Genomic DNA, 114,530 nt, shown 5'->3' on the forward strand with positions numbered 1-114,530 from the left:
GCCCACGCCGCCAGTCCGGCCAGCAATAAAAATAACAACAGCGTCGATACGCAGCAGCGAGCGATCGTGCAAGATGGCTGGAAACGCTCGGCGCCGGCAAATGGCGCGCATTGAGCAGGATTCCATATCATATTGAACGTCTGTTGGTCATCAGATTCCATGCGGGAGACAGACCATGCTGAAAACGACCCTGGCGGCCCTCGCGGGCGCGTTTGCCCTGTTTTTTTCCACCTTCGCCGCCAGCGCTACGGCAGACGCAGAAGCACACTATAAGATCGTGACGGGCCCGGAGCGAGGCACGTACATTCAGATCGGCCAGGACTTGTCAAAATGGGTCGCGCAACCCGCCGGCATCGACCTCGCCGTGATTCCCTCGAAAGGGTCGGCGGAAAACGTGCAGCGCATGCGGTTCGAACCGGGCGTAAAGCTCGCGCTCGTCCAATCGGACGTCTATCAGGCCTATGTCGATATGGCCAAATCGGGCAACGAAGAGGCCGGCACGACGATTCGCCCGTTGCGGCTCATCATGCCCCTCTACGACGAGGAAATTTATTTCGTTGTTAGAAACGACTCGCCGATGAAGACGATCAACGAAATCAAGGACAAGGTGATCAGCGTGGGCCTGATCGGCAGCGGAACCGCACAATCCGCAACGACACTGTACCGCCTCATGTTCGGCCAGCAGATTCCCGCGCAAAACGCACAGAATCTGAGCAACGAAGATGCCCTGGCCGCGCTGATCGTAAAGAAGATCGACGTTGCGATTGTCGTCGCGGGGCAACCCGCGAAGCTCTTCACCGATATGAACCCCGACTTGCTTCAGCAAATCCGCTTCCTGCGCGTCGACCCGAATGCCCCAGAAACGGCCCGTGCGAAGCAAACCTATTTTCCCGCGACCATTCATGCATCGAGCTACCCGAACTGGCTGAAAGAAGATGTACCGACATGGACGGTCAAGGCCTTTCTCGTGACGTATGACTACAATCTGCGCGATACGGTTGGCAACCTGAAACGATTTGCCGATTCGCTCTGCGAGAACTTCGGCAATCTGCAGAGCCAGGGCCACCCGAAATGGAAGCAGGTGAAGCTCGAACTGCCGGGCCTTGGCAAAGGGTGGCAATACTATCCGCCTGTCGAGCGGCGCCTGAAAGCGTGTATCGCGCATCGCGCCACGACGCAGGCCGCGATGCCGCCAGGCCCCACCGCCCAGCAGAAAATCACCGGTCGGCCGTGCTCGGACCAGGAGCGCCTGCTCCTGCTTTGTGGCAAATAATCGCCATTTGGCCGTTTGAATTCAATCGTCTTGAACTCATGAATCATCACCCGGCCTGCTTTATTGCGGTCTATGTCTGTGCCGAGTCCGGCATCGGCCAGCTCTGCACCATCACCTTGTGCGGATTCACAAGCGTGATCCCGGCGGCCCGCAATTGCTTGAGGATGGCGAAGAGAAGATCGCTCTTGGTCTTGGCGGCGATGCGCGGGCTGCCGACATAACCCGTCACGCTGAGCGTGATGCCCTGGGGCGTGAGCTGGCTGAACAGGACCGATGGCGCGGGCTCGGTCAGCACATCGGGATGCTCGAGATAGACCTCGAGCAACAGGTCGCGCACCTGCTCCGGGTCGGTATCCAGCGGGAACGTCAAGACCAGCGTGGCGACGCCCTGGGTGCTGTCGCCCATGGTGACGTTGCGCACGTTCTGCGAAATCAGCTGCGAGTTGGGCACGATCATCGTCGAGCGGTCGAGCAGCTGGATTTCGGTCGCGCGCACGTTGATGCGGCGAATGTCGCCTTCCATGTCCGCGATGCTGATCCGGTCGCCCACCTTCACGGGCCGCTCGGTCAGCAGGATCAGGCCCGAGACGAAATTCTTCACTATCTCCTGCAGGCCGAAGCCGATACCGACCGAGAGCGCGCTCACGATCCACGCGAGGCTGTCCCAGCGCACGCCGAGCAGCGAGAACGTCATCAGCACCAGCAGCACATAGCCCACGTTCGTGAACAGCGTGATGAGCGACATGCGCATGCCGGGGTCCATGCCCAGCGCCGGCATGAATTCCTGGTCGAGCCAGCGGCGCACCGAGCGCAGCAGGTAAAAGCCGACCGCGAACCCGATCACGGCGTTCACGATATGCGCGGGCATGATATCGAGGCTCTTCAGCCGCTGCCCGCCAATGATGCCGATGAGGCTGTTGAGGAGATCTGCCGGCGTGGTGCCGAAGCCGCCCGTCAACAGCGCCACCACCGCGAGCAGCATCAGGACGCTCGTGCCGGCGCCCGAGAGCACGGCTTGCACCTGTTCGAGATGCTTGTCCTCGAGCCCGAGCAGATTCTTCAGTTGCTTGCCCGACGAGAAATTCGCGCTGAAGAGACTCGCGCAGATATCGCGGTTCAACTGCGTGAGCACGTAGATGCTGCACAGCACGATCTCGAACCATACGAGTTCGTAGGTAATGAAGCGCGCAACCGTGATGTAGCCGATCACCAGCGCGATCAGCGACGCAATGATCGCCAGCGCGGTGCCCGCGTGAATCAACCCCGCCACCGTCGAGTGCGATTCGGGCGCCTCGCCGGCCGCGGCCATCGCGGCGCGCACGCGGTTCGCACGCAGCAGCGCCGCGCCAATGGTCAGCACCGTGACGAGCGAAACGAGGCCGCGGCCGAGCAGCGTGACCGAAAGGCTCGTGTCGACGATGCGGTTGATCGCCTCCACCGCACCGGCGACGAACAGCAGCATCGCGAGCGTGCCCGGAAACGGCCGCAGCGCACGCGCCACCGGATCGGCCAGCGCAGGCAGCCGCCACGACGGATGATTGGTGCACAACAGCGCGCGTCCTAGCCCCGAGATCAGCGCGCAAGTTAGCGTGAGCTTCGTGAATTCGCCCCACAGGTCGCTCAGCGCGGGGGTGAGATCGACGCGGCGCGCGAGCGCCAGATAGAGGACCTGCAGCGCAATGGACGTTGCCAGCAGCGTGGAAATGGCCATCGACAGTGCAAGCGCGCTGCGGCGCAGACGCGTCGGCGGCAAGCGGTGCAGACAGAACCATGCGAGCGCGCGCTGCACGAGCTTGCGCCCGCCGAGCCAGATCACGAGCGCGGCCATCAACAGCAGCGAAGTCAGGAAGCGCTGGCCCGGCTCCCAGACCGAGCGCAACATCTCGCGCACCTGGGCGTCGAACGCGTCGAGACGCTGCCCGTCCTCGGGCGGCTGATGCAGGAGCGGCACCCAGAATTGCGCACTGAAAATGCCGCCCGAGCGCAGCGCGAGCTGGTTTTTCAGCAAGCCCCGGTGCAGCTTCGCGAACTGCGCGGACAGAATGTCGAGATTGCTTTTCTGGTCGTCGGCCAGCTTCAGCACGGCGTCGATCTGATCCTTGCGCGCGTTCAGGCTGGCGCGCTGGCGGGCCACCGCCTGGGTGCCGGGCGGCTCGCCGGGAGCAGGCGCCGGCCCTAGCACATCGAGTTGAGCCTGCACCTGGGCGCGCAGCGGCACGATCTGGCTGCGTAATTTGTCGACGTCGGTACTCAGTTGCTGGGTCGCGTCAGAAAGCGCATCGAGATCCTTGCTGCCGGTCGCGGTCGAGGTCTGTTGCTTGATGCTGTCCTGCTTGGCCTGCATCTGCTTGAGCAGCGCTTGCGCATCGGTCAGCGAAATGGAGGGCGGCGTCGCGTCCACGCCGCTTGCGGTCGCGGCGGTTGCGATCGTGACAGCCGGAAACGCCAGCGCGGGCGCAACCAGGGCAAGCGACAAAAGCGGGGACAAAAGCGCGATCAGCGCAATTCGTGCAATTTGGCGCGCGAAAGCGGAAAGTCGGTGCAATGCCATGGGGGCTTTCAAATATTACAGGTAGTTCGCGTAGGGAATTATGCCTTGAGTGCCGTAAGCGCTACCGATTCGTGAACCGCCCCTAAATCGCGGAATCTCCATCGGACCATTTGCCCCTGCGCAAGTGCCAGGAACATATCGATCGATCCACCGATCGACTGCGTATTATGACGACGCATCACGCACTACCCGCGCCGCGCCTCCAACCATGGATCACCTGCTTTCGAACTACGAACGAGAACTCGGATTGCTGCGCCGGTCCATGGCGATTTTCGCGGCGCGCCACCCCGCCATGGCCGCGCGCCTCGGCATCGTCGGCGACCACTCCGAGGACATGCATATCGAGCGTCTCCTGCAGTCGTTCGCGCTGCTGGCCGCGAACCTCGTCAACCGGCTCGACGACCCTTATCTGGAGTTTACGGACGCGCTGCTCGGCATGGTGTATCCCCAGTACCTGCGGCCGCTTCCCGCATGCGCGATTATCCGGTTCGACGTCGCGGACATGTCCGACAAGACCAGCAAGCCCGCCACCATTCCACGCGGCACCGAAATCAGCAGCAAGACAACGGGCTATCGCTTCCGGACCGTCCACGACGTGACGCTTTCGCCCGTGCGTATATCGAATGCACGTTACACGCCAACTACGAGCGCTATTCCGTCCGGCGTCGTGCTGCCCGCCGGCACGACCGGGATACTCTCCATCACCTTCGCGGTGATTCGCCCGGATTTTCGCATCGAGGACATCGCGGGTCCGTTGCGCATCTATGTTGGTGGTCAGAGTGAAATCGTCAGCATGACGATGGATACCATGATGCTGAATACAGCGGGATCCTTCGTTGAAAATGCCACGGGTCGCTGGACGCAATTGAATGCATCGCCGTTCGCAGCAGTTGGCTACGACGACACGGAAAGGCTGATCGACGAAGACGCATCTCAACCCGCCTTGCGTCTGCTGACCGAATACTTTGCGTTTCCGAAAAAATTCGATTTCGTCGACCTCGATTTCAAGGCGCTCACGCGCGCCGCAGGCTCCGGTCAGCATCTGACGCTGCACCTCGCCATTCGTCGCGTTCATCCGGATTCGTGGCCAGCGCAACGACTGAAACACTTGTCCGCAGAAAATATCCAGCTCTTTTGCACCCCTGTCGTCAATCTGTTCCGGCTTACCTCGCTGCAGCTCAAGCGCGATCCGGTCACGGGCGCATATCCAGTCAACATGCCGAAAACGGTTGTAGCGGGCAGCGAAATCTGGTCGGTCAATGCTGTCCACGCGACAACGGGAAGGGCCAGAAAAATGGCCATCCACCCATTCACTTCGCTCATGCACGGCAGCGCCGAAACGCTCACGGGCCCTTACTGGATTCTTATGCAGGCCGAGAAGAACGCCGGCTCCGGGAAGACCGAAACTGCGATTGGCCTGGTCGGGCTCGACGGACAACGCCTGAAAGAGCCGGAATTTGAACAGATCACGGCCACCATCACCTGCTCGAATGGCAATCATCCACGTACGATGCGCCTGGATGCAGATGGCGACGATCTCGCGAGCGAACAGGGCGTCGTAACGCCGATCGCGATGCTGGGCGCCCCCACGGAACTCAAGCGCCCGCTGCGTGACGGGGCGCAGCCATGGCAGCTCGTCGCGCAACTGGCGCCCCACTCGTTCGAGTTGACCCGAGCGGGACTAGGGGAATTGAAGCGAGTGTTTCGTCAGTTCACGGCCCACTCGCCGACGCTCGCGCGCCTGATCGACGGGCTAGTGGACCTTCGCCACCGTTCGAGGATGATGTGGTCGGAGAAACCGATGCCGGGTCTTGTACGCGGCCTGGAAGTCACGCTCGTGGTCGACGAAGCGGTATTTCTGGCTGCGAGCCTCAGCGCGTTTATCGGCGTGATGGAGCGTTTGTTCGCGCAGCATGTGACTGTGGTCAGTTTCGTGCAACTGGTCGTGCTTTCCGCGAATACGGGGGTGGAAATTCAGCGGTGTGTACCGAGGCCCGGTACGGCGCCGCTTGTTTGAAGGGGTGTTTTTCAGGCTACTGTACAGCCGGCGTTGGCGCTAGCTGTGACGTGATTCGCTTCGCACGGGCACTGGACCAGATCGCCATCCAGCACGCACGCCCGGCCGTTGTCTTGCATGTCGGTGCCCGTGGCGCGGATTGGATGCTCGCCCGGGCAATTGCCGCACGTCGCCATTTCCTGATCCAGCGCGATGCGTCTGTTGCCGTCGTACAAGCTGGAGGTTGTTGCGATGACGTGGCCGCCGGTGGTGGTGGGGTCGCCGTTGCAGATCAGGGATTTGGTCATGGGAGATTTCGTGGGTGGATGATTCCGCCGTTTGAACGGCGATTCAGGGTCGATATCGGAAATGTTAGTAGCGGAAATACAGGACGCCGAGCGCACCCGGATCTCCGGGTTTCTTTCCCTTCTTCGTAATTGCGGGAAGATCGATGTTCTTTGCATCTTGCCACCCAAACCCCTCAAATATTCCTTCTGCGAGGCGAACGAATCCCATCATTTTTCGTGAGACACGATAGGTAATAAAAGCGTAGACCGCGGCTGCCCCCAAAGTTCCCATCGCACAGCCTATAAATAAAACGTCTAATGGTGCACCGCCTTTAAAAATCGCGAAAGCAGCGATAATTGCATAGAGAATAAGCATCATCGATGCAAAAAATATCCCCCCCACTTGAACGATGCTCGATAGTGAGCAAAGCGACCCCGACTACAGTGTGGGTGGAGCGCTACAATTTTGTCGGAAATTCGTCGAATTCCGAACGCCTGCCAAGTATCGCCCCAACGCTCGGCAACGACCTCTACCTCATCACCTTCCGCAAACACCGACCACCAGACCCACGCCTTGATTGGCTTGCCATCAAGTTCGAACTCGAGTAAGTCGGCTTCTTCGGTGGTGTCCATCGCCATGCCGCTCAGCCCAACGGCGATACCGCCAAGCCCGGCCAAGCTTGCCGCGACGGCGGTCGCTCCCATCTTGGCTCGATCAGCATCTCCGAAAAAGAAATCCTGACTGCAACGTGTCTTGCGCAGATTGTGGATGCGTCCGCGAAGCAATTGTCTGTGCGAAGAACCGGTACTCATCAGCGCAGATTCAGTAGCGGAAATACAGCACGCCCAGCGCACCCGGATCTCCGGGTTTCTTTCCCTTCTTCGTAATCGCGGGAAGATCAATACTCCTAGGATTCTTCCAGCCAAATCCCTCAAAGATTCCCTCGGCCAAACGAACGAAGCCCATCATTTTTTTCGATACGCGGTAGGTAATAAACGCATAAATTACCGCCGATCCCAAAGTTCCCAGCGCACAGGTTATAAGAATATTTTCAATTGGCACACCGCCTTTGAAGATCGCAAAGCAAGTCATTATAAAATAAATCACAAGCATCGCTGCAGCAAAGGCCATGCCTCCCCACTTGAATGATGTCCGATAGTGAGCAAAGCGCCCCCGGCTACAGTGGGGGTGGAGCGCCACAATCTTGTCCGAAATTCGTCGAATGCCGAACGCCTGCCATGTATCACCCCAGCGCTCCACAACAACCTCTACCTCATCGCCCTCCGCAAACACCGACCACCATACCCACGCTTTGACTGGCTTGCCATCAAGTTCGAACTCAAGTAAATCGGCTTCTTCAGTGGTGTCCATAGTCACACCGCTCAGACCAACGGCAATACCGCCCAGTCCAGCCAAGCTTGCCGCAATGGCAGTAGCCCCTATCGCAGCACGATCCAAGTCATTGAAAAAGAAGTCCTGGCTACAACGCGTCTTGCGCAGATTGTGGATGCGCCCGCGAAGCAGAACCGTGGAAGGCGCCTGTCTATTAATCGTCATCGTTACGAACCCTCACTCGCCTTCAGGCCGACAGCAGAAAGAGCTTTTTCAAATTCTTCATGCTGTTTATCCGCCGCCCATTGTGGACTCTCGGGATGTTTGCCAAACGTACACTTCTCAAACCATGTCTGCAGTTCATTATCGGAAAAATATGCGATCAAAAGCTGCAATACAACGAGCGCCACAGCAACCTCCCAACCAGCGAGGAACAGAACCACCCGCCCAATTAGCAACAGGGCGGCACGTTCGCCAACAACTACCCCAGCCTCTTCAGCAGCTGTTCCAACTGCAGCTCTCCCTATAGCGTTCGCCGCTCGCTGTCGCGCAATCCATCCCCCTGCGTCATTAGTTGCCAACGCGGTGGATCTAGCAGCTGCGCCTGCAATACCAGCTCCGATTTTTCCGATAAACACAACACTACGCGCTCCTGCAATTCTAGCTACCAACGGAGCAGATGAGGTCAGAGCCGTAAGGAAATTTGCCATAGTTGCGCCAAATCCAAGCGCAGCCTTAATAAAATATGCAAACGCAACGGAATATTGGCCCTTTCCACCACTTTCAAATGCCTTTCCGGTATCCACCACCGTTCCAATCATCGCCGAAGCACCACCAAAATACCCCGTAATCGCCTTCAAGTTAGTCAGCGTGCGCCCGGCATCCTTCCCAAGCCCCGCCATCAATTTGCTCGACGCCTGCAAACACGCCGACATCGACGAGAATCCGCCCGCCACCAGCATCGCGTAATCCTCGCCCTTCTTGTTTGCTTTCGCGAGATTGCAACCGAAGCTCAACAGTTCGATCACCGCAAGCGTTCCGCCTATCCTTACCCCGAGGTTGATCGCCTTGCCCTCCTCGGTAAGCTTGACCGCCGCCCATTTCGCACGATAAAGCTGGCCACCTTCGTCCTCTGCAAGCGACTGCACCGTTCTCACGAAAGCGTCCTTCGCCGCAATGCCCTGGCTTCTGAGTGCCCGGTATCCCTGATCAAGCTTCAAACGCAATGCGGGCTCGACTTTAAACCCTTGTTTGACGAGGTCGATCGTATCCTGCTTGCTGACACCCACACGCATCATGAGTGCGCCACGGATCATGAACGTGCCCGCGCAATCTCCTAAAACGCCCAACCCCGTCCATTTGAAAAGCGCGTTGCCCACCGTGATGATGAGGCCGTCACCGTGGATATTCTTCAAATACTTCTCCGAGACGGAAACAGGGTTTTCATGTTCGTGGACTTCGCTCATCTTTTCCCGGAACTCAACGAACGTTTTCAGATTCTCCAGTACCTTGCTGATCTTCTCGATGACCTCGCCGGTCGCATCCGGCTTCGTGGTCTTGTTTGCAATAGCCTGCGCCAGAAGCGCCTTGATCTCCGCTTTCGGATGCTTCTGGTTATAGGCAAAGGCGCGCCAGACGAGACTGGCGGGCTGCGTCGGGTCCATGTTATTCACCAGGTCGTAGACAATGGCCTCGCCATGCTCCTCCGAAGGCAAGCCACTGATTGCCTGAATGATGACCTTTTCAAATTCGCGACCATCGCCAGCGTTTTCTTCGTGATAGTCGTGCAGCGCGGCGATAAACGTAGGCGCCTTCAGCCACGCCTCCACATCGGGGGCGCGTTTGGCCTGAATCGCGGTGACCGCATCCTGCACCGACTTGAACCAGGGCCGAAAATCCCTGAGCTTTTTCAGCGCCAGCTTGTCCTCGTATTTCGGCCACTCGGCATCGCCAATTTTCCTGGCTTCCTCGGGGCTGATCACGCCGGCATCCTGTATCCGCTTCGCCGAAGCCGCCTCCTGCTGCGGGGTCAGCATAGGGAAGCTCGGGATGCCATCCATCGCCCCCGGGTTGTTTATCATATTTTCCCAGCCGGCTTGCATGCCGGAGCGCAAGCGGCTCTTGAACGCCACCGCCCCATTGCGCACAGCGGCTTCGGCCGCATCGATCGACTGCATTGCATCGATCTGCACGGCCCGCTCATTGACATACAAGGCCAGCATGCTGCCGGCGTCGTTGCGGAAGTCGTTGAGTTCGTGAACGTTGCCTACGCCGTCCCACAAGGCCAGCATCATCGGCGGATGATGCTGATCTTTTCCAGTCGAGCCGATCTGGTTCATCAGCTTGACCAGCGACTCGCTCGATGAAAGCGGCGAAGCCTGGCGGATGTGCAGCGGGTAACGCGTCGATTCGCGCGCCATCAGCGCTGGTTTGTACGCGCCGCTTTTATCCGTCAACGGCTCGTCTTTCGGCACGAGCAGCTTGGGATCGAGACCCGGCATATATTCGATGACGCTGTCGATACTCTGCTGAGTCGCAACCGTGGCGTGCTTTTGCGGATCCGTGGGATCCTTGAGCCACTTGGACGGCTCGATCCACTGCATACGTTTCTTGAGCAGCGCCTGGTCCGACTCGTACTGCTTGAAGGTGTCTTCGATCCACGCATGCTCGGAGAATGCAATGTAGACGCGATCGGTGCATTTCTCTGGACACTCGATCGCAATGACATCCATTGGCACAGCAATCGCGCATTGAGCACATGCAGGATGCGTGGTGGGTGTCGCGGGCAAGGGACGCGACTGTTTCCACAGACGTCCGTCCTCAGTCACCTTGTACACCTCCCAACGACCGGGACCTCTCGCACTTGCGACATAGTAGAGATAAAGCCAACCGTCCCGAAGCGTGCGCAACCCATATCGGTGCGTAGTCAACGGGACATCCGTGACACCCGCGCCCGTAATTCCCTCGGGCAGTTTTGCGGGAACGGTATGTGGCAGGACGGTGTAGCGAACAGGCAAGATCGCCAAGCCGGTCTTCTTGCAGTTCACGCAATCTTGTTGGGTCATAGCCATTTCTATTCTTCGCACTGTGCACTGTGTATAGGTCACAAACCAGATTCACCCGATCCGCGACGAGGCTTTCATCGTGTCGTACCACGCGCCGCGTCGAATTTCCTCGATTGCATCGGGCTGAAGCGCATCGATGGCCGCCGTGTAGTAATCGCCTGGCTGCATCTGCTGCAACGCATCCGCAACCCTGGAATGCCGATCGAACTGCGGATGCCACTCGAGCGCATGCCCGATGAACGCAAGCTGATCCTCACGGTCATGCAAGCCGTGCTGCTGCGCGCGCGCCGCAGCAGCAACTGCCGCGTCGACTTCCGCCGGCTCAGGCTGACGGCCGTTCGCCAGCGCGTGCAGCGCGAGCGCCCGGTTGATCAGGCCATGCCGATGAACGTCCGGCCATTGCACCCTTTGAATTGAAAGACTCCGCCTCGATTGCCCCATGCCGCTATAGGCATGCGGCTTCGCGCAGGCATCGAGTGCATGCCAGACCTTGACCGGCCCCAGCAGGGCTTGCTGCTGAGATTCGGTCAGAATCGGCCAGATCAGGCTGAGCGCACGCGCGTCGTAGAAGCGCAGTGCACAAGCGCGTCCTTGCTCGTCGTACTGCAGCGCCTGGCCGGACCAATGTGCCGCCACTTCGTCGAGCGTGGCCTCGCTTGCCAACCACCCGCCAATGCACTGCCCCTGGCCCTGGGCCATCGATGCGGGGCGCCGGTCTTCAAAGGCGAGCCGCACGCTCGCATCGAGAAGCGCCCTTCCTTCGCGCGTATCGAGGTCCATTTCGACCAGATATGGCCGATGGGCTTCCGGAAACGCCTCGTGGTCGATCTGCACGAACGTCCGCGGCAATTCCGCCATGGCATCGGCTCCGTCCATTTCGGCGAAATCGCGCTGGCTCGGGTCCACGGCCAGAATGCAGCGCATCGCGGGATGCTTGCTGAAATACGCGCGTAGCATGTCGACCGTCCTCTCGATTGCCGCCGCCTCCCGAGCTTGCGGCGACTCGATCGCGCCTTCCTGCGCTCCTGCGCCGTGAATGCCTGTCTGTTCCATCGTCCTTACTCCAACACGACACTCGAAGCACTATCGGCGGCAGCGGAGGCCGTCTTCCATGTGCAGCCGTTCGGCACGCTCTGAAGCGACGCCGGCAACCTCATCGCCGATGCCTCCAGCTTGCTCCACGACGCGCCCTTCTCCAGGATCTGTCCACTCGTCCCGTTCTCGATCGAGTCAGCCGTGATCTTGATGTAAGAGCCTCCCGCGCCAATCCAGATTTCCTTTTCCGCCGAGATCACGACCCTGCCATCCGTGCTCGTGATCGTTATATCGTTGAGCGCCCCAAGTTTCATCTCATCGCTTTTCGCCTGAATCTCGACCTTCCCTTTCGCCGCAAAAAGCTTGATCCCCGCGTTTTGCGCGAACAGGCTGATCTTTTCCATCACACTGGCGATCAGCGACTTGCCGGCGGCCACATGCGTGCTCTTGCCGCTGACGATGTTGACGTGCTGGTTCGCCGTGACCTGCGCCGATTCCTGTGTCGAAAGGCCCACGCCCGCGGGGCTCGCCATCAGCATGATCGGCGTCGAGAAACCGTTGGCGTTGCCCATGCCGCCACCGCCCGTATTGCCGCCACTGCCTGAGCTGCTGCCACTCACGCTGTACTGCGTGGCGTCGGTGAATTTTTTCAGCGCGTCCTGTCCGTCCTGCAGACTCTCGGCCTGGTTCGACGCGCTCGCATGCGACGCCAGTTCCACCACGCTTTCGGCGCTTGCCAACTGCTCGCTCGCAGCCGCCACGTTCATCGGCTGTGCGACGGTCGCTGGGTGAGTCGACACGTACAGGCCCTGGCCGGCACGGACGGCGCCGTACCCTTCCGACTTGAGGTCGAAGCCGCTGCCGAGAAAAACGCCACGCGTGTTGCCGGTGTGCTGGATCAGGTAACCCAGATGCAGGTGCGACTGGTAGCTGCTCGAATAAAGTTGGACACGGTTCTGCTGTGTCGAGTCGTCCATGACGAGCTGGTTGTAGCCCGTGCCGCCGTACTCGCGCGAGCGGTAACCGGACAGCAGGCCGTTCGAATGCCACACGGGTTGCGTCGCGCCGCCGTAGAGTCTGGCGATGATGACAGGCCTGTCACAATCCCCCTCCATGAAACCGACCAGAACCTCATCGCCCTTTCTCAGCGGCTGCACGCCGCCGCGGTTGGCTCCCGCATCCGGGAATGTCGTGCGCACCCAGCACGACGCGCGTTCGTCCTGGCCGTTGCGCCGGTTCCACGGGAACCAGACCTTCGCGCGGTTCAGCTCGTCGGTATAGACTTCCGCGCCGCCCGGTACGGAAACGATGCCGTTTTGCAACTGCATCACCGGCTTGTTGTGCTCGAACGGGCTGCGGAACGGCACGTTGCGCGGCAGCGCCTCGACCGTCACCTGAAAGAGGCCTTCGCTGCCGTCGGCATGGTGCACCGTCGCGCCGCTCCTTGCGTCCGCAATTTCCCGCGCCAATCCGTCCGGGAAATCCGCCACGCCGTCCAGACCCGGCAAATTGTTGCGGATGAGCCAGTCGACCCCCAGCAGCACGAATTCGCGGTCCGCCTTGCTGCCCTTGTCGTGCACCGGATGCCCCCGCAGTTCGAAGCGCCGCCCCGGCATCGCGCAGCGCAATGCGCCCGAGCCGTGAAAGCGCTTCATCCGCGACATGCGTTCTTCCAGCCTGATCAACGCGCGGCGGTCGCCCTGCTCCTGGTTCGACCACATGTACGCACCCGGATAATCGTAGATCTCGCCATCGGTCGGCAGCTCGCTTCCGCTCTCTGTGGTGACGCCCTGAACCTGCCTTGGCAGATCGGGCCGCTTGTAGTCGAACGAACGCGACGTCAACTGTGCGCTCTCGATCTGCCGCTGTTCCTGCCACTGCGTGAAGCCGTCCAGTTCGTCGCCAATGCCCATGCGGCCGAACTGCACCACGGCTTGCCTGAGCTCAGGGAGAAAATACGAATCGTCCGTGACGACCATCGTGTGCGAGCGCCCGTCATCGGCGTGTTCGAAGTACGGAAATATTCCGACTTCTTCCATGCTGCGGTAGACGAAATTCAGGTCGAATTCCCACTGCACGCGGTTCGAATACGAAGGGAGCGGCTTATACAGGTCGAAGCGGAATGCGCCGTGCGCCTGCGGGTGCTCGTTATAGACATCCGTGAGAATCTGCTCGCCGCTCTGCTCCTGCCAGTCGCGCATGTCGCGGCGCAGGCGCAGAAAGTACAACCACGACGAGAAGCGGAGCTGGTAAAAAGTGAGCGGCCCGTCCGCCCCCAGCCGGCTGAAGCGGTGAACGTAGCCATGGATCGGCATATACGATCCGTCCATCTGCTGGATCCGCAACGTGATGGGTTTTCCGATCAGCGCATTCAGATCGATCTGGTCGCCGCGCGACGATACCGCATCGATCACATATTCATAATCGCGGCCCAATCTGGCCGTGCCTTTCACGTGAAGCGGCAATAGCCAGTTTGTGCCGAGCGGAGAATCGAGCTTGATCAGGCGGTTATATTGCGAATCGCGCTGGCTGAGCGCGTTATATAGCGTGGTGTATTCCATGCCGCTTTCCCTTGATTGGCATCCGTCATAGTTTCTGCCAGCCGGCGATTATAAATGCCCAATTGGTCAACAAGCGCGATGAATACAAGGATTTTTGGTTTTTTGACAAAATGGCAGGCATTTTTACCGATAATCGAGAAAATCAGTGTTCTTTAGAGAAAATAATCCCGCATCCAGAATATGCCAGGTGCATTGATTTTATTTGCCGTCGGCCTATCATAATCTGATCCATCCAACGCAAGGGAGCGCGCTGCATGAACCGTTTCCTGATTGTCGTCGGCATCGCCTGCATCCTCGCCGGCATGGGGTGGCGCTGGCTCGTGCGCATCCCGTTCGGCCGGCTGCCGGGCGACATTCATATCGTTACGGACGGCCTCGACTTCTATTTCCCAATCGTGACCGGCATTCTCGTGTCGGCCGTGGTGTCCTTGCTGCTATGGCTGTTGAAGCATTGAGCGCGCGGGCTGCTTCGCGCCCCCTATACTCCCCGGCAGTATTGACCTATACTCGCTACCAGTATCACCATTCCGGTAACGCCATGCCCCATTCCCCTGAAGAAAAGAAACGCGTCCTCACGCGCGTGCGCAAAGTGCGCGGGCAGCTGGACGCGCTGGAACGCGCGCTGGAGGAAGGCGCCGATTGCGCTCCCGTGCTGCAGCAACTCGCGGCCATTCGCGGCGCAATCAATGGGGTCATGGCCGGCGTGCTCGAAAGCCATCTGCGCGAAGAGTTCACGCAACTGACTGGAACCACGGAGTCTGCGTCCGGTTCGATCGACGATGTCGTGAGCCTCGTCCGAACCTATTTGCGCTAGGACACCCCCAGCGTTCGACCACCATTCTTAAGGATTCCCATGAAATCACGTGCTGCAGTCGCATTCGAGGCGGGCAAGCCGCTCCAGATCGTCGAGATCGATGTCGAACCGCCCCGCAAGGGCGAAGTGCTGGTGAAGATCACGCACACGGGCGTCTGCCACACCGACGCCTTCACGCTTTCGGGCGACGATCCGGAAGGCCTCTTCCCCGCCGTGCTGGGCCACGAAGGCGCCGGCATCGTCGTGGAAGTGGGCGAAGGCGTGACCAGCGTGAAACCCGGCGACCATGTGATTCCGCTCTACACTGCCGAATGCGGCGAGTGCCTGTTCTGCAAGAGCGGCAAGACCAACTTGTGCGTTGCGGTGCGCGCGACCCAGGGCAAGGGGGTGATGCCGGACGGCACCACCCGCTTCAGCTATAACGGCCAGCCCATCTATCACTACATGGGCTGCTCCACGTTCAGCGAATACACCGTGGTGGCCGAGGTGTCGCTCGCGAAGATCGACCCGCAAGCCAATCCGGAGCAGGTCTGCCTGCTGGGCTGCGGCGTGACCACGGGCCTTGGCGCGGTGAAGAACACGGCCAAGGTGCAGGAAGGCGATACGGTTGCGGTGTTCGGCCTGGGCGGCATCGGCCTCGCCGTGATCCAGGGCGCGAAGATTGCCAAGGCGGGCCGCATCATCGCCATCGACACCAACCCCGGCAAGTTCGATCTGGCGCGCGCCTTCGGGGCCACCGACTGCGTCAACCCCAAGGACCACGAAAAACCCATCCAGCAGGTGATCGTCGAGATGACGGGCTGGGGTGTGGACCACAGCTTCGAATGCATCGGCAACGTCAACGTGATGCGCGCGGCGCTCGAATGCGCGCACCGCGGCTGGGGCCAGTCGGTCGTGATCGGCGTGGCTGGCGCGGGCCAGGAAATCTCCACCCGCCCGTTCCAGCTGGTGACGGGCCGCCGCTGGCTGGGCACGGCCTTCGGCGGCGTGAAGGGCCGCTCGGAACTGCCGGGCATGGTGCAGGACGCCATGGAAGGCAAGATCCAGCTCGCGCCGTTCGTCACGCACACGATGCCGCTCACGGGCATCAACGAGGCCTTCGATCTGATGCACGAAGGCAAGTCGATCCGCTCCGTGGTTCACTACTAAGACAAGCAATCGTTGCGGCGCGCAGGGCAATCCGCTGCCCTCGCGCGCCGTGGCGTGCCCTTGACCTTACGCCGAGACGCCCGCGCCATCTACGTACCCATGCTCGGAGCGCGCCCAGGCAATGAGCGCGCCCACGCCGAGCACGGCGAGGCAGACGATGGGCACGATCATCGGGCCGAACGCGGTGCCGGTGGCCTTGCCCGCGAATGGCATCAGGTTCTGGCCGAAGAAGCCGCCGAGATTGCCGATCGAGTTGATGGCCGCGACACTGGCTGCCGCCCGCGCGCCGGTGAAGTAGCGCGGCGGCATCGACCAGAAGCACGGGTACAGCAGCGGAATGCACGCGCCGCCGAACACGAGCGCGATAAAGCGCAGCGGCGTCGAAGGCAGCAAGAGACTCAGCAGGAAGCCCAGCGCGCCCAGTGCGGCGACGATCGCGATGGCGCGCAGGATGCTTTTCGCGCGGCGCAGTTTCCCCGGCAAATACAGCAGCAGCAACACCGAGATCGCCCACGGCAGCATGCTCAGCAGGCCGTTCGTGCTGCTCGACACGCCGAACGATTTCACGAGCGTCGGCAGCCAGTAGGTCACGCCGTAAAGCGACGTCGACATCATCATGTAGGTCGCGGCAAACAGCATCACGCGCGGGTCGAGCAGCGCCTTCCAAGGATGCGCATGCTCGGCGTGCTCGGGCTTCTCGCGTTCGTGTGCGCACGCAACAATCTCCTTCTCGTGCGCGCTCAGGAAGCCCGCCTCGCGATACGAAGCCGGCAGCAGCCTGAACACCATGACGCCCACCAGCACGGCCGGCAGGCCCGTGGCGATGAACACCCATTGCCAGCCCTCGAGGCCCCACACGCCGCTCAGGCTCAGCAGCCAGCCGCCGACGAGCGAGCCCAGCATGTTGGCGAGCGCGCTGCCGAGCGTGAACACGCCGAGCACGCGGGCGCGGTAGCTTTGCGGAAACCACAGCGTGAGGTAATAGATCACGCCCGGATAAAAGCCGGCCTCCGCAATGCCGAGCGCGAGGCGCAAGCCGCAGAACACCTGCATGGAGGTCGTGAAGCCCATCAGCACGGTAATGGCGCCCCACGTGACCATGATGCGCGCGAGCCACACGCGCGCGCCGAAGCGGTGCAGCGCGAGCGTGCTGGGCACTTCGAACAGCAAATAGCCGATGAAGAACAGCGACGACGCAAGACCGAATGCCGTCTCCGTCATATGCAGGCTGTGCACCATCTGCAGCTTGGCGAAGCCGACATTTTGCCGGTCGATGAACGAGATCAGAAACATCACGACGAGGATCGGCATCAGGCGACGCGCGATCTTCGACATGACCAGCCGCTCTTCGGCGGGCTGTTGTTCGAGGGATGAGGCTGGGTTCACTGCGGACTCCTTGTGGTTTTATTCGGGCTGATACTCGCCCAGCGCGGGGGCGAACATCTCGTTCCAGGTGCGCGGCCTGGACTTGATCGTACCGACCATGTACAGAAAGTCGACGTACTCCATCAGTTGCTCCGGCCACACCAAAAAGCGCGTCTCGGGCGCGGCGAGCATCTGCATCACGCCGTCGTGCGACACATCGAGCCCCGAAGCGGCAACATAGATGGCCGCCGCCGCTTGCCGGTCCTGCGCGATCAGCCGGTTCGCCTCGTCGAGCGCGCCGAGGAACGCCCGCACGAGTGCGGGCTCGGTATCGACGAGACGCTTGGGCGCGTACACGACATCGAGCGTCAGCGACCCCAGCACGTCGATCGAATTGACCACGCGATGGATGCCGGCATGCTTCAGTTCGAGCGCGGAAAACGGCGGCGACGCGAAATGCGCGGTGATGCCGCTTTCATGCCGGACCAGCGCTTGCACTGCCTGCGGATGCGGCAGGCTCACCGTGATCGAATCGAGCTGCGCGAAATGCTTCGGCCCGAGCAGCTTGCTCGCCACCATCTGCAACACCACGGCCGAGAGCGAGGTACGAATGCCCGGCACCGCGATGCGGTCGGCGCTCGTGAAATCGCCGAGCGTGGCGATGCGCGGCTGGTTCGTGTTCAGCGAAAGCGACGTGGTGGACAAGCCGCTCACGCCAATCACCTCGACATTCGGAATGCCCCGCGCCCGCGCCCACAACTCGATGAAACCGGGCGCGCCCACGGCCGCGAAATCGAGCGTGCCGCCCATCATGGCGTCGTCCACCGAATTGCCGCCGTCGAGCAGCGTCCATTGCACGCTCACCGCGCCCAGGCCCTGGCGCACCGCATGCCGCTCGAACAAGCGGCGCTTCTCCATCACCAGTAGCGGCAGATACAGCAAGCCGTAGCCCTTCGAAATGCGCACCGTGCGCGGGCTCGACAGCACCAGCGCGGGCGCGAGCGCCGCGCTCAGGCCCGCGGCCACGAACGCGCGCCGCCGCAATGCCGGCTTGCTGTCTCCACTCGTTCTGGTAATCATGGTGCGAGATTACCGGGCGAGTCTGAGAAAATGCTGACACCGCCCCTCCGGGAAAACCCGCAAACTCAACCATGACTCACACCGCAGGAACGGCATCATGCGCATTCTGGTCGTAGAGGACGACGCCCAAATCGGCGCGGCGATGCGCAGCCGGCTGACGAAGCTCGGACACGCCGTGGATCTCGAAGCCGATGGCGCCATGGCAAACAGCCTGCTCGGCGTCGAGCGTTTCGATCTGGTCGTGCTAGACGTCATGCTGCCTTCGATGGACGGCTTCGCGATCTTGCGCAATCTGCGCGCGGCAGGCTCCGCCACGCCGGTGCTGCTCGTGACCGCGCGCTCCGCGATCGACGACCGCGTGAGCGGCCTCGGCCTGGGCGCCGACGACTACCTCGTCAAGCCGTTCGACTATCGCGAGCTGGAAGCGCGCGTGCAGGCGCTCCTGCGCCGCAATAGCGGCCACGCGAACGACCTCGTCAAGGTGGGCGGGCTCGCGATCGATCGCAGCAGCCGGCTCGCGGAACTCGACGGCAAGCCGCTAGCACTCTCGCGCCAGGAGTTCGCGCTGCTCGAAATTCTCGCGAGCCGCCCGCAGCGCATCTACTCGAAGGAAGAATTGCTGAACCAGTTGTTCAGCTTCGGCCACGAACCCAGCGCCAACGCCGTCGAGCAATATGTCACGCGCGTGCGCAAGAAGCTGCAAGGCAGCACGGTGGAAATCCGCACCGCGCGCGGCATGGGATATCAAATTGCTGCGCTTTGACTGGTTCCGCAAAACGCTGCTCGGGCGCACGCTGCTCTTCATCGCGCTCGTGGTGGCCTCCGGCGCGCTCGCACTCGCCGTCATCGCGCGCTACTACGCGGGCGTCGCCGCCGAGCGCGCCTACGACCAGTTGCTGGCCGGCGCGGCCATTCAGGTCGCCGAAAATCTTTACGTGCAGGGCGGCGTGCTCGCCCTCAATCCGCCCGTGGCGGCGCTGTCCTCGCTCTCGCGCTACGACCTCGTCTATTACAAGGTGGTCGATTCGCGCGGCGTCGTGGTGGCGGGCTATGGCGACCTTCCCGGTGCGGCCGGCAAGGCAGCCGGACGGCAAGGCACCGAGTTCGCGAACGGCGCTTACCAGAACCAGCGCATCCGCACAGCCACCATCGCCCGCTACATGCCGGAGGAACGCACGCCCGGCTGGGCCGTCGTGACCGTTGCGCAAACAACCAATGCGCGCCAGCAACTGACGAACGACATGAGCTTCAAGGTCTGGACGCTCATTCTGATGATGAGCGTGCTCGCCATCGGCGCCAGCGGGCTGGCAATCCGGCGCGGCCTGCGGCCGCTCGCGCGCATCGAGACCATCATCGCCGCGCGCGACCCCGCCGACCTGCGGCCCGTGGAGCACGACACGCCCAGCGAAATCAACGCGATCATCGGGGCCATCAACGGGCTGATTGGCCGCCTGGCCGAACGCATGACGGCCATGCAGCGCTTCATTGCCGATGCCGCGCATCAGATGCGCACGCCCATCGCGCGGCTCGATGCGCAAATCGAACTGCTCAGCGGCGAGACCGATCCCGCCCGCTATGCGCAGGGACTCGACGCCTTGCGCACGACCTGCTCCGATGTTGGCCGGCTCACGGGGCAACTGCTCAATCACGCGATGGTGATTCACCGCACCGAGGCGGTGCCGCTGCAACCCGTGGACCTGGTTGCGCTCGCGCGCGAGGCGATCGGGCGCACCATCCCGCTCGCAGGCGAACGCGACGTGCAGGTGGCATTCGAAAGCGATGCGCCGGGCGCGATGATTGCCGGCGACCCGATCAGCCTTCAGGAAGCGCTTTCGAACGTGCTGCACAACGCATTGCTGCACGGCGACGCCGATGAGATCGTCGTGCGCGTGGCCACTGCCGACGACGCGCTAACGTTGACAGTGACCGATAACGGGCGCGGCATCCCGCGTGAGCATTGGGACGCCGCGCTCAGACCGTTCGAGCGCTTCGAGGCCGATGGCGCGCCGCGACGCAGCGGCTCCGGGCTCGGGCTCGCGATTGTTGCCGAAGTCATGAAGGCGCATCACGGGCGTGTGGGTTTTGCGTTTCCGGCGAGCGGGGGATTTGCTGTCGTATTAATGTTTCCTGTCGCCCCCGCTCTCGCTCATGCCGCGCGTGGCGACGCTGCAGGCGGCGAGCCTTCGTGAAAGAGCTGACTGATCTGTGCGCGCAGTTCCGGCGAATCGGCGTGATGGTGCACGCTTACCGCGTGCTGCACGGCGGCCTCCAGAAGTTCCGAGTCCGAATCCGCCGAGATCGCAACCGTGCAGTTCATCTCGCTGGGGAACTCCCTGCAATCAATGTACTTTCGAGTCATGGCGAGACTCCTCGTTGTGAGGTTAGCAGCGCAATACGACGTACGCATTCGCGAGCAGTCCGCGAATGCGTAAAAATTATAGAATCCGCTTAATGCGTTTGCTAAACTATTAAAATAAAGCGGCGCATAACAATAATCTGATTTAACTTTGCGAATTAAGTACGCAAATTAAACGAGAAAGATATTATTTATCGAGCTTGATCATTCAGGTTAGCTAATTTAGCTTCGAGCCGCGCCGGCTACCGGGGTACGAGCCGTTTCGCGAAGCGCTCGTCGGCTGGGGCTCCACGTCCCGGCCAGCCACGCTGCGCCCGCAGCCATTCCGAAAGCCCGTCTTTCACGCTTTCCCGACCGATTGCACGCATTGAACCGCGCGTGCGAAATCCGCCTTGATTCGACACATTGAATCGGTCGCCAGAAATTCAGCCAGTCCGTGCTAACGCGCGATATGCGAATCGCGCGCGTATCCCAACCCGATGTCAACGTACGAGGAGCCGTCATGTCGACCTATGTGGTTCTTGCGCAGTTCACCGACCAGGGCATTCGCACCGTCCGCAACAGCGCGCAGCGCGCCGGCCAGGCCGCGGAAATGGCCAAAACCTTCGGCTGCGAAATGAAGGAAATTTATTGGACACTGGGGAAATACGACATCGTCACGATCGTCGAAGCGCCGGATGAACAAAGCTTCATGGCGTTCGGCCTGGCGCTCGGCTCGCTCGGCAATATCCGCACGCAAACGCTGCGCGCGATGAGCAAGGACGAGTTCGGCGCCGTGCTTGGCAAGCTGCCTTGAGGCGGGCGCTGAACGAGGGGCGCGGGTGCCTACCTGATCCGAACGACGCAACCGCGCTCGATCATCAACCAGTCGCCCCCGTGCGAACCGGTAATGTACTCACCGCCTTGGCAAATTCGGGCGAGTAGTTCATCACCGCGAGTTCGATCGGAAAATGCCTGACGCCCAAATCGAAGGTATTGATGATGTTTTGCTGCTTAAGGAGGATGCCCTTGATCACGGCGTCCAACGCGCCGGTGTCGCCCCTCGAGTTGATGGTTGTTGAGCTTGCATCTCTGAGGCCCACGGACGTTTTTACAGGATCCGCAGTGTCTTCATTCCCCGTCAAACTCGACATCCGATTTTTCCTAAATTAGTTATCGACCCTTTCAAAAGGATCGGTCATCTTCGTATCCAGCAATAACCGCCCATAGCGGCGAAAGTCTGGACATTGGCTCATCTGGCGGCCCCCTTCCCCAGAAAACCACCTACTCTTAAATATCGGGCCATTTCCATTTGCCCGTCCGGACGTTCCGATGCGCGCTCATCGCCCCACCCGGGCGGCGGAGCACGACGCGCCTCCGCCCCATCGTCGCCCGCCGCGCCACCCTCTGCGGGCGCGGCTCGCGCGCGCCGCGCTTTTTGCGGCGCTGCTGGTGGTTTGCGCGGCGGTGGCGGCGCTCGAGTCAGTCAGCGCCATGGCTCTGGCTCAGCGCGCCCCAGCGGATGCACAGCGCGCGGTCGTCGTGATGACCGTCAACGGCGCCATCGGCCCCGCCAGCGCCGATTTCATCGTCCGCACGCTCGAGCATGCGGCGCAGCAACACGCGCAGCTCGCGATTCTCCAACTCGACACGCCAGGCGGCCTCGACACCTCGATGCGCCAGATCATCAAGGCGATCCTCGGCTCGCCCGTGCCGGTGGCCGCGTTCGTGGCGCCCGGCGGCGCGCGCGCCGCGAGCGCGGGAACCTATATCGTCTACGCGAGCCATGTCGCGGCCATGGCGCCCGGCACCAACCTGGGCGCGGCCTCGCCAGTGCAGTTGGGGATCGGCGGCGGCATTGGCGGCGCGCCAGGAGCGGCCTCCGGCGGGCAAACCAACGGCAAGGCCAACGACAAAACCAGCAACGAAGCCACCGACACCGCCTCCACCGAAGCCCGCAAGGTCATGCACGATGCCGCCGCCTACATTCGCGGCCTCGCGCAACTGCGCGGGCGCAACGCCGTGTGGGCGGAGCGCGCGGTGCGCGAGGCGGTGAGCCTGTCCGCCAGCGAGGCGCTCGACCAGCACGTGATCGACCTGATCGCGCAGGACCCCGCCGATCTCGCACGCGAGCTCGACGGCCGCACCATCGCCACGGCGGCCGGCACGGTGCGCATCGACACCGCGCACGCGCCGCTCGTGTACGTCGTGCCCGACTGGCGCAATCACTTCCTCTCCATCGTGGCCGATCCGAACGTCGCGTTGATCCTGCTGACGATCGGCATCTACGGTCTCTTCTTCGAGTTCGCAAATCCGGGCTTCGTGCTGCCCGGCGTAGCCGGCGGAATTTGCCTGCTGGTCGGCCTGTTCGCGATGCAGCTTCTGCCCATCAACTACGCGGGGCTCGGTCTCGTGATGCTGGGGCTCGCGTGCCTGATTGCCGAGGCGTTCCTGCCCACGTTCGGCGTGCTCGGCTTCGGCGGCATCGTCGCATTCGCCGTGGGCGCGCTCATGCTGATCAACACCGACGTGCCAGGCTACGGTATTCCGCTGCCGCTGATCGCGGGCCTTGCGCTCGGCGGCGCGGCGTTTGTCGCGGCGGTCTCCAGCGTGGCGCTGCGCGCGCGGCGCCGCCCGGTGGTGAGCGGCGCGGAAGCGATGGTCGGCAGCATCGGCGAAATCATCGACGATGGCCTGACGCCCGATCACGCGGCGGCCTCGGGCTGGGCGCGCGTGCATGGCGAACGCTGGCGCGTGACTTGCGAGGTGCCGCTCGCCACGGGCAGCCAGGTGCGCGTAACGGGTCGCCACGGCCTGCTGTTGAGCGTCGCGCCGCTGCATGAAGCGCCGCTGCGCGAAGCACATCACGGAGGACATTCATGATCGGCTACACCTTCGGCTTCACGAGTCTCCTGGTCGTGCTGGCCATCATGCTCGCCGTTTCGGCCATTCGCATTTTCCGGGAGTACGAGCGCGGCGTGGTGTTCATGCTCGGCCGCTTCTGGAAGGTCAAGGGGCCGGGGCTCGTGCTCATCATTCCCGTCGTGCAGCAGGTCGTGCGCATCGATTTACGCACCGTCGTGTTCGACGTGCCCGCCCAGGACGTGATCACGCGCGACAACGTCTCGGTGAAAGTCAACGCCGTGGTCTACTTTCGCGTGGTCGATCCGGAAAAGGCCGTGATTCAGGTCGCGCGCTTTTTCGAGGCCACCAGCCAGCTCGCGCAAACCACGCTGCGTGCGGTGCTGGGCAAGCACGAACTCGACGCGTTGCTCGCGGAGCGCGAGCAATTGAACGCCGATATCCAGAAGACGCTCGATGCGCAAACCGACGCGTGGGGCATCAAGGTCTCCACTGTCGAGATCAAGCACGTGGACCTCAACGAGACGATGATCCGCGCCATCGCGCGCCAGGCCGAGGCAGAGCGCGAACGGCGCGCGAAAGTGATTCACGCGGAAGGCGAGCTGCAAGCTTCCGAAAAATTGCTGCAAGCCGCGCAGCGGCTCGCGCAGCAGCCGCAGGCCATGCAATTGCGCTATTTGCAGACGCTCACCACTATCGCCGCCGACAAGAACTCGACCATCGTGTTTCCGTTGCCGATCGATTTACTGAGCTCGCTGCTGGAGCGCTTTAACTCGCCGCGCGGGAATTGAAAAGGGTTGGCGTTGTCGTTGCGATTGGCGAGTGCGAAACGGCGGCTGGCCATTGCCGCCGTTTCGGCCATTCGTGAATTCACGCGGACAACACATCGCGCCGCACAACAACCCATCGTTGCGATCCCCTCGCGCCTGCGATCCTGGCTGAGGGCCATGACCACGCGCGGCTTCGGCGTGAAGGAAGCCGAGCAGGTGGGCAACCTGATTGGCGACGTGCTGGACAACCCGGAAGACGCCGCAACCATCGAACGCGTGAAGGCGCAGGTGGCCGAGCTGACGAAGCGCTTCCCCGTCCATGGCTGATTCGCCCCGCCGTGCGGCGGCCCGCCCGGACGCCGATTTGCACTAATACTTCCCGCGCGGGTATGAGACCAAAGTCCAATACCCGCTGACTCCTGCCTCGCGTACGCTTGGACCGGCACTGCCCGCAGACCGGCGGCGGCGCTCCCCGCGCCGCGCAAGCTTATGTCAGGGAGACCGAGGCATGAGAACCCAGCAACACGGATTTTCGCGGCGAGTCCGCATCGGCGTGGCCTGCGCACTGCTATTCGGGCTCGCCGGGACGAACGCACTGGCCCGCCAGCACTTCAGCACGCCGGATGCGGCGATGACGGCCTTCGGCGAGGCCGTGCTGAACAACGACGAGCCGGCAATGCAAAAGATGCTGGGCGCACATTTCCGCGACATCGTCCCACCGGTCGGCGACGCCGTCCGGGAGCAGTTCATCAAGGCATGGGGCGTCGCTCACGCCATCCAGCAAGCGGACGGCCGGGCGTTCATCGCGGTCGGCAACGATGGCTGGACCTTGCCCGTCCCCATCGTCAAGTCGGCCGGCGGCTGGCAGTTCGATACCGTCGCAGGCGCGCGAGCAATGCGCCTGCGACGCATCGGACGAAACGAGCTTGCCGCGATCCAGGTCCTGCAGGCAATCCACGACGCCGAGGACGAATACGCCGAGACCACCCACGACGACGGAACCATGATGGTCTACGCGAGCAAGCTGTCGAGCTCCCCCGGCAAACACGACGGCCTTTACTGGCCGACTGGCCCGGGAGAATCTCCGAGCCCGCTTGGGCCGGCGTTCGAAGGCGCCGGCGCGCAAAACGGGGGCAAGGACGGCTATTACGGCTATCACTACAAGATTCTCACCTCGCAGGGGCCCGACGCCCAGGGCGGCGCGGCCAATTATGTTCTCGACGGCAAGCTGTTTGCCGGCTTTGCGGTCATGGCATGGCCGGCGCGCTACGGCGATACCGGGGTGATGAGTTTCATCGCGAACTATACGGGCCAGGTCTATCAGCGCGACCTCGGGCCGAATACCGCCGCGCAGGCAGCGGCCGCGCAATCCTTTGACCCCGGCCACGGCTGGAGGAAGGTGTCGCCATGACGCGCCGGACCTATGCCGTTTCGTGTTGCGCCCTGCTTGCGCTCGCCGGATGCCAGACCGCTGCCCCGCCGCCAGCGGCCGGCCCGGCCGCCGTGACGCCAGCCGCCGCGCCACCCGGCGCGAATGGTGCAACTGGCGTGAATGGCGCGCCAGCCCGGAACGAACCCGCGCCGTACCGGAGCGAGGAAATCGAAGCGATGGTCGCGCCGATCGCGCTTTATCCGGACGAACTTCTGTCCCAGGTGCTGATGGCGTCGACCTATCCGATGGAGGTCGTGGTTGCCGCGCGCTGGGTCAAAGCGCATCCGGATCTCAAGGGTGAGGCCGCCATCAAGGCGGTGCAGGGCGAGACCTGGGACGTCAGTGTGAAATCGCTGGTCGCGTTCCCGCAGATCCTCGAGCCGATGAACGACAAGCTCGACTGGACCCAGAAGCTCGGCGACGCCTTTCTGGCCCAGCCGAAAGACGTGCTCGACGCCGTGCAGCGGCTACGTGCGCGCGCGAAGCAATCCGGACACCTCGAGTCGAATGCGCAGCAGACCGTGACCGTGGAGGCCCCGGCCGGCGGGGAATCGATCGTGCGCATCGAGCCCGCGGATCCGGCCGTGATCTATGTGCCGGTCTACGATCCCGCCGTCGTCTACGCCGGGTGGGCCTACCCCGCCTTTCCGTACTACTACTGGCCGCCCTATCCCGCGTACTATCCCGGCGCCGCCTTCGGCTTCGGCGTCGGCCTGATCGCGGCAGCGGCGATTTTCGGCAACTGCGACTGGAATGGCGGCAATGTGTATGTCGATCATCGCAAAGCCACCAACATTGACCGCAATTTCGAACGCGGCAAAACCGATGGCAGCGGACGCTGGCAGCACGACGCGAAACACCGCCAGGGCGTAGCGTATCGCGACAATGCCACGCGCGAAAAATACGGCCGCGGCGGCGCCGGCGCGGACGGACGCGACGCCTTTCGGGGCCGGGACGCGGCCGCTGGACGCGACAGCGGATTCCAGGGTTTGAGCGGCGGCGGCAATGCCGTGCGGCAGGACGTCAATCGCGCCAACACGAGCCTGCAAAAAGGCGGTGCTTCGCGCAGCGGCGGATGGGGCGCACGAGGCTTAAGCGGCGGCGGCCGAGGCGGCGGCCGCCGCCGCTAAGCGCGATCTTCAACCGCGCTTCGCCGCGGCGGGTCGGCGCGGCCCGCTGCTGGCTGACCCGCGGATGAGGCCACTTGAGCCGTCATCCACGCCTCGCGAGCGCGTTGGACGACTGCCATGATCCGCCTGCGCGGCGACTGAATTCATGCCCCTCTCCGTTCAAAGCGCCAGCGAATTCTCTTTGCTGCGAAAGATGAGCGGCCGCTCGTCCGCCTGTCTGGGCTGCCGTGCAAATTGCACCGTCCGCACGACCTCTGCGTGATGCGGTGACTTTTCGCATACCGGATCGGCTGCTGCCGGGTCGCCGGTCAGCATCCAGGCCTGGCAGCGGCAACCGCCATGATCGGCGTGGCGCTCGTCGCAGTCGCGGCAAGGCTCGCGCATCCAGCCGTCGCCGCGAAAAGCGTTGAATGCGTCGCTCTCGTACCAGATCTCACTGAGCGGCATGTCGCGCACATTGGGCAGCACGAGTCCCGGCAGCGAGCGCGCCGCGTGGCACGGCAGTGCGGCGCCGTCGGGCGCCACGCCAAGAAATACCGAACCCCAGCCATTCATGCAGGCTTTCGGACGCCGCTCGAAGTAATCGGGCACCACGAACAGAATCTTGCAGCGCCCGCCAATAGTCTCGCGATAGCGATTGACCGTCTCTTCGGCCTGGAGCAGTTGTTCCGCCGTCGGCATCAACTGGTCGCGGTTCAACATGGCCCAGCCGTAGTACTGCGTGTTCGCGAGTTCCAGGTAGTCAGCGCCGAGCTCTAATGCCATTTCGATGATCTGCCCAACATGCGGCAGGTTGTAACGATGCAGCACGCAGTTGAGCACCATCGGATAGCCGTGCGCCTTGATGAGCCGGGCGACCTCCTGCTTGAGCGCGAATGTGCGCGTACTCGTCACGAAATCATTCAGTTCGCGCGTGGAGTCCTGTAAGGATAACTGAATATGATCGAGTCCAGCCAGTTTGAGCCGCTCGATGCGCGCCTCGTTCAAGCCGATGCCCGAGGTGATCAGGTTCGTGTAAAAGCCGATCGCGCGCGCATGCTCGACGAGCACCTCCAGATCGTCGCGCTGCAGCGGCTCGCCGCCGGAAAAGCCGATTTGCGCCGCGCCGAGCTTGCGCGCGGCGCTGATGACCTCGATCCATGTGTCGGTGTCGAGTTCCGCGCCGTGTCGTGCAAAGTCGAGCGGGTTGTAGCAGAAAGCACAGTGCAGCGGACACCGGTACGTCAACTCGGCGAGCAGCCACAGGGGCGCGGGAGGACGGGAATTGTCGTGTGCCATGTCAGTCCAGCCAGCCGCGCTGTCGCGCGTGATCGAGAAAACGGTAGACGTCGGGCGCAAGCTCCGCGGTGCCGAACAATCGCTCGAGCTCGCCAATGATTTCATCGAGCTCGTGCGCTCCGTCGCAGCGCGCCAGTATTTCGCCGGCGCTCGTATTGAGCTTCACCATCCCTTCCGGATACAGCAGCACGTAGGCGTCTTGCGCCACTTCCCACTGCAGCCGGAAGATGCCCCGCAGGCGGGGGCGCAGCGGCACGCCGCTGTCCGCGTCACTCGTGTTCATAGGGGCCAGGCCTTTTCGACCGCATCGAGGATCGACCAGAGAATATCGAGCTTGAACTGGAGAATATCGAGCGCTCGCTGCTGCGCCTCGGGCGTACGGAAGTGGTTCAGCGTCACTTCGAGACCGTGGTCGACATCGCGCTGGGCGAGCGGCACGCGGCTGCGGAAATAGTGCAGCCCGTCCGGCTCGATCCACGGATAATGCGACGGCCAGCCAGCGAGACGATCGAGATGGATCTGTGGCGCGAACATCTCCGTGAGCGACGAGCATACCGCCTCCTGCCATGGCGCACGGCGCGCGAAATTCACGTAGGCGTCCACTGCGAAGCGCACCGAGGGCAGCACGAGCGACTGCTCCCACATCGTGCCGGAATCGATCCCCACCGCTTCGCCAAGGCGCACCCACGCATCGATGCCGCCCTCGCCGTCTGCCTGGCCGTCGTGATCGACGAGCCGCTGAATCCAGCGCCGGCGTGTGGGCCGGTCCGGGCAGTTGGACAGAATCGCTGCATCCTTGAGCGGGATGTTGATCTGATAGTAAAACCGGTTCGCCACCCAGCCCCGGATCTGTTCGCGCGAACACTTGCCGCTATTGAGCCGCTGGTTGAATGGGTGATGGATGTGATAGTGCGACTCGAGCGCGCGCAGCCGTGCCTCGAATTGCGCTGGCGTCCACGGCGCGTCGTGCAACGCCTGACTGGAGAGCTGTGCGTTCATGTTCATACCTGGAGAACCATGCCGTCGTGCGCGACGTCGATGCCGCGTGCACGCAGTTGCGCGTGCTCGTCGGAATGCGGGTCGAGAATCGGATTGGTGTTGTTGATGTGCGTGAGAACCTTGCGCGTCCCGCGCGGCAACGCTTCGAGCCAGTCGATCATGCCGCGTCGTCCGCCTTCACCGCATTGCGCCAGATGCCCCATATCGTCCGCGTGCTTCGTCGAGATGCCCAGATCGATCATCTCCGTAGCAGTCCAGAACGTACCGTCCACGAGAACGAGATCGGCACCGCACATCGTGGCGTGAATTTCGTCGTGCATCTGCGCCAGGCCCGGCGCATAGAAGGCCCGAGTGCCCTTGATCCGATCTTCAATCAAAAGGGCGATATTCGTGCCGTCGATGCCGCTCTGGCGAAATGGCGAATAAGGCGGCGCCTTGCCGTCGACGGCGATCGGGGTAAAGCGCAAGCCTTCGCAGTCGGGAATCGTAAAGTGCTTGCCGGGCTGAATCGCATGCGTTCGCACTCCGCAGTAGTGGCCGAGCAGCGGCACGAGCGGCAGCCCCGTCGAGAGATCTTCCAGCACGGGGGCGCACGCATAGAGCGGTAGCGGCGTGGTGCGCTCGCGCAGCATCAGCAGCCCGGTCACGTGATCGATCTGCGCGTCGCTCAGCACGACCGCCGCGATTGCGCTATCGCGTAGCGCGCGCGCGGGCTGGAGGTCAGGATGCGCGCGCAACTGCGAGAGCAGGTCTGGCGATGCATTGACGAGAATCCAGTCGACGCCGTTGTCGCTGACCGCGATCGACGATTGCGTGCGTGGCAGCACGTCGCCGCAGCGGTGGCGCGCGCTACGGCAGTTCGCGCAGTTGCAGTTCCATTGCGGCAGGCCGCCGCCCGCGCCCGAACCCAGTATCTTGATCTTCATGGTCGTTGCTTCCGGGCGCCGCCCGCAACGCCGTTCGGGCGCTACGGGCGGCGGTCCCCAGTCCGCTTAGCGATTGGCGATATACATCGTGATTTCAAAGCCGAAACGCAGGTCGGTGTACGACGGGGTGGTCCATTGCATGGCGTGTCTCCTTGTGTGCAATTGATTTGCGATTGGATGGAAGAACCGCACTTGATGCGCGGCCGCTTCCTTCAAAGCAAGGTGCATGCCGATGCCGATACGCAAAGCGCGCAAGCCGTGCGAATGGAGCTACGCGCGATCGCCGACGAGAATATTTTCGTATCGCAGACGCGAGCGGGCCGAACGCGTCGCCACTCGATGCGTTCGGGACATGCGCAGTGTTGATTTTTGGAACACTGGTGCTGCAGGATGCAACACCGGTGTGACAGTTCGCTCGCGACAAAGCGCGGCGAGCGCGATGGAGGGTGCGGCAGCGCTAGAGCCGCGCAAACAAGGCTAGCCGGGTCAGAGGTCGTCCACGGCGCGGCCAGGCTCGATGGCGGGCATCTTGCGGTAAATCGTATTGCGCGACACGCCCAGCTCGCGCGCAGCCGCCGAAACGTTGCCGCCATGCCGCGCGAGCGCAGCGGCAATCACCGATACAGTCACGTCCTGCAGGCGCCCGCTCTCCGGCAGGAATGCGTCGGGCGCCGTTGGCGCATCCAGCGCGCCACCTTGCGAAGCGCCGCAGCGCAGGTCATCGAAGAAGTCGTCGGGCAAATGCTCGCGCCGAATCTCACCGTCCGCGTCGACCATGGCCGCCGCCGTGCGCAGCAGGTTGCCGAGTTGCCGGAAATTGCCCGGCCACGGACAGCGCTCGAACATCGCCATGACATCCGGCGCGACACCGAGCGCCTGCGGATTTCCGGCTGCAATCGATTCGCGCTGGAGCATCTTCTGGATCACCACCGCAAGGTCGGTACGGTCGCGCAGCCGTGGCAGCCGTACCACGAGGCCATTGAGCCGGTAATAAAGATCCTCGCGAAAGCGGCTTTGCGCGATCATCTCGCGCAAATCGCGGTGCGTCGCACAGATGATCGCGATGTCCACCGGAATGCTCTTGGTCGAACCCAGCGGGTTGACGACGCGCTCCTGCAGCACGCGCAGCAGCCGCACCTGCAGCGGATACGGCATGTCGCCGATCTCGTCCAGAAACAGCGTGCCGCCGTTTGCCTGCAACAGCTTGCCGATGGCCCCCCTGCGCCGCGCCCCGGTGAATGCGCCCTCCTCGTAGCCAAATAGCTCGGACTCGATCAGCGTTTCGGGAATCGAGGCGCAGTTCACCGCCACGAATGGCCCAGCATGCCGTGGCGAATCGTTGTGGATCGCCTGCGCGAGCAGCTCCTTGCCCGTGCCGGTCTCGCCGTTGATCAGGATGGGAATGTCCTTGCCGATCACCCGCCGGACCTTCGCGATGACTGCGGCAACCTGCGGGTCGCCCGTGTCAAGGTAGCTCAGGCGCGAAAGCCCGACAGCCGACGCGGGCGGCTCCGGGCGCGCCATGGAACGTGCGCCGTCGTGCACCGCCACCGGGCGGCTACCCTCTGCAAGCGACGCGCGCTTGAACTGCACGCGCGCGCACACGACCGCGCCGCTGCTCAGATTGAGCATCAGATGCGGTTCGAGGCCCACGCGCATGCGGTCGATCAGTTGCGCGCTCGTGGTCTGAAATAGCGACGAGAGCGTATGCGCGCGCAGCGCCGCGAGCGACATGCCGAGCTGGAATTGGGCGCTGCGGTTGGCCGAAAGAAAGCGGCCATCGGACGTGAACGCCACGATGCCCTCCATCAGCGTGCCGAGAAACTCAGGACGACTATGGAACGATAGCTTCAACGTCTCCTGAAAGGTTGTCGTAAAGAGATGATTCTCGATCATCTGCACCGACATCTTCGCAAGAGCCATCGTGTGCTGGTGATAGCTGCGGTAGTCGCCAGTCACATCGAGCACGCCGATGACGTCGCCATACGGATCGAGAATCGGCACGCTCGAGCAGGTCAGGAAGCGGTTGGCCGCCAGATAGTGCTGGTCGCCGTGCACGACCATCGCGCAACGCTCGGCCAGCGCCGTGCCGATCGCGTTGGTCCCCTGGCGGTCTTCGGCCCAGTTTGCGCCGGGCCGCAGCGCCACCTTCTCCGCGCGCGCGAGGAAGTCGTCGTCGCCAATCGAATGCAGGATCAGGCCTTCGGCATTGGTCAGCACAATCATGCTTTGCGTGTTGACGATCTGCTCGTGCAGCGTTTCCATCACCGGCATCGCGTGCGCGTACAGCACGCGGTTCTGCTCGCGCTTGAGCTCGAGTCCCGCACTCGAAAGTATTTCGTAATCCGGCCGCGCCGACGCACAGAGACCAAACGTCTCGGAACGCTCGTGCGCTTTCTGGATTGCCGGAGCGGGCCAGCCATTGGATAGCACGGCCGTCCGAGCGGCGGCCGGATAATCGTCATCGCGCATTGTCTCCTCCACGACAGCCAGGTACCTCGCCAGGCTTTTCGTCATCCTGTAAAGCAAGCTCCGGGCCATCTTGTCACGGCACGGCTCAGGCGGTGCACCAAATTCGTGCGCGACGCGCAGCATTGCATATCAGCGTCATGCGGGTGGGCGTCACGCACTCGCAGGCCTGATGGTGTATTACCGCAAATGCGTCAGGATGCGATATGCGGACTCACCCCAATTTGTACCGGCTCGTACACAGCGCGCGATTCTTGCTTGGCTGAGCGCTCTTCTCCACCACGGGCTCGCGATGAGCAACACATTCATGAACAGACGCGTTTCCGCCTGGCCATCCTCGCATGCCCCGTTGCAGCACATGCGCCTGAACCGAAATGGGCATTCAATCGCGTTCACGGTTGCCGGCGCGCGCGCGGTGCAGGCAGTCGTGGTGTTGCACGGCGGGCCGGGCAGCGCCAGCCAACCCGGCATGCTGGCCTTGTTCGATCTGACGAAGACGCGCGTCGTGCTCGTCGATCAGCGCGGCGCGGGTGAATCGCTTCCACGCGGCGGATTGCGCGGCAACCGCACGGACTGCCTCGTCGAAGATCTCGAGGCGATCCGTCGTGCGCTCGGGATCGCACGGTGGGGTGTCATCGGGGGCTCATGGGGCGCCGCGCTCGCGCTCGCGTATGCGGGACGCCATCCCGCGAGCGTGCTGGGTGTCGTGCTGCGCGGCCTCTTCCTGACCTCGCGACAAGAAGTACGGCGTCTGTTCGTGACGTCGCGGCGCAAAGCGCCGCGCGCCTGGCGGCGCCTGTGCGCTGCTGCCGGATGCACCCGCGCAAGCGCGTTGCTCGCTTGCTGTGCGAAGCAATTGCGCCCTGGCGCGGCACGCGCGCGCCAACGTGAGGTCGCGCTCGCATGGCGCGCATATGAAGAAGCGATACTCGCCTCGTCGCGGCCGGGCCGCGCCACGGTATCTCGGCCCCGCCGCGCAAACGCCCCGAAGGCCGTGCGCACGCTCATCGCCAAGTACCGGATCCAGGCCCATTACCTGTTGCACGACTGCTGGCTCGGCGAGCGGCGCCTGCTCGCTTTCGCGCGCATGGCGGAACACGCAGGCGTGTCGATCCATGCCGTGCATGGGATGCGCGATCCCGTATGCCCGGTCCGCAACCTCAAGCGTCTTGCGCAAGCCGCACCCACCGCGCACATCGCTCGCGTGCGCGGCGGGCATCTCGCTAGCGATCCAGCATTGAAGCACGGTGTCGCGCAGGCGGTGCGGGCCATGCTCGGCCATGCGCCCGCTCAGAACAGCGCCACGCTCGGGCCCCACGCGTAGCGCAGACAGACGCCGCGCGGCGCGCCCAGGCCGACGAACTGCTCTTTAAGGGGCAGCACCATCGAACGAATGGCCGGGCCATGCCGCGATAGCGGCGCAGCGCCTCTGCCCGGCAACTGTCCTTTTTCTCAACACCGACTCGCCCGCGTTGTACCTGGATGCAACACCTGGAGCACCGCGCGGTCGTCGTCATCCGTCTCGCATTGCAGGCTTGCCGCACCCGGCGGCTCGCGCGCACAAATGGCATGCGATTTGCAGTAAGGACACCGCAACCGGACGGCCACCGAAACAAGGGCTGCACCTCTGCCGGCACTGCATCGACAAAGACTCAGGAGACGACTATGAAGAAACGTTCGGCTGCCGCAAGCCGGCTGGCTGTCTATGGGGCGAGCACCGCCATCGCGATGACGCTCAATGTGGCTCCGGTGGCCGCCGCCCCGGACTATCCCGCCGTGACCTACGAGCGCCTCTCCCACGCGCAGAGCGACCCGGGTTGGCTCACCTATTACCGGACCTATAGCGGCCAGTCGCATTCGCCACTCAAGCAGATCGACGCCTCGAACGTCGCCGGGCTCAAACAAGCCTGGAGCTATCAGTTCCCTGCGGATCTCAAGCAAGGCTTTGAAGCAACGCCCATCGTCAACGGCGACTATCTATTCGTTAGTACGCCGAAGGACAATGTCTACGCATTCGATGCAAAGACCGGCAAGCAGCTCTGGAAGTACGAGCCGAAGCTCGGCCAGGAATCGTTCAAGACTGCCTGCTGTGACGTAGTGAATCGTGGCGTCGCACTGTACGGCAAGAACGTCTACGTGGCCATGCTAAGCGGTGAAGTGGCCGCGCTCGACGCGCAGACAGGCAATCTGGTCTGGAAGAAGCAGATGTTCGAACCGGGCCTCGGCTACGCGTTCTCGCTTGCGCCGCTCGCGCTCGACGGCTCTATCGTCGTGGGCACGTCTGGCGGCGAATATGGGATCCGAGGCTATATTGCTGCCCTCAATCCCGACGATGGCTCGATTCTGTGGAAGCGCTACACGATCCCGAATGCCGACGAAAAGGGCGGCGATACGTGGCCCGATGGGATGCAGGGCCACGGCGGCGGAGCAGCATGGCTGACCGGCACCTACGATGCCGCTACGCGCACGCTGTACTGGGGCGTGGGCAATCCGGGGCCGTGGCTGGCCGCGCTGCGTCCCGGAGACAATCTGTACTCCGATTCATTGCTCGCGCTCAATCCGAAGAACGGCGACCTGAAGTGGCACTACCAGTACACGCGCAACGACACGTGGGACTATGACGGCGTGAATACCCCGATCCTTGCCGACATTAGCTACAAGGGCAAGGAATACGACGCCATCATTCACGCCGACCGCAACGGCTTCTTTCACGCGATCGACCGCAAGACCGGCAAGCTGATCTATGCCGAGGCGTTCGTCAAGGCTGAATCCGTTACGGGCTACACGAAGGATGGTCAGCCGATTGCCGATGCCAGCAAATACCCGAAGGCCGGCACGACGATCAACACGTGCCCGAGTTTCCTGGGAGGCAAGAACTGGTGGTCGGTGTCCTACGATCCTGACCGGCACATCGCGGTGGTTCCTTCTCTGCATGCGTGCATGAGCTTGTCCGGCAAATCGGTCAGCTATATGGAGGGCCTGCCCTACCTCGGCGAAGGCTTCGAGATCCAGCCTGAGCCGGGCAGCAAGGGTTATGGCGAGCTTCAGGCCATCGACGTGAATACCGGCAAGAAGCTCTGGGGCCACTGGAGCAAGATGCCCTGGAACGGCGGCGTTGCCACGACGGCCAGCGGCATTGCCTTCAGCGGCTCGCTCGACGGCCATCTGTACGCGTTCGACGTATCCACGGGCAAGGTGCTGTGGGAGAGCCCGCAACTCGCGAGCGGGATCATCGCGCAACCTTCCGTATTCGAAGTCGACGGCAAGGAATACGTGGCCGTGCTCGCGGGCTACGGCGGTGCGAACCCGATCTGGGGCGGCCCGATGGCCGACGTCGCCAAGGATGTTCCGCGCGGCGGCACGCTCTACGTGTTCGCACTCGATCACAGCTGAGCCCCGCATTGCCTCTACATCGGTTATCTGCCGCTTTGCGCGCCCGCACGCAGCCAATGCGGGCGCGCGGTTTCCGCCATCACTGGAACGCAACACCATGAACATTCGACTCACTCACATTGCGCTCGCCGCCGCGCTCGCCGCCGGCGCTGCGCAGTCTCCCGCGCAGGCCGCATCCAGCGTGCGCGTGTGCACATTGCCCGGCAGTCCGTCGGCCGAACTGGACACGTCCGTTGCACGCGCGGTGCTGGGCGCCGCTGGCATTACCGCGACATTTAGCAAGCGCGGTATCGACGACGACGGTGGCGACGACGGCATCTCCGCTCATGAGCTCGCACAATCGCTGCAGCGCGATTGCGATGTGATCGCGGGCTTTCCGCGCTCCAGCGTCGCCGACGGCACAGGCTCGCGCCTGCTTTTCTCGCAGGGCTATTTACGTTCTGGCTACGTAAGCGTCACCCTGCACGGCGCACATGCGGCAAACACCAGCGTCGAACCAGGCGGCGGCAAGGTCACCATTTCCGCCACCTGGTCGAGTCCATCGCAATTGATCGCGGTCCAGCAGAAGAACGCACGCTTCGATCTCGAGAACACCTCCGAGCTGACCGTCGATGCGCTCGCCAGGGGCCGTGCACAGCGCGCGATCGTCTGGTATCCGGCCGTGGTCGCGTACCGGCATGCGCACCCGCAGCAGCAGTTCGACGTTGCTGTCGCCGAGTCGCCCTATGCCGACTGGAATCTCGTGTTCGCATCGGGGCCCGGCACGCAGTCGCTGCAAAAGCGCATCGACGGCGCGCTCACGCGCATGCGCAACGACGGCCGGCTCGCCGCGCTGACGCGCAACTGGACGCTACCCGGCAACAAGGCGACTGGAGCCACCACCGCCGCCGGGTCCACCACGCAGGCGAGCGTCACGCGCATCTCAGCGCGCTATCTCACCGGCGCGACTCGCACGTTGCCCCGCGCAGATGTGTGGCAAGTGCGCGGCGTGCCGGCGGGCGGGGGCTTCATCAAGGTCGCTGCAACAACGGGCGGCGCGGCGCCATCGTTCGATCACGACCAGGTCACGCAGGGCGAACATCTTTATGCGGATTCCTGCGCGAAATGCCACGGCGCCAAGCTCGAAGGGATCACGGCGCCGGCGCTGAGCGGCCCTGCATTTGCGCCCGCAGCCAACTCGCATTTGACGATCGGCGGCATCTATCAGTACATGTCGACCAACATGCCCGCCGATCACCCCGGCAAGATGAGCGACGAGGATTACGCCGACTTGATGGCTTTCCTCCTCTACACGAACGGGTATGAGTCCGGTGGCACGAAGCTGACCGCGCAGGCCGCGCAAACCTCGACAACGCCGCTCAATGCCGGGCCGCGCCACTAACACGGCGCTTCGCGACGAAGGGTGCCGGCTTCGCTGGAGCGCGGCATCCTCTCGAATTGGCATCGGAAGGCCAATTCTCGCTGCTTGCCATCGGCTCGCTCGACAACGGCGATCTCCCTGGAAACGAAATTGCGGCGCGCCCGATCACCGGGCGACGCCGCAAGCAAGTCAATCAACGGAGAACGCGTAGCCGCGTACTACGATCCCACGCGGCAGCATCTTGGCGAGCGTTACGACATCCTAATCATTCATTCGATTAGCGACGGCTGCCCGTTATCTGATTCAAAGCGCCTCGCCAAGCTGATCGAGAATCGCCGGGTTTTCCAGCGTGGAGACGTCCTGGGTGATCGCCTCGCCCTTCGCGAGCGAGCGCAGCAAACGCCGCATGATCTTGCCCGAGCGCGTCTTCGGCAGGTTCTCGCCGAAGCGGATGTCCTTCGGTTTCGCGATCGGCCCAATCTCCTTGCCCACCCACGCGCGCAGTTCGGCAGCGAGCTTCACCGCATCGTCGCCGTGCGGGCGCGCGGCCTTGAGCACCACGAACGCCACCACGGCTTCGCCGGTCGTGTCGTCGGGGCGCCCCACCACGGCGGCTTCGGCCACCAGCGGGTTCGCCACCAGCGCCGACTCGATCTCCATCGTGCCCAGGCGGTGGCCCGAGACGTTCAGCACGTCGTCGATGCGGCCCATGATCGTGAAGTAGCCGGTTTCCTTGTCGCGCACGCTGCCGTCGCCGGCCAGATACAGCTTGCCGCCGAGTTCCTCGGGGAAGTAGCCCGACCTGTAGCGCTCGGGCTGCCCCCACACGTTGCGGATCATCGCGGGCCACGGGCGCTTCACCACGAGAATGCCGCCCTGCCCGTTGGGCACGTCCTGGCCGGTTTCGTCGACGATCGCCGCCATGATGCCCGGCAGCGGCAGCGTGCACGAGCCCGGCACGAGCGGCGTGGCGCCCGGCAGCGGCGTGATCATGTGGCCGCCGGTTTCGGTCTGCCACCACGTGTCGACGATCGGGCAGCGCTTGCCGCCCACGTTCTCGTAGTACCACATCCATGCTTCGGGGTTGATCGGCTCGCCCACCGTGCCGAGGATGCGCAGCGATGTGAGGTCATAGCTCTTCGGGTGCACCTTCGCATCGGCTTCCGCGGACTTGATGAGCGAGCGGATGGCCGTGGGCGCGGTGTAGAACACGGTGACCTTGTGCTTCTGGATCATCTCCCAGAAGCGGCCCGCGTTCGGGTACGTGGGGATGCCCTCGAACATGACCTGCGTCGCACCGATCGTGAGCGGGCCGTAGGCGATATAGCTGTGGCCCGTGACCCAGCCGATGTCGGCCGTGCACCAGAACACGTCCGAGGGCTTGTGATCGAAGGTCCACTTCATCGTTTGCGCGGCCCACAGCAGATAGCCGCCGGTGCTGTGCTGCACGCCCTTGGGCTTGCCGGTCGAGCCCGAGGTATAGAGGATGAAGAGCGGATGCTCGGCGCTCACCGGCACCGGCGCGCAGGTCTCGCTCTCGACTTGCGAGAGCTCGTGCATCCAGTGGTCGCGGCCTTCGGTCCAGCCGACCTTGCCGCCCGTGCGCTTGTAGACGATCACGCTTTTCACGGCTTCGCAGCCGCCCATGGCGATGGCTTCGTCGGCGATGTTCTTCAGCGGCAGCGCCTTGCCGCCGCGCATCTGCTCGTCGGCGGTGATGAGCGCGACCGCGCCCACGTCCACCATGCGCTCGTTGAGCGACTTCGACGAGAAGCCGCCGAACACCACCGAGTGCGTCGCGCCGACGCGCGCGCAGGCCTGCATCGCCACCACGCCTTCAACCGACATCGGCATGTAAATGACCACGCGGTCGCCCTGCTTCACGCCGCGTTTTTTCAAGGCGTTGGCGAAGCGCGAGACGCGCGAGAGCAGGTCCTGGTAGGTCACGTTGGTGACGGTGCCGTCGTCGGCTTCGAAGATGATCGCGACGCGCCCGCCGTTGCCCGCTTCCACGTGGCGGTCGAGGCTGTTGTACGAGGCGTTGAGCTCGCCGTCCTCGAACCAGGTGTAGAACGGCGCCTTCGACTCGTCGAGCACCTTCGTGAAGGGCTTTTGCCACGTCAGCGTTTCGCGCGCGAGGCGCGCCCAGAAACCCTCGTAATCGCGTTCGGCTTCGGCGCACAAAGCCTTGTATGCGTGCATGCCGGACACCGTAGCGTCCGCCACCGTTTGCGCGGAGGGCGCAAACACGCGATGTTCCTGAAGAACCGATTCAATTGCAGACATGTCCATTCCATATTGTGTATCCGGGCACATTAGGTGACGCCTGCTTCGGGCGAACGTACCTGAATTAGGCCGCTGAAAGCCGCCGGATTGCTACATCGCGGCGGTCATTCAGGGCAGGTGCTCATCCAGGCGCCACGCTATGCGCTCAGAAGAAGCCGAGCGCCTCGGGCTGGTAACTCACCAGTACGCACTTGGTCTGTTGATAATTCGACAACGCCATCTTGTGGGTTTCCCGGCCGATGCCCGACTGTTTGTAGCCACCGAACGCCGCGTGCGCGGGATACAGGTGGTAGCAATTGGTCCAAACACGTCCGGCCTCGATCTCGCGGCCCATTCTGTATGCGCGCGTGCCGTCGCGGGTCCATACTCCGGCGCCAAGGCCATAGTAGGTGTCGTTCGCGATCTCGATGGCTTCCTGTTCATCCTTGAAAGTCATGACCGAAGCTACCGGCCCGAAAATCTCTTCCTGAAACACGCGCATCTTGTTGTGGCCGAACAGCATGGTCGGTTTCACATAGAAGCCATTGCCGAGCTCGGCGCCAGGGGCCGCGCGTTCGCCGCCAGTCAGACATTGCGCGCCTTCGCCTCGCCCGATGTCGATATACGACATGATTTTGTCGAGTTGCTGTTGCGACGCCTGTGCGCCAATCATGGTGTCGAGGTCCAGCGGATGCCCGATCTTGATGCGTTCGACCCGGGCAATCGCCTTCTCGATGAAACGCTCGTAAATCGATTCCTGAATCAGCACGCGGGACGGGCACGTGCAAACTTCACCCTGATTCAGGGCAAACATGGCGAGCCCCTCGAGCGCCTTGTCGAGGAACACGTCGTCATGGTCAAGCACGTCGGCAAAGAAGATGTTCGGGCTCTTGCCGCCCAATTCGACCGTCGAAGGGATCAGATTGTCCGCTGCTGCATGAAGGATGCGCTTGCCGACGGGCGTCGAGCCCGTGAACGCGATCTTCGCGATGCGGTTGCTGGTTGCCAGCGCTTCGCCCGCTTCCTTGCCAAAGCCATTGACGATGTTGATCACCCCCGCAGGGAACAGATCGCCGATCAACTCGATCAGTACGAGCACGGAAGCCGGCGTCTGCTCGGCGGGCTTCATCACGACGCAGCAGCCCGCCGCGAGTGCAGGCGCGAGCTTCCATGCCGCCATCAGCAGCGGAAAATTCCAGGGAATGATCTGGCCGACAACACCCAGGGGCTCGTGAAAATGATAGGCGACCGTGTTGTCGTCGATCTCGGAGATGCCGCCCTCCTGCGCCCGGATGCAGCCCGCGAAATAGCGGAAATGATCGATGGCAAGCGGCAGATCCGCGAGCGTCGTTTCGCGCAGTGGCTTGCCGTTGTCGATGGTCTCGGCGACAGCGAGCAGCCTGAGATTCTTTTCCATCCGGTCCGCCGCCGCGAGTAGCAGATTCGCCCGCTCGGTCACGGACGTCTTGCCCCATTTGCGGCGCGCCGCATGTGCGGCGTCGATGGCGAGATCCACATCCGCACCGCGCGAGCGGGGCACGTTACAGAACGGCTGCCCATTGATCGGCGACACGTTCTCGAAATACTCGCCATCGAGCGGCGCCACCCACTTGCCGCCAATATAATTTTCGTACTGCTTGCGATATGGATACTCGATATCAACGCCCAGCTGTTTCAGATCAAACGGGTTCATCTTGCGTCTCCTGCTCAGTATGTGAGGTTCAAAGCGTGCTAATGGCACTCCGCCTTATCTGCAAAGTACGTGCCATGCGGACATGGAGCGCGCGGGCGCCGTCCCGCGGCATGAAATTCGCAGGCATGCGTGCACGCGTGTTGCTGTTTGGATCATCGGGTGTCACAAACTGTGGTCCTGTTGCAGAACGGCACAACAGAATCAAGCGCGTTGTGAGTCTCCAGGTATCTGTACCTGCGCGGGAAAAGCGCAGTGCGCCGGCCCGGCCCCGGAATGGGCAGCACTGGCGCCTGAACGCTGCACGCCAGTGCTGCTGTATCGATCAGAAGTGGTGCGCGATGCCGACGTTGACCAGCACGCTCTTCTCGCCCGGGGCGGTGCCACCGGCGACGATCGACGTCTTGAGGCTTTCGAGTGGATCGGCGGCACCGACCGCACCGGCATCGACGTACGCCACCTGTGCATACACAACGGTGCGCTTCGACAACGCGTAATCGTCGCTCAGCACCAGCGAACGCGTCGTGCTGTTGTGGCTGGCGCGATAGGTGTTGTAGTAAGCGGCCAGTTCAGCCGTATTCGCCGCGCTCCACTGGTAGCTGATGCCCGGACTGATCGAGCTCACGTGCGAGATGTCCGGGCCATAGATGGAGCGGTCGATCACATCGAAATAGTTGAGCTTGCCGGTTACCGGGCCAAACGATTTGGCCACGCCCACGCTCCACAGACGGCTCACGTTCTCGCCGGTCACGGAATCGGCAACCTGCTGATAAGCAGCGGACGCCGTGAACGGCCCCGTATAGGTCGCACCCAGCGAGATCTCACTGCCCTTGTGCAGGCTGCCCGCCACTCCGCCGAACGACCACGCGGCGCCAAGCCAGACGGGGCCGAGCGTGTTCGCGTACTGCAGCGCATTGCCGATGAAGACGCCAACGTCGTTACCGGGGTTGGTGCCCGCGCCCAGCGCGTTGCCGGGTGCCGCGAGCTGGTTATAGGCCCAGGTGTACAGGTTCGACAGGTTCTCCGCGAATGCGCGCGGCTCGGTCGTAATGGCGGCCAGAATCGACGGGCTGTACATCCGGCCCAACGTGAGCGAGCCATATGGCGTGGTCAGCCCGACGTTGGCCTGACGCCGGAAGATTTCCGACTGATAGCCGGGTCCCATCATCAGGGCGCCATTATTGCTGGCGAAGTGGGATTCCAGGTCGAAGGTCGCGGCCATGCCGCCGCCCAGATCTTCGTTACCCTTCAAGCCCCAGACGCTCGGATCAATGCCGCCAGTTGCGAGCTGGACCTGCGAACCCTGCCCCGTCGCCGCACGATTCTGATAAAGCAAACCCGCATCGATGGTGCCGTAGAGCGTTACCGAAGATTGCGCCGCTGCGGCGCTCGCCATCGTTGCAAGTGCCACAGCCAGCGTAATGCGTCGATAGTGTCGGATATGCATCATGTCTCCTTGATTTTCTGATTGAATCAAGCCTGATCGGCTTCTCTTCTTTTTAACTGCGAACCGCGCCATCGAATTGGCGCGCGCGAGGGGATTTCAACGATCGAGCCGGTTTTCAATATTTCATTCGCGCTCCATTTATTTTGTATGACTAATCAAGTAGATGCCTGAATCGCCGGATGCCAGAGCCTCGTCATCAAAGGCTCATCGAAGATCCGCTTTCGCCCGCCCGCCGTGCCAATGGGATAGCGCCGCGACGAACCCCAGCCACAACACGCCCGCCCACCTGACCGAAGCAAACCCGACAAACGCGCCGAAAAGCAGCAGCACCCAGCCGGGCAGACTGGCGAGTGCGGCGGCGTATTGGCGTGTACGCCGCGTCTCGTGCCATGCCAGCGACAGCACGATAGCCGCTGCGCCCAGGGTTGCGGCGAACCAGACCGGGTTGTATCGCGTTGCCGCGAACCAGCTCGCGCCGAATAGCCCCGCGTAGGTGGTCCAGCAGATCGCGCATTTCGGCGCCACGATCTGCAGTGCGAGAACTGTCAACCGCAGAGCGCGCGATACGACCCGGGACGTCGGGAGGCATGCGTCCAACGCCGCTGAACGGCAGGCGCATCGAGCGTCACGGCCAGGCATGGCATGACCTGGCAATATCGTCCATCGCGGCATCTCGCGAGCTGCCCGTGCGCAGCAGGCGTGCCGAGTTGAACGTGACCGACAGCGAGCTCGCGACCATCAACGCCGCTGCCATGGCCGCGGAGACGTGCCCGGTCAGTGCAAGAGGAATCGCCAGCAGGTTGTATGCGGCCGCGGCGACCAGGTTCTGCTTGATGGTGCGCGCGGTATGCCGTGCGAGCAGCAGTGCGTGATCGAGCCGCGCAATCCCTCCCCCCGTCAGCACGATCGCCGCCGAGGCCACCGACGACGCCGTAGCGCCCTCCACCGCCACCCCGAGATCAGCCGCGGCAAGCGCTGGCGCATCGTTGAGACCGTCGCCGACGAACATCACGCAGGCGCCAGCAGCCTGGGCAGCGTGGATGCGGCGCGCCTTCTCTTCGGGCGAGTGGCCGGCAAAGACATCGATTTCCGCAATACGCACCTTGCGGGCGATGTCCCGGGCGACATCGTCGGCGTCGCCGCTCAGCATCGCAACGGTGAGGCCGGACATGCGCAGACGCGTCACGGCATCGCGGACACCGGGTCGTGGCATGTCGGAAAAGGCCAGTGCACCCAGCCACCGATCCCCGCGCGCCACATGCGCCAGCGTGTGCGGCACGGACTTGAACGGCACGGCAACGCCGTTTTCAGCCAGCCATGCGGCCTGCCCCACGCGCAGGCAGACGCCATCCGCGCCCAGCCATTCGACGCCGGAACCCGGCACCGCCCGGCAGGTCCCGATGGCGCGATCGAGCACCTCGAGACGGGCTGCTGACACCAGCGAACGAATCGATTTCGCCAGCGGATGTTCGCTGCCACGCTCGGCCAGCGCTGCCATTTCAATCAGGAAATCACGATCGATACCTGGCGCAAGGCACAAGTTCGCAAGCCTGGGCCGGCCCTCGGTCAGCGTCCCCGTCTTGTCCAGATAGACGTGTGAGATTTGCCCGGCCTTTTCCAGCGCTTCGACGTCGCGAAACAGGATGCCTTCCCGCGCGGCTCGCCCGACACCCGCCGACAACGCCAATGGCACCGCCATGCCCAGCGCGCACGGACAGGTGATCACCAGCACCGCCACCGCACGCTCGAGCGCCGTCGGCCACGCCATCCCTCGGTACAGGCCCAGCATGCAGGCACCCACGGCCAGCATGCAGATCGCCGGCACCAGACGTCGCGTGAACCGTTCGGCGAGTGTCTGCGAGGCGGTCTTGCGCGCCAGCATGCGACGCACTTCGCGCGCGATCCGGTCCACCCGACGCGCCCCCCATGCGCCATGTACCAGCACGATCAGTTCGCCCTCGCCGTTGAGCGTCCCGGCCTCCACCGCGTCGCCGCAGCCGGCTTTCGCGGGCTGCGTTTCGCCGGTCAGCAGCGAGCGATCGAGCAGCGACGTGCCACGCACAACGATGCCGTCGAGTGGAATACGCTCGCCGGGCCGGATCCGGATGGCGTTGCCCGGCGCGACCCGCTTGGCAAGCATCACCGTCTCGGAACCATCCGCGTTGACGACGCAAACGTGCTCTGGCGGCAGATCGAGCAGGACTCGCACGGCATCCGCGGAACGGGCCCGCACCGATATTTCGATCAGGCGACCCGCGAGCAGGAAGGTCACGATGGTAGCCGCCGAATCAAAATACACGGCCGGGTTACCGCTCGCGAGACGCCACAGCGACAAGGCGAAGGCCCCCAGCGCGCCAAGCGACACCAGCAGGTCCATGCCCGGCGCGCCAGCACGCAGGGTGCGCCAGCCCGCGCGAAGGAACGGCCGCGCGCACCAGCCGATGATCGGCAGACACATCACGCCTGCAAACAACGCGAAGTCATATTGCGCCGCAGGCGACAGTGTGCCGTCGGGAGATAGATAGAGCGTCCATTGCGCGACCATCACCCACATGTCGAAGAACACCGCCACGGCCAGACGCAAGCCCAGATCCCGCCTGATCCTCGCGAAGTGCGCGCGGCGGTCGTGGCCGGCGCCCTCCGCAGCGCAGGCGTAACCGAGCTTATCGGCGGCAGAAAGGATCGAATCGAGTGTGGTCACCTGGCGATCCCACTGCAACTGGGCAGACTCCGAGGCGAAACTGACCGTGGCATCGAGCACGCCCGGTTGACGCTTCATTACGCGCTCCAGGGCGTTGGCACAGCTCGTGCACCACATGCCTCGCACGTCGAGTGTGATGCAGTCGAGAGTCGATGTGGCGCTCATGGACATATCGCTATTGCGCCGACTTCAGCTCGGCGTCGCCCTTCCACGGCGTAGCGCGACGGCCCAGGCGATCGCGTTCGGCCTTGACGAGCACAGCGTCGAGCGCAGGCGCATGATTGCCGAAGCGCGAGCGCACGTAGCTGCCGACTGCGGCGATTTCCGCATCCGACAACGTCCCGCCAAACGTCGGCATGGTGCCATTGAAATTCGCCCCCTTGACCGACAGCGCGCCCTCGATGCCGAGCAGCAGGATATCGGCAAGCTTGTGGGCGTCGCCATTTACCCACTCCGATTCGGCCAACGGCGGGAACATGCCCGGCAGACCGCTGCCCGTTGCCTGGTGACACGCGGCGCAGCGGCTCGAGAAGATCTGCGCGCCGTCTGGCCCTGGCGCTGCCGCAGCACCCGGTTGGACCGCCGTGCTGGCCGCGGCACCCTGCTCGGGCCAATACATTTCCAGCCAGAAATAGCTGGCACCCCACACTGTGAGCGACAGGACGGTGATCCACAGCAGCCAGGGCACGGGATGAGTGCGCTCACCGGGCTCCGCATGTTCGCGCAGGTCAATCAAGGAGTCGTGTTGGAAACGGCGGTTCATTGCATGGCTCCAGCTTCGGAAGCGGAAATCGGATAGGTGTGGTTCAGCGAAATCAGGTAGGCCGCCAGATCGAGCGCCTCCTGCGTGGCGACGATCTGGCCGTGCGCCGGCGCATACCGCGGCGGCAGGCTGATCACCTTTTCGCCGGGCGCGGCCTGCGTGACGTGCCGGAACAGAAACGGATACGACGGCATCACGCTGCCCGGCGACACCGCTCGCGGCTGATACAGGTGGACAAGATTCCAGTCGAGGCTGGGCTGGCGCACGCCGATATTGAACAGATCGGGGCCGGTGCGCGCCACGCCAAGCTGATGCGGGTCGTCATAGGCATAGTCGGCCGGCACCGAAGGGCGGCCCCAGCCGCGCAGCGCATCGGGACCGAAACTGGCCGCGCGCGGTTGCTGCGTATGGCAGTAGACGCAGCCCATCGAGATATAAGTGGCGCGGCCCCGCAACTGGGCCATCGTGTAAGGTGCGAGCGCTTGCGGTGCCGCCACGGCCCGCAGTTCCCGGTACGGCAAGGCCACCAGCAGGAGCGTGGCAAGCGCCAGCATGATCAGTGCGCCGATGAAAACGGTCAGCAGGCGGTTCATGCCCGCACCCCCAGCGAGCCCGCTTGCTCGACACCGCTGTGATCTGTCCGGTACACGCTGCGGCCCACTACCATCGCAACGAAATGACCGGCGAAGATCACATGGCCGAGCGTCATCAGCGCGCCGCCAACCGTGCGCGCCAGCAGCCAGGGTTCGAGCAGTGTCACCGATTCGATGAACGGGCGCGAGGCATCGAGCAGCGCGACGCCCTGCAGCACGCCGCCAATCGTCAGCGATACGAAATAAATCGCGAAGCCGACGCAGACCAGCCAAAAATGCGCCGCGATCAGGCACGGGTAGGGCCACGCACGTTCGAGCACGCGCGGCATGATGAAATAGATCGAACCGAACATGATCATGGAAAAGAAGCCATAGACCCCAAGGTGCGCATGCGCAACCTTGTATTGCGTGAAATGGACCAGCCGGTTGAAGAACGGTACGGCCTCGAGCGAACCCTGCAGGGAAACCAGCGTGTAGAGCATCGCGCCGAGCACCACGAAACGCAGCGTCGGCGAATGGCGCAGCGCGGCGAAGCGCCCCACCACGGTCATATGCTGGTTCACACCCACGGCCAGCACCGGCACGATCATCATCACGCTCTGCACCACCGACACGCTCACCAGCCAGCCGGGCACTGGCCCGCCAATCAGGTGGTGAATGCCAGCCTGACTGTAGAACATCGCGAGCGCCCAGAAGCCGACCAGCGAGAGGCTATACGAATAGATCGGACGCCCAAGCACCTTGGCGATGAAGTAGTAGGCCGATGCGAGACCGATCGGCGTGAGCCAGAGGCCAAGCACGTTGTGTGCATACCACCAGTTGACGATCGCCTGCTCTACGCCGGAATGAACGTGCGGGACCTTCGCGACCACATAGAGGATCGGGAACCAAAGCAGCGCCGCGCTCGCATACCAGACCGATACGTACAGGTGATCGACGGTGCGACGGCGCAGCGTGCATAACAGCGGCACCGCGCAGAGCGCGCCACCTGCCGCAAACAGGATGCCAATCTGCCAGGGGATCTCGAGCCATTGCTGGCCGTCGGTCCAGCCGCACAGGATCGCCGAGACGCCACCTGCCACCGCGCCATTCCAGACCAGCGCGCCGAGCGTGGCGAAGCGCGCGCCGGCCAGCTCGGTGCCGAGCAGGCGCGGCAGCATCCACAGCACGACGCCAAGACCGGCCATCGAGGCCCAGCCATAGGCGACCATGTTCAGATGCGCAGTACGGATCCGGCCGAATGTGAGCCAGGCGCTCTGCGTGAGGAAGTCGGGTGACGTCAGCTTCTGTGAGGCGATCAGGCCCGCCAGCGAGCCCAGCACGAGCCAGACGATGGAGGACGTCAGGAAGCCGAAAGCGGGCCAGCGGCTCGAACGGTCCTGCTTCAGACGCGCTTCGCAAGCATCGGGCGCGAGGGCGAATTGCGCGGTGCCGGCGTGGGCTGCACCCTCGGCGGCGCGCTCGACGGCCTGCAAGGCCGCGAGCTGCGCCTGCGGTGCGGCGGGGTCTTCGACGAAGCCGACCTCATGCGCGGCGAAGATCACCTCTGCCGCTGCGGGGCCTGCGCGCATGAGCCCCTTGCTCTGGGCCCAGATGAACAGGAACAGGCCGAGCATGGAGATCAGGAATGAAAGCGCCAGAAGTGCGCCGATAGTCAATGTCATGCGGAGAATGCCGGATTCAGGAACGGGAGGTGCCGGGCGAGCCGGCACCGGGCGGACTCAGGTGTGCTGCTCAGGCGCGCTTTGCATAAACGTTGCACCAGCCGTCCGCGGACACGGCCTTACCCGGGAACATCGGGCACGGCCCTGAGGGCTCGTTCGCCGCGCCAGTGTAGAACCGGCAGTTCGCACACTTCTGGCCCGCCTGATACTTGGGAAAGTGTGCAGCGTCGACTGTGCTGGCCTTGGCGCGATAGCCAAGGCCCTTGGCTGCCGGGTCGTTCTCGTCGACGGGCGGCGCACCCGCCTGTGCGCGTTGCGCCACGGCGAGCGCCGCGCACAGGCCCACGGTGTGGATCATGAAAGTTCTGCGTGCTTGGGAGACCATGATGTAGTGCTCGTTATGAAGATGAATTCGTGAGAGGCCGCACAGGCCTGAATCAGTCCTGCGCCAATGCGAATACGTAGAGCGTGCCGCCGCGCGGAACATCCTTGGAGACGTCGGCCATCGGTCCGCCCCAGATCGGATTGGCGCCGCCGTAGCCTGCCAGTACTGCTACGTATTCCTTACCGTCAACCTCGAAGACTGATGGCTGCGCGATGATGCCGCTCGCCAACTGCGGGCTGGTCCAAAGGATCTTGCCGGTAGCGGTGTCGAACGCATACAGGTGGCCGTCGAGCGAACCACTGAAAGCCAGACCGCTCGAAGTGGTGGCCACGCCGCCATTCCAGGGCATCCTGGTCCAGTGACTCCAGAGCTTCTTGCCGGTATTCACGTCGATTGCCTGCAGTTCACCGTAACCCTCGCTGCCCGGTTCCGGCTTGATCTCGAAGCCTTCGCCGAGATACGGCAGGCCCTCCATGTAGCTTACCGATTTGCCCGACAGGCTCATGCAGGCGTGCAGGGTCGGCACCACGGCGATATGACGGCTCGGGTCATACGACACTGACCACCAGTTCTTGCCGCCCAGAAAACTGGGGCATGTTTCGATAGTCGTACCGGCCTTCGGATACTTGCTCGCGTCGGCGATCGGTTGACCGTCCTTCGTGTAGCCGGTGACGGATTCCGTCTTGACGAAGGCCTTGGCATAGATCAGCTTGCCGGTCGTGCGATCGATCGCGTGGAAAAAGCCATTGCGGTCGGCGTGCACGATCGCGTCGTAGTGTTTGCCCTGATAGGTGATCTTCGCGAGGATCGGCGTGTTGACGCCGTCGTAGTCCCACGTGTCGTTACGCGTGAACTGGTAGTGCCACTTGATCGAACCATTCGACGGGTTGAGCGCGAGCAGCGAATCGGAGTACAGATTGTCGCCGGGACGCAGTGCGGCCAGCCACGGGCCGGGGTTGCCCACGCCCCAGTAAAGCGTGTTGGAGGAGACGTCGTAGGTGCCGGTCAGCCAGGCCGCGCCGCCACCATGATCCTGCATGCCTTCGGGCCAGGTTTCGCTGCCCTTCTCTCCCTTGCCCGGAATCGTATTGCGCTTCCATTGGATCGAACCATCCTCGGGGTTCAGCGCCGCGATATAGCCGCGAATGCCGTACTCGCCCCCCGATGTGCCGACCACGATCGAGCCATTCAGCGCGAGCGGCGCAAGCGAAAACGCGTAGCCGAGACCAGGCTCGAACATCTGCTTCTTCCAGACCAGATTGCCGGTCTGCGCGTCGATCGCGGCCACTTCGCCGCTGAGCATCGCGACATAGACGTTCTTTCCATACAGCGCGACGCCGCGATTGACCACATCGCAACAGGCCGTCTTGAACGACTCCGGTCCGAGCTTCGGCTCGAACTTCCATAGCTGCTCACCAGTTTTCGCGTTGAAAGCGTAGACGTTGTCCTTTGGCGTGCTAACAAATAGATAATCGCCGTTGACGATCGGGGTTGCTTCGAAGCCCTGTTTCAGGTCGTCAGGGAATTTGTAGGCCCACGCCTGCTTCAGATTTGCCACGTTCGACGCAGTTATCTGCGTTAGAGGCGAATGCGATTGACCGTCATAGGTGCGGTAATAAGTCAGCCAGCCCGGATCGCCCTGCGCGCTGGACAGCCTGCCGAAGGTGACGGGCGGATAGTCGGCGGCCGCGCGCGCCATGCCGCCACTGAGCATGGCCACTGCGGCAAGCCCTATCCCCCATGATCTCATTCGGAATGCCGACGCTACACGTTCTCTCATCATTGTCTCCATGTGAATTTGCATGACCGCTCGATAAACGCAGGAACACCTCACGCCCGGAAGGGCTGGGGCCTGGTACCGCAGCTACAAAGCAAACCACATGCCAACATGGCGATATCCTTGCTGGACAAGGGTTTAGGACATTTTTGTCAGCACCTCGCGCATGCAACAGTCAACACGAAATTTGTTGCGTTTCGCCACAACCGGGCAACGGACATGTCACCAGCCAGGACAGCGAACGATACGGACCGAACACGGCCTGCAGGGTTCGTCAGACAGGCATCGACAACAATTTTTTATAGAGGAATACTGAGTGATTGGCGGCGCTGCCGGGAACCTGTTCGCGCAGCGCGGCTTATGGCAGGATGCGTATCGTTCAGTTGCGTGGTGAGGTGAACATGAGGGCGAAACGCGAAACGGGCTCGTCATTCGGGTACGGCACCCAGCACGGTGTTTCGGAGATTACCTTGTGCTGTACGGCCTGGTAGTAGTCGCCGGCGTTGAAATCCTGCAGGTCGAAGGACTCGATAGCTTCGCTCTTCCACAGGCGCAGCGTGTTGCACGTATCGACGCGAAGGCCGGGTTGTCGGCTTGAACTTCCTGAGGGTGAGAGAGCAGCAGATTTCGACCGTGTATCACGCTTCCATGAGCGGACTGGCAGCTATACGCATCCATCTTCTGTGGGCTGAGCAGCACGAGTTTCGCGAGCAACAGTGGGATCGCCACGTTCAGGCTGCTCCACCGCCCCCCGCACACACGGCGGGCGGTGCTCATCCAACTGGTCAGAACCTCGTCTGGATCCCGACCCGCCCCACAAACTGATAATTGCTGCTGGACGGGCCGAACGTGCCGTCGATGGCCGTGGTCGCCCCGGCGTTGGCGATCTGATACGACGTCTCGGCATAGACCGTCGTGCGCTTCGACAAACTGTACTGAGCCACGGCATTGATTTGATGCGCGTGATTGTTGTCGACGCCCGCGTTGCCCCACATGTACATATAGTTCGCCCCCAGCCCGAATGCCGGTGTCACGCGATACGTGCCGCCCGCCTCGACCATGTTGACGGCCGCACCATTTTGTGTGTTGCGCGTATTGGTATAGAGCAGTGTCAACAGCGCGCCGCCGATCGAGTAGCGCGCGCCCGCCCCCCAGTTGCGGATACTCCCGCCTTCGAGCACCGCGTACTTGACATTCGTATAGGCGGCCCCCACGGCAAGCGCCCCCCTAGCATAGCTCACGCCGTAACTCGATGCGCTGTTCTGACTGAAATTGCCGGCGGTCCCGCCGAACGCGTACATACCGCCGAACTTGAGTCCGCTAAAGTTCGCCGACGTGTATTTCACCGAATTCGACAACGCTTCGGCGCCGTTCATATGATCGAAGTTATAGGCTTCGTTTGGCGGCGAATCCGGCAGATTCAGGCCGGAGAACGGACCGTCACGGAAGTTGTACAGGCCGCCCACGTATAGCGCCGAATCCGCACCGACGTCTGCGAGCAAGGTATCGACCATGAAGTCCTGCTGGCGGCCCATTGTCAGGCTGCCGTAACGGTCGCTCGCGAGGCCAGTCCATGCTTCGCGGGCAAAGAGACCGCCGCTCGTCATCGAGCTGTTGCTGGGCGAGGCGATGATCGAGCCGTTGCCGAGCGAGAACTGGTTGACGAGACGGAACTTCGCCTTGAGGCCGCCGCCCAGATCCTCTGTCCCCTCCATTCCGAAGATGTTCGGCACCGCAATGCCATCCGCCATCTGCCAGTTCGATTTACCACCCTGATTGCTGATATACGACACGCCGGCGTCCAGCAAGCCGAAGATCGTGACGCTGCTTTGCGCGTGGGCGACCGGTGGTGCAAGGCCAATCAGCGCAGCGAGCGCGCATTTCCCGTACTTCCTCCCCATCGACAACCTCCAATTTTCATCAATGATTCGTCATGCTTAGTAATAGCCCGGCATCGTCGCATAGTTGATACGAACAAATGTGCCAGGATCTCCCCGAATGAGAGAAGTCAGCCCGCTGCCGCCAGTTGGTCAGCGAGCGCGGTGTAACGCCCCTGCCAGTAGACGAGAGGACAAGGCGTGGACTCGTCGCGATTCACCGCGCGCACGCGGCCGATGATAAGCAGGTGCCCGTGGCGTACGATCAACTCCTCCACCTCGCAATCCATAGCGACCACGCTATTCGCCAGCAGCGGTGCGCCGTCCGGTATCGCGTGCACCCATTCGTCGTCGCCGTAGCGCGCCTCGCCCTGTTCGCCGCAAAATCCGGCGAAGCGCTCAGCGATCGCACGCTGCTCGGTGCGCAGCAGGTTCACGCCGAAGCGTCGCGTACGTTCGAGCAGTGCGGCCGAAGAACTGGTCGCTTTCAGCGAGGCCACCACCATGGGCGGCTGAGCCGAAAACGACGATACGGAAGTGGCGGTAAAGCCGCTGCGCACTTCTGCGTCCGCGACGGTCACCACGCAGACCGCGCCCGCGAAACCGCGCATCGCCTGCACGAAGCAGCGGCTTAGCGCGCCGATGTCATCGATGGCTTCAGGCTGCATGGCTACGCTCCCGCGGGCTGCGCAGCCCATGTGCCTCGAGGATCGGCAACACCGTATCGCGGAAGTACGGGAACTCCTTCACATAATCCACGAACGACAGCGTCGTGCCCTTGAAACCGGCTTCGGCGAGCGAGATCAACCCCGCCGCCACCTGCTGGGGCGTGCCCACGAGCGGGAAGCCACCGTGCCCTGCGGCCATCCGGTCGCGAATCAGCGCGAGCAGATCATGCGGGAACGATTGTGCATTCGCGAACTGCAGTGCAACCAGGTTATCGACCGCCCCCCAGTCCGCGTTGTCCTGCGCAAAATAGTGCAGATACTGGCGCGCTTCCTCCTCGGTCGGGCGGCAGACCACGTGTGAGAACGTCAGCACGTTGACGTCCTTGCCCGCAGTGACGGCTTTCTGCGTTAGCTCGGCGATCTCCGTGCGCGAACGCTCCAGATCGATCGCCGGCGTAAACAGGAAATTCGCGTTGCCGATCGCGAAATCGCGCCCTTCGCCTGAACCGGCCGCGTTCAGGATCGGCGGGCGTTCGCCGTTCCACGGGCGCGGCAGCCCATAGACGTTCCTCAGCTGGAAATTTTCGCCGTTCCAGTTGAAGGGGCCGTCGTGCGTCCAGATTTTCTGCACGACGTCGAACCACTCCTGCGCATACGCATAGCGCTTGTCGTGGCCTGTCGCGAGCGGCAGGCCGAGCGCTTCGTACTCGGGGCGGTTCCAGCCCGCGACGATGTTCAGGCCGGCGCGTCCGCTGCCAATCTGGTCGAGCGTCGCGATCTGCTTGGCAACCACGACCGGATGGTTCGCCGCCGTGTGAATCGTCGCGAATACGGTGAGCTGGCGCGTTTTCGCGAGCAGGCCCGCGGCCCACGTCATGGTCTCCAGCACCGAGCCGTGGAAGTCCGTCTCGCCGCCGTAGCCAATCCAGCGCGCGATGGGCAGCATGAACTCGATACCGGCCTCGTCCAGCATGAGCGCGAGCTTTTCGTTGTTCTCCCACGAGTTGGCCCAGCGCTCCCCGATCTTCGTCACCGACATCCCGCCCGAGCAGTTCGTCGCAAACGTCCCCAGAATGAAATCCTTCGTGTTCAGAATTCGTCTCATGTCAGTCCTGGCGCAGTAAAATTTGTTTACATGACGGGCCGCCTCGCGGCGCCCCCCTCTCTCAACCCAGTCGACGGCATGGGCCGCAACCGCGCGATTCCGCAATGACCGAACATTCACGCAGAACCACAAAAAAGACCGACGCTGCCGAACATCGATGGCACCTCGCGATGGACGACTTCGGCGTCGAGATCACCGACCTCGAATACGCCGTGATGCGTCTGAACCAGTCGTTCTCGCGCTGGCAGTCCGAGTGCATGGCCGCGGTCACCGGCACCACGTTGAGCGGCCTGGAGAACGCACTGGTGCACGTCATTCATATGCACGAACGGCCCAAGACCATTCGCGATCTGCTGCATATGACCAACCGGCAGGACGTCGCTAATATGCAGTACGAACTACGCAAGCTGATCAAGGCCGGACTCGTCGAAAAATCCGGAACGGCGCGCACTGGCGTGTACTACGTGACCACTGCAGAAGGTGCACGCGTGTGCGAAGAGTACGCACGGTTGCGTGAGGCGGTGCTCCTCAAGATGGCCAAGGCGGCCGCGGGCATCCAGTCCGCTGCCGAGCAGGCTACCGCCTGCCTCGAACAGATGGAACGTGTCTACGAATCCGCCACGCGTGAAGTCGCCACCTTCCATCGGAGACGCTAATGCCATCGCATCCCGGCCGAAATCATGAGGCGCACCGGACCCTCCGGTGTCCAGGCCGCTTTACATGGAATTTCACATCGAATTTCTATTTGATTGAATCGTAGTGCAGCCTTTTTTTGGCTGCAACCGATTTCATCTCAGGGAAAACACCGGCTGCCACCCAGTCGCCTCGACGCTGGCTTCCGGCGCCACCGCTCGGGACATCGCTGAAGCCGAACAAGCGCTTTCGGGATCGCGAAGCACTGGGCCCACTGCTGAATGACTTGGCGAGGCATTGGCCTTGGGACGAACTCGGGCCAATGTAGAAGACGCAATGCTGCGCTCCGGCGGTTGCGCGTCCATAACTCTGCCTATACGGACAGGCTCCCGGGCATGACTTTTTAATATTCCCTGCGTATTCTTCTTTTCCCGGCTGAGATAGTCGTCAAAAATGGATACCAGAATGGTCATACAAAGGCTTTCGATCCACGCCGCCAAGGGCAAGCTGCAGGTCATTCCGATATGGCAATCGCTGGCGAAAAGCGGCGCCAAAGTTCGGCGCTGGAGTGTGAGCGTCGATCGCAAGACCGGCGTCGAGTCAATGACAATCGATATTTCCGTTGCCGGGCCCCAGTGCACCGAAAATGTCATCGTGATGCTCGCCAGTTCTGCGCTGGACATGACGGTTACCCCGCTTCCTCTCGCGTGTGTCCACACCACGGAGCTGGACGTGGGCAGCGGCAGGTCCATGCCCGAACACCCGCTCAGGACCGGAGCGAACTCTAGTCGAAGGCAACACTGACCGTATCGCCCTCCCGTGCAGGACTGACCGATAGAAAGCGGCAAAAAATTATCAGAAGCACAAAGGAGACAGCAATGTTGAGCCCTCACGAATTCGCGACGCTCATGCTGGTCAAAGCGTCGCCCGACCAGATCGGCCTGGACCGCGAAGAACTCGATACGCTGCTTGAGCAGCAGCTTGTCGCACTCGAGAAACTCGCGTCTGGCGTGCACCGCCCGCGTGTGACGCATGATGGTGAAACCCTGCTCCACGCCATGACGCGAAAACGTTAAAGGGCGAGTGCCGGCCGGGGCGGGTTGAGCGAGCGATCGTGTGCCCGGACTCGGTCAAGGAAATCTCTTATCCCGTGGCTGACCGCGTGCGCCCATTGTTTGACTATTTAATGGCGCGCGCATACGCATGGCGGCAAACAATTGAACGCCGCCGCACCTGGACAAGCGACGCCCAACTCCAACAGTCAGCCAAAAAGCACGTGCTTGCTTGTTGACCGTCTGGCCGGTCGGCAAGCAACCAGCGCTTCGAGCTTGCGCAACTGCTCTTCGCGGCGCGCTTTCAACCGCGCCACGTCCGCAAGCAAAATAGCTTGCGCTTCATCCAGCCATGGGTCCATTCCCTCTTGAGCGCTGCGCTCCATTTCAGCCAGACGGTTCGTGCGGACCCTGATTTCCGCGTCGATGTTCAGGACGGTCGCCAGCATGTCACCAGCCAGTTCGTTCATTCGTCTGCTCCAATCATCACTGGTGAAATTCATTAAGCTTTGCTCTCGCGGTGTCAATCGAAATAGGCCACGCCAGCTGATCTGATCGTAAATGGTGGACGGCAACGCGGCAATCCGGGCCGTCCCGCATGTTGCTGAAACTGTCGTTGTGCGCGGTGGGATGGGCGATTCAATCAATAAATGCGGCCCGCCAGATTTGCGAAAAGAGTTTCATCTGAGAAAAGAAAATGTTACTTGTCAGCGCGAGGAAATTGGACTCTCAAAAACACGATTTAGATATCCAAATTATTGACTTTCCAGGTCACTGAATTTTGGCGACAACGACCGACATGAGTCCGTTCTCATCGATGGCGACTGTCGAGATGATGGTGGGGCTTCAGGCGCGGGAATTGCGATTGGGTTCGTGTTCCATCCGGCTTTGCTTTCGGCGCTGCCGGGGTAACGAATGCGGGAGAATGCGGGACGGAAGGTTCGTACCCGCCTGTTAATGAAGGTCACCAGACAATTTTCAGCCATGAGAAACCGCGCGACGATCGTGTGCCGAAATGATGGCAGGGTACTGCTCGTGACGCGCGGGCGCTCTCGCTGGTCGCTCCCCGGCGGGACGGTAAAGCGGCACGAGGCCCCACTGCATGCGGCGAAGCGGGAGCTGCTGGAAGAAACATTGATTGTCGGAGAATTGCTACGGTATGAATTCGAGTTTGTGGGCTTCAGCAAACGGCATCACGTATTTGTTCTCGATGTGCCAGTCGATACGACGCCACAGCCCGCCCACGAAATTATGCATTGTCGCTGGGTTCGCCCGACCATGGTCGGCGCGCTGGCGGTGAGCGTGCCGACGCGCGAAATCGTGGCTCTTCTCATGGAGCACGCTGGCGCAAACGCTCGCGCACGGCTGCTATGACCGCCCGCGCAGCGGCGGCAGGCCCGCTTCGCGCGCCATCTGAAAACTGCGTTCAAGCATCCATGTCGCGTCATTGCACTGTCGTCATCGGGCCGTCGTTCGTAGGGGAGGCACCATGGAGCACGAGCTGAAGTTGCGGGTGTCCAATGAGGACCTTGTGGCGTTGCGTCGTCACCCGCCAGGTAGGCAGCACGAGGGAGCGGCCAGGCGCCCCCGGTTGTTGACGACTACCTATTTCGATACGCCTTCGCTTGAATTTCATAGCTGCAACGCTTCTTTGCGCGTGCGGACCGACGGCAACGACAGGTTCCAGACATTGAAGCGGGAAGGGTCGGCGCAGGCGGGCCTTTTCGACAGGGACGAGTTCGAAACGCCCGTCGAGAGCAACGTCCCCGATCTCAAGTTGCTTCGGGATCGCATCCCTGACGATAGTGACTGCGGCAGGCTGGTTCGCGACGACGCGACTGTCGCACAGCTAAACCCCGTGTTTGTCACCCGGATCAGGCGCTCAGTCTATCCGCTGCGCTTGTCGTCTGGCGACGAACTTGAGGTGGCGCTCGACGAGGGAACCATCGAAGCGCAGTCGGCTTCTGAGCCGATCGCAGCGGTGGAACTTGAGCTGAAGCGGGGTAAGCCAGAGAGCCTGTACCAGGTCGCACTGGAACTGCTCGAATCTGTACCCTTGCGTATCGACCATTTCAGCAAGGCTGACATCGGCTACGGCCTGCTCCTCACTGAGCACTGCGCGGCCGTGAAGGCGCAGCCGGTGCAGCTGAACAAGCGAGACTCTGTCGAAGACGCCTTCTGCACCATCGCGCGCAATTGTCTGGATCAGGTCGCCGCCAACGAACGCGGTGTCGTCTCCGGCCATGGGCCGTCGAGCGTTCATCAGATGCGCGTGGGGCTGCGCCGTTTGCGCTCGGCGCTTGGTCTGTTTGGAAAAGTCATTCCCGCGCCTCCCGGACTTGACGATGAATTGCGCTGGATTGCCGCTGAACTCGGCGCTGCACGGGACTGGGAGGTACTCGCGGGGTCGACGCTCGAACATGCCGGTGCAAACACGACTCCGGACGAGATTCTGCCCGTGCGCGAGGCATGCGCGCAGATCGCCGCCAGCAACCGGCAACGGGCGGCCGCTGCAGTCGAGTCGGTTCGCTACACGCGACTCGCGCTTCAACTCGCATTGTGGTTGCAGCGAGGAAGCTGGAGAGTTGAAATGTCCGACGAACAGCGCGAAGCAATCAGCCGTCCAGCAAGACAATTCGCCGCGAATGTCCTGCGCCGTCGTCACAGTAAACTGATTCGCCGCGGCAAAGGTCTGGCCGGCCTCGACGCTCACCATCGCCACCGCGCCCGCATCGCGGCAAAGAAAGTTCGGTATGCCACCGAGTTCTTCGCGTCACTGTGCGCGAGGCGGTCCGTCCAACATTATGTTGAAGCGCTAACCGCGCTCCAGGATGATCTGGGTTGGCGAAACGACGCCGTCGTTGCCGATCGGCTTCTGAAGGCACTCCCTCAAACGTCACCTGAAACGGCGCCGGGCGCCTCCTTCGCACGGGGCTTTCTCGCCTCGCGCGTCGCAGCCGATCATCGGACAATGAAAAAGCTGTGGAAGCGTTTCAGACACTGTTCTCCGCCGCATTGAGCCGGCGACGCGCCAGATTACGATACTGTCAGGCCCCTGCCAAAGCAGCGTGCCTCGCTCATGGCAGCATATTCGGGCGCGGCACGGGACTTGCACGCTCCCGGCAACATCGCATCCCGCGCGTTGCAGGAAACTTTCGTGGCCGACAATCAAAAGCTTGAACCAGAAGCCGCCGTAACGGATCGAACGGAACGATCCTGGCTGTCCCGCCTCGGACCCGGACTCGTAACGGGCGGTGCCGACGACGACCCGAGCGGAATCGGCACCTACTCGCAGGCCGGCGCGAAATTTGGTCTCTCATTGCTATGGACGCTGCTGCTGACGTATCCGCTGATGGTCGCCATTCAGATGATCAGCGCGCGAATCGGTCGGGTGACCGGCAGAGGGCTTGCTTCCAACATGCGCGCCTTCGGTCCACGCTGGATCGTGATCGTTCTCGTGCTGCTTCTTGCTATTGCCAATACGATCAACATCGCCGCGGACCTGGCAGCCATGGGTGCGGCCATCCATTTGCTGGTGCACGGCCCGGAGCAACTGTACACAGTGGCGCTGGGCGCATTTTCCGCGATAGTCCAGATCTGCCTGCCTTATGAAAGCTACGCCCGCTTTCTGAAATGGCTGACCATCGTGCTCTTTACGTACGTCGCGGTCGCGTTCGTTGTGCCTGTCGACTGGTCGCAAGTCGCGCTTTCCGTGGTTCACCCGCGTGCGCAGCTGTCTGGCGAATATCTCACCACCATTGTCGCCGTACTCGGGACCACGATCAGCCCATACCTTTTTTTCTGGCAAGCTTCACAGGAAGTCGAGGAGCTTCGATCGAAGCCGGGCGAACATTCGCTGCGCTGGGTCTCTTCGTTCCGTGCATACCGGCAGCTCGACAGGATTACGGCAGACACATGGATCGGTATGGGTGTTTCAAATGGCGTGGGCTTTTTCATCATGTTGACTGCGGCAGCCACGCTGCATGTTCACCACGTCTCTATTCAGACTTCCGCAGACGCGGCGAAAGCCCTTACGCCCATCGCCGGTCGTTTCGCTGCGTTCGTATTTGCCGCGGGCATCGTGGGAACCGGGCTGCTCGCGCTGCCCGTGCTTGCCGGTTCCGCGGCCTACGGCGCGGCGGGCGCGTTCAGGTGGCGCGGCAGCCTGTCCCTGCATCTCACGCTGGCACGCGAGTTCTATTCCGTCATTGTCCTTGCCATCCTGGGCGGCGTAGCGGTTACGTTCTTGCACCTCGACCCGGTAAAGGCGCTTTACTGGAGCGCCGTCATCAATGGTCTTGCCGCCGTACCCGTTATGATCGTCGTCATGCTGATGGGGACCAGTCGTCGCATGATGGGCAAATTTGCCATTTCAGGCCTCCTGAAAGTCGGAGGCTGGACAGCGACTGCGTTCATGGCCCTGGCAGCGATCGGTATGTTCGTTCCCGCATAGCGTTAGAGAAACGGCAATATCGTATGCGCGGTCAACGCTGCTCCCGCAGCAACGACCGCCAACCAACTCAATGCGCGCACGAACCAATGAAGTTTCAACGTGCCGACCGCTTCTGGGTGACGGCTCAAAAGGACGAGCAGAATGAGCACCGGCGTTACTGTAATGCCATTGGTCAACGCACTCCAGTAACAGGCCTTCACCGCATCCACGCCGAGTGCCACAAAGAGCAGGGCGGTGGCGGCGCTCATTGCCATGAGGACGAGCAGCACGACGGCGATGCGGCGGTCGCGTCGTTTGCCCCGGGCCCAGCCGAACGAGCTCGCCGCTGCGTGCGCCGCCGACCCGGCCAGCGGTGGTAGCGCGAGAAGCGCCGTGCCCAGGAGCGCAAGACCGAGGACCTGCGCGGCAAATCCATGCGCAAGAGGAAGAATCGCTTTCGCTGCGTCGCTAACCGAATTGACCTGCATGTGCTGCGCGTGCAACGTTGCTGCCGAAGCGCACAGAATGAGTGCGCCTGCCCCATTCGACAGCAGTGTGCGAATCAGCGTTTCATGGCGCTTTCCTTGTAACTGGCGCGGCTCTTCACGCGATTGCGCACGATCGACATTGGCTTGCGAAGCATCGTCTCCCCGTTCCTCGACTTCCTCTTCGGCCTGCGAGAACAGCAGATAGGGACTGACGGTTGTACCGAGTACGGCTACCAGCATTCCCAGAAAGCCTTCCGATAATGTCACGTCCGGCACCAACGCGTGCCATCCCGCCACCCGCCACTGCACGTCGGCCACAAGCAGCGTGCCTGCATAGCAGAACAAGGCGACACAAAGCCACTTTACGACGCCTGCGTAGCGGGCGTACGGCACCCACCATTGGAGCGCAATTGATGCGCCGGCGAATGCGAGCGTAAGAAGTGCCACCGGGCCGCGAAAAATCTGCTGCGCGCCTTCGCCCATCGCCAGCATGTCTGCGGCCATGTTCAGCGTATTCGCCAAAAGAAAGCGCCCAACCGCGAGCAGAAATAGCCAACGTGAATAGTGCTCACGCATGTTTTCCGTGAGGCCTTTCCCAGTCACCGCTGCAACGCGCGTCGCGATCAATTGAAGCGCAACCATCGACGGATACGAGAGCACGCATATCCACAGCAGGTCGAATCCATATTGCGCACCGGCGAGGGAGTAAGTCAGAATGCCGCTCGGGTCATTGTCGGTTCCGGTGGTGGCGAGCCCCGGATGCATGTCGACCGCCCATGCATGTGCCGGGCGGTCGCCGTGTTTTAACGAGTGGCCTCGCGGCCAACGGACTCCGCGGGTTTTCATGAGGCAATTGCATCGTTCGCCCCGCTTCAGAGACGCCATTAACGCCGTAAAGCGCCAAACAGCAGACTCACAACGAAGAGGACGACGAAGATAAAGAACAGGATTTTGGCGATGCTCGCTGCTCCGACAGCGATGCCGCCAAACCCGAAGAAGGCGGCGATCACGGCGATGATGAAAAACACGAGGGCGTAATAAAGCATTGTCAACTCCTGAATGGCGCGGGCCGCGGCGCAACTGGCCGAGGAAACCTTCCGCCACGTCGCACGGACCCGCTCTACATGGTCACGCCTCGTGTTACGCAACGGCCGTGCCTCGAAGCGCGCATTGCGTCAACGCGACAAAGTCAGCGCGACAAAGTCAGCGCGACAGAATCATCGCGCAGGTTGCCGACCAGTTAGACGCCATCGTTTGACGAGTTCGACGGCAGTGGAGATTCATCGCGTAGACGAGTGTTTTAGCGAGAAGAACGCGCCTGTCGCGCAAGGCAAACAGGCGCGCTGCCCCTCGCCTCAGGCGTGCTATTAGCGGTCGCGGTCTTCGTGCTCACGATCGCCTCGCGGGTCATACTCATGGGGATGACGGTGCATCCATTCGTCATGCTCCCAATAGCGGTGGCCGTCCCAATAGCGGTCGCCGTGCCACCCAAGCGTGATCGCCACGCCAGGCGCCGGGGCGGGAGCCGGCTCTTCGTACCGCGGCTGTGGTTGCGGCGTGACATAGACTTGCGCGAAGGCCGCGTCTGCCGTGACGAGTGCCATGCCTGCCAGAAGTGTCATCAGAATCGTGTGCGTTGCATTCATCATAGGTTTCATCATGTACCCTCCTCAAACACCCCATGTTGCGCACCGCCCGTACCCACGATGAATGACAAACGCCGTGGCGGGCACGACGAGTAGTGCCCGTGATGCCCCTCTCCGTAACCGTCAAGACGCACAGCCGTCGTCTCACGCTGTGCGCCACACCCCAACGAGACGTTATGGCAGTCGCTTCACCGACCGCCGCTGGCGCCGAAAAAAATTCCACAGCATCGCCGTTGCGTCGGGACCTTTGCCGGAATGAAACGCTTCGCGTGGGTCGCCGCCGCTCCACGCATGGCCCAGACCCCGAACGATGCAGACTCTAACGACGAGCCGCCCCGCCCCCAGATAATCGGTGTACTCGACCGCATCGCGGCTGTATGTCCGTCGCTCGCCGACGCGCATGGCGCCTTGTGCATCGATCAGCCGGTTGAGCCGCGCGAATTCGACGGCGAGCTGCGCGGCGTTGCGCTTCGAGACAACCGCATCAAGCTCCCCATGGACAATAATGGCCGGCATGCCCGGATGGTGGGCCAGATCCACAACCGCCTCCAAGAGACGCAGGGGATCTTCGCGGCTGCCGTCACGCATGACGCGCATGGCGGTCATGGCGGAATTCGCGGCGCCAAACACCGGGCCTGAATGCAGGCCAACGGCGGCAAAGCGCTCTGGATAATGAACTGCGAGCAACGCCGCGAGGCCCGCTCCTGCCGAAATCCCCGCGAGATAGATGCGTTCGCGGTCGAAGCCGTGCGCCTCGACAATCTCTTCGACGAGCGACGCAACGGCAGGCGCCTCGGAATGCGCCAGACTCTCGTGCCAGTGCCAGCAGCGGTGCGCGTGCGCGGTCTTTGCCTGCTCGGGAATGAGCACGGCAAATCCGGCGCGCTCTGCGACCCTGCAAATGCGTGTGCCGGCAGCAAACGACTCCGCGGTTTGCTTGCAGCCATGCAACATGACCACGAGGGGTATGTCCGCCCAGGATGTCACTGCGGCTGGCAGATATAACGCGTACGTCAGGTGATTGACGAGCCGACCGGGCAACGCGGGCGCGGAGTGAAACGAGCGCACCCACCGCCCCGGCGTGCGCGCCACAAGTGGGCGGCCAGCATGGGGTTCGCTGGTACGCTTCGGCGCGGGCGTACGGGTGGGTCTGGCCGTCGTCGGCTTGCGCGCGAGCGCTTTCCTCTTCTGTCGTGCGCCCGTTGGGCTGAAAAGCAGCTCGAGGCATCTGAGCCAGACTCCGGTCTTTTTCCTTGGCATGAGCGAGCGCAGTAAGCCATTCAAGTCGGCGTTAAGGTTGGTATTCTCGGCCTGCTGGATTTCCGCCACGTGACCAAAGCCGCGCGGCGCAATCCGGCGCATGCGCAGGGCGCATTTGCTGTGCCGGCTCGTCTATCGCGCTCTTACTCCTTTGCCTTCCCCAACTGTCGCCACATCGCCGCCGTAATGCGCTGGCGCGCCTTTGCGTAGTCGCGCCATGGGTCCTCACGCAGGCTATCGAGCCGTTCACGCACATTCGCTACGTTCCATTGGTCGCCGCTCGTCACGGCCTGCAGCTCATCCCAGGCCACGGGCACCGAAACGCCGAGGCCAGGCCGCGCGCGCGGCGCAAACGCGGCGGCAGTCGTCGCGCCGCGCCCATTGCGCAAGTAATCGACGAACACGCGCCCTCTGCGGTTTTGCGCGCCCATCTTCGCGCTAAAGCGCTCAGGAAGCGTCGCGGCGATATGGTCCGCCACAGCCCGCGCGAAGTCTTTCGCTTCGTCCCAGCCCGCATGGCGCGCCAGCGGCACGACCACGTGCAGCCCTTTGCCGCCGCTCGTCTTGCACCACGCACGCAGACCGAGCGCGTCCAGCAAATCGCGCGTGAGCCGCGCCGCTTCGAGCATGCGCGTCCACGGCAGCGAGGGATCGGGGTCGAGGTCGAAGACGATGCGATCGGGCTTTTCGATGTTCGTCACGAGCGCGCTCCACGTGTGCAGCTCGATGGTATCCATCTGCGCGGCCCCTACGAGCGCCTCAGTCGAGTCGAGCGTCAAGAGCGGAGCGTGACCGGGGTCCAGATCGGCATGCTGGGTGGCCTGCGCAATCTGCAAGGCGTTCGCGTGCTTCTGAAAGAACAGCTCCCCGCCCACGCCCTTGGGTGCGCGTGCGAGCGCGACGGGACGCTGTGCCAGATGTGGCAGCAGCCAGGGCGAAATCGCCTCGAAGTACTGAACCAGATCGAGCTTTGTGAGGCCGCTTTTCGAATCGATCACGCGATCGGGATGGCTCACGCGAACGCCTGCCACTTCGGTATCGCCCACCTTTGCACGGCGCCGGGCATGCGGGGCTGGCGCGCTGGCTTTGGACGTGCTCTCAGCCTTCGCCGTCCGGCCGTTGTTCGAGTTCTGTGTTCTGACCTTGTGTTTGCTTGCGCTCTCGCTCCGGTTGCGTCGCACGGGCGGCGGCTGCGATTCGCGCACGATGCTCTGCGCGGGCTTGTCCTCGCGCAGGCCGACGAACGACGCCTGACGCACGACGCCAGCGCTCGTCCACGTCTTGAAACGCACTTCGGCCACGAGTTCGGGCTCTACCCAGTGCACGCAGGCGCGGCGATCGGCGGCAGGCACGGCGGCGAAAGGCGAGGTCTTGCGCTCGCGCGCCGCCAGATCGCCCGCCATTGCCTTGAGCCGCCTGGCGTCGAAACCCGTGCCGACCTTGCCCGAGTACTGCAATGCGCCCTTGTCGTCATACACGCCGATCAACAGTGCACCAAAGCCGTCGCGGCTGCCCTGAGGCTCCGTATAACCGCCGATAACGAATTCCTGGCGCCGTGAGCAGCGCAGCTTGAGCCACGCCGCGCTGCGCCTGGACGTGTATTGGCTATCGCGCCGCTTGGCGACGAGGCCTTCGAGATTCGCTTCGCAAGCGGCTTCGAGCAACGCCTGGGGCGCACCTTCGAATGCTTCGGAAAAACGCAAGGCCTCCTGGGGCTTGCGGGCCAGCAAGGCGGCAAGTTTCGCCCGGCGCGCCTCCAGCGGCACGGCACGCAGATCCATCCCATCGAGCCAAGGCAAGTCGAATAGCCAGAACGCAATGGTGTCGGCCCTGCCCGCATCGAAAGCGTTCTGCAACGCCTGAAAGTCGGGCACGCCCGCATCGTCCAGCACCACGGCCTCGCCGTCAATCCAAGCCGAGTCAATATCGAGCGCGCGCAGCGCTTCGACCTGGCGCGGGAATTTCGCGGTCCAGTCATTGCCGGTGCGCGTGAGGATGCGCACATCGCCCTCGCCGCGCGCCTTGCGATCGATTCGCGCGAGCACGCGGTATCCGTCGAACTTTAGTTCGTATAACCAATCATTGCCCTCCGGCGGCGCTTCGGCTGGCGTCGCCAGTTCCGGGGCGAGCGTGGCGGGCAGCTCGGCGCGCACGGCGCCTTGCATCTCCGCTGGAGCTTCGCCGCGTACGCTCTTGCGCGAGGTCGCGCGGCGCGGCCTGGCAGCGCTCGCGACGCGGGCTTCGGCTTGCGTGCCGGCTACCTCGCTATCCGCAGAGCGCTGTTTCGACCCACCGGTTCCCGCGCGCTCGCGCGACGGCTTCGCAGCCGGCTCGTCGTCGACCACATGGAAATCGTCTTCGCTCACGGCCTCATCGTCACGCTGCTTGATGAGCAACCACGTTTCCTGCTTGCCGTCGTGCATCGCGCTGCGCACGAGCGTAAAGCCACCGTGCAGCTTTTCGCCGTCGAGCGTGAACTTGAGCTTGCCCTGCGCATAGCCATCGCGAGCGGCGCGCATGCCGCCCTCGGGCCGCCATACGCCGTGATCCCAGATCGCCACCTCGCCCGCGCCATAGCTACCCTCGGGAATGCGTCCCTCGAACTTGCCGTACTCCATGGGATGATCCTCGACGTGCACGGCAAGCCGCTTCACGCCAGGGTCGAGGCTCGGCCCCTTTGGCACCGCCCATGACTTGAGCGTGCCGTCCAACTCAAGGCGAAAGTCGTAATGCAACCGCCGCGCATCGTGCCGCTGGATCACGAACGATCCTTCGCTCTCGTTCGCGCGTCCACGCCCTCGTGCCGCACGGCCACGCGGCTCCGGCGTCACTTCGAAGCGACGTTTCGATTCATAGGCATCAAGCTTTCGTTTCATACCACTCCCCTTTTTTGATGCGTGTTCGCGCGGCGGCCTCGAGCCGCATGCCACTCGAGTTCCGGTGCGCTTGTGCCGGCGCGTTCGCCGCCCGGGCTACTTGTGCGTTGACGCTACGCTCACGCAAGTGCAATGCCCGTCGTGCCCGGTCGTCACGCGGGCTCCACGCGGCAGCGCCCGCACCAGGCCACCCGGGTGTCCCATACCATACGGACCTCCTCCAACGCTCGATCAGGAACGGTCGTTGCGCCAAGACCGCGCGCATCCGGCGCAAACAAATGGAGAACCATCATGAACAAAGAGCATGTGAAAGGCGAAGCTGAAAAGCTCAAAGGCAAAGCGAATGAAGTCACCGGAAAAGTCACGGGCGACAAGTCCCGGGAACTCAAAGGCGACATCCAGCAGGGAGCCGGTGAGGTACAGAAGAAGGCAGGCGACATGAAGGACGCCGCAAGAGATGCAGCAAGGGATGCCCCCAGCGACGATCAAGACAAGGACCGCTAGCCAGCAACGGTTGCAACGAGGCGCGCGGGTACCGCAAAGGTGCTCGCACGCACCGACCTGGCCTTTCCGCGCTTCGGCGGTGATGCTTCAGTCGAGCGGCGTCCCGTCCGCCTCGGCCACGAATTGCATCAGCAGATTCGCGCCATCGAACTGCAGCGGCTCGCCCTGGTATCGCAACTTCGTTTCGGGATCCTGTGCATGCAGCGGAGTCTGCCGGGGCAGCGCGGGTTCGGGGCTTGCGCCACTGCGTTTCGGAGGGTGCCAGCGAGGATCAGACGATGACGCGAGCAAAGGCAAGCGCCGATCACCGGGCGACGGCCCACACTGCGTCCGGCGCCATCCCCCGCGCCGTCTACTATGCGCTCGCTTCAAATGTTGTCGTGGCGCTCGGCAAGTTCGCCGCCGCGGCATGGACGAACTCCAGCGCGACGCTTGCCGAGGCAGTCCACTCCAGCGCGGATTGCATGAATCAGCTCCTGCTGATCGTCGGCCGCCGCGCGGCCGTTGGCGACGCGGATGAACAGCATCCGCTCGGCTTCGGGCGTGAAACCCATTTCTATGCAATGCTCGTCGCGCTCCAGTTCTTCATCGTCGGCGGACTCGGTTCTGTGGGCATTGGCGTCTGGCGGCTATGGCGGCACGCCGGCCTTCAGCATGTGCCCGTCGCCATCGCCGTGCTCGCTGTGTCGGCCATTGTCGAGGGCAGCGCCTTGCGTGCCGCGATTCGCTCGATCGATACGAAACGGCGCGCCGGTGGGCTGTGGCGGTGGTTTCGCGAGACCGGCGAGCTCGAAGTCATGCTTTCGATTGGGGAGGATGCCGCCGCGCTCGTCAGCGTGCTAGTCTCGCTCGCCGGCATGGGGCTCGCGGCGCTCACCGGCCGCCCCGTTTTCGATGCGCTCGGCAGCATTGGCGTGGGCACCGTGATGATGGTGGTGGCCATCGTCTCCATGCGTGAGATCAAGTCGCAGATTGTCGGCGAGTCCGCTGGGCTCCGCGATCGCAAGGCCATTCGCGCATGGCTCGAAGCGCGTCCCGAGATCGAACATATCGTGAGCCTGGTGGTGCTGCGCTGGTCGGACAGCTTCGTGGTGGCCGTGCAGGCCCGGCTTGTTGCACACCACAGCGCCGATGACCTCGTGCGCACCATCGACCGAATCGAAACTGACTTGCAGACCGCCTTTGCGCCCGCGCGCTGGATTTTCTTCGAGCCCGAACTGAGCAAGCCGGGCGAGCATCCTCTTTAAGGGGAACGAAATACAGGTGGCGCAACGCAAGCGCGCCGCAACATTCCGGAAGCGGCTTGAATGCGCGACAACTGAAGTCTGGCGCTACGTCACTTTGGATAAAGCGTGAGTCCAGTAGCGAATTCCGCCGCCTGCGCGCGATGGGACGCCAATTCAAGGACGCAATCGACTAGACTCCGCGCGACACACGTTCCCAACCGCGCCTGACGGTCATCTTGAACCGCTCCCATGCGCTCTCAGGATTGCGTGCCTCCCATTTCGCCCGCGCATCCGCTTCGACGCCCTGCCAGTCGGCCCCGCGATACCGCTCGTCGCGTCCGAGCGTCGCCTCGTGCGGGTAGCCACGTCGATGCTCGTCGTACGACGCACCCGTGTTCGCATAGCGTGCATCGTAGTCCCTTCTGAATTCGCTTTCGCGCCAGTCTGCGTCGTCCTGCGGGGTGCCGAGACGACCAGGCTCATCCCTGTTGCCCGTAGCCAATGAACGCCGGGCTTTTGGCGCGGGCGGGTTGCCGTCGCTTGCCTGGGCGGTGTGCGATTTCACGCCCGCATTCTGATTCGTGCGCGCGAACCCGGCACGAGACACGTCCGTTGCATACGACGGCTTCCCTATCGGCGGGGTCGGTCCGCGCCCTTCCGTGCGCGTCGATACCTGCCGCAGATTCGGATCGGTTGACGAAAATGCGGTGCCTTGCATATCGTCTATCGCCGCGGCCGGCGTGACCGTGGCAGGCGTCGTGCGTACCGCTGACGCAGCCGGCATGTTGCCTTGCCGTCCGCGCGTTGCCTCGTTCTGTCTGGCCAGTTCGTCGGCCATCGCGCTGACCGAAGGCGCCGCATGTTCCGGACTTTGGGCATTCGAAGCGCCAGGACGCCACGCCGTGGCGCATTCCTCGATGTCAGCAGCGCCCGTTCGAAGCATCACTTCAAGCGCCTGATCGACTTGTGCTTCAGAAACATCGGCACTGACTATCGTTCCGCCGCGACGCATGAACTCCCTGTAATCCTCCGCATCCGGGGGGTACGATCCTTTCGTGAAGATGCGTGCGAACAACTGCTCAAGCCGATCGAAGACCTTTCTGTGATGGCGCGTATCGACAGCGCCCTGTACATAGACACGTGGCCCTTTTTCGCGAGGTGCATCAACTGATGTCGAATAGATGGCAATATCCGCTTGCGCCATCCCGGCCTCGAGTGCGCGCTGCGCCGAGCGCGCGTTCGCGTAGCTGTCGTACACGCCTAACACGGTTTGCCTCATGACTTTCTCCTTCCGCAATTCGCGGGCGGTATCCTCACCCACCCTATCAACGAGCGTGCAATACGCGTACCCATGCGACGCGGCATCCAATTTCCCCCATCTGTCCGTAAATTGTCACTTACGGACGCCTTCCTGTAGATACTCTTTCACTGATTCTTTGTTAAGGTCTTCTCTCGGCCTGCGTGATCGCCTGGCAGCGTGGCAGACAGACCACGCAAACAACTATCAGGAATTCGAAGGAGACAGTGATGCCTGGCCCTCACAAATTCGCGGCACTCATGCTGGTCAAGGCCTCGCCTGACCAGATCGATCTGAACCGCGAAGCGCTCGATACACTGTTCGAGCAACAACTTGCCGCCCTCGAAAGCTCGCGTCCGGCGTACACCGTTCGCGCGCGACCCTTGATGGTGTATCACTGCCTCAGGCCATAACGCGCAAGGGTTGAACAACAGACGGCCGGCCGACTTGCTCGGACGAATTCCGCTCGTACTCCACTCGTTCGTGCGAAGGTGTGACGGCGGAATCGCTCGCTGGCCTGAAACCTGCTTTCTCGAGGGAAGGCTCGGTGACTGCGGCCAATGCATCCGGTCTCAACGACGGCGCGGCGGCCGTAGATCTCATGGAGATCTACGAGGCGTTAGCGGCGCAGGCCCGGGTCGTGAACAAACAGGTGGGCTAGGACACGTCGAAGATCAACGTGAACGGTGGCGCGATTGCGATTGGACGCCCGATTGGTGCATCGGGCTGCCGCATTTTGGTGACGCTGCTGCACGAGATGTCGCGTCGTGATGCAAAGCCCGGTCTGGCCTCACTGTGCATTGGCGGTGGCATGCGTGTGGCGCTTGCGGTCGAGCGGGTTTAAGCGAGAGGGACACCATTAGCCGCGCGATCTTACCCGCGTGATCTTCGCCCAGTGTCCGAAGGCGGAGGGCCTGGCCAGAAGGGGTGACCGCTGGCCAGGCACCACCTGATTTTTTAAATCTCATTTCTCTCAGGTAGACAGGATGACTAATCGTATTGCATTGATAACGGGCGGAATGGGCGGTCTCGGAGAGGCCATCAGCGTACGACTCTACGACGCAGGCTACAAGGTCGTCGTCACCCACTCGCCGGACAACGCCGGCGCAAAGGACTGGCTGGCCAGAATGCAGAAAACGGGCCGCCAATTCCACGCGTATTCCATCGATGTCGCCGACTACGACTCATGTCAGCGTGGCGCGCAGAAGATCAAGGACGAAGTCGGCGCCGTCGACATTCTGGTCAACAATGCCGGCATCACGCGCGACATGACTTTCAAAAAAATGGACAAGGTCAATTGGGATGCAGTCTTGCGCACGAACCTGGACTCCATCTTCAACATCTCGAAGCCGCTGTGTGACGGTATGATCGAGCACGGCTGGGGCCGCATCATCAACATCTCGTCGGTGAACGGTTCCAAAGGCGCCGTGGGCCAGACGAACTATTCGGCGGCAAAGGCGGGGATGCACGGCTTCACAAAAGCGCTCGCGCTGGAAGTCGCCCGCAAGGGCGTGACGGTGAACACGATCTCGCCGGGCTACCTCGCGACGAAGATGGTCACCGCCATTCCGCAGGAGATTCTCGACACGAAAATCATCCCGCAGATCCCGATGGGCCGCCTCGGCAATCCGGATGAAGTCGCTGCGCTCGTGCTCTTTCTGTGCTCGGACGATGCAAGCTTCGTCACTGGCGCGAATATCCCCATTAACGGTGGTCAGCATATGCAGTGACCGTCGTGCCTGGGCGACCGGACAGAACGATTTCGACAGCACGTCGTAATCTCCAGGCGCGCGCCGCCGGCAAGGGCGACGCGCGCACCAGAGATTCGCTCGATGTCCATTCACTCCCGTCAGCTTGACACGCGCTTGCGGCCTTCACGTCCAATGGATGCAGAGAGCTCGGCTCCCAGCAAGAACGTCACCGCCGAAAAATACAGCCACATCATCAGGACCGCAAGCGAGCCGGCCGCTCCGAATTCGTTTGCCGTTCCGGCACGAGCGAGATACAGGCCGAAAACATGGCGGCCGATAGAGAACAGCACGGCAGCCACAACACCGCCCCATATTGCATGTCTGGTCGGTACCCTTGCGTCTGGCATGAATTTCATCAACGCAGCAAAGGCGGCGGCCAGAACGACTAGCGTGAGCGCCGCCTGAGCCAGCTGAGCGATGACGGCGAGGGGAGAATCGCCGAACAGATGATCCCCGATCCACTGGACCGCCGCATCAAGCACGAGGGAGACGACGAGCAGAAAACCCACTCCCATGACCATGCCCAACGACATCAGGCGAGCCCGGATGAGCATCGTGACGCTGCTGCGGTTCTTGAGCGCCAACTCATCGAAAACGACGTCGAGCGCCGAGTTCAGCGAGGTGAACGTCGCGGACGCACCGATAGCCAGCAGCACCAGGGAAACGAGAGCTGCGAAGCCCCCCTGGCCGGAGCGGTGCGCGTGCTCGACGATTGCTTGAATGGCCGCCGCTGCGTCATTTCCCAGAATATCGTGGATCTGGTCAAAGAGCCTGCCGCGAGCTGCATCCGCGCCGAGTACCCGCCCCGCGATGGCGAGCACGATGATCAACGTTGGGGCGAGCGAGAAAGCCGAAAAGAATCCGATGCTGGCGGCGAGCATCGAACAGCGGTCACTGCCAAAGCGCTCGACCGCGTCCAACGCAACGCACCAACAAAACCTAAGGCTCGAGTGGCTGCGGGCGGCACGATGTTCAGCCCGTCCTTTCATCGCGTGACTCCGGCCCCGAAAGAATCTCAGAGAATACGGGAACTATCGCAATCTGTATGCCCCGCGGCACGCCAGCCGCGACAGCCAGCCATGTTTGGTGTGCGGACTCGCGGTATCGCGTGCACCAGCGTTAGTGCGGTTAGCCCGCCCGCGAATATTGGACATCCTGCGAGAAGCGCGACAGACAGGTGCCTGCCGTTTTGATCAGCGCGCGATGGCAGCCCGGACTTGACGCGCAATCCACGCGGTCAGCCCTGTCCTCACTACGGTCGGCAAGACGCGCCTCGGCCCGATCAGCAGTGATCCAATCATAATGGAGCCAAGCAGCGCAATATCTGGCGTCGCAATCAAGGCACGACTGAGTTTCGAAAATGTCAGCGAGTTTTCGCTCTCTCTTGCGCGCTCCCTGGAACCTAAACCCTTGTTTGCAGCAAGCAATTGCGCACGTGTCAGCTCCATTCTGGCTAGCACGAGCGCTTCACGTTCGTGCAGTTTGCGCAGACCACGTTTCACTTGAGCGCCTCCCTGAGCGTTTCGATATCAGCGCGCAGTTCCCGCTCCAGAATAGAGAATGCTTGCGCCGGCTTCTGCGCGCGCACGACCATGAGCGCCGCCAGTGAGGCGGCCAGCCAGGCAATCGCGATGCCCCATGCCACGAAGAGGAAATAGCGCGTGTGCCAGGCGGACGCTATGGCTGCGAGACAGAAAAACGACAACGTCAAGAGACCGCTGACGATAAGGGCGATGACGGCGAGCACTTCGCGAACAATCCGCAGGCGAGTTTCCGCCAACTCAATCACAAACAACTGCCCGTAATCCGCGGATCGGGAAACCGCGAATCGCGCCACGTTGCGCCAGCGGCGGAGCTTCGGATTCGTAGACATGATGTTCACATCTGCCGCGGTTGTGAAAAAGCCGCTTTTCGCATCCTGCGTGCCATACGGCTTCAAAACCAGCGCGTCATCAATCGCTCCCGAAGGCGATGCTGGATAGCAGTGCCAATTCAGCCTGGCGAGAATCCAGGCGCGTGTGCTGCACGACCACCGGCACATCCGACTCGAACACGTTCGCGTACTCCGTACCGGTTGGAATAGACTCAGGTTCGCGAAGATCGTTAAAACGCATATGCAGCGCTCTTCTTGCAGGCACCGTAATAAAGTATGGGCCGGCCGGTTCACGATCCTTGAACAACACGGTCACCTTGATGTGCGCGTCTTGCTCGCCGGCATTCAAGATGCACGCCGTCTCATGGCTCCTCAATTCGGGCCGGTCACCCGAGCCATACCGCGGCAAGTAGCCTTCCGCGATGGCCCACCGGGTCTTTCCGATCGCCTGCATAAAGCCTCCTTTCTTTCCGCCGGGCACGATACCGCTCCCTGTCTCAGGAATAGTCCGCAACCTGCATGCCAGCGGTGCCGCCAGATTAGCCGGCGAACTTGTCGCGAACCAGAACCATTGACGTCGATACCGTTCGCGTGACGCCGTCGAGACATGCGCAAGCTGACTAGTGGGCGACGTCCATGGAGCGGCGCAACCGGCGCGAGCCCCGCGATTTTTACAGCGCCGCCTACGTCTTCGTTACAATGCCCTTGGTATATTCCATTCGGTATCACGCCCGCCGAGCCGATGGCGTGCGGAAAGTGCGATCGCCGAAATCTACCAGGCAAGCATGGCTGTGCGGTAAAGATCGGTACGCTTGCTAACGGCATACTCGCATTGGATCATGCCCATGTTCCACCCCGGTGTAAAACGGTTGTAGGCACCGTTCGTGTAGGTATATTCTCCGGACACCTGAAGGCAGGTGTCAGCGCATACTTTGCGTTCACCTTCATTCTTAACCGTTACGGAACGCGCATGGCCGTCCGGGCTCGTGGCGCCACAAAGATGATTGCCGCCTCCGCCCTTTTTGCTGCGACTTGTAGCGGTAGCGATTGCGGGCGGCAGCTATCGTGCCGCGCCTGCGCGCCACCTATTCTGAAATCGCCGGGTGCAGCAGCACGTCCAGGTTCATTGACATGTGGGCCATGCTGCTCCTGTGCACCAATCAGAACGAGAATGGTTTGCGCATCCTCATCAATCGTCGGCCAGCGGCAACCGGGAGGTTTCGCTGCTCGCCAGCATGGCTACTAGCGCGACGCCAGCAGCGCCCACGAGGTACCACGCTGGCGCGAGTTTGCTGCCGGTCGTAGCGATCAGCCAGGTGGCGACCAGCGGCGCAGTACCGCCAAAGATCGCGTTGGCGGCGTTGAAGCAGAAGGCGAAGCCGCTGTAGCGCACGCGCGTTGGGAACATCTCGGACAGAAAGCACGGCAAGGTGCCGTCATTGAGCGTGAGCAACGCGCCGAACGCAATCTGGATCAGCACAATGGTCATGAAGCTCGCGCCGGCTAGTCCCTTGAACAGCGGCACCGTGAGCAGTGCGAACAAGACCGATGCCCCAATCAGCATGGTCTTGCGGCCGACACGGTCGGACAGCGCGCCCATCAGGAAAATCAGCCCGATGTATGCCGCGAGCGAAATGGTCGCGGCCACGAACGACGCCGTTTCGCTCATACCCATTTCCGTCGACAGGTAGGTCGGCATGTAGCTCAGCACCAGATAGAACGCTACGGCATTCAGGCAGGTCACCCCGAACGCGATGAGCATCTTGCCGCGATGGCGGGTCAGCAACTCGGTCACAGGCGCCTTGGCCAGGTCGTGCGATCCTTCGAGTGCCTTGAACTTCGGCGTGTCTTCGAGCTTCAGCCGGATGTAGCGTCCGACCAGCCCGAAAGGTGCCGCGAGCAGGAACGGCAAACGCCAGCCAAAATCATGCAGTTGCTGCGTGGTAAGCATCGCGTGCATCACGGCGACGAATACCGAGCCGAACAGCAGGCCGGCAGCCGTGCTCGCCGGCACAATGCTCGTGTACACGCCGCGCTTGCCCGGGGGGGCGAATTCCGCGAGAAACGCAGACGCACCCGCATATTCGCCCGAGGCTGAAAAGCCCTGTACGACGCGCACCAGCAGCAGCAATGTGGGTGCAATCATGCCGACCTGGGCATAGGTGGGCAGGAACGCGATCAGGAAGGTCGAACACGACATGATCAGAATCGACAGCGATAGCGCGGCCCTGCGCCCATGCCTGTCCCCGAAATGCCCCCAGACCACGCCGCCCAGCGGACGCACGATGAACGAGACCGCGAATACGCCGTAGGCCGCGAGCAGTCCTGTCATCGAGTCGCTTTTCGGAAAGAACATCACCGCAATGATGGTTGCAAGATAGCCATACGAAGCGTAGTCGAACCACTCGACAAAATTGCCGATGAAGCTCGCGAGTGCCGCCCGCTTTAATAGCCCTGCATCAGCTCTATTATCACTGCGCCCTGCCACTTCGTCCGCCTTCCACTCACTGGCCGCCGCAAGGCAGCTCGGCACCGCTTTTCTGGTACTCATCCAAGTCTCCAATGGTTCTGCTGGTTCGCTCCAACGAACACGAAATTCCGCCTCGACCGTTACCGCTTCGGGCGCCGTCGAGTGCTGAGAATTGCGCGGGTTCAAGGGAATAGTAGAAGTTGCCACCAATGGAAAATATCTTTATCGGACAAGCGGCTTTCTGCATTCGACATCGAGGGTAAACACCCCGGGAGAATTCCTCGCGGCACGCGGCGGCATCATGGCACAAAGACACACGCGGCAATGCGCTTCAAAGGCGGCGTTGCCGCGCTTACGCACTTATGGTGTGAAGGAAGTGAGTCGGGGGGCCTGCGTTCAACGCGTAAGCAAGCGGCCGATCCGATCAGGCGTGGCGATCGAGCGGACGCTGGCACGCTGCCAGTAGCGCGCCAACGAGCAGAACTGCCGAAGAATAGACGAGCCCGCGCGTGAGACTCGCATTATCGGAGACCCAGCCGATCGCAACCGGCCCGGCGATCTGGCCGAACGCGAACACGATCGTGAACGCGCTGATGCCGCGCGTCCATTCGTCAGACGGAAGATTGTGTCGCACGAATGCGGTCGTCGAGGCCACTGCGGAAAGTAATGTCGAGCCGAAGATCACACCCGAAATAGCCGCCGCCAGAGGGTGTGCGAACATGGCCGGCATCAGCGTCGCGAGGCCCAGTAGCGCATTGAACGTCGCCAGCGCGAGGCCGCCATGCGTGCGGTCCAGAAAGCGCGACCAGATGCGTGCCGAGGCGACCGTTGCCACTCCCAACGCGATATAGAACGCGCAGACGACGCCCTGGCTCATGCCTTCGCTGCGCAACAGCGCAACGATGAACGTCATGTAGCCGATATATCCCACGCCAAAGAGGCCGTATCCGCCCAGTGCGGGACCGTAGCGCCACCACGCGGTTCGCTGCGTGGGCGTGCATCCTCGCGCACTCGCGATGGCCGCGCCCGCTGCATCGATGCGGCGGGCGGCGCCTCGTGCAAGCAGCGTGCAGGCCGCACATGCGGCAGCCAGCGCGAACCATGCGGGCTGCCAGCCGTGCAGCCCGGTACGCACCGTGGCCGGCACGAGAATGGACGACAATACGATGCCGTATCCTGTCCCGCCGTAATAGAGGCCCAGGATCAGTCCGCCACGGCGCGGCACGGCTGTCGCGAGCCGCGCCGCCAAGACACCGCCGCTGATAAAGATGAACGCGCTGCCGACGCCAGCCACGAGCCGCTGCGCGAGCAGCAGGGACGTGCCGGAAACGAGACCACACAACACCGTCAGCACGATCACCGCATATGCGCCCGCAACGAACAGCGTGCTGGACGCTCGATGGCGGGCGAGCCAGGGGAACATGACCGCGCCGATCAGATAACCCACCGCGTTGGATGTGTTCATCGCGCCGGCCTGGGCGAAACTCCATCCCAGGTCGGCCTTCATCGCCGGCAGGAGCAAAGCATAGGAAAAGCGCACGAAACCCAGGGCCATCGCGCTGCCCAGCGACAGGCGCATAGCCAGCCAGAGCGGCGCAAACGACTCGCTATCCTCGAGAGGTGCCGGCGCCGCCTCGATACGTCCGGCAGTCCGGTTGTCGGTATTCGACTGCATCCAGGTCGGGATCTCCGTATTCCAGTTGCCCCGTCACGCACGGTCCAGACCGGGCGCCCGAGCACTCGCCGGTCGCCCGCACCGCCCGGAATAGTGCCAGAAAATCCTGCGCACCGGAGCGCTAGCGCAGGACAACCGTTCGCCCTTCGTGAATAAAGATGCGCCGCTCGATAAAGCCCTGCACGGCCCGGGCGAGCGCGGCGCGCTCCATGTCGCGGCCCGCCGCGAGCAGCCGCTCCGGTGTGTAAGTGTGATCCACGCGCTCCACCACCTGCTCAATGATGGGCCCTTCGTCGAGATCTCCGGTCACGAAGTGCGCAGTGGCCCCAATCAGCTTGACCCCGCGCGTATAGGCCTGATGATAGGGCCGCGCGCCTTTGAAACCCGGCAGGAACGAATGATGAATGTTGATCGCCCGGCCCGCAAGACGTGCGCATAGCGCGGCGCTCAGGACCTGCATGTAGCGGGCGAGCACCACCAGCTCGGTTCCCGTGCGCTCGATTAGTGAGACGAGCGCCTGCTCCTGTATGGATTTCGTTTCAGTGGTCACGGGAAGGTGATGAAACTCGATCCCATGAGATCGCACCATGGGCTCCAGATCGCGATGATTGGACACCACGCCCACAATATCGATCGGCAATTCATTGATGCGCCAACGATGCAGCAGATCCACCAGGCAGTGATCGAGCCGCGAGACGAGCATCAGCACCTTTGGCTTCACGCGTGCGTCGAAGATGGCCCACTCGAAAGCGTGCTGGCGTGCAAGCGGCGCAAAGGCTTCTGATAGCGTCTCGAGGCCAAGGCGTCTCGGCGCAGGAACATGAAACTCGCAGCGCACGAAGAAGCGGGTGGTCTGCGGATCGTCGAAAACCGAGAATTCGTCGATATAGCAGCCAAATCCGTCGAGCAAACCGACGACAGCCGCCACCTGGCCCTGCGCGCTGGCGCAGGTCACGTTCAGGATAAAGCGGCACGTGCTATCGGTCACGTCATCAGAAGACCAGTTCATGATTTCCCCCCCGTGATTGGCACATCGATTGAGTGCCGTGTTTTTTCCGTATCAGTCACGCTTGCATGTGCTCCACTGCAGATAATCGGCGCGCGTCCATTCGAGCGACACGCCGATGCGCTGCGTGCCGGGCCGGATCTTCGGCTTGTGCACTTCGATCGTGAGCGTATCGAGCGCGGGCCACTCGCGAAACGAAAGCGCCGCAATATCGGCCACCAGCGTTTCGAGCAGCCGCGTATGCGGCTTCTTCGCGAGAAACTCCGCAATGCGCGCGCAATAGCGCTCGTAATCGATCCAGTCGCTCTCTTCCTTCGGCATCGAGCGATAGCCCAGTTGCGCATCGATCACGAGCGGCTGCGGCTGGCCATGCTCGTGCGCATGAATGCCGATGCGCGCGGGCACGCTCAGGCCCTCGACGAACACGCTCCAGCCGCGGCCGCGCGAGGGCGGCACATCGCGCGCCGCCGGCGCATCGAACGGTGCGGGCGCCGGATCGAAGGTTCCGTCGACGATCTTCATGATGCAAGCGACGCCGTGGCGTCGAGCATGATGCGGCAGAAGTAATCCGCGAAGCTGCGGCGCACGACGATCTCGAAGCGCTCACCGCCCATCGGAACCAGCACGATCGAGGCCTTGAAGAACACGCTCTGCGCGCACTGCCCTTCCTTGAACAGCCCCGGATGCAGGTCGAGCGGGCAGCCGCGCGAGAGCAGCTCGCGCGTGCGCGCGCCGTCGATCTCCACCACCGTGTAGCCGCTGCCCACGTCCACGGCAGCCGCGTACGCCTCGCCGAATGCGGGCGCGAGCTTCGCTTCGAGCACGCCGGCCTGCACCGCCGCGTCCGAGCGCACGAGCCATTCGTCGGGGCCGAGCCACAGCACGTCGTAGCCGTTGCCGCGCGCGACCGTGTTGGGCGTCGAGGGCGGCTGGCAGCCGACCACCTGGGCAAACCCGTCCACGAACGCCGGATCGCTCAGTTCGCCGCGCACGTTCACCAGATCGCGGAACGGCAGCTCACGCAGGGTGAAGCCCTTCGGCGCGCGGCCCTCCTGGGCCTTGATGAGCCCGGCCACGCCGACGAAAGGCGACTCGAGCCGCACCGCCGCTGCTGCGCGCTCCGCAAGGGGCGCCGTATCCATCGTTTCATTCAACATTCTGACGCACCCCTTCAGTGTCATAGAAAATCGGGCTGGCAATCTTCGCCTTCACGCGCCGGCCATCGGCCATCGAGATCGCGACGTATTCGCCGGTTTTGTTGTGGCCGCCCTTCACGACCGCCAGTGCGATCGAGCGGTCGAGAATCGGGCTGTAGTAGCTCGACGTCACGTGGCCCAGCATCGGCGTGGTGCCGTCGGCCCTCTGCTGCGCATTCACGTCCACGATCTGGCCGCCTTCGGGCAGCACGAACTTCGCATCGTCGGTCAGGAGTCCGACGAACTGCTTGCGCCCGTCCTTCGCGGTGTCCGAGCGCTTGAGCGAGCGGCGCCCCAGGAAGTCCTTGGTCTGCGAAACCAGCCCGCCCATGCCCAGGTCGAACGGCGTGACCGAACCGTCGGTGTCCTGGCCGACGATAATGTAACCCTTCTCCGCGCGCAGCACGTGCATCGTTTCCGTGCCGTACGGCGTGATGTTGAACTCGGCGCCCGCGGCCATGATCGCTTCCCACACTGCGCGGCCCGCGTTGGCCGGCACGTTCACTTCATAGGCCAGCTCACCCGAGAAGCTGATGCGCATGACGCGCGACTTCACGCCCGCAACGGTGCCGTTGCGATACGACATGAACGGGAACGCGGCGTTGTCGAAGTCGATGTCCCTGCACACCTTCTGCAGCACCTTGCGGCTCTTCGGGCCCACCACGGCGAAGGTCGCCCAGTGATCGGTCACCGAAGACAGACGCACCTTCATGTCGGGCCACTCGGTCTGCAGCCAGCGTTCGAGCCACGTGAGCACGCGCGCCGCGCCACCCGTGGTGGTCGTCATCATGTAGTGCTGCGCTCCGAGGCGCACGGTCACGCCGTCGTCGAACACCATGCCGTTCTCGTCGAGCATCAGGCCGTAGCGGCACTTGCCCACTTCGAGCTTGAGCCACGGATTCGTGTAGACCCAGTTGAGCAGTTTCGCGGCGTCCGGGCCCTGGATGTCGATCTTGCCGAGCGTCGACGCATCGAGAATGCCCACGCTGTTGCGCACCGCGAGGCACTCGCGCCTGAGCGCCGCGTGCATGTCCTCGCCCTTCTTCGGGTAGTACCAGGGGCGCTTCCAGTTGCCCACGTCCTCGAACAGCGCGCCGTTCTCTTCGTGCCACTCGTGAATGCAGGTCTTGCGGATCGGGTCGAGGAAGTCGCCCAGTTCGCGGCCCGCCACGGTGCCGAACGTCACGGGCGTGTAGTTCGGGCGGAACGTGGTCGTGCCGGTTTCCGGAATCGTCTTGCCGAGCGCATCCGCGAGGATCGCCATGCCGTTGATGTTGCCGAGCTTGCCCTGATCGGTGCCGAAGCCCATGGCCGTGTAGCGCTTCACGTGCTCGACCGACTCGAAGCCTTCGCGCGCCGCAAGCAGGATGTCCGATGCGGCCACGTCGTTCTGGAAGTCGACGAACTGCTTCGGTCCGCGCGGCGCGGCCTTGCGGCTGCCCACGAGCCACAGCGGCTGCAACGGCGTTTCGGTGATCTCGGCGGCCTTCGGCACCTGCGGACGCGTCACCTTGAAGCCGAGCGACTTCGTCGCATCGATGCCGGCGTCGACGGCCTGGGTCAGGCCGCGTGCCAGGCTGAATTCGCCCACTGCCGCGCCCACGCTCACTTCCTGCTGCATGCGCTTGCCCGGCGTGAAGCAGGCCTTCGCATCGTTCCAGTGCGCCTTGCCGCCCGACTGCGCGAACAGGTGCAGCACCGGGCTGAAGCCGCCCGACATCGCCACCAGATCGCACGGCAGGTCAGCCAGCTTCGCGCCGGTCTGGCCGTTCTGATACGCGACCACCTCGACCGAGTTCACGCGCAGCTTGCCGTGCGCAGCCATGATGGCCGCGTTGTTCATGATCTTCACGCCCTGGCGGCGCGCAGCGTCCTGCAGCGCGCCCTTGCCCTGCGCACGCGAATCGACCACCGTGACTTCCGCGCCGCAGGCCTTCACGTCGAGCGCGCAGCGGTAGCCCGCGTCGTTGTTCGCGAACACCACGACCTTGCGGCCCGGCAGCACGCCATAGCGATGAATGTAGGTGCACACCGCCGAGGCCATCATGACGCCCGGCAGATCGTTGTTGCCGAACACGATGGGACGCTCGTGCGCGCCGGTGGCGAGAATCACGCGCTTCGCGCGGATCTTCCAGAGCAGTTCGCGCGTGCCCTTGCGCGTCGAGACCGGCAGATGCTCGGTCAGGCGCTGCGTGACGGTCACGAGGTTGTGATCCTGGTAGCCGAAGGCCGTGCTGCGCGAGAGGATCTTCACGTCCGGCATGGCCGCGAGTTCCGCCTCGATCTTTTCGACCCACTGGATGGCGGGGCGGCCGTCGATCTCGCTCTTGCACGACAGCAGGCTGCCGCCCAGTTCGCGCTGGTCGTCGACGAGGATCACGCGCGCGCCGGCACGGCCCGCCGTGTGCGCCGCCAGCAGGCCCGTGGGGCCGCCGCCGACCACCAGCACGTCGCAATGCGCGAAGCACTTGTCGTAGCGGTCGCCGTCGCGCACTTCAGGCGCCTTGCCCAGACCCGCGGCCTCGCGGATCTTCTCTTCGTACTTCGGCCAGAATTTACGCGGCCACATGAAGGTCTTGTAGTAGAAGCCCGCCGGCAGGAAGCGCGAGAACTTCTGGTTGATCGCCATGCGGTCGTGCTCGAGGTCCGGCTCCGCGTTCACGCTGGTCGCCACGAGCCCCTGATAAAGCTCGATTTCGGTCGAGCGCGCGTTCGGCACGGTGTACGCGCCGCGCTCGAGCTGCACCACGGCATTCGGCTCGGCCACATCGGCGGTCACGATGCCGCGCGGGCGGTGGTACTTGAAGCTGCGCGCGACGAAGTGCACGTCGTTGGCCAGCAGCGCCGAGGCGAGCGTGTCGCCCTGATAGCCCTGATAGGTGCGGCCGTTGAACGTGAAGCTCAGCGGAATCGCGCGGTTGATGCGCCCGCCGGCGCCGAGACGGTTCTTCTGGCTCATCGCTGCTTGCTCCCCTGCGTGCCTTGTTGTGCGCCTTGTTGTGCGCCTTGTTGCGCCCTGGCCTGGACGTTCACCGCCGAGCCGGCGTCGCCAAACGTTTCGTAACCCTGAATGTCGTAACTGACGGTGTCGCGCGTCACCTTGAACCAGCGCCGGCAGCCCTGCGTGTGCAGCCACTGCTCCTTGTGCACGCCGCGCGGGTTATCGCGCATGAACAGGTACTCGCCCCATTCGCGGTCGCTCAGCTTGTCGGTGTCCAGCGGCCGCGCGATGTCCGCCTCGCCGCCGCAGGTGAATTCGAGTTCGGCGCGCGGCCCGCACCATGGGCATTCGATCAGCAACATAATGTCTTCTCCTGTTTCAGGTGCGTAATCAGTGCGCCACGGCAGCTGCGCCGTGCTCGTCGATCAGATGGCCGTTATAGAAACGGTCCAGTGCGAACGGCGCGTTGAGCGGATGCGGTTCGTCGTTCGCGATGGTGTGCGCGAACACCCAGCCCGAGCCCGGCGTCGCCTTGAAGCCGCCGGTGCCCCAGCCGCAGTTGAAATAGAGGCCCTTCACGTCGGTCTTGCTGATGATCGGGCAGGCGTCGGGCGAAACGTCGACGATGCCGCCCCACTGGCGGTTCATGCGCACGCGCGAGAACACCGGGAACATTTCGACGATGGCCTGCAGCGTGCCTTCGATGATGTGATAGCTGCCGCGCTGGCCAAAGCCCGTGTACTGGTCGACGCCCGCGCCGATCACGAGGTCGCCCTTGTCGGACTGGCTGATGTACGCGTGCACCGCGTTCGACATGATGACCGAGTTGACCACCGGCTTGATGGGCTCGGAAACCAGCGCCTGCAGCGGATGGCTTTCGATCGGCAGGCGGATGCCGGCCATGTCGGCGAGCGTGGTGGTGTTGCCCGCGGCCACCACCGCCACCTTCTTCGCCTTGATGAAGCCCTTCACGGTATCCACGCCGGTCACGCGCCCGCCATCGCGGCGGATGCCCGTGACCTGGCAATTCTGGATGATGTCCACACCGTGACGGTCCGCGCCGCGCGCGAAGCCCCAGGCCACCGCATCGTGGCGCGCCACGCCGGCGCGACGCTGAATGGATGCGCCCAGCACCGGATAGCGGCTGTTCAGGTTGATCGTGGGCTCGATCTCCTTGATCTGCTCGGGCGTGAGGAACTCGGCGTCCACGCCGTTCAGGCGGTTCGCGTTCACGCGGCGCTCGGTGTCGCGCACGTCCTGCAGGTTGTGCGCGAGATTCATCACGCCGCGCTGGCTGAACATCACGTTGTAGTTCAGGTCCTGCGAGAGCCCTTCCCAGAGCTTCATGGCCTTCTCATACAGCGCCGCCGACTCGTCCCACAGATAGTTCGAGCGCACGATGGTGGTGTTGCGCGCCGTGTTGCCGCCGCCGATCCAGCCCTTCTCCAGAATCGCGACGTTCTTCACGCCGTGCTCTTTCGCGAGGTAGTACGCGGTGGCGAGACCGTGCCCGCCGCCGACGACGATCACGACGTCGTACTCCTTCTTCGGCTCGGGGCTCCTCCACTGCCGCTCCCAGTTCTCGTGATACGACAACCCGTTGCGGAACAGACTGAATATCGAATAGTGGCTCATGGTGTCCTCCCTCAGCATTCGATCACGTTGACCGCGAGGCCCCCGCGCGATGTTTCCTTGTATTTCGTTTTCATGTCCGCGCCGGTCTCGCGCATCGTCTTGATGACCTTGTCGAGCGAAACGTAGTGCTTGCCGTTGCCCCTGAGCGCCATGCGGGCCGCGTTGACGGCCTTTACCGCGCCCATCGCATTGCGCTCGATGCACGGAATCTGCACGAGGCCACCTACGGGATCGCAGGTCATGCCCAGGTTGTGCTCCATGCCGATTTCAGCGGCGTTTTCCACCTGCTCGGGCGTGCCGCCCATCACGGCAGCGAGCGCGCCCGCTGCCATCGAACAGGCCACGCCCACCTCGCCCTGACACCCCACCTCTGCGCCGGATATCGACGCGTTCTCCTTGTAAAGCAGGCCGATCGCGGCGGCAGTCAGAAGAAACGTCACTGCGCCGTCATCGTCGGAGCCCGGCACGAACTTGGTGTAGTACTGCAGCACGGCCGGGATGATCCCAGCCGCGCCGTTGGTCGGTGCGGTGACAATTCGCCCGCCCGCCGCGTTCTCCTCGTTCACGGCCATCGCGTAGAGATTGATCCAGTCGATCATCGAAAGCGGGTCGCGCAGGCACTCTTCCGACTGCGCCTTCAATTGCTGAAAGACCGCGGAAGCGCGCCGCCGCACTTTAAGCGGACCGGGCAGCGTGCCTTCGATCGCACAGCCGCGTGCAATCGATGCCGCCATCACGTCGCGAATCGTCAGAAGGCCCGCGCGCACGGCATCGGGCGAGCGCCACGTGCACTCATTGGCCATCATCACATCGGCGATCGACAGGCCGCTTTCGCCGCACAGCCGCAACAGATCCACGCCGGTCCGGAACGGATACGGCACGTCGTCGGTGCCCGGCAGGCCATTGAGCCGCTCCCCGGCATCGTTGACCACAAAGCCGCCGCCCACCGAGTAGTACGCCTGAGTATCGAGCACCGATCCGTTCGTATCGAGCGCCGTAAAGCGCATGCCATTGGGATGCAGCGGCAATACCTCGCGCCGCAGAAAGGCAATCTGCGTCTTTTCGTCGAAGGCGATGCGGCGCTCGCCCGCCAGGTCGAGTTCCTTCGCCGCGCGGATGGCGGCGAGGCGCTGTTCCGCATAGTCGGGATCGATCGTATCGGGCAGGTTGCCCTCGAGACCGAGTAGTACCGCCTTGTCGGTACCGTGCCCCTTGCCGGTTGCACCAAGCGATCCAAACAGCTCGATACGCATCGAGCCCAGACGAGCAAGCACGGAACGATCGCGCAAACGTCCGGCAAACTTGCACGCGGCGATCATCGGTCCCACGGTGTGCGAACTGGATGGACCGATGCCGATCTTGAACAGGTCGAAGGTGCTCACGTTCATGGCGTCCTCACAGACCCTGATAGACCGGATACCGCGCGCACAGCTTCGCCACCTCGTCACGCACACGGCCTTCCACCTGCGCGTCGCCCAGGTGATCGAGCACCTCACAGATCAGTCGCGTCGTCATTGCGGCGTCGTCCTCGTTGAATCCGCGAGTGGTGATCGCGGGAGTACCGATACGGATTCCGCTCGTAACGAAAGGCGATTGCGGGTCGTTGGGCACGGCATTCTTGTTGACGGTGATATGCGAGCGACCGAGCGCAGCATCCGCGTCCTTGCCGGTCATGCCCTTTGCCACGAGACTGACAAGAAAGAGGTGGTCGTCGGTGCCGCCGGATACGACCTCGTAGCCGCGCGCGATGAATACTTCCACCATGGCCCGTGCATTGGCGAGCGTCTGCGCCTGGTAAGCCTTGAATTCGGCGCTTTGCGCCTCCCTGAATGCAACGGCCTTGGCGGCAATCACGTGCATCAGCGGACCGCCCTGTGTGCCCGGAAACACTGTCGCATTGAGCTTTTTCTCGATATCCGTGTTGGCGCGCCCGAGAATCAGGCCACCGCGCGGGCCGCGCAGCGTCTTGTGCGTGGTGGTGGTCACCACGTCGGCAAACGGCACCGGGTTCGGATACAGGCCCGCCGCGACGAGACCGGCGACGTGCGCCATGTCCACGAAGAGGATGGCCCCCACCTTGTCGGCAATAGCGCGAAAGCGCGCGAAATCGAGGACGCGTGAGTACGCGGAGAACCCTGCCACGATCATGCGCGGACGATGCTCGAGCGCAAGCTGCTCGACCTCGTCGTAATCGATCAGGCCGGTGCTGGCGTCGACGCCATATTGGATGGCGTTGAAGATTTTTCCGGAGAACGAAACCTTGGCACCATGCGTGAGGTGTCCGCCGTGAGCGAGGCTCATGCCGAGAATCGTGTCGCCCGGCGAGAGCAAGGCAAGGTACACGGCCGCGTTGGCCTGCGATCCGCTATGCGGCTGCACGTTCGCGAAATCCGCGCCGAATAGGGCCTTGGCACGCGCAATCGCCAGCTGCTCGACCACATCGACGTGCTCACAGCCGCCATAGTAGCGCTTGCCGGGATAGCCCTCCGCGTACTTGTTGGTCAGCACCGAGCCCTGTGCCTCGAGCACGCGCGGGCTCGTGTAGTTCTCCGATGCGATCAGCTCGATATGCGCTTCCTGGCGCGCGCGCTCGAGGCGCATCGCTTCCGCGAGATCCGGATCGAATCCGGCGATGGTTTGTTCCCTGGAAAACACGCTGGCGTCTCCTGTCGATTCGGAGCCGGCGCTTTGGCTGTCGACCCGGGTTCGCGCTCAAGCGCGCTCCCCGGATCCCAGCCAAAGTACTGGCTCCGGTCCAATGCAAGATGGTTGCTGTCAATAAGCGCCCGCGGGCTGCGCCACGGGCGGCGATAGCCTGATCAGGCCTTGATGATGTTGTGTTCGGGGCCGTACGGGAAGGCGGTGATGTTGGTGGCGCCTTTCTCGCCAACCACGAGGATGTCGTGCTCGCGATAGCCGCCGGCACCCGGCAGACCCACAGGGATCATGATCATCGGCTCCATCGAAACAACCATGTTCGGCTCCAGCACGGTGTCGATGTCTTCACGCAGTTCGAGCCCTGCCTCGCGGCCGTAGTAGTGGGACAGCACGCCGAACGAGTGGCCATAGCCGAATGTCCGGTTCTGCAGCAGCCCGTATTCCGCGTAGATCTTGTTGAGTTCCTGGGCGATATCGCTGCAGCGCGCGCCCGGCTTGATCAGCTTCAGGCCGGCTTCGTGTACTTCGACGTTAGCTTTCCAGAGACGCAGGTGCTCGTCCGGGCAGTGGTCAAAGAACATCGTGCGCTCCAGCGCGGTGTAATAGCCAGCGATCATCGAGAAACAGTTCAGGCTGAGGATGTCGCCCTTTTGCACCTTGCGCGTGGTAACCGGATTGTGTGCGCCATCCGTATTGATGCCCGACTGAAACCACGTCCATGTGTCCATCAGTTCCGAATCGGGAAAACGACGCGCAATTTCCCGCACCATCGCCTGCGTCGAGGCGAGCGCAACCTCATGCTCGGGCACGCCTTCGTGCACGGCCGCCGCGAGCGCCGCGCCGCCGACATCGCACACGTTCGCGCCATGCTTGATGAGCGCGATCTCTTCGTCGGACTTGATCATCCGCATGCGCATCGTCTGGGCGCCGATGTCAACAAACTCGACCGACGGGAGTGCCGCCTTCAGTTTCGACAATACTTCGACGGGGACATGATCGAACTCGATGCCCACACGGCCCTTGTTGTCGATCTCGCCCTGCACGGCGCGAAAGAAGTTGTCGCGCTGCCAGTCCGTGTAGACCACGTTGTAGTCGCCGACCGTGCGTCGCCACGGTTGACCGCCGTCGATGTTGGCCGAGATCGAAACCACTTTGGACGGCGTAACCACGAGACCGTACTTTCTGCCAAACGAGCAGTAGAGAAAGTCCGAGTAGTAGTTGATGTTGTGATACGACGTGAAAAGCACGGCGTCGATATTCTCGCGCGCCATCAACTCGCGCAGCTTGCGTTGACGGGTTGCGTACTCCGCATCGGAAAAGGTGTGCTTCACCTTCTCGCCATTCTCGATTCGAATCAGGTTCTCCATCTTCATGTGCTCGCTCCTGGGTGAAAAAGCGTGGTGGGTGTGAGCAGATGGTAGAAGTTCGGGAATTTTGAGAATTTCCGAAATGGACAACGTCGTTCCCGAATTGGCCAAATCGGGTTAACCATGAAATCGCTCGCTGGCTTGCGGCCGTAGTATCCGGCCGCGATGCCAGAATGGCTACAGCGCGTTCTGATAGCGACGCCGGTCAGCGATCGGGGAGATCTGGAATTGCGCCTTGTAGCGCGTGGCAAAGTGTGTCGTGGACGTGAAACCGGTGCGCGCGCACACTTCCTCGAGCGGGGCTGCCGTGCGGTACAGAAGTTGCCGGGCGCGCAGAAGACGAATCTCGAGGTACGCCTCGGCGGGGGACTTGCCCAGACGCTCCTGAAACCAGCGCTGGAGCTGCCGCTGCGAGACACGCAGATGAGACGCAATCTCCGGCACGGCAAGCGGCTCTTCGACGTTGCTTTCCATGATTTGCAATGCCTCGTCGAGTTTCTCATGCTCCGCGCCGATATATTGACGTAACGAAGTCTGCTGACGATATTCGCGGCTGCGCGGTTCCGCGACCAGCAATTCGAGAACACGTGCCGCGAGTGCCTGGCTGCCCGGCGGATTCGCCAGCAGATGCACCATCAAGTCGAGCGGTGCCACGCCACCGCTGCAGGTATAGCGATCCCGGTCGATTTCGAATAGCCGCGTTGAAACCGTCAGCTTTGGAAACTGCTCCATCAATACGTCCTGGTCTTCCCAGTGAATCGTGCAACGGTATCCATTCAGCAATCCGGCACGCGCCAGAAAGTAGCTGCCGGTGTCGAGCCCGCCAAGAGCCGCCCCCTTTCCCGCCTGCCTGCGCAGCCAGTCCACCACTGCACCAATTCCCCTTTTCGGAATGGGATTCGGCCCGACAACGAACACCACGTCAAAAGGCGCGCTGTCCGCCATCGAGACGTCCGTGACCACGCGGATACCGTCACTCGACGGAACAAACTCGTCGCCTGGTCCGATCAGGCTGTAGTCGTATACACGCCGTCCTACGATCATGTTGGCAATCCGAAGTGGATCAATCGCGGAGCCAAGCGCAATCAGGGAAAAGTTCTCGAGCAACAGGAAGCCGTAACGCATGACACGTAGATCGTGCATGCCGTCACGTACCTTTGACGGTGGCGATTGCCTGGGCAGGGTCGTAGACATTGGAGGATCGGTTTGAAGCTGAAAGGGACCGGTTGATAGAGGCACGAGGATATGGGCGTGAACCCGGCGCTCTCGACCGTTATCCCGCTTGATGGGTTTCGCTTACAAAGACCAGGGTGCGAAACACGCCATGCTTGTCTCCCCACTGGCTGACCACCTGCACCAGAACCTCCGGCCCTGGCCCGCTTGCACGGCGCATATGACCGGTGATATTGAGCATCTTGAGCGTGCCGCGCGCCTCGGCAGACTTCATATGGTCGCGCAGAGACTTGCCGGTCGCTTCGTCGAACAGCGAAGCCAGCGGTTGCCGGGCCAGCGAGTCGGCTGTGAGCGCCGCCAATTCGGCAAGTTTGGCGTTCGCGCACAGGGTGTCACTGCCCGACTCCAGCCAGGCGATGCCCACCATCGGCTGATCGAATATCGCCCGCCAGCGATCTTCACTGCGCGCAAGAGACGCTTCGGCCTGCTTCTGCGAAGTAATGTCCTGATTGACTTCGATGGCGCCAATGATGCGCTCGTCGTCGTCCAGCAGCGGAATGGCCGACATGATAATCGAGCGTTGCTGCCCGTCGAAGGCGTCGATGTTGACGATTTCCCCCCGGCTAGCCTCGCCCGAGAGAATTGCGCGCGCCAGCGTCCAGCCCTCGCCGCCCACCTCCTTGCCCGTACTGTCCCAACGCCCGCTGTACTCGCCATAGCGGGCAAGTTCGACGAGTTTGGCACCGCCCCAGATGCGCTCCGCCTCCGGATTGGCGATGCGGATATGGCCGCTTTCGTCGGCGATCCACAAACCCACCGGAATCATTTCGATGACCTTGCGCATCATGTATTCGCTGCGCGTGAGGGCCTTTTCCATTGCCTTGCGCTGCGTGATATCGATGCATACGCCCACGACCTTGAGGGGCCGCCGCGCCGCGTCGTAGATGAGCTGGCTGCGACAGGAGAGCCAGCGCTCCTCGCCCTGTCCGTGTCCATCTCCCACATCGGTGCCGGGCACACAGAAGTCCCATTCCTGAGTTTCGGCGCCATCGGCGAACTGCGCCACCAGGCGTTCGAGGGGAAGCGCCTCAAACGGGACGAGATTGGACCGCATGGCTTCGACCGGCTTGCCGAAGATCTGCTCTGCACCAGGCGAGGTCGTCAGCTCCCGCGTCAGGACATGCCATTCCCAGGTGGCGATGCGCGCGGCGTCATAGGCGAGCTTCATGCGCGCTTCGCTGTCGATGATCTGGCCGAGGTACTTCTGCCGCAGGTCCTGCGCGCCGCTCTCGGGTACCAGGGTCTCCTGGAGATCCTGGATCGCCTCGTCGCCGTAGCGTAGCCAGACCCAGTTGACGTCCAGAAAAGCGGCAAGTACACGCAGATTCGCGTATTCGATTTCTCCGCCATTGGTCCACCGGTGAACCGACGGCGTGGAGATGCCCAGCGACTTCGCGACTTGTGTGAGGGTGAGTTGCTTTTGCTGCAGCAATTCCTTCAGACGCTGACCAAACCCCGATGACTTCATCGTCTCCCGTCTCGCTTTGCCTGGAACTGAGATTCGTGGCGCTGGAGCACCCCCAGTCGAGTGCCAGCGCCCTTTGTGCGCCGATCATAGCACGCAGCTATCGGCTACCTCTTTGTGAGTATTACTTCATACGCAATAGATTACTTGACGAGAAATATTGCGACTTCTATAAATTCCACACGCGTTCTGACGGCGTCCAGGAACGTGCTGCAGAACACACAACCGGCAGTTCACCTTGGAGGAGACAACTCCCGTGGAAACCGCAAACGATCCCGTCATCAAAGAGGCGGGTGCATCCGATGATGCGTACGTCTCGACGTCTCACCCCGGCGGCGGGCAGGCCAGCCTGCACCGGGCCATCAGCTGGAAGGGCGCCTTCTGGGCGGCGAGCGGCGTGCCCGCGCTCGTCCTCTTCAACATTGGGGCGCTTGCTTCGACCGTCGGACAGCCAGCATGGCTGATCTGGATCGTGTCGATCCTGATGGGCTTCATCCAGTGCTTCACATACGCCGAGATTGCCGGGCTGTTTCCACACAAGTCCGGAGGCGCGTCGGTGTATGGGGCAATCGCCTGGGTGCGTTACAGCAAGTTCATTGCCCCGATCTCCGTCTGGTGCAACTGGTACGCATGGTCACCCGTGCTCGCACTCGGTACGGGTCTCGCCGCGGGTTACATCCTCACGGCCCTGTTTCCCGCGAACTCGGCCATCAACACCTGGTCGCTTACGCTCATGCACCTCGACTTCATCGAGCACGGCCTGACGTTGCGGATCAATTCGATGGCCATCCTCGCCGCCCTCATCCTGCTGATTACCTTCGCGATCCAGCATCGCGGCATCTCGCAGGCGACGCGTACCCAAATGATTCTCGGCATCAGTTCGTTGTTGCCGCTCGTGCTGATCGGCATTGTGCCGATCATGAGCGGCGATATGCCGAGTACGCATTTTCTGCCGCTGCTGCCGCTGGCACGGGACGCGTCCGGCCATGTGGGCTTCGGCCACTACAACCTGGCCGGGATCACGCTGATGGCCGGCGGCATGTTCATTGCGGGCTGGGCCACCTATGGCTTCGAAACCGCGGTGTGCTACACCAGTGAATTCAAGGATCCGAAGCGCGACACCGTTCGGGCGATCGTCTACTCGGGCCTGCTATGCGTTGCCATCTTCACCCTGGTGCCGCTGGCGTTCCAGGGCTCGCTCGGGCTCGACAAGCTGCTCGACCCCGGGCTCTATGACGGCACCGCAGTCGGCGTCGTGATGGCGAAGATGATAGGCGGCGGCGCACTCGTCACTAACGTGGTGGTTGCGATGCTGGTGCTCTCGCTGGTGCTCGCAGTGATGACCTCGATGATGGGTTCGTCGCGCACGTTGTACCAGGGCGCAGTCGACGGCTGGTTGCCCAGATACCTCGCGCGCGTCAACGAGCACGGCGCGCCGACGGCCGCCATGTGGACCGACCTGGCTTTCAACCTGGTGTTGCTGATGCTCTCGGACAACATCATGCTGCTCGCGATCGGCAACGTGGGCTACCTGATCTTCAACTTCCTCAATCTCCAGGCAGGCTGGATTCATCGCCTCGACCGGGGAAACTGGCCACGTCTGTACCGGGCGCGCGGATGGCTGCTGGCGCTCGGCGCGATCTTCGGTTTTCTCAACCTCGCGTTCATGGGCATGGGTGCCGATATCTGGGGGCCCGGCACGCTGCGTAACGGCCTGATATTCACATGCCTGATCGTGCCGGTGTTCCTGTTCCGCCACTATGTTCAAGACCGTGGCAAGTTCCCGGCCGCCTTCAGCCGCGATACCGATCTCGTGAACCGGGTCGGTACACGCAGGCCCTGGCAGCCCTACGCAGCGCTCATCGTGGCGGCGCTGGTGGTGGCAGTGACCCATCACCTGGCGGTCTTGCCTTAAGTGTCTCCCGCCCGCATCGAGCGCAAGCGCGGCGGCGACGGCTTACCGATCGCACTGAACCGGAAAGGATTTTTCATGTCGAATACGGAACATCTCGATGCAGCGGACACGCTCTGCGGCTATCGGAAGGTGCAGCATGCCGCGCGTCGGACGCTGGACGAAATCGTGCACTTCATTGCGCCGGGCGTCAGCGAAATCGACCTCGTGCGCAAATGCGACGAACTACAGCGCGCGGCGGGCGTAGACGACTACTGGTATCGCGCCTTGCCAGCGCTCGTGCTGGCTGGCGAGCATACCTGCCTCGCCATTTCGCGCGAGGCCTACGTGCCCGAAAGCGCCCCGCTCAAACACCACGACGTGCTGACCATCGACCTCAATCCGGCCATGAATGGCTACTGCGGCGATCTCGCGCGCACTTACTTCATCGAAGATGGGCAGGTGCGTCGCGCACCGCACCGCGACGAGGAGTTTCTCGCCGGCGCCCACGCCCAGGCATCGCTGCACGCCCTGCTTCGGCGTGTGGCGACGCCTGACCTGCGTTTCGACGAGTTATACGGGATGGTGAAGGATGCCGCCGACCGGCTCGAATGCGAGCTGCTGGACTATCTCGGCCACAGTATGCAGGCCAATATGAGCGCGCTCGACTTCATCGCACCGAAGGTCACCCACACGCTCGGAGAGGTGGGCCTGTTCACCCTCGAACCGCAGCTTCGCGTCAAGGGCGGCCGCCATGGGTTCAAACACGAGAACATCTACTTCTTCGCCGGCGGCGTTTTGCATGAACTCTAGGAGCGGGAGCGCCACTTGTTCGAGGCCGGTCGATACCACCGTACAGCGCCCCCTGACGCTAGGGCCGCCGCGCAGTAGCGCCCTGGAAGGCCGCGGCCGGCCGACCCGCCCGCGGCCCTGTCCGGTCAATGCGGCACCGATGGGATCATCCAGCTGAGCACGTGCTGCTGCAGGTACACAAGCACGCCGAGCACCAGCGTGAGGGCGATGCTGTGCCAGAAGGTACGCGCGAACACGACACCCTCCTGCCCCTTGAGGTCGGTCGTTGCCACGCCGGTCGCAATGTTCTGCGGCGAAATCATCTTGCCCATCACGCCACCCGAGGAGTTGGTCGCCGCCATCAGCACCGGGTCCAGGCCGAGCTGCTTTGCCGCCACCACCTGCAGGTTGCCGAACAGCGCGTTGCCCGACGTGTCGCTGCCCGAAAGGAATACCGCCACCCAGCCGAGCGTCGCCGAAACGAGCGGGAACAGCGCACCCGTGGACGCGACTCCCATCCCGAGCGTGTAGCTCATGCCCGAATAATTGAGCAGATAGGCAAGCGCCACGATCATCATCACCGTGACAATGGCAATGCGCGTCTGTTTCCAGGTCTGGGCGACACAGGCGGCAAAGCCGCTGATCCCCACTCGCGTCCACACTGCGGTGATCGCCGCGGCAACGAGAATCGCCGTGCCGGTGCCAAGCGGCTGGAACGTCCAGATCGCGGCATAGGACTTGTGATAGAGCGTCATATAGACGGCGTTGTGAAGGCCGGGCCACTTGATGTTCGCCTGGCCAATCGACGCAATGCCCGCATGCACCCAGAAAATCACGACCACCGAAACGATGATCCACGGCAGCCAGCCGCCGTAGCCGATGCGATCGGCGTGGTTCGTGGCTCGCGTGGCACCGCGCGCGATCGCGAAGGCTGCGTCGGGTTCAGGCTTCCAGACTTTGAGGAAGCCGATGGTGACGATCAGCGAGGTCAGCGAGGACAGCACGTCCGTCAATTGATAGCCGAGAAAATTCGACGTGACGAATTGCGCGAGCGCGAAGCTGCCGCCCGACACGACGAGTGCCGGCCAGAGCTTGCCGATGGAGCGAATGCCGCCGTACATGGCGACCACATAGAACGGCAGCAGGAACGCGAAAAACGGCAACTGGCGGCCGACCATCGCGCCAAGCGTCTCGGGATGCAGCGACGTCACAGCGCCCAGCACGGTGATGGGCACGCCAAGCGCCCCGAATGCGACTGGCGCCGTATTGAAGATCAGCGTGAAACTGAGCGCCTCGATAGCGGGAAAGCCGAGGCCGATCAACAGCGCGCTCGTGATCGCCACCGGCGTGCCGAAGCCGGAGATGCCTTCGAGCAGGCAGCCAAACGAGAAGGCGACGACGAGCAGCACGAGGCGCCGGTCGTCGGGAAGATGATCGAGCATCCATTGGCGGAACTGGTCGAAGCGGCCCGACTTCACCGCGATGTTGTAGAGCAGCAGCGCGTTGACGACGATCCACATCACCGGTATCAGCGCGAGCGTCATGCCTGCGCCGACGGCATCGAGCGCCAGGCCAGCGGGCATGCCCCACACGCCGATCGCGATGGCGAGGCCGGCGACCAGCCCCGCCAGCGAGGCCTGCCACGCGGGCCGGCGCAGGATGCCGAGCATCGCAAGCGCAACTGCAATCGGAATGACGGCGACGACAAATGAAAGGGGCAGTGAGTTGCCGACAGGCGTCAGCGGCTGCGCGAACAGGGTTCCTGCGGGTAAAGCCAAACCTGAATTCACTATGTCTCCTATGTCCCGTTGACGGGACTTTTGTCTGTATGCTGCCGCGATGAAAATGGAGCCCCGTGCGGAGGACGCGGCAATCCCCCGCAGCGGACAAGAAAGCGATAACCAGGCAGACGCCAAAGCGTCTGCCTGGTTACTCAATCCGCGCGCTCATGGATATCCAGATTCATGCGGCAACGCACCGTGCGCCCGCACTGGCAATCTGCGCGTCCTGGTCGGACTTCACCCCCGATACGCCGACGGCCCCGACCACCACGGCACCGACGATGACCGGCACGCCGCCCTCCAGGGTCGTGCAAAGCGGCGCACTGAGAAAGGCGGCGCGGCCGCCGTTGACCATGTCTTCGTAGACTTTTGTCTCGCGACGGCCAAGCGCCGCGGTGCGCGCTTTCTCCTCGGCAATGTAGGCACTCAGCGGCGCGGCACCGTCCAGACGTGCGAGCGCGAGCGGGTGGCCGCCGTCGTCGACCACGGCGATCGCCACGGCCCAGCCGTTGCGCTGGGCCTCATCGCGAGCGGCTTCGAGAATCCGGTGCGCCTCGGCGGCACCGAGCACGGGTTTGGTCTGCATGTCAGTCAGGCTCTCTGTTGGGAAATCGGGGCAAGCAGGGATTCGACGAGCTCGATCCAATGCGTGACGGGCGTGCGGCCCGCGCTGTTCAGGTGCGTCTGGCAACCGATGTTGGCCGTCACGATCGCCTCCGGCTGGCCGGCCTCGAGCGCATCGAGCTTGTTATCGCGCAGTTGCTTCGCGATCTCGGGCTGCGTGAGCGAGTACGTTCCGGCCGAGCCGCAGCACAGATGGGCGTTCGCCACAGCGCTCAGATCGAAGCCGAGCCGGGTGAGCACGCCTTCGACGGCGCCGCCGAGCCGCTGCGCGTGCTGCAGCGTGCACGGGCAATGGAAGGCGATGCGCCTGCCGGTAGCGCGCGCGAACGCATCGAGCGGCTCCGCGGCGATCACCTCGACCAGGTCGCGCGCAAGCGCGCTCACGCGCCGGGCTTTGTCCGCATAGGCCGAATCGAAACGCAGCAGGTCGCCATATTCCTTCACGAAGGCTCCGCAGCCGCTCGCCGAGATGACGAGCGCCTCGGCGCCCGCTTCTATCGCGGGCCACCACGCGTCGATATTGCGCCGCGCGCGCGCGAGCCCCGCCTCCTGCGCGTTCAGGTGATATTCGTTGGCGCCGCAACAGCCGCTGCGCGGCGCGGGCGTCACGCTGATGCCAAGATGATCGAGCACGCGCGCGGCGGCCGCGTTCGTATTCGGAGCAAGCGACGGCTGTACGCAGCCTTCGAGCATCAGCACGCGGCGCGCATGCCGCACGGCGGGCCTCGGGCGTGCAGCAGGCGCCTGCGCGGGAATCTTCTCGCGCAACGTTTCAGGCAGGAGCCCGCGCACCGCCCGGCCCGCGCCGATCAATCCGGCGAATACGGCCGGCCGCGACACGCCGTGGCGCAGCCCTGCCCGCAGCCAGCGCTCGCGCGCCGGCCTCGCCGTGCGCCGCTCGACCTCGGCGCGCCCGATGTCGAGCAGCGCGTGATAGCGCACGCCCGACGGACAGGTCGTTTCGCAGTTGCGGCAGCTCAGGCAGCGGTCAAGATGCAACTGGGTCTTTTCGGTGACCGGCTGCCCTTCGAGCACCTGTTTGATCAGATAGATGCGGCCGCGCGGCCCGTCGAGTTCGTTGCCCAGTAGCTGATAGGTCGGACAGGTTGCATTGCAGAATCCGCAGTGCACGCATGAGCGCAGAATCGACTCCGCCTCATCGGCGCGTGCAAGAGACTGCGCGGCTTCGCTCAGGTTGGTTTGCATCGTGAGGCATCCCTCAAAGGTCCGCGTAGAGGCGGCCCGGATTGAAAATCCCCTGCGGGTCGAGGCGGGCCTTCAGGCGCCGGTGCAACTGCATCAGCGCGGCGGGCAGCGGCTGGAACGGCGCGTCGGTCACGCCAGGCGTGAAGGCTGTCGCGTGGCCGCCGAGCTCGCGCGCGAGCCCGCGAACCTCATTCGCGCCGACAGCAGTCTTGAGCCAGCGCTGGGCACCGCCCCAGTCGAGGAGCACTTCGCCCGGAAGTGTCACGAGGGGCGCGGCAACGGGCAGCGACAGGCGCCAGAGCGGCCGCTCGTCCGCGAAGAACGGCAGCGAGAAGTCGCGCAGCCGGGTCCAGAACATGGCATCGGCCTCGGCGCCACCGATTGCCTCCCGCGCGGCGCGCACGGAACCGGTGCCGCCTTCGAGCCGTAGCTGCAGCATGCCGTCGGCATGGCACGCACCGGTGATCGGCAGCCCCTCGCGGCGCCAGCGGGTGAGCCGCTCGCGCGCCTCCTGCGCCGTGAGCTCGAGCGCGATATGGCGCGTCGCGCGCGGCCGGGGCAGCACCTTGAACGACACCTCGGTCACGAGCCCAAGACAGCCAAAGCTTCCCGCCAGCAGGCGCGAAACGTCATAGCCTGCGACGTTCTTCATCACCTCGCCGCCAAAGCGCAGGTGCCGCGCCTGCCCGGTGATCACGCGGCAGCCGAGCACGAAGTCGCGCACCGCACCGGCCCATGGGCGCCGCGCGCCCGACAGGCCGGAGGCGAACACGCCACCCACCGTGGCCGCGCCGCCAAAGAGCGGCGCTTCGAACGGCAGCATCTGCCCCGCTTCGTCGAGTACCGACTCCACGTCGGCGAGCCGCGTACCCGCGCGCACCGTCATGACAAGCTCGGTCGGATCATAGTGAACGATGCCCCGGTGCCCGCGCGTATCGAGCACTCGCGCATCGACCGCGCGCCCCAGCCACACCTTGCTGTCGCCGCCGCGTATGCGCAGCGGCGTGCCCGCGGCAAGCGCCGCTTCGACTTCGGCGATCAGCGCGGCACTGTTGTCCGTCGAATCCAGTTCGCGTCGCATCAAAACCGCTCCAGTTCGGGAAAAGGAAGTTGACCACGGTGCACGTGCATCGCACCGAACTCGGCGCAGCGGTGCAGCGTTGGGATGTTCTTGCCTGGGTTGAGCAGCCCGGACGGGTCGAAGGCCGCCTTGACGGCGTGGAAATACTCGATCTCGTCGTGCTTGAATTGCACACACATCTGGTTGATCTTCTCGCGACCCACGCCGTGCTCGCCGGTGATGCTGCCGCCCACCTCCACGCACAGTTCGAGAATGCGGCCGCCCAGTGCCTCGGCACGGTCCATTTCGCCGGGCTGGTTCGCATCGAACAGGATCAGCGGGTGCATGTTGCCGTCGCCCGCATGGAAAACGTTCGCGACCTTCAGGCCGTACTCTTCCGATAGCGCGGCGATGCCTTCGAGAACACGCGGCAGCTCGCGCCGCGGAATCGTGCCGTCCATGCAGTAGTAGTCCGGCGAAATGCGCCCCACCGCGGGGAACGCGTTCTTGCGCCCGGCCCAAAAACGCTGTCTTTCCGACTCGTCGCGCGCCACGCGCAGCTCGCAGGCGCCCGACTCGCGCAGCAGCGCGCCGACGCGTTCGGCGTCTTCCTCGACGTCGTCGTGTGCGCCGTCGAGCTCGCACAGCAAGATCGCCTCCGCGTCCACCGGGTAGTCCGCGTGGATGAAATCCTCAGCCGCGCGGATCGCGAGGTTGTCCATCATTTCGAGGCCGCCAGGGATCACCCCCGCGCCGATGATCTTCGCCACCGCGCCGCCCGCAAGCGCGACGTCATCGAAGCTCGCCATGAGCACCTTCACGCTCTGCGGCTTCGGCAATAGCTTCACGGTCACCTCGACGACCACCCCGAGCATGCCCTCCGACCCCGTAAAGAGCGCGAGCAGGTCAAAGCCAGGGCTGTCGAGGGCGTCGCCACCGAGCGTGACCCGCTCGCCCTCGATCGTGAGGATGTCGACTTTGAGGATGTTGTGGACAGTCAGGCCGTACTTCAGGCAGTGAACGCCCCCCGCGTTTTCCGCAACGTTGCCGCCGATCGAGCAGGCGATCTGCGAAGAGGGGTCCGGCGCGTAGTACAGGCCGTAGGGTGCGGCCGCCTGGGAGATCGCCAGATTACGCACGCCGGGTTGCACGCGCGCGATGCCCGCTTCGGTGTCGATGTCGAGAATCCGGTTGAATTTGGACATCACCAGCAAAATGCCCTTCTCGAGCGGCATCGCGCCACCCGAGAGCCCGGTGCCCGCTCCGCGCGCCACCACCGGTACACCGCGCACCGCTGCCACCGTGAGCACCGCGCGCACTTCATCGACCGTGGACGGCAGCGCGACCATGAGCGGCACCGTCCGATAGGCGGCGAGGCCGTCGCATTCGAACGGGCGCAGATCCTCGCGTTCGGTAAGGAGTTCCAGCCCGGGCGCTGCCGTGCGCAGCGCCGCCGCGAGTTCGGCCCGATCGACAGCCGGCAGCGGGCCGTCGATCGCCTCGTCATACATAAAGCTCATTGCGTCGTCTCCAGCGCGGGGCGTCGCATGGCGCACCCGCAATTGCGAATTGGCGCAATTCTTCTGGGCGCGCGCCGGGCTGTCCAGAGCCTTAAGCACTGGTCACACCAGTTCTTTTTATGGGGCCCGCTTCCGGCCTGTATTTTTTAACTTTTTCTCAATAAATACATGGAGTTATGAGATACTCGCCTGTCCCTGTGAAAAGTGGTCATACCAGTATGGAAGGCAAAGGCGAAATGGCTGGCGCACGGCGTGTTGCTGACGTCGTTGCCGAGCGCATCGAGAAGTTGATTGTCGACGGCGTGCTCAAAGTCGGGCAGGCGCTGCCCTCCGAGCGCCGCCTCACAGAAAAGCTCGGGGTTTCGCGCACGGCACTGCGCGAAGGCATGAAGGTGTTGCGCGCGCGCGGCATCATCGAGACGAAGCACGGCAAGGGTTCGTTTGTCGCAAGCCTCACGCCACAGGAGCACATCACGCCGATGATGCACCTGCTCGCGTCGCAGCCACGCACGCTCTACGACCTTTTCGAGGTGCGCGGCATGCTCGAGGCCGAAGCCGCCCGACTGGCGGCGCTGCGCGGCACCGAAGCCGATTTCATCCTCATCACGAGACGCTATGAGGAAATGAACGCCCCGGAAGCTCATAATTTACCGCCCGCCGAACGGGCGAGGCTCGATCACGCGTTTCACCGGGCAATCTACGAGGCGTCGCACAATCCCATCCTCGTCAATACGTTGCAGTCGCTCACCGACCTGCTACTGAGTTCGGTATTCGCCTCCGTGAACAACCTGTACCACCGCGAGCCACACAAGAAACAGATCGATCGGCAACACGCCCGCTTCTATAACGCCGTGACGGGAAGATTGCCCGAGCAGGCACGCAGAGCGGCGAGCGAGCATATCCGCAGCGTCGTTGATTATCTTCGCGAAATCGAGAACGAAGAACAGCGGCTCGTGCGGGCAACGCTCCGGCTCGAGGGTTGGGCCTGAACCGCGTACAACGCTCATGCAGGCCACCGGCTTGGTGGCCTGGACAATGAGAACCAGGTGAGTATCCCCACGCTAAACGAGCACGGCTATGTGCGGGTGCCAAGCCTGCCGCACGAACATCTACGCGAGCAATCGCAAGGCATCGCCGAGCGACAACACCGTTGTGCGCGAATCGAATGCGGTGGCGAACAGATGTTCATGCACGACCGGATCCGGGTCGTAACAACACTCCTTGACCGTGTACAGGCGGAAGTCCGCGTCGCTTGCATACGCGACCGAAGACAGCACGACACCGGTCGACGCGATGCCGACCATGATCAGCGAATTGATTCCTTTTGCCGAAAGCCGCACCTCCAGATCGGTGCCGAAGAATACGCTGGCGCGGTGCGCGACGATGAGCGGTTCATGGGCCTGCTGGCCCAATTCGGGCGCGGTCCGGTCATCGACAAAGCGGCGCAGTTCTTTGATGCCCTGTCCATTCTTGTTCAGCGGGCTGACTTCCGGATAGCCCGGACTGAACCGCAAGTTGGCGAAGTAAATTCCAACGCCTTTCGCCCGCGCGGCGTCGCAAAGTTTGCGCGTATTGGCCAGCAAGTCTGGCGCAACCGATGGAAAGAGCCCGAGAATATCGGTCTGGTAATGCATGACGACAAGCGCGGTTTGCGCCGGCGCGATTGCGTCCATTTGCGCATCTCCTTTAGGCCGATAAATAATACTTCATGCTGTCGTATCGATAACGATCATTCGCGTGGCCCGGAGCGCAGAGCTACCCAATCGAACGCGAATGCATCATTTGAGGCGCCGCAGGACCACTTCGGCCGTGCCACCGCTGGAAGCCGACGTCGTCCATTTGAGTGTGTCTCCGCTGATCACAAATGGCCGCTTTTGCTCGGCTCCATTCCAGTTCGGAAACGTGCTGGCGGCGACATGGAAAGTGATCGTCTTGTCAGCTTCGTCCACGGTGTATGTACCGAAGTGAGCGATCGATCCTTGCACGACGGACCTGTTTTCCTCGGGCGAGCCCTTCATCCGGTTGCCGGACTCAAACTTTGCGATGTCGGCGCGAGATGTCATCAGAATATAGTGCCCACGCCCGTCGAAGATCGCGAGTCCTTGCGGATTGGTGCCGAACATGGGTTGCCGGCTGCCGTCCGGGTGCACGGTATCGACCGATACGTAGGCCCACGTTCCGACGACCTGTTCATTCAGCGTTTCCGCTCGGGCGGCGACGCCTGCGTATGAAATCGTCATACCCAGCAACACCGCCAAAGTATGGCGGGTGAAAGCGCTCACTTGACTCATCACGCTTCTCCTCGAGAGTACGTTCGTCGTGTTCCGCTGTTTCGAACACCGCAAAGATCGCTTATCGAGTGGCTTCAAGGTTACCTTGCAACGGATTAATCTCATCCGCAATGACCAGTATGGGACAACGCACCTATGGGGGCTATATTAGTTTTCATGCTGGTCAGCGCATTCGCTCGCGCGGCAACGATATTTCTCCCGATTCGCCCATTGGGCTGAAAGGAGCGGCAACCATGTCTGACAAGCAAGACAACCCATTGCGCACGAAGATCCTCGGCACCTGGCGCATGCACGCCTGGACGCGCCGGGTAGTCGATACCGGCGAGCTAACAGATGCACTCGGCCCGCATCCGTTCGGTTTCATCAACTACTCCGCGGACGGACGGGTGATGGTCTTCGTGCTCAAGAGCGGGCGCCTCGTACCCGCCTCAAGTCGGCCGACCAATGAAGAGAAAATCGCGCTCTTCGATTCGATGTTTGCCTACGTCGGAACATACGTCGTGGAATCCGATAGGGTTATTCATACCCTCGACGGCAGCTGGAACGAGCTTTGGACAGGCACGCAACAGATCCGCTTCATTACCCTTCAGGGAGCGCAACTCGTCTACCGCACGCCGGAAACCATTGATCCGATGGATGGCCGGCTCTGCACCTACGAGGTCACATTTTCCCGGGAATAAGGAAGCCCTTGCGACCCAGAAAGCGGAGTTTCACCGTTCGAGCGTATGGACAAACCGCGCGCCAACACCGCGGGGGCCACAAGCTCGCCCGCATGGTCTATTTCATGCTGACGCGCGGTGAAGCGTTCGTTGACCAGGGGCGACAGCGTTACGAGGAACAGCAAAGGCAGCGCAGCATCCCGGCCCTCAAGCGACATGCCTCCGCCCTCGGATTCCAGCTCCAGCAGTCCTCCCGCGCGTAAGGACTGCCCCAATGATTCCGAAACGCAAGACTGTCAATAATTACAGGCGGATGGTCCAGTCACGCGCCTCGCCGCGTGCTTGCAGCAACTTCCTAACGATCACGATACAGCAATCCCTAGACCACTAGCACGCGCTTTGGCTATCGCGTAAACCGCGTTCAGCAACGGTGCCGACTGTTTCACTTCGGCCGCGATTGACACAACACTTCCAAGAATTGCTTCCAGCTCGATCGGCTTCCTGGCCTCCCAGTCCTGGAGCATCGATGTTTTGACGTGTCCGAGCCGGCGAGTCAGCGCGATCCGTTGTTTCGGCTCTACGGTTAGGTCTATCCCGATCCTACCTCCTAAATCGATTGCTTCTTGCATCATGGATTCGAAAAGCGCATTAATGTTCGGGTCGTCAATGAGCTCATCCGTTGCACGCTCAGCTAGCATGCTAACCGGATTGAAGCAAAGATTTCCGAGTAGTTTCAACCATATCTCGTTGCGGATGTCGCGAACAGCGGTGGCGTCAAATCCTGCGTCGCTCATGGCTTCCGCGATCATCTTTATCCGCTCGCTGGATGCACCGAACGGCTCTCCGAACGCGACACGGTTTCCAGAAGCATGCCTCACTACGCCCGGCTCTAACGTCGAGCAGGACGGGAATACAACGCAGCCTACAATCTGGTCAATCGGCAGCGCCGCTTCGAGGCGTCCCTCGGGATCCACGGCTTCCAGGCGCAATCCCGAGAGCGGAACAGACTCCGAGAGGAAAAACCACCAGGGAACGCCATTCAGTGCTGGAATGACAATGGTGTTTGGGCCGATTAAGGGCTTGGCCTGTTGAGCCGCTTTCGGTAGTGCGGGAGACTTAACGGTGAAGATCACAACGTCCTGTTCCCCAAGAACCTCCGCGTTATCGCTTGCCTTGGGCCGGGTGTGAATCGTCTGCCCATCACTTTGTAGAGTCAGCCCCCGGTTATCAATCGCAAAAAGCGTTGCGCCGCGTGCGAGCACACTTACATCGTGACCGGCTTTCGCCAGGCGTGCGGCAAAGAAGCCGCCGATTGCGCCGGCGCCCACTACACAAATTCGCATGTTCTTCCTTTCCTTAATGCGCCGCAGTACTCGCTGCTATTAAAAATGTACCGGAGTGCTTCAGGCGAAGTTACCAACGATTCCTTACTCGTGTGAGCCGGCTTGGCGTTCGTCTTGAAGAGTCGTCAGGATTTCCGGGAGTTTAGAAAGGGCATTTTGAGTAAGCCCCTCATAGACGCTGTTGCCATGCACGTCTATCCCAACAGTCAGCGGACCGAGGTTTTCGACTCTTACTTTAACTAGCCGGTAGTGCGTGATGAGATCTTTCCAATACACGCCTGTGACTTCGCGGATCGCTTCAGACAGCAATGCGCAACCACCTCCCAGGAACGATAGGTATATACACCCAGCCTCCTTCATGGCTTGAACGCTTTCGAGATCAAGCCCGCCCTTACCACCAGTGAGACGCAAGCCAAGCCCACGAATCAATGTTGGCATGTATTGGTTGAAGCGCGTACTGGTCGTGGGGTTGAGATACAGCATCTCGTACCCATCATCATTTTCACGGGTCATGCTTCCTACGTGAAAAAGCGCGCCACCAGAGAAGTCGAGCGGAAGTGGCTTTTTGTCGTTGACGAACTCCGTGAGGCGCTGATAGGTGGGAAGCCCCGCCGATACGACAATCTCTCCACTCAAATAGACGAGGTCACCTACCGATAGATCCCGTACTGAGCTGTCGTCGAGCGGCAGATGAAGATTGTGTGTCTTGAGCATGATTTATCGTCCTATTCAATTACCGTGACTTCGCCGTCGTTGCTGATACGCACCCGCGTACGACGATCGATCCAGCAGTTGAAGCACACGGCTACAGGGGTGAATCCATGTCCTGCGGCGTAATTGATGTGGACCGCCATGGCAGTGGTATCGCCACCGGTACCCATAGGACCAAAACCCGTAGAGTTGATCGCCTTTAGCAGGCGCTCTTCCATAGCGGCCAGAATCGGCTCAGGATTTTCTTCCTCCATCCGGCGAAACGTAGCTTCCTTGGCCATCTTGGCGGCATAGTCAAAACTTCCGCCAATTCCCACGCCTACAACAACAGGTGGACAAGCCTGTGAGCCAGCGCGAATGACCGTGTCCAGAATGAATTTCTCGATGGTCTCCAAGGATGGAAATGTAAAGATCTCAAGAGCGGCCCATCGCCCGGATCCTAACGCTTTAGGAGAGCAGGTGATATCAATGTAGTCGGCGTCGTCAATGACGTCGAACGTGATAATTGGCATATCCTTACCCTCGTAACTGCGCTCGAGAGTGAGGGGATTCGTTATATGCTGCAGTAGCGGAGGGTTAATTGTGTTGGTCAGTTCCTTGAACCCGTCACGAATTGCTTTTTTGACACTTCCCTCGAAAGTCACCTTTGATCCGATTCGCACGAGGTAGGCGGGAAAGCCCGCATCCGAGCATACGAAGTGGTTGCGTGATTCTGCAGCCTCGGCGCTCTTGAGCATAATGGTCAGCGTATTCCTGGCAACTTCGCTGCGTTCTCGTGTGTGGGCAGCGCTGAGAGCGCGCCTGGCATCTTCCGGGACCCGTCTGAGCGAGCGGTCATACATCTGCGCCGTCACTGCTTTCAACTGATCGTATGAGATCGCCACGATCTTCTCCTTTCTTTCGGGTATTTGTTGCTTAAAGTTTCCGCTCGAAAACCGCTTACGCTCGACTTACTGCGCCAGGCCGCATGTTCCATACCGGACCATGCGGTATCTGGGCGTCTCCATGCCGTTGTCAGAACTTGTGACGCAGGCCGATACGTACCATCGTGACGCTGTCCGATGAGGATGGCGTCAGAACGTTGATGGCCGCAACCGCCTTATGGTTTGTCGAATCGACACCTGAGGCGTGCTGATAGACGGCCGTTAAATAAACGTCCGTTCTCTTGGACAAGAAGTAGTGCGTGCTGGCCTCGGCTTGGTGGTAAGTCGCCCCTTCATTGACGTTGTTCGAGCTACCCTTGGTGTAGTCGTAAGCAACGCCCGCCATCCACGCAGGCGTGATGTGATAGTTGAAGTTCACCTCGGCGTTGTTGAATGTCGCATTTCCCGCATATCGGCTCGGGTTTGGCCCAGAGGTCGTATCGCCCATGTCATGGAATCTGATATTTGAATACGTTGCGCCGAAAGTGGCGGCGCCGTATGTGTATGACGCGCCTGCACCGATGTCCTGATAGGAATGCGCCGAGAGGAAACCGCGATAAACGGGCGATGTTGCATTGGCCACGGTGGCCGTTGCAGTCGTCGCGGAGTTGCCCCCGAACAAGCTCGTGTTGGGGTTCCGGGCATTGAGATAGGCGACACCGAGGGAGAGCGGGCCGCGCGTGTAACCGGCGCCGAATGACCAAATCTGATTACGCGTCACGTCACCAGCTACACCTCCGAGACTGTACGTGCCGCCGAATGAAAAGCCAGCGTAGTCCGCACTCCTGAACTTCACCGCGTTATTGCTTCGGAAGCTGTAGTTGAAGTTGTCAAGGTCACCCGGATGAGCCGAGACGTAGCCGCCCCACTGGTTGCTCACTGAGTACTGACCCAGGAAGTCGGTGAGCGCGTCATACTGTCGGCCGAATGTCACGGTACCGTACGTGCTGGATAGTCCGACATAGGCTTGCCGGCCGAACATCAGGCCCCCTTGGCCGAGTCGCCCGTTCGTTATGTCGAATCCATTTTCCAGCCGGAAGATCGCTTTAAGCCCCCCGCCGAGATCCTCGCTTCCTGAGAGTCCGAACCGACTTCCCTGATTAACGCCGCTCACCATGGCAAACAGGCGTCCGCCATTGGCGTTCGACTGATAGTTGAAGCCGGCATCAACAATGCCGTAGAGCGTAACGCTGCTTTGACCATACGCGGCAGTGGCAAAGGCGCTGAGCGCCGCGAGCGCGCAAAGCGAGCAGGAATGCTTTTTCATTAACAGTCTCCAAGGTTTGGTTTTATATGGGCGTGGGCAAGCCTCCGCCATCAGAGAGACCGAAAAGCGGTGGCTCACGTTGATAGTTACGTAATGGTGTTGTGAAGCGATGCAGAGGATCGATCCTCGGCTCTGCGGGGCTGCTCAGACGTTTTTCGTCTTGTTCGGTTTGTCGTGACGACCCACCGCGACGACAGTCACGGCGCCAATCAGCATCAGGGCAGCAAGGTAATACTGGCCCGCGGCGAGCGTGTGTGTGGTCTGGTTGAGCCAGCCGATGATGCCAGGGCTGACGAGGCTGCCAAGTCCAGCAAGCGTGCTGATCAACGCAATCCCACCTGCGGCGGCTTCTTTGCTTAGATAGAGGCTGGGCATGGACCAGAACGGTCCCATGGCGGAAAACGTGCCGGCTGCGGTCACGATCAGTGCGACGACCGACAGCGCAGGATTTGCCGACACTAGCGGCAGAGCGGCCCAGCCCACCGCTGCGACCAGACCAGAAAGCGCGGCGTGCCACCGGCGCTCCTTGCGCGCGTCGGAGTGTCGAGCCACGAGGTACTGACAGACGAAGCCAGCGATGAAGGGGAGCGACGACAATACGCCGATCGTCCACACATCGGTAATACCAGTTCGGTTGATGATTGTAGGCAACCAGAAGAAAACGTTCGACGCGCCGGCGAGGAGCGCGACACCCATTCCTGTCAACAGATAAAAGCGAGGCGAGAGCAGCGCCTTTCCGAAGGATTTGTGGGCGTTGACGCTGCTCGCCTCGCGGTCGGCACGCAAATCGCGCTCAATGACGGCGACCTCGTCCGACGAGAGCCATGGCGCATTAGCTGGCGTATCATGCAGCCGCCGCATCACGACGAAGATCAGCAGCAACGGCGGCATACCTTCAATCAGAAAAAGCCATCGCCAGCTGTGCAGCCCTGCAACACCATCCATCGTGTGCATGATGATGCCCGACAGTGGGCCGCCGATCACACCCGCAATAGGAATGGAGGCCATGAAGAGGGCGGTAAAGCGTGCCCGGCGGGAGACCGGCACCCAGTAGGTGAGGTAAAGCAGAATGCCGGGGAAGAGTCCTGCCTCGGAAGCGCCCAGCAGAAAGCGCCAAAGGTAATAGCCGTTCTGACTGTTCATGGCGGCCAGCCCGGCCGAACACACTGCCCAGAGAACCATGATCCTGAGAAATGTCTTTCGGGCGCCGATTTTTGCTAGCAGCATGTTGCTCGGAATCTCGAAGAGCATGTATCCGGCGTAAAAGATGCCGGCCCCAATTCCGAACACTGTCTCAGAAAGCCCCAAGTCGCGCAGGAAGCTCAGCTTCGCGAAGCCGACATTGGAGCGATCGATAAAAGCAACGATGTACAGCAGCATGAGAAGCGGCATTAAGCGCCAGAGCAGCTTCTTATAGACGGCGTTTTCCGTCGTAATACCAGCGGATAGGTTGCCAGTCGGCGAGGTGGATGTCTGGATGGTCACTGCTGTCTCCGTCTTTGAACAGGCTCGATGCGAGCAAGCGCACTCGGTAGCCGAATTAGAGACCTTGGGTATATAAAAGTCAATAACATGACCTATAGGGTTTTTACGGGCGGTGTCGGGGTCCAGAAACAGACAAAATACGACGCATGGATCGTGACGTACGTTGAAACGACAACGAGTCGTCACGCGAACTATCGATTGGAATGGGAAAAGATCATGAGTGGACCCCTCTCTCACGTCAGAGTGCTCGACCTCAGCCGCATCATGGCTGGCCCCTGGAGTGGCCAGATCCTTGCGGACCTCGGCGCCGACGTCATCAAGGTGGAACGCCCCGAAGTCGGCGACGACACCCGCAGTTGGGGGCCGCCGTTCCTGAAAGCAAGCGATGGTACGTCGTCGAAGGAGTCAGGCTATTTTCTGTCCGTGAATCGGGGCAAACGCTCCGTCGCAGTTGACCTGGCGACCCCTGAGGGACAGGAAACCGTACGTGCGTTGGCGGCGCAGTGCGACGTTGTGCTTGAGAACTTCAAGGCCGGCGCCCTGAAGCGTTATGGCCTTGCCTACGACGACTTGAAGGCAGTCAGGCCGGACCTGATCTACTGCTCGATCACGGGTTTTGGTCAAGATGGCCCGAAGTCGGAAAACGCCGCCTACGACTTTATGATTCAGGCGATGGGCGGGCTGATGAGCGTGACGGGCGAGCGTGACGACGAACCAGGCGGGGGCCCGCAAAAGGTCGGCGTGCCCATCGTCGACATCATGACGGGCATGTACGCAACGGTCGGCATTCTCGCCGCGCTCGCAAGGCGCAACGAAACGGGCGAAGGCGAGTACATCGATGTGGCGATGCTCGACGTTCAGGTCGCGTTTCTCGCCAATCAGGCGATGAACTATCTTGTCTCGGGCAAGACGCCGGCTCGCAACGGCAACAAGCATCCGAACATCCAGCCGCAGGACGTGTTCAAGTGCCGAGATGGCTATCTGGTCCTCGCGGTTGGTAACGACGGCCAGTTCCGCAAATTCTGCGACGTCATCGCGCGTTCCGAACTGGCTGACGACGAGCGCTTTGCGACCAATGCCCAGCGCGTGCGTAACCTTCCGCCGCTGCTCGCGATCATTCGCGAAGCGCTGCTTAAAGACGACCTCGCGGTCTGGCTCGCCAAACTCGATGCCGCCACGGTGCCGTGTGGGCCGATCAACACCATTCCAATGGTTTTCGAAGACGCTCAGGTCAAGCACCGCGAGATGCTGCGCCATCTTCCTCATCCGGTCTCCGGCACCGTGCCTCAGGTCGTGAGCCCGATTCGGCTGCGCAATGCACCGTTGAGCTTCGACCGCGCACCCCCGACGCTCGGGCAGCATACGGACCAGGTGTTGAGTGAACTTGGCATTACGCGCGCGTGAAGCGGGCGATGCAGACCAAATGACATCAATTTGCAAGGACTGAACGTGGCGCGCATTCCCCTTTTTTCTCCCGAATCGATGACCGCCGAGCAGGAGCGCGTCTATCGGGCCGTCGTCGACGGACCACGCGGAACTGTCGTCGGTCCCTTGCGCGCTGCGTTGCATCGCCCCGACTTGGCCGACCGCTGGCAGCGGTTTGGAGAAATCCTGCGCTATGGAACGACTTTGCCGGCGCGGCTGACAGAACTGGCAATCGTTGTCACGGCACGGCGCTGGAACAGTCAGCTCGAATGGCATATTCACGCCGACGCGGGCCTGCGTGCTGGTCTGAGTCAAGCCGTGCTGGACGCGATCAGGACGGGCGCGCAGCCAGCATTTGATGACGCAGAAGAAGCTGATATTTACGAATTCGCGCGGCAGCTGCAACAGACCGGCAATGTCGATGAGGAGGTCTACCAGCGTGTCATGCATCGATGGGGCAACGTCGGTGTAGTTGAGCTTGGAGCGGTGATTGGTTACTACACGCTCGTGTCCATGACCCTCAACGTTCACCAGATCCCGTTGCCCGACGATGTGTCGCCGCCGCTCGCTCCCCTGCCCCATACGAACAGATCAGGCGAGGCGCTGCCAACTCTTGCGCGTTGTTCCTTGTCATGTCCGTCATCCGATGCGGAAGCCGGAAACGGGGACGAATCTGCTTTCCCTTCTGGTCGGACAGCCGAAAAAAGTCAGTAGGCTAGACTACCGGTTCTTTGGATTAAACTAAGAGGGCTCGCGGGCGCGGGCTGCTCTCGGCAGTCGCGCTGGAAGAGCCACTTGACATCATCCGGAGTTGGAATGAGCACAGAGGCGGCCCTGAAGGAACCAGCCATTGATTTCAGCCTGAGCGGGGTAGCCCGCTACATCCAGCTTGCGACGCTCTTCAGGAGGCGCATTGAGTCGGGTCAATGGGGTGTCGGCACGCAGATTCCGACCGTTGACGAACTGGCCGAAGAATGCGCCGTCGCTCGCGCCACGGTCCGGCAGGCGCTTGACATCCTCGAGGAGGACAAGCTCATCGAACGCTTTCGGGCCAAGGGTACCTTCGTCACTCAGAAGCCACAGAACCAGCTCTGGTGCGAGGTGCCTACCGACTTGTCCGGCCTGCTGCTCGCCGCGGAGGGGGCCAGCATCGAATTGCTGAAGTCCGAAAAGGGCGTCATGCCCACCAACATCCTGCACACCGGCGGCAAGCTCGCCCCTTCCTATCACCACTGGCGCCGACGCCATTCACGCGAAGGCCAACCTTATTATCTCGGCGATGCGTATATTGACGAGCGCCTGAGCCGCCGCATCCCGAAGTCCGCGTTCAAGCAGTACACGACCATGCGCATCCTGCGCGACATGCCGGATCTCAAGCTTCAGGAGATTCGCCAGACAATTACGATCGGCACCGCCGACATGGAATTATCACGGATGCTGCAGATCCCGCTCAATGCGCCCGTTGCCCATGCCTATCGCACTGCAACCGATGCCGATGGAAACATCGTTTTCGTAGGCAACGGCGTGTATCGGGGCGATGTCATCCGCCTGGATATCAAGGTCACGCTCTAAGTCTTATACGGGGCGCCGCCAGGCGCGGCGCTCGCAGTCCTCGTATCAGTGTTTTCACCCATGCGCTTTTCGGCGCCTTTAGGTCAAAAGGCCATATAATTGCCCTAACACGAAAGCAGGTCGTATCGCTGCACAATGACCTGGCCGAGGTTCGTGTGTTCCTCAACGCTCCTCAAGGACAAGCACATGAAACTGCATTGGTCGCCGCGCTCGCCGTTCGTCCGCAAGGTGATGGTATGCGCGTACGAGGCGGGTATCGCCGACAAGTTCGAATGCGTGCGTTCTCCAGTGGCAATGGATAAACCCAACCTCGATCTATTGCCCGACAACCCGTTGAGCAAGTTGCCTACGCTCGTTCTCGACGATGGATTCGCTCTGTTCGACTCATCGGTCATCTGCGAATACCTCGACACATTGCACGCTGGTGCGAAGCTCTTTCCTGTCGAGGGTCGCGAGCGCTTCGTCGCGCTGCAACAACAGGCTTTTGCTGACGGCTTGCTCGACGTGTTGCTGCTCTGGCGCCAGGAGCGCAACAAGCCTCAGCCGCAACAGCGCCCGGAGTGGCTCGCAGCTTTCAAGGTTAAGTCGACTGCGTCGCTCGATGCGTTGGAGAAACTGGCGCCGCAATTACGGCTTGACGCGATCCAGATCGGTGATATCGCCATAGCTTGCGTACTCTCCTACTACGACTTCCGCCTGCCCGATGTGCAATGGCGCAACGGCCATCCGATGCTCGCAGCGTGGCATGCGCGATTCGCCGAGCGCGACTCGATGCGCCGCACCGAACCTGGCGATGGAGAGTGAAGCCATGAGCGGTCTTATGGATCCCCTGCGCCCCGTGGAGGTCGTGCCCGCTCGGATGCCGAGTGCACCGAGTCTGCCGCTTCCCGAGGACGCCTGCGATGCGCATTCGCATGTTTTCGGTCCGTACCAGGATTTTCCGTTTGCGACACCGTCCAACTACCCGCCGCCGCTCGCGCCTTCAACCACCTATTTCGCCATGCTGGACACGATCGGCGCCAGACGCGGCGTGCTCGTTCAGCCGGCGCCGTACGGCACCAACAATGAGGCGCTCGTGGCGGCGCTCAAGGCGGGTGCCGGAAGGATTCGCGGCGTCGCAGTCGCACAGCGAGATGCGACCGAGGATGAGTTGCAAAACCTCCATAACAGTGGCGTACGCGCACTGCGCTTTAATGAAATGCCGAGTCCGCAGACGGGTAAACCGTTCGCGGGCAGTGTCGGGCTGGAGGTTGCGCTGTCGCTTGCGAGCCGCATGAAGGCACTCGATTGGCACGCTCAGGTTTGGGCGCAATGCTCCGACGTTCCCACCATTACTGAGAAACTCCAGCGGGCGGGATTGTCCGTGGTCTTCGAACACATGACGTGTTTCGATCCCTCGCTCGGGACCAGCCATCACGACTTCCAGAACATCCTCGCACTGCTGCGCGAGGGACGCATCGGCGTAAAACTGGCTCTGTGTCGGGTGTCGAAGCGAGCCCCGCACTATGAGGATCTGCGTCCATTCCACGATCTGATGGTCGAAGCGAACGCGCAACAGCTCGTATGGAGTTCAGACTGGCCTTACGTCCGAATGGGCGATGCTGCGCCGGACGTGGCCGACTTGCTGGATACATTCCATGACTGGGTGGATGACGCTTCGTTGCGTAAGACCATCCTTGTCGATAACCCCGCACGCATTTACCGGTTTGACGCTTGATTGCACTAGTCACTTCCCGAAAGGCAACCCATGTCACTGATTCTTGAAAAGCGCGACGGCATCGCGATCGTTACCATTGACCGGCCGCCGGTCAACGCACTCACCCTCGCGCTTTATGGCGAAATCGCCGATGTGTTCGAAAGCCTCGGTAATGAACTCGATGTCCATTGCGCCATCTTCACCGGTGCGGGCAATCGCGCTTTTTGCGCAGGCCTGGACCTGAACGAATTTTTGAGCGCAACGCCCGAGCAGGATCCCGAACGCGCGGCCATCGTGCGCAGGACGTTCTCCGCCGTCTACCGTTGCCCGATTCCCGTCATCGCCGCTGTCAACGGTCCGGCGCTTGGTGCCGGTTCCGTACTGGCCACAGTGTGCGACATTCGCATCGCTGCGAACAATGCGCGTTTTGGCACGCCCGAGATCAACGTGGGCCGCTGCGGTGGTGCGGCTCATCACGGCCGCCTTATTCCGCAGGGCGCGCTGCGTCGAATGTATTTCACCGGCGAACCGATCGAAGCGCAGGAAGCGTTCCGGCTGGGCCTGATCGATGAAGTGGTCGAGCCCGACAACCTGATGCCCGCGGCGCTGAAACTCGCGGCGAAGATCGCCGCCAAAAGCCCGCTTGGATTACGTTACGCAAAGCAGGCGCTTAACGACATCGAATCGATGCCGCTCGAAGCCGCTTACGAGCACGAGCAGGGTTACAGCACGAAGCTCATGTACACCGAGGATGCGCGCGAAGCGACGCGGGCATCGGTAGAAAAGCGGCCGCCGGTCTTCAAGGGCCGATAATCTTGTGCCCGGTCGTGGGACGCAGTGCGCCCGGGGCAGCCGGCGAATTCAGCGAGGCGGACATCGAAACCGCCGCGTTCACGATCTTCCTTCACCCGCGCGGGCTCGGGTGCGCGGCGGAAATCGACGATCATCTGAACCGCGGACGCAATATGGACGCACGCACGCCGGCCTCCCAGTGTGCGAGCGCCCTGCTGTCGAGCAGTGCGCATCGAACACAGCACGATGCCCCGCCCATTCAGCCGGTCTATGACGCCAAATCGGCGCATCAAGGCGATGGCTTGAAGTAATGCTGCGCCAACGCAACCCAATACCGGACGCCGGCCGAAATGATGTCGTCGTTGAAATCGTATCTTGGGTGATGCAGTGCCGGCGCGGCCGCGCCGTCC

At 62.4% G+C, this 114,530-nt stretch carries 104 protein-coding genes and 5 pseudogenes (2 of these 109 only partly in view); 39 read left to right on the plus strand and 70 right to left on the minus strand.

Features of this window, described 5'->3' with window-relative positions:
- Positions 1 to 114, plus strand: partial view of a hypothetical protein gene (locus tag PWP93_RS25805; RefSeq protein ID WP_421046579.1) — the end only. The gene continues 657 nt to the left of window position 1, outside the view; 114 of the gene's 771 nt are visible here — the last part of the coding sequence; its start codon lies beyond the left edge, outside the window; it ends in the stop codon at positions 112 to 114.
- A gap of 61 nt (positions 115 to 175) precedes the next feature.
- On the plus strand, positions 176 to 1,273 hold the full coding sequence (locus PWP93_RS25810) for a TAXI family TRAP transporter solute-binding subunit (protein WP_421046580.1): 1,098 nt from the start codon (positions 176 to 178) through the stop codon (positions 1,271 to 1,273).
- Between the two features lie 70 nt (positions 1,274 to 1,343).
- Here the strand turns inward: PWP93_RS25810 and PWP93_RS25815 are convergent, their stop codons facing one another.
- A complete protein-coding gene (locus PWP93_RS25815; RefSeq protein WP_421046581.1) occupies positions 1,344 to 3,824 on the minus strand; it encodes a DUF3772 domain-containing protein in 2,481 nt (826 codons plus the stop codon).
- A gap of 208 nt (positions 3,825 to 4,032) precedes the next feature.
- Between PWP93_RS25815 and tssF the strand changes: the two genes are divergently transcribed.
- Positions 4,033 to 5,841, plus strand: a complete 1,809-nt coding sequence (gene tssF / locus PWP93_RS25820; protein WP_421046582.1) for a type VI secretion system baseplate subunit TssF — start codon at positions 4,033 to 4,035, stop codon at positions 5,839 to 5,841.
- A gap of 11 nt (positions 5,842 to 5,852) precedes the next feature.
- Here the strand turns inward: tssF and PWP93_RS25825 are convergent, their stop codons facing one another.
- The 6 genes and pseudogenes from PWP93_RS25825 to PWP93_RS25850 all read right to left on the minus strand — a co-directional run bounded on the left by PWP93_RS25825 (position 5,853) and on the right by PWP93_RS25850 (position 14,101).
- On the minus strand, positions 5,853 to 6,128 hold the full coding sequence (locus tag PWP93_RS25825) for a PAAR domain-containing protein (protein WP_421046583.1): 276 nt from the start codon (positions 6,126 to 6,128) through the stop codon (positions 5,853 to 5,855).
- Positions 6,129 to 6,192: 64 nt separating this feature from the next.
- Positions 6,193 to 6,920, minus strand: a pseudogene (locus tag PWP93_RS25830) (putative type VI secretion system effector).
- Positions 6,921 to 6,930: 10 nt separating this feature from the next.
- A complete protein-coding gene (locus tag PWP93_RS25835; RefSeq protein WP_421046584.1) occupies positions 6,931 to 7,665 on the minus strand; it encodes a putative type VI secretion system effector in 735 nt (244 codons plus the stop codon).
- Between the two features lie 2 nt (positions 7,666 to 7,667).
- Positions 7,668 to 10,511 (minus strand): T6SS effector BTH_I2691 family protein, encoded by a 2,844-nt coding sequence (locus PWP93_RS25840; RefSeq protein ID WP_421046585.1) that lies wholly within the window; start codon positions 10,509 to 10,511, stop codon positions 7,668 to 7,670.
- Between the two features lie 45 nt (positions 10,512 to 10,556).
- On the minus strand, positions 10,557 to 11,558 hold the full coding sequence (locus PWP93_RS25845) for a DUF4123 domain-containing protein (protein ID WP_421046586.1): 1,002 nt from the start codon (positions 11,556 to 11,558) through the stop codon (positions 10,557 to 10,559).
- Positions 11,559 to 11,563: 5 nt separating this feature from the next.
- Positions 11,564 to 14,101 carry a type VI secretion system Vgr family protein gene (locus PWP93_RS25850; protein ID WP_421046587.1) on the minus strand — a complete coding sequence of 846 codons (2,538 nt, stop codon included), beginning with the start codon at positions 14,099 to 14,101 and terminating at the stop codon, positions 11,564 to 11,566.
- A 254-nt stretch (positions 14,102 to 14,355) separates the two neighbouring features.
- On the opposite strand from PWP93_RS25850, the gene PWP93_RS25855 reads away from it, so the two are divergent.
- The 3 genes from PWP93_RS25855 (at position 14,356) to PWP93_RS25865 (ending at position 16,064) form a co-directional block, all read left to right on the plus strand.
- Positions 14,356 to 14,556 carry a DUF2905 domain-containing protein gene (locus tag PWP93_RS25855; protein WP_421027855.1) on the plus strand — a complete coding sequence of 67 codons (201 nt, stop codon included), beginning with the start codon at positions 14,356 to 14,358 and terminating at the stop codon, positions 14,554 to 14,556.
- Between the two features lie 83 nt (positions 14,557 to 14,639).
- Positions 14,640 to 14,915 (plus strand): formaldehyde-responsive transcriptional repressor FrmR, encoded by a 276-nt coding sequence (gene frmR / locus PWP93_RS25860; RefSeq protein WP_421027856.1) that lies wholly within the window; start codon positions 14,640 to 14,642, stop codon positions 14,913 to 14,915.
- 39 nt (positions 14,916 to 14,954) lie between these two features.
- Positions 14,955 to 16,064 (plus strand): S-(hydroxymethyl)glutathione dehydrogenase/class III alcohol dehydrogenase, encoded by a 1,110-nt coding sequence (locus tag PWP93_RS25865; RefSeq protein ID WP_421046588.1) that lies wholly within the window; start codon positions 14,955 to 14,957, stop codon positions 16,062 to 16,064.
- Between the two features lie 66 nt (positions 16,065 to 16,130).
- Here PWP93_RS25865 and PWP93_RS25870 read toward each other — a convergent pair whose 3' ends face one another.
- On the minus strand, positions 16,131 to 17,399 hold the full coding sequence (locus PWP93_RS25870; RefSeq protein ID WP_421047000.1) for an MFS transporter: 1,269 nt from the start codon (positions 17,397 to 17,399) through the stop codon (positions 16,131 to 16,133).
- Between the two features lie 69 nt (positions 17,400 to 17,468).
- Positions 17,469 to 18,509, minus strand: a complete 1,041-nt coding sequence (locus PWP93_RS25875; protein WP_421046589.1) for an ABC transporter substrate-binding protein — start codon at positions 18,507 to 18,509, stop codon at positions 17,469 to 17,471.
- Between the two features lie 97 nt (positions 18,510 to 18,606).
- On the opposite strand from PWP93_RS25875, the gene PWP93_RS25880 reads away from it, so the two are divergent.
- Both PWP93_RS25880 and PWP93_RS25885 read left to right on the plus strand, forming a co-directional pair.
- Complete coding sequence (locus PWP93_RS25880; protein ID WP_421046590.1) at positions 18,607 to 19,272, plus strand: response regulator transcription factor; 666 nt, start codon at positions 18,607 to 18,609, stop codon at positions 19,270 to 19,272.
- On the plus strand, positions 19,259 to 20,698 hold the full coding sequence (locus tag PWP93_RS25885; protein WP_421046591.1) for a sensor histidine kinase: 1,440 nt from the start codon (positions 19,259 to 19,261) through the stop codon (positions 20,696 to 20,698). Before PWP93_RS25880 ends, PWP93_RS25885 begins: the two co-directional genes overlap by 14 nt.
- On the opposite strand, the gene PWP93_RS25890 is transcribed toward PWP93_RS25885, so the two are convergent.
- Positions 20,656 to 20,868, minus strand: a complete 213-nt coding sequence (locus PWP93_RS25890) for a DUF1059 domain-containing protein (protein ID WP_421046592.1) — start codon at positions 20,866 to 20,868, stop codon at positions 20,656 to 20,658. The two genes, PWP93_RS25885 and PWP93_RS25890, sit on opposite strands and share 43 nt — an antisense overlap.
- A gap of 499 nt (positions 20,869 to 21,367) precedes the next feature.
- On the opposite strand from PWP93_RS25890, the gene PWP93_RS25895 reads away from it, so the two are divergent.
- Positions 21,368 to 21,661: a GYD domain-containing protein gene (locus PWP93_RS25895; protein ID WP_421046593.1), complete on the plus strand. Its 294-nt coding sequence runs from the start codon at positions 21,368 to 21,370 to the stop codon at positions 21,659 to 21,661.
- Positions 21,662 to 21,725: 64 nt separating this feature from the next.
- Here PWP93_RS25895 and PWP93_RS25900 read toward each other — a convergent pair whose 3' ends face one another.
- Positions 21,726 to 21,998, minus strand: a complete 273-nt coding sequence (locus PWP93_RS25900; RefSeq protein ID WP_421046594.1) for a hypothetical protein — start codon at positions 21,996 to 21,998, stop codon at positions 21,726 to 21,728.
- Positions 21,999 to 22,176: 178 nt separating this feature from the next.
- Here PWP93_RS25900 and PWP93_RS25905 point away from each other — a divergent pair, with 178 nt between their 5' ends.
- The 5 genes from PWP93_RS25905 (at position 22,177) to PWP93_RS25925 (ending at position 27,038) form a co-directional block, all read left to right on the plus strand.
- Positions 22,177 to 23,727 carry an NfeD family protein gene (locus tag PWP93_RS25905; RefSeq protein ID WP_421046595.1) on the plus strand — a complete coding sequence of 517 codons (1,551 nt, stop codon included), beginning with the start codon at positions 22,177 to 22,179 and terminating at the stop codon, positions 23,725 to 23,727.
- Positions 23,724 to 24,497: a slipin family protein gene (locus PWP93_RS25910; protein WP_421027863.1), complete on the plus strand. Its 774-nt coding sequence runs from the start codon at positions 23,724 to 23,726 to the stop codon at positions 24,495 to 24,497. Before PWP93_RS25905 ends, PWP93_RS25910 begins: the two co-directional genes overlap by 4 nt.
- A gap of 156 nt (positions 24,498 to 24,653) precedes the next feature.
- Entirely contained in the window at positions 24,654 to 24,803 is a 150-nt protein-coding gene (locus PWP93_RS25915; protein WP_421047023.1) for a hypothetical protein, read from the plus strand.
- Positions 24,804 to 24,984: 181 nt separating this feature from the next.
- Positions 24,985 to 25,887: a DUF2950 domain-containing protein gene (locus PWP93_RS25920; protein WP_421027864.1), complete on the plus strand. Its 903-nt coding sequence runs from the start codon at positions 24,985 to 24,987 to the stop codon at positions 25,885 to 25,887.
- Positions 25,884 to 27,038 (plus strand): DUF3300 domain-containing protein, encoded by a 1,155-nt coding sequence (locus tag PWP93_RS25925; protein ID WP_421046596.1) that lies wholly within the window; start codon positions 25,884 to 25,886, stop codon positions 27,036 to 27,038. The genes PWP93_RS25920 and PWP93_RS25925 overlap by 4 nt, the downstream gene beginning before the upstream one ends.
- Before the next feature lie 159 nt (positions 27,039 to 27,197).
- Here PWP93_RS25925 and pqqE read toward each other — a convergent pair whose 3' ends face one another.
- From pqqE to PWP93_RS25955, 6 genes are all read right to left on the minus strand, one after another.
- Entirely contained in the window at positions 27,198 to 28,316 is a 1,119-nt protein-coding gene (pqqE, locus tag PWP93_RS25930; RefSeq protein WP_421046597.1) for a pyrroloquinoline quinone biosynthesis protein PqqE, read from the minus strand.
- Between the two features lies 1 nt (position 28,317).
- Entirely contained in the window at positions 28,318 to 28,599 is a 282-nt protein-coding gene (gene pqqD, locus PWP93_RS25935) for a pyrroloquinoline quinone biosynthesis peptide chaperone PqqD (RefSeq protein WP_421027867.1), read from the minus strand.
- On the minus strand, positions 28,596 to 29,315 hold the full coding sequence (gene pqqC, locus PWP93_RS25940; protein ID WP_421027868.1) for a pyrroloquinoline-quinone synthase PqqC: 720 nt from the start codon (positions 29,313 to 29,315) through the stop codon (positions 28,596 to 28,598). The genes pqqD and pqqC overlap by 4 nt, the downstream gene beginning before the upstream one ends.
- Before the next feature lie 2 nt (positions 29,316 to 29,317).
- Complete coding sequence (gene pqqB, locus PWP93_RS25945; protein ID WP_421046598.1) at positions 29,318 to 30,241, minus strand: pyrroloquinoline quinone biosynthesis protein PqqB; 924 nt, start codon at positions 30,239 to 30,241, stop codon at positions 29,318 to 29,320.
- Between the two features lie 66 nt (positions 30,242 to 30,307).
- Positions 30,308 to 30,382 (minus strand): pyrroloquinoline quinone precursor peptide PqqA, encoded by a 75-nt coding sequence (gene pqqA / locus PWP93_RS25950; protein ID WP_006485436.1) that lies wholly within the window; start codon positions 30,380 to 30,382, stop codon positions 30,308 to 30,310.
- 345 nt (positions 30,383 to 30,727) lie between these two features.
- Positions 30,728 to 32,713 (minus strand): sigma-54-dependent Fis family transcriptional regulator, encoded by a 1,986-nt coding sequence (locus PWP93_RS25955; protein ID WP_421027870.1) that lies wholly within the window; start codon positions 32,711 to 32,713, stop codon positions 30,728 to 30,730.
- 304 nt (positions 32,714 to 33,017) lie between these two features.
- Between PWP93_RS25955 and PWP93_RS25960 the strand changes: the two genes are divergently transcribed.
- From PWP93_RS25960 to PWP93_RS25970, 3 genes are all read left to right on the plus strand, one after another.
- On the plus strand, positions 33,018 to 34,034 hold the full coding sequence (locus PWP93_RS25960; RefSeq protein WP_421046599.1) for an alpha/beta fold hydrolase: 1,017 nt from the start codon (positions 33,018 to 33,020) through the stop codon (positions 34,032 to 34,034).
- Between the two features lie 341 nt (positions 34,035 to 34,375).
- Positions 34,376 to 36,103: a methanol/ethanol family PQQ-dependent dehydrogenase gene (locus PWP93_RS25965; RefSeq protein ID WP_421046600.1), complete on the plus strand. Its 1,728-nt coding sequence runs from the start codon at positions 34,376 to 34,378 to the stop codon at positions 36,101 to 36,103.
- Between the two features lie 97 nt (positions 36,104 to 36,200).
- A complete protein-coding gene (locus PWP93_RS25970; protein ID WP_421046601.1) occupies positions 36,201 to 37,484 on the plus strand; it encodes a c-type cytochrome in 1,284 nt (427 codons plus the stop codon).
- 282 nt (positions 37,485 to 37,766) lie between these two features.
- Here PWP93_RS25970 and acs read toward each other — a convergent pair whose 3' ends face one another.
- The 14 genes and pseudogenes from acs to PWP93_RS26040 form a co-directional block, all read right to left on the minus strand.
- On the minus strand, positions 37,767 to 39,749 hold the full coding sequence (gene acs / locus PWP93_RS25975) for an acetate--CoA ligase (RefSeq protein WP_421043493.1): 1,983 nt from the start codon (positions 39,747 to 39,749) through the stop codon (positions 37,767 to 37,769).
- Positions 39,750 to 39,894: 145 nt separating this feature from the next.
- The gene (locus tag PWP93_RS25980; protein ID WP_421046602.1) at positions 39,895 to 41,421 is read right to left on the minus strand and encodes an aldehyde dehydrogenase family protein; all 1,527 of its coding nucleotides are present in this window, start codon (positions 41,419 to 41,421) and stop codon (positions 39,895 to 39,897) included.
- A gap of 322 nt (positions 41,422 to 41,743) precedes the next feature.
- Entirely contained in the window at positions 41,744 to 42,868 is a 1,125-nt protein-coding gene (locus PWP93_RS25985; RefSeq protein ID WP_421046603.1) for a porin, read from the minus strand.
- A 201-nt stretch (positions 42,869 to 43,069) separates the two neighbouring features.
- Positions 43,070 to 43,414, minus strand: a complete 345-nt coding sequence (locus PWP93_RS25990; protein ID WP_421046604.1) for a hypothetical protein — start codon at positions 43,412 to 43,414, stop codon at positions 43,070 to 43,072.
- A 76-nt stretch (positions 43,415 to 43,490) separates the two neighbouring features.
- The gene (locus tag PWP93_RS25995; protein WP_421046605.1) at positions 43,491 to 45,737 is read right to left on the minus strand and encodes a heavy metal translocating P-type ATPase; all 2,247 of its coding nucleotides are present in this window, start codon (positions 45,735 to 45,737) and stop codon (positions 43,491 to 43,493) included.
- 4 nt (positions 45,738 to 45,741) lie between these two features.
- Positions 45,742 to 46,329, minus strand: coding sequence for a c-type cytochrome (locus PWP93_RS26000; RefSeq protein ID WP_421046606.1), 588 nt, complete (start codon positions 46,327 to 46,329; stop codon positions 45,742 to 45,744).
- Positions 46,326 to 46,922, minus strand: coding sequence for a cbb3-type cytochrome c oxidase subunit II (locus PWP93_RS26005; protein WP_421046607.1), 597 nt, complete (start codon positions 46,920 to 46,922; stop codon positions 46,326 to 46,328). Before PWP93_RS26005 ends, PWP93_RS26000 begins: the two co-directional genes overlap by 4 nt.
- Positions 46,919 to 48,586 (minus strand): cbb3-type cytochrome c oxidase subunit I, encoded by a 1,668-nt coding sequence (locus PWP93_RS26010; RefSeq protein ID WP_421046608.1) that lies wholly within the window; start codon positions 48,584 to 48,586, stop codon positions 46,919 to 46,921. The genes PWP93_RS26005 and PWP93_RS26010 overlap by 4 nt, the downstream gene beginning before the upstream one ends.
- Positions 48,587 to 48,656: 70 nt before the next feature.
- The gene (locus PWP93_RS26015) at positions 48,657 to 48,971 is read right to left on the minus strand and encodes a high-potential iron-sulfur protein (protein ID WP_421027882.1); all 315 of its coding nucleotides are present in this window, start codon (positions 48,969 to 48,971) and stop codon (positions 48,657 to 48,659) included.
- 52 nt (positions 48,972 to 49,023) lie between these two features.
- Entirely contained in the window at positions 49,024 to 50,751 is a 1,728-nt protein-coding gene (locus PWP93_RS26020; protein WP_421046609.1) for a methanol/ethanol family PQQ-dependent dehydrogenase, read from the minus strand.
- Positions 50,752 to 51,169: 418 nt separating this feature from the next.
- Positions 51,170 to 51,334, minus strand: a pseudogene (locus PWP93_RS26025) (glycogen/starch/alpha-glucan phosphorylase); the annotation flags it as partial.
- Positions 51,335 to 51,533: 199 nt separating this feature from the next.
- On the minus strand, positions 51,534 to 52,649 hold the full coding sequence (locus PWP93_RS26030; RefSeq protein ID WP_421046610.1) for a porin: 1,116 nt from the start codon (positions 52,647 to 52,649) through the stop codon (positions 51,534 to 51,536).
- 107 nt (positions 52,650 to 52,756) lie between these two features.
- A complete protein-coding gene (locus tag PWP93_RS26035) occupies positions 52,757 to 53,293 on the minus strand; it encodes a flavin reductase family protein (protein WP_421046611.1) in 537 nt (178 codons plus the stop codon).
- A complete protein-coding gene (locus PWP93_RS26040) occupies positions 53,283 to 54,398 on the minus strand; it encodes an LLM class flavin-dependent oxidoreductase (RefSeq protein WP_421046612.1) in 1,116 nt (371 codons plus the stop codon). Before PWP93_RS26040 ends, PWP93_RS26035 begins: the two co-directional genes overlap by 11 nt.
- A 170-nt stretch (positions 54,399 to 54,568) precedes the next feature.
- On the opposite strand from PWP93_RS26040, the gene PWP93_RS26045 reads away from it, so the two are divergent.
- On the plus strand, positions 54,569 to 55,054 hold the full coding sequence (locus PWP93_RS26045; RefSeq protein WP_421046613.1) for a winged helix DNA-binding protein: 486 nt from the start codon (positions 54,569 to 54,571) through the stop codon (positions 55,052 to 55,054).
- Positions 55,055 to 55,186: 132 nt separating this feature from the next.
- Here PWP93_RS26045 and PWP93_RS26050 read toward each other — a convergent pair whose 3' ends face one another.
- On the minus strand, positions 55,187 to 55,714 hold the full coding sequence (locus tag PWP93_RS26050) for a hypothetical protein (RefSeq protein WP_421046614.1): 528 nt from the start codon (positions 55,712 to 55,714) through the stop codon (positions 55,187 to 55,189).
- A gap of 195 nt (positions 55,715 to 55,909) precedes the next feature.
- Here PWP93_RS26050 and PWP93_RS26055 point away from each other — a divergent pair, with 195 nt between their 5' ends.
- Positions 55,910 to 56,107: a hypothetical protein gene (locus PWP93_RS26055; protein WP_421046615.1), complete on the plus strand. Its 198-nt coding sequence runs from the start codon at positions 55,910 to 55,912 to the stop codon at positions 56,105 to 56,107.
- 185 nt (positions 56,108 to 56,292) lie between these two features.
- Here the strand turns inward: PWP93_RS26055 and PWP93_RS26060 are convergent, their stop codons facing one another.
- Complete coding sequence (locus PWP93_RS26060) at positions 56,293 to 56,553, minus strand: hypothetical protein (RefSeq protein WP_421027889.1); 261 nt, start codon at positions 56,551 to 56,553, stop codon at positions 56,293 to 56,295.
- Positions 56,554 to 56,998: 445 nt separating this feature from the next.
- On the opposite strand from PWP93_RS26060, the gene PWP93_RS26065 reads away from it, so the two are divergent.
- The 3 genes from PWP93_RS26065 to PWP93_RS26075 all read left to right on the plus strand — a co-directional run bounded on the left by PWP93_RS26065 (position 56,999) and on the right by PWP93_RS26075 (position 60,536).
- A complete protein-coding gene (locus PWP93_RS26065; protein WP_421046616.1) occupies positions 56,999 to 57,457 on the plus strand; it encodes an NUDIX hydrolase in 459 nt (152 codons plus the stop codon).
- A 115-nt stretch (positions 57,458 to 57,572) separates the two neighbouring features.
- A complete protein-coding gene (locus PWP93_RS26070) occupies positions 57,573 to 59,102 on the plus strand; it encodes a CHAD domain-containing protein (RefSeq protein ID WP_421046617.1) in 1,530 nt (509 codons plus the stop codon).
- Positions 59,103 to 59,240: 138 nt separating this feature from the next.
- Positions 59,241 to 60,536, plus strand: a complete 1,296-nt coding sequence (locus PWP93_RS26075; protein ID WP_421046618.1) for an NRAMP family divalent metal transporter — start codon at positions 59,241 to 59,243, stop codon at positions 60,534 to 60,536.
- A gap of 2 nt (positions 60,537 to 60,538) precedes the next feature.
- On the opposite strand, the gene PWP93_RS26080 is transcribed toward PWP93_RS26075, so the two are convergent.
- The 5 genes from PWP93_RS26080 to ligD form a co-directional block, all read right to left on the minus strand.
- Positions 60,539 to 61,849, minus strand: coding sequence for an NRAMP family divalent metal transporter (locus PWP93_RS26080; RefSeq protein ID WP_421046619.1), 1,311 nt, complete (start codon positions 61,847 to 61,849; stop codon positions 60,539 to 60,541).
- A gap of 38 nt (positions 61,850 to 61,887) precedes the next feature.
- Positions 61,888 to 62,049: a DUF1328 domain-containing protein gene (locus PWP93_RS26085; RefSeq protein WP_421027894.1), complete on the minus strand. Its 162-nt coding sequence runs from the start codon at positions 62,047 to 62,049 to the stop codon at positions 61,888 to 61,890.
- A 321-nt stretch (positions 62,050 to 62,370) separates the two neighbouring features.
- Positions 62,371 to 62,661: a hypothetical protein gene (locus tag PWP93_RS26090; protein ID WP_421047001.1), complete on the minus strand. Its 291-nt coding sequence runs from the start codon at positions 62,659 to 62,661 to the stop codon at positions 62,371 to 62,373.
- Between the two features lie 162 nt (positions 62,662 to 62,823).
- A complete protein-coding gene (locus tag PWP93_RS26095; RefSeq protein ID WP_421047002.1) occupies positions 62,824 to 63,909 on the minus strand; it encodes a PHB depolymerase family esterase in 1,086 nt (361 codons plus the stop codon).
- 143 nt (positions 63,910 to 64,052) lie between these two features.
- A complete protein-coding gene (gene ligD / locus PWP93_RS26100; protein ID WP_421046620.1) occupies positions 64,053 to 66,785 on the minus strand; it encodes a DNA ligase D in 2,733 nt (910 codons plus the stop codon).
- Between the two features lie 291 nt (positions 66,786 to 67,076).
- Here ligD and PWP93_RS26105 point away from each other — a divergent pair, with 291 nt between their 5' ends.
- Positions 67,077 to 67,289 carry a CsbD family protein gene (locus PWP93_RS26105; protein WP_421046621.1) on the plus strand — a complete coding sequence of 71 codons (213 nt, stop codon included), beginning with the start codon at positions 67,077 to 67,079 and terminating at the stop codon, positions 67,287 to 67,289.
- 278 nt (positions 67,290 to 67,567) lie between these two features.
- The gene (locus PWP93_RS26110; RefSeq protein ID WP_421046622.1) at positions 67,568 to 68,536 is read left to right on the plus strand and encodes a cation diffusion facilitator family transporter; all 969 of its coding nucleotides are present in this window, start codon (positions 67,568 to 67,570) and stop codon (positions 68,534 to 68,536) included.
- 169 nt (positions 68,537 to 68,705) lie between these two features.
- Here PWP93_RS26110 and PWP93_RS26115 read toward each other — a convergent pair whose 3' ends face one another.
- Positions 68,706 to 69,836 (minus strand): hypothetical protein, encoded by a 1,131-nt coding sequence (locus PWP93_RS26115; RefSeq protein WP_421046623.1) that lies wholly within the window; start codon positions 69,834 to 69,836, stop codon positions 68,706 to 68,708.
- A 206-nt stretch (positions 69,837 to 70,042) separates the two neighbouring features.
- Between PWP93_RS26115 and PWP93_RS26120 the strand changes: the two genes are divergently transcribed.
- From PWP93_RS26120 to phbB, 3 genes and pseudogenes are all read left to right on the plus strand, one after another.
- Complete coding sequence (locus PWP93_RS26120) at positions 70,043 to 70,225, plus strand: hypothetical protein (RefSeq protein WP_421046624.1); 183 nt, start codon at positions 70,043 to 70,045, stop codon at positions 70,223 to 70,225.
- Positions 70,226 to 70,302: 77 nt separating this feature from the next.
- A pseudogene (locus PWP93_RS26125) lies at positions 70,303 to 70,656 on the plus strand (acetyl-CoA C-acetyltransferase); the annotation flags it as partial.
- Positions 70,657 to 70,798: 142 nt separating this feature from the next.
- Positions 70,799 to 71,542, plus strand: a complete 744-nt coding sequence (gene phbB / locus PWP93_RS26130) for an acetoacetyl-CoA reductase (RefSeq protein WP_421046625.1) — start codon at positions 70,799 to 70,801, stop codon at positions 71,540 to 71,542.
- Positions 71,543 to 71,661: 119 nt separating this feature from the next.
- Here the strand turns inward: phbB and PWP93_RS26135 are convergent, their stop codons facing one another.
- The 18 genes and pseudogenes from PWP93_RS26135 to PWP93_RS26220 form a co-directional block, all read right to left on the minus strand.
- Positions 71,662 to 72,483, minus strand: a complete 822-nt coding sequence (locus tag PWP93_RS26135) for a YihY/virulence factor BrkB family protein (protein WP_421046626.1) — start codon at positions 72,481 to 72,483, stop codon at positions 71,662 to 71,664.
- A 273-nt stretch (positions 72,484 to 72,756) separates the two neighbouring features.
- Complete coding sequence (locus PWP93_RS26140) at positions 72,757 to 73,065, minus strand: hypothetical protein (protein WP_421046627.1); 309 nt, start codon at positions 73,063 to 73,065, stop codon at positions 72,757 to 72,759.
- On the minus strand, positions 73,062 to 73,436 hold the full coding sequence (locus PWP93_RS26145; RefSeq protein ID WP_421046628.1) for a phage holin family protein: 375 nt from the start codon (positions 73,434 to 73,436) through the stop codon (positions 73,062 to 73,064). The genes PWP93_RS26140 and PWP93_RS26145 overlap by 4 nt, the downstream gene beginning before the upstream one ends.
- A 79-nt stretch (positions 73,437 to 73,515) precedes the next feature.
- Entirely contained in the window at positions 73,516 to 73,890 is a 375-nt protein-coding gene (locus PWP93_RS26150; RefSeq protein ID WP_421046629.1) for a sensory rhodopsin transducer, read from the minus strand.
- Positions 73,891 to 74,232: 342 nt separating this feature from the next.
- Positions 74,233 to 74,381, minus strand: a pseudogene (locus PWP93_RS26155) (porin); the annotation flags it as partial.
- 244 nt (positions 74,382 to 74,625) lie between these two features.
- Positions 74,626 to 75,987, minus strand: a complete 1,362-nt coding sequence (locus PWP93_RS26160; protein ID WP_421046630.1) for an MFS transporter — start codon at positions 75,985 to 75,987, stop codon at positions 74,626 to 74,628.
- A 343-nt stretch (positions 75,988 to 76,330) separates the two neighbouring features.
- Entirely contained in the window at positions 76,331 to 77,581 is a 1,251-nt protein-coding gene (locus PWP93_RS26165; RefSeq protein ID WP_421046631.1) for a YbfB/YjiJ family MFS transporter, read from the minus strand.
- Between the two features lie 121 nt (positions 77,582 to 77,702).
- Positions 77,703 to 78,590 (minus strand): formyltetrahydrofolate deformylase, encoded by an 888-nt coding sequence (purU, locus tag PWP93_RS26170; protein ID WP_421046632.1) that lies wholly within the window; start codon positions 78,588 to 78,590, stop codon positions 77,703 to 77,705.
- A gap of 51 nt (positions 78,591 to 78,641) precedes the next feature.
- The gene (locus tag PWP93_RS26175; protein ID WP_421042759.1) at positions 78,642 to 79,109 is read right to left on the minus strand and encodes a dihydroneopterin aldolase; all 468 of its coding nucleotides are present in this window, start codon (positions 79,107 to 79,109) and stop codon (positions 78,642 to 78,644) included.
- Positions 79,106 to 79,744, minus strand: a complete 639-nt coding sequence (locus tag PWP93_RS26180; RefSeq protein ID WP_421046633.1) for a sarcosine oxidase subunit gamma — start codon at positions 79,742 to 79,744, stop codon at positions 79,106 to 79,108. The genes PWP93_RS26175 and PWP93_RS26180 overlap by 4 nt, the downstream gene beginning before the upstream one ends.
- Positions 79,734 to 82,742: a sarcosine oxidase subunit alpha family protein gene (locus tag PWP93_RS26185; protein WP_421046634.1), complete on the minus strand. Its 3,009-nt coding sequence runs from the start codon at positions 82,740 to 82,742 to the stop codon at positions 79,734 to 79,736. The genes PWP93_RS26180 and PWP93_RS26185 overlap by 11 nt, the downstream gene beginning before the upstream one ends.
- Entirely contained in the window at positions 82,739 to 83,086 is a 348-nt protein-coding gene (locus PWP93_RS26190) for a sarcosine oxidase subunit delta (protein WP_421046635.1), read from the minus strand. The genes PWP93_RS26185 and PWP93_RS26190 overlap by 4 nt, the downstream gene beginning before the upstream one ends.
- 28 nt (positions 83,087 to 83,114) lie before the next feature.
- Positions 83,115 to 84,359 (minus strand): sarcosine oxidase subunit beta family protein, encoded by a 1,245-nt coding sequence (locus PWP93_RS26195; RefSeq protein WP_421046636.1) that lies wholly within the window; start codon positions 84,357 to 84,359, stop codon positions 83,115 to 83,117.
- 11 nt (positions 84,360 to 84,370) lie between these two features.
- On the minus strand, positions 84,371 to 85,747 hold the full coding sequence (locus tag PWP93_RS26200; RefSeq protein ID WP_421046637.1) for an L-serine ammonia-lyase: 1,377 nt from the start codon (positions 85,745 to 85,747) through the stop codon (positions 84,371 to 84,373).
- 7 nt (positions 85,748 to 85,754) lie between these two features.
- Positions 85,755 to 87,014, minus strand: a complete 1,260-nt coding sequence (gene glyA / locus PWP93_RS26205; protein WP_421046638.1) for a serine hydroxymethyltransferase — start codon at positions 87,012 to 87,014, stop codon at positions 85,755 to 85,757.
- Between the two features lie 164 nt (positions 87,015 to 87,178).
- Complete coding sequence (locus tag PWP93_RS26210) at positions 87,179 to 88,390, minus strand: M24 family metallopeptidase (protein WP_421046639.1); 1,212 nt, start codon at positions 88,388 to 88,390, stop codon at positions 87,179 to 87,181.
- 171 nt (positions 88,391 to 88,561) lie between these two features.
- Positions 88,562 to 89,578: a GlxA family transcriptional regulator gene (locus PWP93_RS26215; protein WP_421046640.1), complete on the minus strand. Its 1,017-nt coding sequence runs from the start codon at positions 89,576 to 89,578 to the stop codon at positions 88,562 to 88,564.
- Between the two features lie 79 nt (positions 89,579 to 89,657).
- Positions 89,658 to 91,085 carry a PAS domain S-box protein gene (locus PWP93_RS26220; protein WP_421046641.1) on the minus strand — a complete coding sequence of 476 codons (1,428 nt, stop codon included), beginning with the start codon at positions 91,083 to 91,085 and terminating at the stop codon, positions 89,658 to 89,660.
- Between the two features lie 253 nt (positions 91,086 to 91,338).
- Between PWP93_RS26220 and PWP93_RS26225 the strand changes: the two genes are divergently transcribed.
- Together PWP93_RS26225 and PWP93_RS26230 are read left to right on the plus strand one after the other, a co-directional pair.
- Entirely contained in the window at positions 91,339 to 92,997 is a 1,659-nt protein-coding gene (locus tag PWP93_RS26225) for an APC family permease (RefSeq protein WP_421046642.1), read from the plus strand.
- Positions 92,998 to 93,072: 75 nt separating this feature from the next.
- The gene (locus PWP93_RS26230) at positions 93,073 to 93,786 is read left to right on the plus strand and encodes a M24 family metallopeptidase (RefSeq protein WP_421046643.1); all 714 of its coding nucleotides are present in this window, start codon (positions 93,073 to 93,075) and stop codon (positions 93,784 to 93,786) included.
- Between the two features lie 125 nt (positions 93,787 to 93,911).
- On the opposite strand, the gene PWP93_RS26235 is transcribed toward PWP93_RS26230, so the two are convergent.
- From PWP93_RS26235 to glcD, 5 genes are all read right to left on the minus strand, one after another.
- A complete protein-coding gene (locus PWP93_RS26235; RefSeq protein WP_421046644.1) occupies positions 93,912 to 95,555 on the minus strand; it encodes an L-lactate permease in 1,644 nt (547 codons plus the stop codon).
- Positions 95,556 to 95,727: 172 nt separating this feature from the next.
- Positions 95,728 to 96,132, minus strand: coding sequence for a heme-binding protein (locus tag PWP93_RS26240; protein WP_421046645.1), 405 nt, complete (start codon positions 96,130 to 96,132; stop codon positions 95,728 to 95,730).
- Positions 96,133 to 96,137: 5 nt separating this feature from the next.
- Positions 96,138 to 97,376, minus strand: coding sequence for a glycolate oxidase subunit GlcF (gene glcF, locus PWP93_RS26245; protein WP_421046646.1), 1,239 nt, complete (start codon positions 97,374 to 97,376; stop codon positions 96,138 to 96,140).
- 13 nt (positions 97,377 to 97,389) lie between these two features.
- On the minus strand, positions 97,390 to 98,457 hold the full coding sequence (gene glcE, locus PWP93_RS26250; RefSeq protein ID WP_421046647.1) for a glycolate oxidase subunit GlcE: 1,068 nt from the start codon (positions 98,455 to 98,457) through the stop codon (positions 97,390 to 97,392).
- Positions 98,457 to 99,956, minus strand: a complete 1,500-nt coding sequence (glcD, locus tag PWP93_RS26255; protein WP_421046648.1) for a glycolate oxidase subunit GlcD — start codon at positions 99,954 to 99,956, stop codon at positions 98,457 to 98,459. Before glcD ends, glcE begins: the two co-directional genes overlap by 1 nt.
- A gap of 236 nt (positions 99,957 to 100,192) precedes the next feature.
- Between glcD and glcC the strand changes: the two genes are divergently transcribed.
- The gene (glcC, locus tag PWP93_RS26260; protein ID WP_245005167.1) at positions 100,193 to 100,945 is read left to right on the plus strand and encodes a transcriptional regulator GlcC; all 753 of its coding nucleotides are present in this window, start codon (positions 100,193 to 100,195) and stop codon (positions 100,943 to 100,945) included.
- 120 nt (positions 100,946 to 101,065) lie between these two features.
- Here glcC and PWP93_RS26265 read toward each other — a convergent pair whose 3' ends face one another.
- Together PWP93_RS26265 and PWP93_RS26270 are read right to left on the minus strand one after the other, a co-directional pair.
- Positions 101,066 to 101,629 (minus strand): isochorismatase family cysteine hydrolase, encoded by a 564-nt coding sequence (locus PWP93_RS26265; protein ID WP_421046649.1) that lies wholly within the window; start codon positions 101,627 to 101,629, stop codon positions 101,066 to 101,068.
- A gap of 105 nt (positions 101,630 to 101,734) precedes the next feature.
- Positions 101,735 to 102,247: a lipocalin-like domain-containing protein gene (locus PWP93_RS26270; RefSeq protein WP_421046650.1), complete on the minus strand. Its 513-nt coding sequence runs from the start codon at positions 102,245 to 102,247 to the stop codon at positions 101,735 to 101,737.
- A 233-nt stretch (positions 102,248 to 102,480) separates the two neighbouring features.
- Here PWP93_RS26270 and PWP93_RS26275 point away from each other — a divergent pair, with 233 nt between their 5' ends.
- Positions 102,481 to 102,927 (plus strand): lipocalin-like domain-containing protein, encoded by a 447-nt coding sequence (locus PWP93_RS26275; protein WP_421046651.1) that lies wholly within the window; start codon positions 102,481 to 102,483, stop codon positions 102,925 to 102,927.
- A gap of 42 nt (positions 102,928 to 102,969) precedes the next feature.
- Positions 102,970 to 103,169, plus strand: a pseudogene (locus PWP93_RS26280) (IS110 family transposase); the annotation flags it as partial.
- A gap of 99 nt (positions 103,170 to 103,268) precedes the next feature.
- On the opposite strand, the gene PWP93_RS26285 reads toward PWP93_RS26280, so the two are convergent.
- The 5 genes from PWP93_RS26285 to PWP93_RS26305 all read right to left on the minus strand — a co-directional run bounded on the left by PWP93_RS26285 (position 103,269) and on the right by PWP93_RS26305 (position 108,635).
- Positions 103,269 to 104,249 (minus strand): ketopantoate reductase family protein, encoded by a 981-nt coding sequence (locus PWP93_RS26285; protein WP_421046652.1) that lies wholly within the window; start codon positions 104,247 to 104,249, stop codon positions 103,269 to 103,271.
- An 84-nt stretch (positions 104,250 to 104,333) separates the two neighbouring features.
- Entirely contained in the window at positions 104,334 to 104,963 is a 630-nt protein-coding gene (locus tag PWP93_RS26290; protein WP_421046653.1) for a fumarate hydratase C-terminal domain-containing protein, read from the minus strand.
- 11 nt (positions 104,964 to 104,974) lie between these two features.
- The gene (locus PWP93_RS26295) at positions 104,975 to 105,844 is read right to left on the minus strand and encodes a fumarate hydratase (RefSeq protein ID WP_421046654.1); all 870 of its coding nucleotides are present in this window, start codon (positions 105,842 to 105,844) and stop codon (positions 104,975 to 104,977) included.
- Positions 105,845 to 105,974: 130 nt separating this feature from the next.
- Entirely contained in the window at positions 105,975 to 107,150 is a 1,176-nt protein-coding gene (locus tag PWP93_RS26300) for a porin (protein ID WP_421046655.1), read from the minus strand.
- Between the two features lie 144 nt (positions 107,151 to 107,294).
- Complete coding sequence (locus PWP93_RS26305) at positions 107,295 to 108,635, minus strand: MFS transporter (RefSeq protein WP_421046656.1); 1,341 nt, start codon at positions 108,633 to 108,635, stop codon at positions 107,295 to 107,297.
- Between the two features lie 216 nt (positions 108,636 to 108,851).
- Here PWP93_RS26305 and PWP93_RS26310 point away from each other — a divergent pair, with 216 nt between their 5' ends.
- The 7 genes from PWP93_RS26310 to PWP93_RS26340 all read left to right on the plus strand — a co-directional run bounded on the left by PWP93_RS26310 (position 108,852) and on the right by PWP93_RS26340 (position 114,431).
- Complete coding sequence (locus tag PWP93_RS26310) at positions 108,852 to 110,039, plus strand: CaiB/BaiF CoA transferase family protein (RefSeq protein WP_421047003.1); 1,188 nt, start codon at positions 108,852 to 108,854, stop codon at positions 110,037 to 110,039.
- A 45-nt stretch (positions 110,040 to 110,084) separates the two neighbouring features.
- On the plus strand, positions 110,085 to 110,774 hold the full coding sequence (locus PWP93_RS26315) for a carboxymuconolactone decarboxylase family protein (RefSeq protein WP_421047004.1): 690 nt from the start codon (positions 110,085 to 110,087) through the stop codon (positions 110,772 to 110,774).
- Positions 110,775 to 110,876: 102 nt separating this feature from the next.
- Positions 110,877 to 111,632: a GntR family transcriptional regulator gene (locus PWP93_RS26320; protein WP_421046657.1), complete on the plus strand. Its 756-nt coding sequence runs from the start codon at positions 110,877 to 110,879 to the stop codon at positions 111,630 to 111,632.
- 186 nt (positions 111,633 to 111,818) lie between these two features.
- Positions 111,819 to 112,436 (plus strand): glutathione S-transferase N-terminal domain-containing protein, encoded by a 618-nt coding sequence (locus tag PWP93_RS26325; protein ID WP_421046658.1) that lies wholly within the window; start codon positions 111,819 to 111,821, stop codon positions 112,434 to 112,436.
- Positions 112,437 to 112,440: 4 nt separating this feature from the next.
- Positions 112,441 to 113,349, plus strand: a complete 909-nt coding sequence (locus PWP93_RS26330) for an amidohydrolase family protein (RefSeq protein WP_421046659.1) — start codon at positions 112,441 to 112,443, stop codon at positions 113,347 to 113,349.
- A gap of 30 nt (positions 113,350 to 113,379) precedes the next feature.
- The gene (locus PWP93_RS26335) at positions 113,380 to 114,141 is read left to right on the plus strand and encodes an enoyl-CoA hydratase-related protein (RefSeq protein ID WP_421046660.1); all 762 of its coding nucleotides are present in this window, start codon (positions 113,380 to 113,382) and stop codon (positions 114,139 to 114,141) included.
- A gap of 14 nt (positions 114,142 to 114,155) precedes the next feature.
- Positions 114,156 to 114,431 carry a hypothetical protein gene (locus tag PWP93_RS26340; protein ID WP_421047024.1) on the plus strand — a complete coding sequence of 92 codons (276 nt, stop codon included), beginning with the start codon at positions 114,156 to 114,158 and terminating at the stop codon, positions 114,429 to 114,431.
- Here PWP93_RS26340 and PWP93_RS26345 read toward each other — a convergent pair.
- Positions 114,410 to 114,530 carry the end of a M20 aminoacylase family protein gene (locus PWP93_RS26345; RefSeq protein WP_421047005.1) on the minus strand. Its footprint extends 1,043 nt past the window's final position, so 121 of the gene's 1,164 nt are visible here — the last part of the coding sequence; the start codon falls outside the window, past its right edge; its stop codon occupies positions 114,410 to 114,412. The two genes, PWP93_RS26340 and PWP93_RS26345, sit on opposite strands and share 22 nt — an antisense overlap.

Origin of the sequence: Paraburkholderia sp. A1RI-2L (assembly GCF_048957375.1) — a bacterium.
In the GTDB taxonomy this organism is placed as follows: Bacteria; Pseudomonadota; Gammaproteobacteria; order Burkholderiales; family Burkholderiaceae; genus Paraburkholderia.

Excerpts from the sequence above, each read along its gene's own strand:
- PWP93_RS25810 (WP_421046580.1), top strand. The coding sequence starts at position 176 with ATGCTGAAAACGACCCTGGCGGCCCTCGCGGGCGCGTTTGCCCTGTTT.
- PWP93_RS25815 (WP_421046581.1), bottom strand. The coding sequence starts at position 3,824 with ATGGCATTGCACCGACTTTCCGCTTTCGCGCGCCAAATTGCACGAATT.
- tssF (WP_421046582.1), top strand. The coding sequence starts at position 4,033 with ATGGATCACCTGCTTTCGAACTACGAACGAGAACTCGGATTGCTGCGC.
- PWP93_RS25825 (WP_421046583.1), bottom strand. The coding sequence starts at position 6,128 with ATGACCAAATCCCTGATCTGCAACGGCGACCCCACCACCACCGGCGGC.
- PWP93_RS25835 (WP_421046584.1), bottom strand. The coding sequence starts at position 7,665 with ATGACGATTAATAGACAGGCGCCTTCCACGGTTCTGCTTCGCGGGCGC.
- PWP93_RS25840 (WP_421046585.1), bottom strand. The coding sequence starts at position 10,511 with ATGGCTATGACCCAACAAGATTGCGTGAACTGCAAGAAGACCGGCTTG.
- PWP93_RS25845 (WP_421046586.1), bottom strand. The coding sequence starts at position 11,558 with ATGGAACAGACAGGCATTCACGGCGCAGGAGCGCAGGAAGGCGCGATC.
- PWP93_RS25850 (WP_421046587.1), bottom strand. The coding sequence starts at position 14,101 with ATGGAATACACCACGCTATATAACGCGCTCAGCCAGCGCGATTCGCAA.
- PWP93_RS25855 (WP_421027855.1), top strand. The coding sequence starts at position 14,356 with ATGAACCGTTTCCTGATTGTCGTCGGCATCGCCTGCATCCTCGCCGGC.
- frmR (WP_421027856.1), top strand. The coding sequence starts at position 14,640 with ATGCCCCATTCCCCTGAAGAAAAGAAACGCGTCCTCACGCGCGTGCGC.
- PWP93_RS25865 (WP_421046588.1), top strand. The coding sequence starts at position 14,955 with ATGAAATCACGTGCTGCAGTCGCATTCGAGGCGGGCAAGCCGCTCCAG.
- PWP93_RS25870 (WP_421047000.1), bottom strand. The coding sequence starts at position 17,399 with ATGTCGAAGATCGCGCGTCGCCTGATGCCGATCCTCGTCGTGATGTTT.
- PWP93_RS25875 (WP_421046589.1), bottom strand. The coding sequence starts at position 18,509 with ATGATTACCAGAACGAGTGGAGACAGCAAGCCGGCATTGCGGCGGCGC.
- PWP93_RS25880 (WP_421046590.1), top strand. The coding sequence starts at position 18,607 with ATGCGCATTCTGGTCGTAGAGGACGACGCCCAAATCGGCGCGGCGATG.
- PWP93_RS25890 (WP_421046592.1), bottom strand. The coding sequence starts at position 20,868 with ATGACTCGAAAGTACATTGATTGCAGGGAGTTCCCCAGCGAGATGAAC.
- PWP93_RS25895 (WP_421046593.1), top strand. The coding sequence starts at position 21,368 with ATGTCGACCTATGTGGTTCTTGCGCAGTTCACCGACCAGGGCATTCGC.
- PWP93_RS25900 (WP_421046594.1), bottom strand. The coding sequence starts at position 21,998 with ATGTCGAGTTTGACGGGGAATGAAGACACTGCGGATCCTGTAAAAACG.
- PWP93_RS25905 (WP_421046595.1), top strand. The coding sequence starts at position 22,177 with ATGCGCGCTCATCGCCCCACCCGGGCGGCGGAGCACGACGCGCCTCCG.
- PWP93_RS25910 (WP_421027863.1), top strand. The coding sequence starts at position 23,724 with ATGATCGGCTACACCTTCGGCTTCACGAGTCTCCTGGTCGTGCTGGCC.
- PWP93_RS25915 (WP_421047023.1), top strand. The coding sequence starts at position 24,654 with ATGACCACGCGCGGCTTCGGCGTGAAGGAAGCCGAGCAGGTGGGCAAC.
- PWP93_RS25920 (WP_421027864.1), top strand. The coding sequence starts at position 24,985 with ATGAGAACCCAGCAACACGGATTTTCGCGGCGAGTCCGCATCGGCGTG.
- PWP93_RS25925 (WP_421046596.1), top strand. The coding sequence starts at position 25,884 with ATGACGCGCCGGACCTATGCCGTTTCGTGTTGCGCCCTGCTTGCGCTC.
- pqqE (WP_421046597.1), bottom strand. The coding sequence starts at position 28,316 with ATGGCACACGACAATTCCCGTCCTCCCGCGCCCCTGTGGCTGCTCGCC.
- pqqD (WP_421027867.1), bottom strand. The coding sequence starts at position 28,599 with ATGAACACGAGTGACGCGGACAGCGGCGTGCCGCTGCGCCCCCGCCTG.
- pqqC (WP_421027868.1), bottom strand. The coding sequence starts at position 29,315 with ATGAACGCACAGCTCTCCAGTCAGGCGTTGCACGACGCGCCGTGGACG.
- pqqB (WP_421046598.1), bottom strand. The coding sequence starts at position 30,241 with ATGAAGATCAAGATACTGGGTTCGGGCGCGGGCGGCGGCCTGCCGCAA.
- PWP93_RS25955 (WP_421027870.1), bottom strand. The coding sequence starts at position 32,713 with ATGCGCGATGACGATTATCCGGCCGCCGCTCGGACGGCCGTGCTATCC.
- PWP93_RS25960 (WP_421046599.1), top strand. The coding sequence starts at position 33,018 with ATGAACAGACGCGTTTCCGCCTGGCCATCCTCGCATGCCCCGTTGCAG.
- PWP93_RS25965 (WP_421046600.1), top strand. The coding sequence starts at position 34,376 with ATGAAGAAACGTTCGGCTGCCGCAAGCCGGCTGGCTGTCTATGGGGCG.
- PWP93_RS25970 (WP_421046601.1), top strand. The coding sequence starts at position 36,201 with ATGAACATTCGACTCACTCACATTGCGCTCGCCGCCGCGCTCGCCGCC.
- acs (WP_421043493.1), bottom strand. The coding sequence starts at position 39,749 with ATGTCTGCAATTGAATCGGTTCTTCAGGAACATCGCGTGTTTGCGCCC.
- PWP93_RS25980 (WP_421046602.1), bottom strand. The coding sequence starts at position 41,421 with ATGAACCCGTTTGATCTGAAACAGCTGGGCGTTGATATCGAGTATCCA.
- PWP93_RS25985 (WP_421046603.1), bottom strand. The coding sequence starts at position 42,868 with ATGATGCATATCCGACACTATCGACGCATTACGCTGGCTGTGGCACTT.
- PWP93_RS25995 (WP_421046605.1), bottom strand. The coding sequence starts at position 45,737 with ATGTCCATGAGCGCCACATCGACTCTCGACTGCATCACACTCGACGTG.
- PWP93_RS26000 (WP_421046606.1), bottom strand. The coding sequence starts at position 46,329 with ATGAACCGCCGTTTCCAACACGACTCCTTGATTGACCTGCGCGAACAT.
- PWP93_RS26005 (WP_421046607.1), bottom strand. The coding sequence starts at position 46,922 with ATGAACCGCCTGCTGACCGTTTTCATCGGCGCACTGATCATGCTGGCG.
- PWP93_RS26010 (WP_421046608.1), bottom strand. The coding sequence starts at position 48,586 with ATGACATTGACTATCGGCGCACTTCTGGCGCTTTCATTCCTGATCTCC.
- PWP93_RS26015 (WP_421027882.1), bottom strand. The coding sequence starts at position 48,971 with ATGGTCTCCCAAGCACGCAGAACTTTCATGATCCACACCGTGGGCCTG.
- PWP93_RS26020 (WP_421046609.1), bottom strand. The coding sequence starts at position 50,751 with ATGAGAGAACGTGTAGCGTCGGCATTCCGAATGAGATCATGGGGGATA.
- PWP93_RS26030 (WP_421046610.1), bottom strand. The coding sequence starts at position 52,649 with ATGGGGAGGAAGTACGGGAAATGCGCGCTCGCTGCGCTGATTGGCCTT.
- PWP93_RS26035 (WP_421046611.1), bottom strand. The coding sequence starts at position 53,293 with ATGCAGCCTGAAGCCATCGATGACATCGGCGCGCTAAGCCGCTGCTTC.
- PWP93_RS26040 (WP_421046612.1), bottom strand. The coding sequence starts at position 54,398 with ATGAGACGAATTCTGAACACGAAGGATTTCATTCTGGGGACGTTTGCG.
- PWP93_RS26045 (WP_421046613.1), top strand. The coding sequence starts at position 54,569 with ATGGACGACTTCGGCGTCGAGATCACCGACCTCGAATACGCCGTGATG.
- PWP93_RS26050 (WP_421046614.1), bottom strand. The coding sequence starts at position 55,714 with ATGTCCAGCGCAGAACTGGCGAGCATCACGATGACATTTTCGGTGCAC.
- PWP93_RS26055 (WP_421046615.1), top strand. The coding sequence starts at position 55,910 with ATGTTGAGCCCTCACGAATTCGCGACGCTCATGCTGGTCAAAGCGTCG.
- PWP93_RS26060 (WP_421027889.1), bottom strand. The coding sequence starts at position 56,553 with ATGAACGAACTGGCTGGTGACATGCTGGCGACCGTCCTGAACATCGAC.
- PWP93_RS26065 (WP_421046616.1), top strand. The coding sequence starts at position 56,999 with ATGCGGGAGAATGCGGGACGGAAGGTTCGTACCCGCCTGTTAATGAAG.
- PWP93_RS26070 (WP_421046617.1), top strand. The coding sequence starts at position 57,573 with ATGGAGCACGAGCTGAAGTTGCGGGTGTCCAATGAGGACCTTGTGGCG.
- PWP93_RS26080 (WP_421046619.1), bottom strand. The coding sequence starts at position 61,849 with ATGAAAACCCGCGGAGTCCGTTGGCCGCGAGGCCACTCGTTAAAACAC.
- PWP93_RS26085 (WP_421027894.1), bottom strand. The coding sequence starts at position 62,049 with ATGCTTTATTACGCCCTCGTGTTTTTCATCATCGCCGTGATCGCCGCC.
- PWP93_RS26090 (WP_421047001.1), bottom strand. The coding sequence starts at position 62,661 with ATGAAACCTATGATGAATGCAACGCACACGATTCTGATGACACTTCTG.
- PWP93_RS26095 (WP_421047002.1), bottom strand. The coding sequence starts at position 63,909 with ATGCCAAGGAAAAAGACCGGAGTCTGGCTCAGATGCCTCGAGCTGCTT.
- ligD (WP_421046620.1), bottom strand. The coding sequence starts at position 66,785 with ATGAAACGAAAGCTTGATGCCTATGAATCGAAACGTCGCTTCGAAGTG.
- PWP93_RS26105 (WP_421046621.1), top strand. The coding sequence starts at position 67,077 with ATGAACAAAGAGCATGTGAAAGGCGAAGCTGAAAAGCTCAAAGGCAAA.
- PWP93_RS26110 (WP_421046622.1), top strand. The coding sequence starts at position 67,568 with ATGACGCGAGCAAAGGCAAGCGCCGATCACCGGGCGACGGCCCACACT.
- PWP93_RS26120 (WP_421046624.1), top strand. The coding sequence starts at position 70,043 with ATGCCTGGCCCTCACAAATTCGCGGCACTCATGCTGGTCAAGGCCTCG.
- phbB (WP_421046625.1), top strand. The coding sequence starts at position 70,799 with ATGACTAATCGTATTGCATTGATAACGGGCGGAATGGGCGGTCTCGGA.
- PWP93_RS26145 (WP_421046628.1), bottom strand. The coding sequence starts at position 73,436 with ATGTCTACGAATCCGAAGCTCCGCCGCTGGCGCAACGTGGCGCGATTC.
- PWP93_RS26150 (WP_421046629.1), bottom strand. The coding sequence starts at position 73,890 with ATGCAGGCGATCGGAAAGACCCGGTGGGCCATCGCGGAAGGCTACTTG.
- PWP93_RS26160 (WP_421046630.1), bottom strand. The coding sequence starts at position 75,987 with ATGAGTACCAGAAAAGCGGTGCCGAGCTGCCTTGCGGCGGCCAGTGAG.
- PWP93_RS26165 (WP_421046631.1), bottom strand. The coding sequence starts at position 77,581 with ATGCAGTCGAATACCGACAACCGGACTGCCGGACGTATCGAGGCGGCG.
- purU (WP_421046632.1), bottom strand. The coding sequence starts at position 78,590 with ATGAACTGGTCTTCTGATGACGTGACCGATAGCACGTGCCGCTTTATC.
- PWP93_RS26175 (WP_421042759.1), bottom strand. The coding sequence starts at position 79,109 with ATGAAGATCGTCGACGGAACCTTCGATCCGGCGCCCGCACCGTTCGAT.
- PWP93_RS26180 (WP_421046633.1), bottom strand. The coding sequence starts at position 79,744 with ATGTTGAATGAAACGATGGATACGGCGCCCCTTGCGGAGCGCGCAGCA.
- PWP93_RS26185 (WP_421046634.1), bottom strand. The coding sequence starts at position 82,742 with ATGAGCCAGAAGAACCGTCTCGGCGCCGGCGGGCGCATCAACCGCGCG.
- PWP93_RS26190 (WP_421046635.1), bottom strand. The coding sequence starts at position 83,086 with ATGTTGCTGATCGAATGCCCATGGTGCGGGCCGCGCGCCGAACTCGAA.
- PWP93_RS26195 (WP_421046636.1), bottom strand. The coding sequence starts at position 84,359 with ATGAGCCACTATTCGATATTCAGTCTGTTCCGCAACGGGTTGTCGTAT.
- PWP93_RS26200 (WP_421046637.1), bottom strand. The coding sequence starts at position 85,747 with ATGAACGTGAGCACCTTCGACCTGTTCAAGATCGGCATCGGTCCATCC.
- PWP93_RS26210 (WP_421046639.1), bottom strand. The coding sequence starts at position 88,390 with ATGAAGATGGAGAACCTGATTCGAATCGAGAATGGCGAGAAGGTGAAG.
- PWP93_RS26215 (WP_421046640.1), bottom strand. The coding sequence starts at position 89,578 with ATGTCTACGACCCTGCCCAGGCAATCGCCACCGTCAAAGGTACGTGAC.
- PWP93_RS26220 (WP_421046641.1), bottom strand. The coding sequence starts at position 91,085 with ATGAAGTCATCGGGGTTTGGTCAGCGTCTGAAGGAATTGCTGCAGCAA.
- PWP93_RS26230 (WP_421046643.1), top strand. The coding sequence starts at position 93,073 with ATGTCGAATACGGAACATCTCGATGCAGCGGACACGCTCTGCGGCTAT.
- PWP93_RS26240 (WP_421046645.1), bottom strand. The coding sequence starts at position 96,132 with ATGCAGACCAAACCCGTGCTCGGTGCCGCCGAGGCGCACCGGATTCTC.
- glcF (WP_421046646.1), bottom strand. The coding sequence starts at position 97,376 with ATGCAAACCAACCTGAGCGAAGCCGCGCAGTCTCTTGCACGCGCCGAT.
- glcE (WP_421046647.1), bottom strand. The coding sequence starts at position 98,457 with ATGCGACGCGAACTGGATTCGACGGACAACAGTGCCGCGCTGATCGCC.
- glcD (WP_421046648.1), bottom strand. The coding sequence starts at position 99,956 with ATGAGCTTTATGTATGACGAGGCGATCGACGGCCCGCTGCCGGCTGTC.
- glcC (WP_245005167.1), top strand. The coding sequence starts at position 100,193 with ATGGCTGGCGCACGGCGTGTTGCTGACGTCGTTGCCGAGCGCATCGAG.
- PWP93_RS26265 (WP_421046649.1), bottom strand. The coding sequence starts at position 101,629 with ATGGACGCAATCGCGCCGGCGCAAACCGCGCTTGTCGTCATGCATTAC.
- PWP93_RS26270 (WP_421046650.1), bottom strand. The coding sequence starts at position 102,247 with ATGAGTCAAGTGAGCGCTTTCACCCGCCATACTTTGGCGGTGTTGCTG.
- PWP93_RS26275 (WP_421046651.1), top strand. The coding sequence starts at position 102,481 with ATGTCTGACAAGCAAGACAACCCATTGCGCACGAAGATCCTCGGCACC.
- PWP93_RS26285 (WP_421046652.1), bottom strand. The coding sequence starts at position 104,249 with ATGCGAATTTGTGTAGTGGGCGCCGGCGCAATCGGCGGCTTCTTTGCC.
- PWP93_RS26290 (WP_421046653.1), bottom strand. The coding sequence starts at position 104,963 with ATGCTCAAGACACACAATCTTCATCTGCCGCTCGACGACAGCTCAGTA.
- PWP93_RS26300 (WP_421046655.1), bottom strand. The coding sequence starts at position 107,150 with ATGAAAAAGCATTCCTGCTCGCTTTGCGCGCTCGCGGCGCTCAGCGCC.
- PWP93_RS26310 (WP_421047003.1), top strand. The coding sequence starts at position 108,852 with ATGAGTGGACCCCTCTCTCACGTCAGAGTGCTCGACCTCAGCCGCATC.
- PWP93_RS26320 (WP_421046657.1), top strand. The coding sequence starts at position 110,877 with ATGAGCACAGAGGCGGCCCTGAAGGAACCAGCCATTGATTTCAGCCTG.
- PWP93_RS26325 (WP_421046658.1), top strand. The coding sequence starts at position 111,819 with ATGAAACTGCATTGGTCGCCGCGCTCGCCGTTCGTCCGCAAGGTGATG.
- PWP93_RS26330 (WP_421046659.1), top strand. The coding sequence starts at position 112,441 with ATGAGCGGTCTTATGGATCCCCTGCGCCCCGTGGAGGTCGTGCCCGCT.
- PWP93_RS26335 (WP_421046660.1), top strand. The coding sequence starts at position 113,380 with ATGTCACTGATTCTTGAAAAGCGCGACGGCATCGCGATCGTTACCATT.